Raw genomic sequence first — 110,798 nt, 5'->3', positions numbered from 1 at the left:
TTCGCCCAGACCGCGTCCGGGACGCCGCCGGCCGCATCGGCGATGCGGGTGGCCTGCTCCGCCAGCTCCAGTGCCGCGCGCTCGGCCTCGGTGAACACCGTGGCCTCCCGCCAAGCCGCGACCAGGTTGAGGCGCTCCGCGGACTCTCCGGCGTGCATGGCGTCCTTGAAGTGCATGTCGGTGCAGAAGCCGCAGCCATTGATCTGGCTGGCGCGGAGCTTCACCAGCTCCTGCGTCGAGGCCGGCAAGGTCGAGTCCGCAAGCACCTTGCCCGCGGCGATGATGTGCTTGAAGACCTTGCCCAGGACCGGGTTGGTGAAGGGGTTCAGGCGTGCTTCCATGATGCGCTCCATTGCCGTCGTCTTGCGGTTGCACACCTTTGACACCGCAGCTCGGCGAGCTGTGACAGGGGCGTCCCGTGACGTGCATCACCCCTGCCCGCTCCGGGGGTTGGCCCTGTGCGACAGCGCCAACCCGGCCGACCCGACGGCCCGGCGCGAGGCCGTCGCCGCCCTCCTCGCCGCGCCGGCCGACCCGGACGAGGACCTCGTCCGCCGGTACGCCGCGATGGCGCTCGGCCCCGACGCCCCGGCCGTCGACCGGGCCATGATCGCGGCCATCACGAGCGAGGACGAGGACCCCCTGGTACGCGAAAACGCCCTGTCCGCCCTCAAGGACGCCGGTCACTCGCCCCAACGAGCGGAACTGCTGGAAGCATTGACGCAGGACACCACCCTCGGCGGCGAGGCCGCCCGCATCCTCGAAAAGTGGGAAACATGCTGACCATCGGTTCCGTCGTCCTTGGCGTCGAGGACGTCCGCCGCGCAGTCGCCTTCTGGACGGCCGCCCTCGACTACGTGCCGCGCGACGAGATCGACGACCGCTGGGTCGTCCTCGTCCCCGCGAAGGGCACCGGCGTACAGGTGGCGCTCGGCCGCAGCGAGTCGCCGGTGCAGGAGCACCCGCGCGTCCACCTCGACCTCTACGCGGCCGACGCCGCCGACCAGGCCGCCGAGGTCGAGCGCCTGGTCGCCCTCGGCGCCCGGCACGTCGACTGGGACAGCTACCCGGAGGACCCGGACTTCGTCGTCCTCGCGGACCCGGACGGCAACCGCTTCTGCGTCATCGACACCAGCCGGGGTGAAGCGGGCTAGCCGACCGCGTTTCCCGCGCCGCACTCGGTGGGCGTGCGGCTCACCGTGGTCTGATGCCGTCCGACCGCTCGGCTAGCCGCGCCGCCGCACCCGGCTCTCGACACCGCTGCGGACCTGGCGGCTCAGCGCCCCGGCCGCCGTCGCGATGAAGACGAAGTTGTACGTGATCTGCAGCATCACCACCAGCCGAGGCGCCTGCCCGGACGCGGTGATGTCGCCGTAGCCGACCGTGGACATGGTGACGATGGTGAAGTAGAGCGCGTCGAGCCGGGTGTTGAGCCCCACGAACTCGTCGGGCTGGGCGCCGAGGACGTAGTAGGTGCCGGCGAAGACGGTCATCGAGAGGCAGATCAGGAAGACCAGCCAGATCCCCGGACGGCGGCCGGTGCCGTTCAGGATGTCGATGATCCGGGCGAGCAGCAGGGCGCTCAGGCCGGTCAGGACGAGGCCGAAGAACAGCCAGCTGACCACCGGCCGGTCCTCGCCGAAGAAGCGCAGCGGCAGGGTGAAGTACGCGACCATCAGCACGGTGAACGACCCCAGCAGAAGGCACCAGGCCCGCAGGTCGATGCGGTCCCGGGGCGGTGGCGGCTGGTCGTCGGACATCCAGCCCAGCTTCCGGCAGCGCACCGGCCCGCGCCCGCCGGACTGCTCCGACCGGGACGGGCGGAGGGCCGACGAAGGGCAGGCGGCCTCAGCCGGCCAGGCCCTGCCGGATCGCCAGGACGGCCAGCCGGACCCGGTTCGGGCTGCCGGTCTTGGTCATCAGGTTGGAGACGTGGGTCTTCACCGTGGTCACGCCGAGGTGCATCCGTTCGGCGATCTCGATGTTCGAGAGCCCGTCGGCGATGTGCCGCAGCACCTCGTGCTCGCGCCCGGTGAGGCCGCCGACGGGTTGGCGCCGCCCGTCCTCGCCGGTCCAGTCGGACGCGGCCCGGGCGACCACCCGCCGCAGGACGGCCGGGCTGTACGGGCTCTCACCGGCCGCCGCCCGCCGGACGGCGTCGAGGACGGCGGCGGGCTCGACGTCCTTGGCGAGGAAGCCGCAGGCGCCGGCAGCCAGGGCCGGGTAGAGGCGGTCGTCGTCGTCGAAGGTGGTGAGGACGACGATCCGGGCGGCGGGCAGCAGGCGGTTCAGTTCGCGGGTGGCGGCGATGCCGTCGGTGCCGGGCATGTGGAGGTCCATCAGGACGACGTCGGGGCGAAGTCGCAGGGCCAGTTCGACGGCCTGCGCGCCGTCCGCGGCCTCGCCGGCGACGGCCAGGTCGTCGGCGGACTCGCAGAGCATCCGCACGCCGGCCCGGACCAGCTGCTGGTCGTCGACGATCAGGACGCCGATCACGCGGCACCCCCGTAGGTCTTCGCGAAGGAACCCGGCACGGCCGGTACGCCGGGTGCGGTCAGCGGCCAGGAGGCCGCCAGGCGCCAGCCGCCCGGCACCGGTCCGGCCTCGACCGCCCCGCCGACCAGCGCGACCCGCTCTCGCATGCCGAGCAGCCCGTGGCCGCCGGTCAGGCCTTGCGGTGTACCCCGGCCCGCCGGCACTTCGTTCTCCAGCTCCAACCGCACACTCTCCCCCTCCGTCGTGGCCTCTGTCGTGGCCCGCAGCCGGACCCTCGCCCCCGCTCCGGCGTGCCGGGCGACGTTGGCCAGCCCCTCCTGCACCAGCCGCAGCACCGTCAGCCCGCCGATCGCGTCCAGCTCGCCGAGCCGTCCGCCGATGTCGGCGTCGATCCGCAGGCCTGCCTGCCGGGAGCGTTCGACCACGCCGTGGACGGCGGCCGGCAGGTCGGTGGTCTCGGCCAGCAGCGGGGCCAGGTGCCCGGCGTCGGGCTCCCGCAGGGCGGCGAGCAGGCGCCGCAGGTCGGCGAGGGCGGTGGTGGCGCCCGCGTGCACGTCGTCCAGGACGGCGGCCAGCCGCGGGTCGGTGCCGGGTAGGACGTGCCGGGCGACCCCGACCCGCAGCACGGTGGAGGCCAGGTGGTGGGCCACCATGTCGTGCAGCTCGCGGGCGATGGCGGCGCGTTCGCCCATCCGGGCGCCCCACTCGGCGAGGTCGCGGCTGTGCTCGGCCTCGCGGGCCCGCTCCTGGGCCGTCCGGGCGGCCTGCTCGGCCGAACGGAGGTAGCCGGCCAGCAGCACCGGGACGCCGCCGACCACCGTCGCCCCGTACAGCGCACCCGGGACGCCCCAGGGCATTTCGGACCAGGGCAGCCCGGCCCGGGCGGCGGCGAGTGGGGCGGTGGCGAGTTGGACGGCGGCCAGGGCGGCCCCGGCCCAGACGACCGGCGGGCCCCAGCGGCGCAGCGCCAGTTCGAAGAAGGCGGCGGCGGCTCCGACCTTGACCTCGACGTGCACGGTGGCGGCGGCCGGTGCGGCGGTGAGCGCCAGCAGCGCGCACTGTCCGAGCGCGACGGCCAGCGGCCACCGCCCGCCGAGCGCCGCCAGCAGCAGCGCGCCGAGGCCGATCGCCCAGCCGCCCGCGCCCAGCTCCGCGGGGCGGCCCGTCAGCAGCAGGTACCCGAGCCCGGATGCCAGCAGGGCGGGCCGCAGCAGCCGCAGCCCCCGCCATCGTGTTCCCGTCACATTGTCGAGACTAGGGTCGGGCCGGTCCGGGCTGATCGTCCCTCAGGGTGAGAACGGGCCTCCTCCTTCAGGCCGGCCGTGTCCGCCCCAGGCCGGATGGCCGGTCGAGGGTGCGGTCGGGTCGGGATGCGACAGAGCCCCCGCTGCGGTCAGCGGGGGCTCTGTCGGAAATCCGGGAAACTCAGGCCGTGGTGGACCGGGGGGTCTCGGTGGCCTTGGTGATGTTGGTCGGCGTCACGGCCGGGCGCGCCTGCTCGGCGGCCGGCTGCTGCGGGGCGGCGGCGGTGTTCTGCGCCGTGCCCTGGGCGGCCGCGTCGGCGGGGGCGTCGTCCTCGCGCAGAGCCTTGGTCTCCGCCTTGAGGATGCGCATGGACTTGCCGAGACCGCGCGCCATCTCCGGCAGCTTCTTCGATCCGAACAGCAGGACAACGACAGCCAGCACCACCAGGAGGTGCCAGGGCTCAAGACCGTTCCGCAGCATCCCTGGCCACCGGTCCCTTCTCTTCTAGAGTCACAGGAGGGCAAAGCGCCCGACTTGGCCAGTATGCCTGTCCGCGGAGGCGAACGTATACACCGGCCGGGAAACGCTGGTCAAAAAGCAGATGTTGCGCGGGCGGCCCGGGGAGAGTGGTATAGACCACTGTGCGTAGGGGGTGCGGAGGCCTCGGGGTGCCCCGGTCTCAGCCGCCGTACCCGATGATCAGAGCACAGAACACCGTGGCCACCACCGCCACCCCCACCGAGAGCACCAGCAGGACCGGCGTCCGCGGCAGCGGAGCCCCCTCCCGCATCGCCGCCTCCACCCGCGCCCACCGCCGGTAGGCCGTCGCCCCGAGCAGCGCGCCGCCGAGCGCGCAGACCACGGCCAGCATGATCCGCAACGGCTCGGGGGCGACGCCGGGGGTGAGCTGGTCCACGGCGATCCCGCCCGCGAGCAGGCCGAGCGCGGTGCGGATCCAGGCGAGGAAGGTCCGCTCGTTGGCCAGCGAGAAGCGGTAGTCCGGCTCGCCGCTGCCACCCTGCTGCTCGTCCGGCTCCGGCCCCGGTTCCGATGACGGCATCGGCCCTCCAGCTCCGCCCGGCATTACCGTCGACCCTAGGGCATGTCCGGGCGCGCAGCCCGGGAAACCGGTGTGCGGCGGCCGGCCTCCGTCCGCGAAACTGCCGCAATGACCACCGACACGTCCCGCACCGACACGCTCGACGCCGCGGCGCCCCGGAGTGCGCAGGAACGCGCACTCCGGCACGTCGCGGCCCTTGCCTCCGGGCCGCCGGTCGACCCCGGCCTGCGCGTCACCCTCAACTTCCACCCCGACCGGGTTTCCGACGGCCGGCCGATCCTGGAGGCGCTCGCCGGCGAGGCCGTCTACCGCTCCCAGTTCGTCACCGGCACCAGCAACGGCGGCCTCACCGCCCACCCCGGCGGCGACCGCTGGCGCTGGGAGAGCCGAATTTTCGGCGGCGCCTACGACAGCGCCCCCGCCGAGGCGCGCCCGGTGTACGGGGCGCTCAACTTCCGCCGCAAGCCGCTCGGCGCCGCGCCGCGGTTCGGCTCGGCCCACTTCCGGCTGAGCGCGCCCGCCCTGGCCCGCGTCACGTTCTGCTACCCCGACAGCTTCCTCGAACCCGCCGACTTCGGCGTCGCCGACCGGTTCGGCCTCGTCCCGCTCGCCGAGGCCGACGACGCCGACGCCCTGGACGACTACATCGAGGCCCAGGTGCACGGCGAGGTCCGGCTCGACCGGGACGTCGAGGCGCTCGTCCTCGATCCGAGCCACCGCGGCACCCCCGTCGAGGAACAGGCCCGCCGCCTCCCCTGCCCGGTCGAGTGGCACCCGGGCGTCCGCCTCTCCACCGACGAGCTGCGCCGTCACCCCGACTACCGTGGACCCGAGTTCGTCGCCCTCGGGCTCGCGATCGCCGAGGACGGCCACCTCGACCCGCGCATCCTCGGCGAGGCCGCCCGCACCGGCCGGTACGACCCGCAGGACCTCAAGAGGGTCTGGCACCTGCTCGCCCGCTTCGGCTCGGCCGCCGGCCCGGACGCTCCCTAGGCCCGGCGGGCCAGCAGGTAGCCGCGGTGGGTCTGCGCCTCCTCCGGGTACGGGGCCCGCTCCAGGCGCGCCTCGACGGTGAATCCGGCCTCCGCCAGCAGGCCGGCGACGGTTTCGAGCTCCAGGAAGTGGAAGTCCACGTCCACCTGGTGGCCCCACCACTCGTCCAGCCGGCGGACCTCCGTGCCGAGGTGGAACGAGACCAGCAGGGTGCCGGACGGCTCCAGCACCCGCCGCATCTCCGCGAACGCGGGCCGCAGCTCGGCCGGTTCGAGGTGGATCACCGAGTAGAGGGCGACCGCGGCGGCGAACTCCCCGTCCGCCGCGGGCAGCCGCAGCAGGTCCCCCTCGCGGAACTCCGCCGCCGGGTGCTCCCGCCGCGCGAGCTCCACCATCACCGGCGACAGGTCGACCCCCACCACCTTCGCCCCGTGCTCCGCCAGCCACCCCGTCACATGCCCCGGCCCGCAGCCGAGATCCGCCACCAACCCGCCCGCGGCGGTCTCCACGACCACCCCGAGCAGCCCCCGGTCCACCACCTTGAACGCCAGCTCACCCCCCACCCGCTCGCGGTACTCCTCCGCGACGACGTCGTAACTCGCCCGCACTCGCCCGTGATCAGCACTGTTCGCCATGCGGCCAGCCTGCCAGGGAGGTTCGGCGGGCGTGGCCGAGTCCGACAGATGTACATGTACTACATTGGTGACATGACTGAGCCGGTAGTCGAATCGATGGCCGAGGTCCGCAGTCACTTGGCGGACGTCATCGACCGCGCGCGGAGGGACGAGACTCCGACGATCATCACGCGACGCGGCAGGCAGGAAGCCGTAGTGATCGACATCGCCGAGTACCAGCGTCTGCGGCAACTGGCCGAGTCCGCCGAGGAGGCATGGCTCAACCGCCTGGCCGACGAGGCGGAGGCCGAGGGTGTCGAGGGGTCGGTCTCGCTTGAGGAGATGGCCGCCATGCTCCGCGACCACCACGGCTGACCGCGGTGGGGTACGTCACGAGGTTCATGCCGCACGCACAGCGGAACATGCTCAAGATCCCCCGGCCGGACGCGGTGCGTCTCCTCCATCGGCTGGCCGACCTGCAGCGGGCCCTGGACGGCGGCGACACCTCCGCGTTCGACATCAAGGCACTCCAGGGCCACAGCGCGCGGTGGCGGCTGAGGGTGGGGGACTACCGGGTCGTGTACACGGTCGAGGACGGGCAGTTGGTCGTCTGGGTCCTGGCCGTGGGCAACCGCCGGGACGTGTAGCGCCGGCCGTAGGCACTGCGGGCGTGCGAGAGCCCCCGTCCCCGTGGGCGGGGAGGGGGGCTCTTGATGACGCGCAGGGGGTGGGGCCAGGGGGGCGGGATCAGGCGGCGGGCTCGGTGGGGCGGGCGGGGAGGTGGGACATCAGGCGGTAGGCCAGGAGGGCGGCGCCGACCGCGAAGACCAGGCCGACCACGGCGGCGACGTGCAGGCCTTCGGTGAAGGCGGCGCGGGCGGTGTCGAGCAGCTCGGTGCCGAGCCGGCCGGGCAGGCCGGCGGCGACGGTGACGGCGCCGCCGAGGGTGTCCTGGGCGGTGTGGAGCGCCTCGCCGTCGAGGCCGGCCGGCAGGGCGCCGTCGAGCCGGAAGCGGTAGACGGCGGCGCCGGTCGCGCCGAGCAGGGCGATGCCGAGGGAGCTGCCGAGCTCGACGGCGGTCTCGGAGGTGGCGGAGGCGGCGCCGGCCCGCTCGGCCGGGGCGGCGGAGACCACCATCTCGGCGGTGAGGGTCATGGTGCCGACGGTGCCGGCGGCCAGGATGCCCGCCGCGGTGAGGATGAGGGCGAGCGGGGAGTCCGCGCCGACCTGGGTCATCATCGCGAAGCCGGCCGCGCCGACCAGGAAGCCGCCGGCCATCAGGACCGCGGGCCGGACCTTCCCGGCGAGCGCCGAGCCGAGGCCGACCGCGGCGCCGACGCCCACGCTGGGGACGAGCGACCAGAGCGACGCGGTCAGCGGGCTCATGCCCTTGACCAGCTGGAGGTACTGCGAGGTGAAGAGGGTGAAGCCCATCATCGCGAACATCGCGATGGAGTTGACGCTGATCGCCCCGCTGAAGGCGCGGATCCGGAAGAGGCTCAGGTCGAGCAGCGGGTCGGCGGCGGTGCGCTGGCGGCGGACGAAGGCCGCGGCGAACAGCAGGCCGACGGGGACGGCCAGCGCGGGGAGCAGGCTCCAGCCGTCGACGGCGAGGGTCTTGACGCCGTAGACCAGCGGCAGGATCGCGGCCAGCGAGAGCCCGGCGCCGGGCAGGTCGAAGCGGCCGCGCTGCGGGGTGCGGTACTCGGGCAGCAGTACCGGGGCGGTGACCAGCAGCAGGGCCATCACCGGGATGGCGATCAGGAAGGCCGAGCCCCACCAGAAGTGGTCGAGCAGGAGGCCGCCGACGACGGGCCCGAGGGTGGCGCCGGTGGTGAGGACGGCGCCCCAGGCGCCGAGGGCGATCTGCCGCTGCTTGGGGTCGTGGAACATGTTGCGGATCAGTGCGAGCGTCGAGGGCATCACGGTCGCCCCGGCGGCGCCCAGCACGGCTCGGGCGGCTATCAGCTGTCCGGCGCCGTCCGCGTAGGCGGCCAGCAGGGAGGCGCCGATGAAGCCGGTGGCGCCGATCATCAGCAGCCGCCGGCGGCCGATCCGGTCGCCCAGCGAGCCCATCGTGATCAGCAGTCCGGCCAGCAGGAACGAGTACATGTCCATGATCCACAGCTGCTCGGTGGCGCTCGGCGCCAGCGTGGTGGAGATGTACGGGACGGCGAAGAAGAGCACGCCCATGTCCATGGTGAGGACGAGGGTCGGAAGCAGGAGGACGGCCAGGCCGACCCATGTGTGACGGCCTGCGCGGCCGGTGGTTGCGGTCATGGGGACGACAGTAGAGGCCGCCTTGCACGTTTGTCTAGCACGGTCGTCTAAATCAACCGTCTAACTCGTGCGTCTTATTCATCTGTTCAACTCGGCGTGCAAGACGCGCGTGCAAGACACGTGTCTGGATTGACCGTACCATTGGGACCATGGGAAATCGTGAAGACCTGCTCGCCGGCGCCAAGCGCTGCCTGCTCGACAAGGGCTACGGGCGCACCACCGCCCGCGACATCGCCAATGCCTCCGGCGTCAGCCTGGCCGCCATCGGCTACCACTTCGGCTCCAAGGAGTCGCTGCTCGACGCGGCGCTGATCGAGGCCATGGGGGAGTGGGGCAGCACGCTGGGCGCCGTGGTGGAGCGGGCGTACGAGATCTCGGACGACCCCGAGGAGCGGTTCGTCGCGGTCTGGGACGGCGTGAAGGAGACGTTCGCCGAGCACCGCGGCCTCTGGACGGCGCAGTTCGAGGCGATGCTGCAGACCGACCGGGCGCCCCAGCTGCAGGAGGCGCTCGCCAGTGCCCAGAAGGAGGGCCGGCTCGGGCTCGCGGCGCTGTTCCAGGGGCTCGAAGAGGTGCCGGACACCGAGGAGGAGCTGGCCCGCGGCATGTTCTACCAGGCGCTGCTGGTCGGCCTGGTCGGCCAGTGGCTGGCCTCGCCCGAACTGGCGCCGACCGGGCGGGACTTCCTGCGCGGCCTGCGGCTGGTCGGTGACACCGTGCTCAGGCCGGCCGTCTCGTAGCCGCGGTGCTGCCGTAGCCGGCGGCGGCGCGGCGGCCCTACACCGTGACCGCCGTCAGCAGCACCACCGAGTCGACATGGGCCAGCAGCCCGTGCCGCTCCTGCGGGACGGGGTGCAGCTGGCCCGCCGACAGCTCCTGGAGCCGGCCGGCGATGGTCAGCGAGACCCGGCCGCGCAGCACCTGGAGGGAGGCGGCGGCCGGCGCGTTGTGCTCGTCCAGCGTGGTGCCCGCGGTCAGCGCGATCACGGTCTGCCGCAGGACGCCGTCGTGCAGCACCAGGTGGGAGCTGCGCCCGTGCGGGCTCTCGGCGGCCCGGGCCGCGTGCTCCACGGCGAGCTGTTCGAGATCGACCATCGCGCGTCCTCCAGGGCCGGCCTGCCGGGGCCTCGCGGCCCCTCCGGCCCAGCGTCGCGGACGCGGTCGGCTCCCGCACCCGGAGTCGTTCGGCGTGCGGGGTTCGCCGACTGCACCCATGGTGGATGCATGGCGACCAACGAGAGTTTCTTCAGCGGGTTTCAGGTCAACCGCTCGCTGCTGGCCGGCGGCGCGGTGCTCACGGGCATCGGCGCGGTGTTCGGCGCAGCCGGGGCGGTGATGGTGTGCGCGGCACTGGCCACGGCCGGTCGTAGCTGGGTGCGGAGTTTCGACACCCCGCCGGCGACCATGGCCCAGCGGGCGCTGCACGAGGCGAAGGTGGCGTCCTCGGCGGGCTGGGAGGCCTGGCGTTCCGAGCACAGTTCACCCAACTGACCGGACGACGGCGGGCCGCCGTGGGGGCGGCCCGCCGTCGGACGACGACTGCTACAGCCCGAGCGACTTGGCGATGATGCTGCGCATGACCTCGCTCGTGCCGCCGTAGATCCGGAACACCCGGTTGTCGGTGTAGAGGCGGGCGATCGGGTACTCCAGGATGTAGCCGTAACCGCCGTGCAGCTGAAGGCATTTGTCGATCACGCCGGACGCCGACTCGGTGCAGAACAGCTTTGCCGCCGCCGCGTCCGCGACGGTCAGCTCGCCGTGCTGGTAGAGCTCCAGCGCGCGGTCGACCATCGACTGCTGGGCCACCACCTGGGCCTCGCAGTCGGCCAGCGTGAACTTGGTGTTCTGGAACTCGGCCACCGCCTTGCCGAAGACCTTGCGGTCCTTGACGTACTGGACGGCGAACCGGACCGCCGCCGCCGAGGCCGCGTAGGCGCCGACCGCGATCGCGAGCCGCTCCTGCACCAGGTTGTGGGTCAGGTAGGAGAAGGCCCTGCCCTCCTCACCGAGCAGGTTCTCCACCGGCACCTTGACGTCGCTGAACGCCAACTCGGCCGTGTCCGAGGTGCGCAGGCCGATCTTCTGCAGCTTGCGGCCGACAGTGTAGCCCTCGGAGGCGGTGTCCACGCAGAGGATGGAGAGGCCGGCCCGGCGGTTCTCCGGGTCGTACGGGGACGTCCGGCAGATCACCAGGACCAGGTCGGCGAGCACGCCGCCGGTGATGAAGGTCTTGGCCCCGTTGAGGACGTAGTGCGTGCCGTCCTCGGAGAGCCTGGCGGTGGTGGTGATGCCGGCGAGGTCGGAGCCGGCGCCCGGCTCGGTCATCGCGATGGCCGTCATGATGTCGCCGGAGACGAAGCCGGGCAGCCAGCGCTGCTTCTGCTCCTCGTTGGCGTACTCCATCAGGTAGGGCAGCACCAGGCCGGTGTGCACCCCCGAGGAGCCGAAGCTGACGCCCGCGCGGGCGGTCTCCTCGGCGACGACCGCCTGGTACTTGAACCCGCTCTCGCCGGCACCGCCGTACTCCTCCGGCACCTCGATGCCGTAGATGCCGAGCTCGCCGAGCTGGCGGTAGAAGTCGCGCGGCGGGTGACCCTCGGCCTCCCAGCTCTCGTAGACGGGGACGACCTCGTTGGCGATGAAGTCCCGGATGGTCTCCCGGAAGGCCTCGTGGTCCTCGGTGAACACGGTGCGGCGCACGGCGGCGCTCCCTTCGGTGGTGCCAGGTGATCGCTCCACAAGTTAATCCCGGGTAGCTTCGGCTGTCCAGGGTCGGCGTGCCGGTGTCTCCACCGTGGGAAAGGCCGGTATCGGCAGGCTCAGGGGCCGGTGAAGTGAATCCTTGCTAGCCTACGGTCGGCGTTGACGGAGAGCCGGTACGAGGGGGCGACGGCATGGTGGTGCGGCGGCCGCCCGCGCCGGCCCGGCAGGCGCAGATCCTGGCCGTGGCCGCCGAGCGCTTCCATTGCAGCGGGTATCACCAGGTGTCGATGACGGAGGTCGCCGCCGGGGTGGGCATCACCGCGCCCGCCCTCTACCGGCACTTCCGCGGCAAGCCCGAACTGCTCGACCGGGTCGTCCGGCTGGGCCTGGACGAACTGGCGGACGGGCTGCGCGCGGCCGGCTCCACGGCGGCGGTCGGCGCCGCACTGGCCGCCGTCGCGGTCGGGAACCGGCCGCTCGGCACGCTGGTGCAGCGCGACGCCCGGCTGCTGCCGGCGGCCCGGCGCGCCGCGCTCCGGCGCGAGCTGCGCGCGGACGCGGCCCTGATGGCCGGCGTGCTCCGCGTCGAACGGCCCGAACTCTCGCCGCGAGATGCCGAGTTGCTCTGCTGGTCGGCGCTCTCGGCCTGCTCGGGCCTCTCCTACCAGTCGGCCGTCCCGCAGCCGCGCCGGGCCGACCGGCTGCTGCGCGAGCTGGTGGCGGCGGTACTCGCGGTGTCGTTGGCAGGTGCCGCTCCCGATGCGCAACCACCCGTCACCGTCGCCGAGTTGCGGCCGCAGCCGCGCCGGGAGGAGCTGCTCGCGGCGGCGGTCAGACTCTTCCACCGGCGCGGGTTCGACAACGTCAGTACCGACCAACTCGGCGCCGCGGTCGGCATTTCGGGGCCCAGCGTCTACCGGCACTTCGACAGCAAGCAGCAGTTGCTGGCCGCCTCGCTGGTGCGCAGCCGGGAGCGGCTCTGGCACGAGGTGGCGGGCGCGATGGATGCGGCGGCCGGGCCGGCGGCGGCGCTGGAGGCCGGGCTGGCCGCGTACGTGGGGTTCGCCCGGAGCAACAGCGACTACCTGGGCGTGATGCTGAGCGAGACCGAGCGGCTGGCCGCGCCGGACCGGCGGGCCGCGGTGGACTTCCGGCGTGACTTCCTGCGGACCTGGGTCGATCTGCTCTGCCGGGTGCGCCCGGAGTGCGATTCGGCGGAGGCCCGGATCCGGGTGCACGCGCTGTTCGCGCTGGTCAACGACGGGGTGCGGAACCGTCCGTACAACGACCGGCCCGACCTCGGCGACTGTCTGCGGCGCCTCGGCCGGGCCGTCCTGGGTGTGCCCGCACGGACGTGACCGGGTGCCCGCCCGCGCGGGGGCGGGCACCCGGCCCGGAGTCTCCTCGCGGAGGGCTTCTCAGTACAGGACGTGCGGGTAGTACACCTTGGCGGCGAGGTTGCCGTTGCCCTGGAGGGCGCCGATGTCGCCGCCGTTACCAGTGACGGCGAGGCCGTTGTTCTGGTTGCTCGCGCCGGAGCCGGTGGCCGTCTGCTGGGTGTTGACCACGTTGCCGTGGACGTTGCCGATCACGTTGTTGGAGCCGGTGTTGCTCACCACGCTGCTGTTGGAGTGGTGGTCGGCACCGGCGCCGTTGTCGGCGTGCGCGGTGGCGGCACCGACGCCGACGAGGAGGAAGGCCCCGAGGGCGGTGACGGCGGCGGCTGCGCGGATACGGGACACGCTGGTCTCCCTGAAGGGTGGGGTGCGAAAAATGGCGCGTTCCGGAGTGGCCGCCCCGAAGCGCCGTTGCCTGACGTCGCACGACCAGCATTCACCAGTGCCGTGGACGAACTCCACCGAATGGGTGGCAATTCGCCCAATGGTGTCATGAAGCGGCATATCCGGAGCCCGGGCGGGGCGGCGAGGCGTTACGCTCTCGGCGCCAAATCCACCCGTATGCAGGGGGGTTGATGCACCCGAACAGAGCAGTCGGCGGCCGGCCGGCCGCCCCCGGCGGTCAATGCCAGGTTGACCGGACCATCGTCGTCGGAAAGAAATGGTCGCCGGATAGTCGCACTGGCACACTGAGGACCCATGTCTGAAGGTCTCCCGCCCGACCCCGTGCCCACCGAGGATCTGCGTACGACCGAGGTCGATCTCGGCGGACTGGTGAACGTCCTCGCCACCCACCTTTACTCCACCCCGCTGGTCGCCCTGCGCGAACTCGTCCAGAACGCCCACGACTCGCACACCCGGCGCCTGCTGGAGGATCCGGACGGCGACCACCGGCCGCTGATCCGGGTACGCGCCGACGCGGACCGGCGCACCGTCAGCATCGAGGACACCGGCGCCGGCCTGACCGAGCCGGAGATCCACGCCTACCTCGCCACCGTCGGCACCGGCTACACCCGGATGCTGCGCGAACTGACCGGCAACCAGGAGCTGATCGGCGCCTTCGGCCTCGGCTTCCTCTCCGCCTTCTCGGTCGCCGACGAGGTCACCGTCACCACCACCTCGCACCGCGAGCGGCTGCTCGGCCACCGCTACCGCAGCTTCGGCGGCGAGCAGTACAGCGTCGAGCCGGCCGCCGCGCGGCCCGGCGGCGGCACCGTGGTCGAGCTGTCACTGAAGGACGAACACGCCCACCTCGCCGACGAGAACGCGCTGCGCGAGGTGCTCGGCCGGTACTGCGTGCTGCTGCCGATCCCGGTCTACGTCGGCGACGACGAGCAGCCCGTCAACGCCGTCCCGGTGCCCTGGCGTCAGCCGTCCCGCCCGTCGCCCACCACCCTTGGACCAGACGCTGCGCGCCACCTTGCCGACGGAGACCTGTACGCCGCCCGGATGCGGTTCGCCACCGCCTTCGGCCGCCGCTTCGAGCCGCTCACCGCCTTCCCCGTCCGGCCCGTCGAGGGCGGCAGCGACGCCGTCGGCCTGCTCTGGGTCCAGGACGGCGGCACCTACGGCAGCAGCGACAACCGCGACCTCGCCGTCTACCTGCGCGGCATGCTGCTCGCCGACGACGCCCGTGACCTGCTGCCCAGCTGGGCCGGGTTCATCGGCGGCGTGGTCGAGTCCAGCCGGCTCACCCCCACCGCCAGCCGCGAGGACCTCCAGCGCGACGAGCACTACCGCGCGCTCCAGCAGTCCCTCACCGACGCCGTCGTGGACGGCCTCTACGAGACCGCCCGGCTGCGGCCCGTCGTCTGGCGGCGCATCCTCGCCCGGCACGGCCAGGACCTCCTCGGCGCCGCGCTCTGCGACGACCGGCTCTTCACCCTGCTCGCCGACGACGTCCCGGTGCCCACCTCGCAGGGCGACCTGACGGCCGGTGCGCTGCGGGCGGCCGGCGCGGGAGCGGTGCACGTCGCGCTCGGCAGCAACGGCGGCTTCGAGGAGATGCTCTACCGGGCGATGCAGGTGCCGATCGCGCGCGGCGAACGCTACGCCGTGCTGCCGTTCCTGCGCCGCTACGCCCAGCTCCGGGACTGCCGGATCGTCGAGCTGGGCAGCGAGCGCGGCAACCGCGAGCTGTTCCGCGACCCGGAGCGCCCGCTGCCCGCCGAGGAGGCCGCCTGGCTCGCCGGCGCCCTCGCCGACCAGGGCGAGCAGCTCGTCCCGGCCCGGTTCGAGCCGGCCGGCCTGCCGCTGGTCCTCGTCCCCGACCGGGAGGCCGAGCTGAAGGCCCGGATCGAGGACGACCAGGCGGACGCCCGGATCCCGTCCGCCGCACTGCGGCTGGCCCGGGCGTTCACCGCCCGCACCGACGGCGAGGTCAAGGCCCGGCTCTACCTCAACCTGGCCAGCCCGGCCGTCCAGGACCTGCTCACCGCCTACCGCGACGGGCACACCGGCAGCGCCACCGCCGCCGGGCTGCTCCGCTCGCTCAAGGTGATCATGGCGGCGGCCTCGGCCGGCGGTGGCGGCGGCGACCTCACCGCGGCCCTGGCGGGCATCGGTACCGCGGTCTCCGCGCTGACCGCCGCCGTCCCGGCCGGGCTGCCCGCCGTCCCGGACAGCCCGGACGGACTCACGGATGCGGGCTGAACCGACGGCCCCGGCCCACGTTCCGGACGGACCGTCGGTGGCCCCGGCCACACTGACCACCAGCGCAGCGCACGACCCGCAGGGGGAGACGGAAGACGCATGAGTACCGACATCTGGGCCTGGGTGCGCGAAACCCACGAGCAGCTGGCCGAGGCCGGCCACCGGCGGCTGGCCGACGCCATCTACGAGCTCCCCGGTCACGCCAACGAGGGCCGTAACGAGCAGCTCGACGCCGTCTACCCGGAGGCGGTCGCCGCCGCCCGGTCCCTCGGCCTGCCCTGGGTCGAGGTCTACCTGCGGCACTGGCGGATGCAGAACCTGCTGAACAAGCGCCACCAGGGCGAGCAGGCCCTGCCCGAGGCGGTCGACCTGCTGGAGTTCGCCCACCGCGAGGAGACCGCCGGCTGCCCGCAGTCGGTCTGTGTGGTGCAGGACTTCGCGATCTGCCACGCCCGGGTCGACGGCCCCGGCTACGTGCCCGAGCGGCTCGCCGTGCTGAGCGAGACGCTGGAGCGGATCGAGCCGTCCCGGGCCTGCTTCGACTGCCTCTCCCGGGAGTACTCCGACGCCTTGGAGGACGACGGCCGCCCGAGCGAGGCACTCGATCACCTGGACTCCGCCGCCACCCGGATGCAGGCGGCCGGCCAGCGGCTCTCGCTCCACTTCCACCACGCCCGGGCCGGCACCCTGCACCTGCTCGGCCGGCACGAGGAGGTGCTGACCCTGCTCGACACCTCCGAGCAGGCCGAGCGCGCCCGGGGCCGGGAGATCGACGACAGCGACCGGCGCTGGGGCGCCCTGATGCGGGCCCGCGCGCTCGCCTCGCTCGGCCGCACGGAGGAGGCGCTCGCGCTGCTTCCGGGCCGGGAGGAGGCCGAACGCCACGCCGACCTGCGCCCGGCCTGGACGAAGACCGTCGAGCTGCTGGTCGCGGCCGGCGCCTGGGAGAACGACGCCGAGCTCGGTGCCGCCGTGGCCGGTTGGGTCGGCTACCTCGACGGCACCGGCTCGCACCGCCCCTGCGTCGACCTGCTGCTGGCCGCCGGGCGGCTCGCCCTCGCCCGCGGCGCCCGGACGGTCGCGCTCACCCTGGCCGCCACCGGCGAGCGCAAGCTCACCCGGCTGCGCCGCACGGACGGCGTCGCCGCGGAGGTCGCCGCGCTGCGGGCGGCCGCCGAAGCGCTGCCGGTGCCCGAACTGCCCGTCCCGCCCGCCGAGCTGCTCGCGCACCTCGCAGCGGAGGGCGTTCCCCCCGAGACCGGCGCCGACCTGCTCTCCGTCGCCCTGGACCGGTACCGGGGTGAGCAGGCCGGCGCGACCGGCCTCGCCCTCAACCTGGCCGCCGTGCTGGGCGGCCTCGGCCACGTCCGGGCCGCCGCCGACCTCCTCTGGGAGCGGCTGGACGCCGACCCGGCGAGCGAGCAGCTGAGCGGCATGCTCGGCAGCGCCCTGATCGAGGCCAAGGACGACGAGGGCCTGCGCCGCCTCGCCGACCGCCTGGCACAGGCCAGCCCGGCCGACGGCCATTGGGTCCGGGCCCGCTGGGCCGCCGCCGAGGGCCGCTGGGCCGAGGTGGTGGAGCAGTGCGAGGCGATCCTGGCCGAGCACCCGGACCGGATCAACCCCCGCCGGATGGCCGCCGCTGCGGCCACCGAGCTGGGCGACCACGCGGGTGCGCAGCGGTTCTACCAGGAGCTCCTGGCGCACGCGCTGCCCGCCGAGGGCGCACCGGAGGAGGAGCAGTACCGCACCGTCCAGGAGCCCGACCTCTGGCACCTGATCACCGCAGCCACCGCCAACCGGGACTGGAAGGTGGTCCGCTCCACCGGCGCCCTGATCGGCCTTGAGTTCGACGAGCCCGAGGGCCCGGTGGACGAGGAGTGGCAGCTGGTCACCGTCCGGGCCACCCGGACCAACGGCGCCACCGCCGACCTCCCGGCCGTCCGGACCGGCCCGGCCACCGCCCGCATCCTGCCGGTGCTCGGCGACGACGTGACGCTCAACCACGGCGACGTGGTGGTCTTCGCCCCGGCGCTGCTGGAGGAGCCGCCCGCCGAGGACGCGCCGGAGGAGGAGCGGCTGCGCTGGCGACCGGTGTTCGAGCTGCTCACCCTGCTCGATCCGGCCGGCTACACCACCTACTGGATGGACGGCGGCTGGCCCGGCGACGAGGCCTGGGCCGTGCTGCGCGAGGAGCTGGGGCAGGCCGGCTACGCGGTCTGGGCGTACAGCGGGGACGGGTACAGCATCACCGACCCGGCCGACGAGGACGCCTTCCTGCCCGGGATCTACGCCGCCGTCGGGGTGCCGCCCACCGCCCACGCCGTCGAGGCCGACGCGCTGCTGCACCGGCTCACCGGCGCCTGGCCGCACCCGTTGGCCTGGCTCGACCTGGCCAGGGCGGCGGGCACCGACACCGGCCGGCACGAGGAGGTCATCGAGCGGTACGGGCTCTGATCGCAGCCGGGCCGGCGTGGGCCGGGCACGGGGCGGACACTCCTGGATTTAGACACTCTTGGTGAATGCTTTACTGTTTCATTGCCAAGAGTCGACCTCCAGGAGTGTCTGCCCCGTGACCAGCCTCGCCCTCGGCCCGTCCTGGCTCGATCCGACCCACCTGATCTCCACCTTCGGGCCGATCGGCATCCTGGTCATCGTCTTCGCCGAGTCCGGTCTGCTGATCGGCTTCTTCCTCCCCGGGGACTCGCTCCTCTTCACCACCGGCCTGCTGGTGGCCGGCGGCACCTACCTGCACCAGCCGCTCTGGCTGGTCTGCGTGCTGGTGGTGGCCGCCGCGGTGGCCGGGGACCAGGTCGGCTACCTCTTCGGCCGCAAGGTCGGGCCGAGCCTGTTCCGGCGCCCCGACTCCCGGCTGTTCAAGCAGGAGAACGTGGAGAAGGCGGCCGCCTTCTTCGACCGGCACGGGCCCAAGGCGATCGTGCTGGCCCGCTTCGTGCCGATCGTGCGGACCTTCACCCCGATCGTCGCCGGGGTGAGCGGGATGAACTACCGCACCTTCGTCGTCTTCAACATCGTCGGCGGCGTCCTCTGGGGAGCGGGCGTCACCGTACTCGGCTACTTCCTCGGGCAGATCCCCTTCGTCCGGGACAACATCGAGGCGATCCTGGTCGGCATCGTGCTGGTCTCGGTGATCCCGGTGGCAGTCGAACTGATGCGCGCCCGCCGGTCCGGCGCGTCCACCCCGGCCCGCCACCGCGCCGGGTAGGCGCCCCCGGCCCCCGGCGCCCGCCGCGACGTACATGTGCGTCCGGGAGTTCGATCAGGCAAGGTGTACCCGAGATCGAACGGTGGCCCGGCGCCACCAGGGGCGGCAAGGAGCGGAAGTGCCTAAGCGGGGCCGACCGGGCGGAGGCAAGCGGGCCAGGGGCGGCAGAGGGGCTCGGCAGGCGCGTCCGGCGCCCGGGGCGCAGCCGCTCCACCCCTCCGACGCGCCGCCCACCGAGGGCCTGCTCGGCCACCCCGCCCCGGCCACCGAGCCGGCCACCGTGATCCCGCTCGTACCGCCCGTCCCCGAGACCAAGGGCCTGCTGAGCCCGGAGCCCGCCGACGAGGTCGTCGAGGAGCCGGTGGATGACATCGTCGCGGTCCACCGCCGCCGTTCGGTCGCCGAGGACACCCTCACCCCCGAGGAGTGGCAGGCGGCCGGCTACACCCCGCCCACCGGCATCGCCGTCCCGACCCTGAAACCCGGAGCCCCCGGCGAGGCGCCCTGGCCGGACCGGATGCGCACGCTGCTGCGCACCCCGATGTCCGAGCGCCCGGCCTTCGAACGCACCCCGCGCGAGCTGCACCCCTCCGCCGCCCGCAACGTTCCGCGCATCCTCGACCTGACGCTGCGGATCGGCGAACTGCTGCTGGCCAGCGGCGAGGCCGCCGAGGACGTCGAGGCGGCCATGCTCGGCATCGCCCACGCCTACCGGCTGGACCGCTGCGAGCCGCAGGTCACCTTCACCCTGATCGGGATCTCGCACCAGCCCTCGCTGGTCGAGCCGCCGGTCACCGCGGACCGCGTGGTGCGCCGCCGCACCTCCGACTACACCCGGCTGAACGCGGTCTACGAGCTGGTCGCCGACATCACCTCGGAGACGGTCACCGTCAACGACGCGTACCGCCGGCTCGCCCTGATCCGCCGCAACCGGCACCCGTACCCGGCCTGGCTGCTCGCGCTGAACACCGGGCTGCTGGCCGGCGCGGCGACCTTCCTGGTCGGCGGGCGGATCGACGACAAGGCCTGGCTGGTCTTCGCCAGCGCCTTCATCGCGGCCGTCCTCGGCGACCGGCTGGCCTCGCTGATCGCCCGTCGCGGCCTGCCGGAGTTCTACCAGTTCGTGCTGGCCGCGATGCCCGCGGCGGCCTCCGGCATCATCCTCTCCCTCAACGACTGGGGGCTGCGCGGCTCGGTCGTGATCACCGGTGGGCTGTTCGCGCTGCTGCCCGGGCGGGCCCTGGTCGCCGCCGTCCAGGACGGCCTGACCGGCTTCTACATCACCGCCGCCGCCCGCCTGCTCGAAGTGATCTACCTGGTGGCGGGCATCGTCATCGGCGTGATGCTGATCCTCTACCTCGGGGTCGGCTACGAGGCCGAGCTCAAACCGGACGAGAGCCTGGCCGGGGTCAACTACCCGCCGGTCCAGATGGTCGCCGCGCTGGTGCTGACGCTGGCCTTCGCGATGCTGCTGCAGACCGACCGACGCCTGCTCGCCCTGGTCACCCTGAACAGCGGCATCGGCTGGTCCAGCTACGGCGTGCTGGTCCACAACGCGGGGATCTCGCCGATCGTCGCCACCGGCGTGGCGGCCGGCCTGGTCGGCCTCTTCGGCCAGCTGATGGCCCGCTACCGCTACGGCTCCGCACTGCCGTACGTGACCGCGGCGATCGGCCCGCTGATGCCCGGTTCGGCGCTCTACCTCGGGATGCTCTCCTTCGCCCAGGGCCACTCCGCGGGCGGCCTGGTCCAGATCACCCGGGCCGCCGCGATCGCCCTGGCGCTGGCGATCGGCGTGAACCTCGGGGGCGAGATCGCCCGGCTCTTCATGAAGCTGCCGGCCGGCGCCGAGCTGCCGGCCGTCCCCCGACGGGCGGCCAAGCGCACCCGCGGCTTCTGACACCCACCCGCGGCTGCCGGACGGTACGCCGCGCTCGTTGGACCGGTGTCGCCCCCCCGGGCCATGTCGCGGTAGGCCGGACGCAGGACCAGGAACGAAGGTAAGACCCATGACCACACTGCTGGACGGCTACCGCGAGCACATCGTCGCCGCGCACAAGCAACCGCTGTTCCTGCTGCTGGTCGGGTTCATCACCTCGTTCGTCTTCATCCGGTTCAGCGTCCGGATGATCAGGGCCCAGGTGCGCTGGTGGCCCGGCAACGTCACCCCCGGCGGGCTGCACATCCACCACATGGTGTTCGGCCTGGGCTTCCTGCTGGTCGGCGGCATCGGGGTGTTCGCGACGTACGGCGGGCATCCCTGGATCGACGTGTTCGGTCTGCTCTTCGGCATCGGCTGCGGCCTGGTGCTGGACGAGTTCGCGCTGATCCTGCACCTGGACGACGTCTACTGGGGCGAGCAGGGCCGCAAGTCGGTGGACGCGGTGATCTTCGGCATCCTGTTCACCGCACTGTTGCTGGTCGGCTACGTGCCGCTCGGCGTGGTGCCCAGTCAGGAGACCAGGTGGGGGCTGGTCACGGTGATCTCGGTGAACATGCTGGTGTCCATCGTCGCCCTGCTCAAGGGCAAGGTGTGGACCGGCCTGCTCGGCATCATGGTGCCCGGCATCTCCTGGATCGGCGCGATCCGGCTGGCCCGGCCCAGCAGCCCCTGGGCTCGCTGGCGCTACGCCACGCGCCCGCGTCGCCGGGCGCGTGCGCTCCGGCGTGAGCGCCGACTGCACCGGCGTGCGGACATTGCCCGTACCTGGCTCTTCGACCTGATCGCCGGCGCCCCGGACAAGGTCCCGGCCAACCACCCCGCCGCCCACCGGGTCGCCGAGCGGATGGCCGCCCGGGCCTCCGCCCACCTCGACGCGCACGCGGCCCGCGCCCTGGCCCGGCGCTCCGCCCGGCTGGCCGACCGCCGCTCGGCGGCCGCCGCCGCGCCCGGCTCCGGCGCCGGCGCCCCCGCGCACGGAACCCGCGAGCCCGGCACCCGGCCCCGCGCCCAGCAGCGCCGGCGGACCGTCCGGGCCGGCCGCAACCGCACCTACGCGGTGCGCCCGACCGGTCTGGAGCCACGGCCCGGCCGCCACCCCCACCTGCGGCCGCATACCCGCCGGATCCGCCGATAGTTCGTATGCCCTGTGCGCCTGGCCGTAGTTGATGCCCAGTCGGATCATCCGACGGATCACCCGGTCGGCCGTGTGGGCCTGGGGGGTGAAAGCCGCCCGGCTTGAGAACATGGCGATGCGTAAACGATTTGTCCCGTGATGGGGCGCTTTGCCGGTCCTGCTGGTCCTGCCGGATCGGCCGGCCGCCCGGCGGCCCCGTCCGGGACCCTGAGAAGGGATGTCTCGTGGCACGCAGGCTTCTGCCGGTCCTCCTGTTGTCCCTCACCGCCCTGCTCGGGCTGCTCCCCGCCGCCGCGGCCACCCCGGTCGACCCGGACCAGGCCTCGGGCGCCCCGGCGGCCGACGAGACGTACCCCTCCACCGAGGACATCGACCACGCCCGCGCCGAGTCCGCCCGCCGGGCCGCCTCGGTCACCGCCATCGAGGCCGGACTCACCGCCGCCAAGGCCGAACTCGACCTGGCCGGCCAGATCGCCGAACAGGCCGTCGAGGCCTACAACGGAGCCCAGCTCGCGCTCACCCGGGCCCGCGCCGAGGAGTCCGCCGCGACCGGCCGGGCCGCCTCCGCCGAGGCCGACCGGGCCGCGGCCGCCGAGGACGCCGCCGCGCTGGCTGCTGAAACGTACCGTCAGGGCACCACCGCCGAACTCTCCGCCATCAACGCCCTGATCGGTGCCCGCGGTCCGCGCGAGGCCGGTGACCAGGCCGCCGTCGTCGGCGTGGCCAGCGACCGCACCCGGCAGATCCTCGACGCGGCCACCTCCACCGCCGCCGCCGCGACCCGCGCCTCGGCCGCCGCACGCGCCGCGACCACGGCCGCCGAGAAGGCCGCCGCCGAGGTCGGCGCGGCCCGGGGACGGGCAGAGGCACGGCTCGCCGCCCAGCAGAACCAGGTCGCCACCACCGGCCGGCGCCGCGAACAGCTCCTCACCGACCTCGCCGCCGCCCGCCACACCACCGTTGAGCTGGAGCGGCAGCGGCGCGAGGCGCTGGAGGCGATCGCCGTCCGCGAGGCCGAGGCCGCCGCCGAGAAGGCCGCGGCGGAGCAGGCGGCGGCGGAGCAGGCGGCGGCAGAGAAGGCGGCGGCGGAGAAGGCCGCCGGGGGTGCGCCGGCCGGCCGCCCGTGGTCGGCGGAGGACGCGGCCGCCGCCGTCGCCTTCGCCCGCTCCAAGATCGGCTTGCCGTACATCTGGGGCGGCGAGGGCCCCGGCGGCTACGACTGCTCGGGGCTCACCATGATGGCCTGGCGCCAGGGCGGCCGGCAGCTCAACCACTTCGCCGCCGATCAGTACGCCCAGAGCACCCCGATCGGCTACCGCCAGCTCCGCCCCGGCGACCTCGTCTTCTGGACCGACACCGGCCGCGCCGCCGACATCCACCACGTCGGCCTCTACATCGGCGACGACCAGATGATCGAGGCACCCCGTGCCGGCATGCCGATCAAACAGGCCAGCCTCTGGATCATGGGAACGCCGGACTTCTACGCCCGGCCGTGACGGCGCCCGCGCGTGCTTCGGCGCGGTGGTCGCCAATCGCTGAAGAAGCCCTGCGCTCTTCCGGCCCAGGTCACCGGTGCGCCACCGTGGTGAGGAAGTCCAGGATGAGCGGGCTTGCGACGGCGCGGAACTCCTCGAAGTAGGCGTGCCGCGCTCCGGGGATCATGTGAAGCCGGGCGCCGGGGATGCGGTTCGCGAGCAGGGGAGCGTTGGCGGCGGGGTTGAGCAGGTCGTCGCTGCCATGCACGACCAGGGTGGGTGCGCTGATGCCGGGCAGGAGGTGCCACGCGTCGTGCTGGTTGCTGGCTACCAGGTGGCGACGCTGGGCGTGGGCGGGCATGGCCGGGTCGCCGAGTGTCTGGTGGGGTCCGGGGTGGGTCGCCAGCCAGGCCGGGGTGTACATCAGCTCGCGCAGGGCCTGTCGCGCCGCATCCGGTTGAGGTTGTGCCAGTGACCGGCGCACGTCGTTGTCGCGTTCGACGGCGTGTGGGCCGCCGGGCGATGTGCAGCCGAGTACCAGGGCGCGCACCCGGTGCGGATGGCGGGCCGCGAGGTGCTGGGCCACGCGTCCGCCCATGGACGTGCCGTAGACGTCGGCCCGGTCGACGCCGAGTTCGTCGAGCACCGCGATCACGTCCTGCGCGAAGACCTCGGTGCTGTAGGGCCTGTCGGGCTTGTCGCTCTGCCCCGTACCGCGGTAGTCGAGCGTGACAGTGCTGTGGACGGAGTGGAAGTCGTCACGGATCCCGTCCCACCAGTGGTGGTTGTTCGCCTGGCCCGCCAGCAGAACGAGCGGTGTCCCCTCGCCTTGGACTTGGTGGGCGATACGGATCCCGTCAGGCGTTGTCGTGTACTGCATGGCCCTTCGTTTCTGATAGGCAACGGCACAGTGCGCGTGGGTGACGCTGAGGGCACCGGGCAGCCCCTTCGCCGGGCGGAAGCGTCCGTCATCCAAGGTGGTGCAAGATCCGTCATCCAAGATGGTGCAAGAACTGTATGACCTCCGCGGTGACGGTCCGCGCCGGGCATGTCCGCGAGGTCCTGACCGGCTTCACCTCCGGGCAAGCGGGCTCGCCCCGGCCTGGTGAACCGCGACCGCAGTTCGCCTTGGGGGTCGCGCTGAAGGAGAAGTACGCCGCGAAGGCCACCGTGCTGAAGGTGTCGGTGCGGACGGTGGAGAACTGGGTGGCCGCTTACCGCAGCGGTGGCCTACCGGCGGCTGGAGAACTGGCCCGGGGACGCAACGCGGTGTCGGGGTCGGCGAAGGGGCGCCGGTCGATCGCGGCCCGCCCATCGGGGACATACGGCCGACTGCGGGCGACCCGGCCCGGCGAGTACCTGATCCTGGACACCCAGGACCTGGACATCTTCGCCATGGAGCCGGTGACCTGCCCTGGCTGCGAGCTCAGCTGACGGCCACTCCCTCGGTCCGGTCCAGCCGGCTCCGCAGCTCGGCGGCGTTCAGGGGACGCGGGGTGACGGGGACCGGAGGCATGGCCCCCATCACGCCCGTCCGCCTCATGCCCGTGCGCCGTTATGCCCGCCCCGCCCCGCCCGGCGTGCGGGCTGCCCGTTGTCGGCGGGCCGCCGTACGATGGCCGGCCGGGAAGGGATGTGACATGAGGCTGCGGAACGTCGAGCCGGGGGATGTCGGGGCCTACGTCCGGATGCGGTGCGATCCGGTGATGATGGCCGGGCTGGGCGGGCCGCTGCCGGTGGAGGGCATCGCGGACAAGGTCCGGCGGGACGTGCTGGACGCGGCGGCGGACCGGTCCTGGATCAAGATGATCGTCCCGGACGGGGCCGCGCCGGGCGAGGTGGCCGGGAGCGTCACGCTCTGGCCGAACGACGAGGACGGCGAGGTCGTCTCCGAGATCGGCTGGATGGTGCTGCCGGAGTTCCAGGGGCGCGGTGTCGGCAAGGCCGCCGTCCGGGCCGTGCTCGACCTGGCCGCCAGGGACGGCCGCTGGGGCCCGGTGCACGCCCATCCGGCGACCACCAACGGGCCGTCCAACGGCATCTGCCGCACGCTCGGTTTCCGGCTGATCGGCGAGCGGGAGGTGGACTTCGCGGGCCGGGTGCTGCGGGTCAACCACTGGGTCGTCGACCCCGTTCAGCGGCCCTGGGCAGCGGCGGAATAAATCGGATGCCCCCGCCGGAGGCCCCGCCGTACCGTGGGCGGATGGGCAACGATGCGTACGGCGAGACCCGTGACCCGGGCCGGGGCCGGCTGCGGGAGCGGACCGACACGGTCGGCGGGGTAGAGATCCGGGCGATCGCCGAGAGCGAGATCGAGGGCTGGGACCGGGCTCTGGCCCTGGGGTTCCTGCGCTCGCACGTGGAGAGCGCGGCGGAGTTCCGCCGGCTGCAGTGGCAGCCCGGGCGGGCGCTCGCGGCCGAGACCGAGGGCCGGTTCGTCGCCACCTACCGGAGCTTCGACGTCGAGCTGACCGTCCCCGGCGGGGCCGTCGTCCCGGCGAACGCGATCACCTCCGTCACCGTGACGGCCACCCACCGCCGGCGCGGCCTGCTGAGCCGGATGATGGCGCAGGACCTCACGGCCGCCCGCGAGCGCGGCGCCGCCGTCGCCGTCCTGATCGCCGCCGAGTACAGCATCTACGGCCGGTTCGGCTTCGGCCCGGCCACCCGTGGCCACGGCTGGAACGTCGACCTGCTGCGCGCCCGCGGCCTGCGCGACGGCCTGCCCACCGTGCCCGGCGGGCGGATCGACTTCCTCACCATGGAGGAGCTGCGCAAGGCGGGCCCCGAGCTGCACGACCGCTGGCGGCTCACCCAGCCCGGCGCGCTCGCCCGCGACGAGGTGTGGTGGAAGCGCCACACCGGCGCCGTCCCGGTGCCGGGCTTCGAGTGGAAGGAGCCCTTCGCCGCCGTCCACCGCGACGCCGAGGGCAACGCCACCGGCCTGGCCGTCTACCGGGTCGACGACACCTGGGACGGCAGCTACCCGAACTGCACGCTCACCGTGGTCGACTTCCTCGCACTCGACCGGGGCACCGCCGCCGAGCTGTGGCGGTTCCTGTTCGCGGTCGACTGGGTGCGCAAGGTCGTGATCGAGAACATCGGCCCGGACGATCCGCTGCCGCTGCTGCTCAACGACCCGCGCGCGGCCACCCCGTACGTGGAGAACGCCGACTTCATGTGGCTGAAGGTGCTCGACTTCGAGGCCGCGTTCAACGCCCGGACGTACGGCGCGCCCGGCCGGGTCGTGCTGGAGGTCAAGGACCGCGACGGCTACGCCGCCGGCCGCTGGGCGATCGAGGCCGCCGCCGACGGCACCGGCCGCTGCACCCGCACCACCGACGTGCCCGACCTCCTGCTCGGCTCCTCGGCGCTCGGCTCGCTCTACCTGGGCGGCGAGACGGCCCCCCGGCTGGCCGCGGCCGGCCTGGTCACCGAGGTCTGGGAGGGCGCCGCGGCCGCCGTCGACCTGGTGCTGCGCACACCGCTGCTCTCCTGGAACCCGGACAGCTTCTGAGCCGGGCCCACCCGGAGTACCGGCGCGGGGCCGGCTGTCTCCCCTCACCGCCGTGTGCGATCGGCGTTGCATGGCGGCCATGCGGGATGGCGACCGATGCACCGAGGCGGCGACGGACGCGGACCACATCCGCCGGATGAGGTGGAGGCCTCCCGGCGCTGGTGGGACGACCGGGGTCGCCCCGGCTTCGACCGGTTCGGCCTCACGGTCGGGCCCGAAGGCCACACCGTGTGGCTCGATTCCCCGGAGAGCCCGGTGCCACGCCGAGGCTGATGCCTATTGGTGGGGCCGAGCAGCAGAGCGTTTTATGGCCGGGCGCTCCCAACCCTGGGGCGCCCGGCCATGGCATTTGCTCTGTGGTTTGAGCGACCTTACTTGACGGCGGTTTTCCCAATGGTCGGCAGGATGAAGTCCTGAATGAGGCCCTTGGCGTCGCGGACGATCGGCCGGAAGACCCGGTAGCGCGAGAGGTTGATCACCCGGGCCGCCATGGGGGTGGACCGGCGGACGAACTCCCGGGTCCGCTCGGTGTCCTCGGTCCGGTCGAAGACCCAGTAGAGGACCACGACCATGAGGTGTAGCCAGAGCACGTCGGGCAGTAGCTCGACCAGCTCGGCGTCCAACTTCGGCGCCAGCTCCGAGCCCTGCAGCACGTCGCGGAAGAGTCCCACGGCGGTAGCCCGGGCCGGATGGGACTCGTTGGAGAACGGGCTCAGTGAGCTGGTCGGGTCGGCGGCCGTGCGGAAGAACTGCGCGGCGAACTCGTGGTACGGCGCGGCCGTGTCGAGCCAGGAGGTCAGCGCGATTTCCAGGCGCTCGGCGAAATCGCGCGTATTGGCCATGCGATTCCTGGCGTCCGCCGCATGGTCATAGGTCATTCGGTCGTAGAATCCTTGAATCAAGAATTCCTTCGCCGAAAAATAATAGTAAGCATTTCCGACCGAGACGCCTGCCTCAGTGGCAATGGCGCGCATGGTGGTCTTCTCGTAGCCGCGCTCCTGGAACAGCCGCATCGCGGTTTCCAGGATCAGGGCGCGGGTTGCCTCACTCTTGTCCGTCTTCGGCTGGGCCCTTCCGCCAGGAAGCTCCGCCGGGGCGGGGGTGCCGGTTGCGAGGCTGTCGCTGTTGCTCGACTTCTCCACGTCGGCCGACCTTACCGGGCCACGGCCAGGGCGCCCCTGGCCGTGCCCTTGTGCATGTGAACGTTCCTGACTGCCCTACTGGAATTCGGCCGCCACTCTTTCGACGAGAAGTAGTGGTAGGCGTTGCCGACCGAGACGCCGGCCTCGGCGGCGATGGCGCGCATGGTGGTCTTCTCGTAGCCGCGCTCCTGGAACGGCCGCATGGTCGTCTCCAGGATCAGGGTCCGGGTCTGCTCGCTCTTGTCGGTCTTCGGCTGGGCGCGGCTGCCGCGCACCTCGGCGGGCGGTGCCGCCGGGGTCGTCGGCGTACCGGCCGCACCCGTGGGGCTGTCCGTGCCGCCGGTGCCGCTCGTGCTGTCGGGTCCGTTCGTCGCTGCCAGGTCGTCCACGGCCTCGAGCCTAGCTGGGGATCACTCGGCTCCAGCCGGTGTCGGTGCGGACGGGACCGGATGCCCCCTCCGCATCCGGTACCGCCGCTCCGCCCCCGCTCATTTCGAACGCGTTCAAAAGCATGGGCATGACTCTAGGGGCTGGAGTTGAGCATGTTCAAGCCGGGGCGTGTGGGAAGCTCGTCACATGAACGCCACCATCCGCCGCGGCACCTCACACGACGCCGAGGACGTCGCCGGCCTGCACGCCCTCAGCTGGCGCACCGCCTACACCGGCATCGTCCCGGAGCAGGCGCTCGGTGACGGGATGACGGCCGCGCGGCGCGAGCTCTGGGCGCTGCGGCTGAGCGTCGACTACGGCGAACCGGCCAACACCCCCGAGCTGCTGATCGCCGAACAGGCCGGGAGCGTCGTCGGCTTCGTCTACCTGGTGCCGCAGGAGGACGGCCGGGTGCTGCTGGACAACCTGCACGTCCGGCCCGGGCGGACCGGCGGAGGCATCGGCCGCGCGCTGCTGGACGCGGCGCGCGAGCACGTCGCGCGGCAGCACCCCGGCGCCGACCTCTACCTGGAGGTGCTGCGCGACAACACCCGGGCGGTCGCGTTCTACGAGCGCGAGGGCGGCCGCCGGACGGCCGAGCAGGAGGGCGTCTTCCCGGGCGGCTACCTGCTGCCCGAGTACGAGTACACCTGGCCGGCGGCGTCGGTGCGGCCGCCGGTGCCGGTATCGGCGGGCCTTCAGTCGAAGTCGTAGACCGTCACCGGCACCCCCCGGTCCACCAGGCGGGCCGTCACCAGCGGCTCGACCGACTCCCAGCGCCCGCCCGCCAGCCCGCAGCCGATCCGTGGCATGTGGACGGAGGCGCCGAGCGCGAGCGCCTGCCCGGCCAGCGCCGCCAGCGCGGTGTCGATCGCCTCGTACCGCACCGGCGCGCCCGTCGACCGGCCGGTCCGGATGCCGCGCTGCCCGACCAGGTTGGCCACCCAGATGTACGGCTCGACCTGCACCAACTGTGCGGCGCCCAGGCCGAAGTCGTTCTTCGCGCGCTCCCGGTGCCAGCGCCGGAAACGCCGCCTCCGGCTCCGGCCAGCGCCGCGACACGGCCAGTACGAAGCCCTTGCCCCAGCCGCCGAGGTCGTTGCAGACGTGCGCGATCACCTTCACGCCCTTCGCCTGGGGCGCGGTGGCGTCGCCACGGACGTATCGGATGGTCGCCGTCTCCATGCCCGAACGCTAGCTTGCGGCGGTGACAGTCCGTTCGGAATTTTCGGGCCGCGAGGGAGCGCCCGGCCGCGAGGGAGTACCCGGCGCCGGGGGAGCGACCGGCACCGAGGGAGAGCCCGGTATCCGCAGGTGGCGGCGGCCCGCCAGGGCGATCAGCAGGGCGAGCGCGGCGGCCCCCGCGGGCAGCCAGTAGCCGGTGCCGGGTGCGGCGCGTTCGGCGACCGCCCCGGCGAGGGCCGCGCCGGCGGAGATGCCGACCACGATGCCGGACACCGCGACCGCCATGCCCTCGTTCAACTGCCTCTGCGGCAGCAGCTCCTGGATCAGTGTCATGCCGGTGACCATGGTCGGCGCGGTGCCCGTCCCGGCCGCGAACAGCATGGCGCCGAGCACGGCCAGCCCCGCGCCGCCCACCCCGGCGGCCAGCGGTAGGAGCAGCAGGACGGCCATCGCGGTGACACCGAGCAGGAAGCGGACGCCCGGCGCCCGGCGCGGCCGGAGCAGCCCGAAGACCAGACCGGTCACGCACGAGCCGCCCGCGACCAGCGCCAACAGCCCGCCCGCCACCGGCTTCTGTCCGAGCGCGTCGGCGTAGGCCACGGTGGTCAGCTCCAGCGAGCCGAAGACCACGCCGGTGGCGAGGAAGGTCAGCAGCAGCACCCGCAGTCCCGGCACCCGCAGCGGTGAGTCGTGACCGCGGCCCGACGGGCGCTCCGCGAGCGGGGGTTCGGTCCGTCGCTGGGCGGCGAAGAGCAGGGCGCCCGTGGATCCGAGCACCCCGGCGGTGAGCATGCCGGCCTCCGGCGCGACCGTGGTGCAGAGCAGCATCGCGAGCACCGGCCCGGCCATGAAGCAGAGCTCGTCCAGCGCCTGTTCGAAGGAGTTGGCGAGGTGCCGGGCGGCCGGGTCGGTCCGGTAGAGGTGTGCCCAGCGGGCCCGCGCCATTCCGCCCAGGTTCGGCGCCGCCGCGCAGGCCGCCCAGCAGGCGTACAGCGTCCAGTCGGGCGCGCCGGAGCGGACGCAGATCAGCAGGCCGGCGAACGGGACGGCGTTGTAGAGCGTGGCCGGGACGGCCACGCGCGCCTGCCCGTACCGGTCGACCAGGCGGCCGAGCAGCGGCATGCCGATCGCCCCGGTGACCAGGCCGACCGCCGAGACGGTGCCTGCCAGCGCGTACGAGCCGCGACGTTCGGCGAGCAGCACCACCAGCGAGACGCCGGTCATCGACATCGAGAGCCGGCCGAACAGTCCGGCGAGGGTGAAGGCGGTGGTGCCGGGCAGGGCGAAGAGCCGTCGGTAGGAGGCGAGCACGGTACTCCGAAGCAGAGAGTGGGGGAGGGGTGCTCCCAGCCTCAGGCAGCGGCCCGGGGGCGGTCCAACACCTGTTTCGCCGCACTGACAACATGATGTTGTTAATCTGCCGCCATGCCCTCCGACCTGCACCCCCGCCTGCTCCGCGGCTTCGTCGCGACGGCCGAGACCCTGCACTTCGGCCGGGCCGCCGAGCGCCTGCACGTAGCCCAACAGGCGCTCAGCCGGGACGTCCGCGCGCTGGAGAAGCTGCTCGGCGACGCGCTCTTCACCCGGACCACCCGCAGCGTCGAACTCACCCGGGCGGGGTTGCAGTTGCTGCCGAAGGCACGCCAACTCCTCGCCCTGCACGACGAGATCGTGACGGCCGCCGAGCACCGTCCACTGCTGCTGGACGTCAACAGCAACGTCAACGGCCTCGACCTGACCTCCGACCGGATACTCGAACCGGCCCGTGCCGCCTGGCCGGAGGGTGACATCCTGGCCCGCTTCCTCGGCGGTCTGGCGGCGGCGGCCGAGGAGCTGCTCGCCCACCGGCTCGACGCCTCGCTCGGCCGCTTCGCCGGCCTGGACGCCCGGGTGCGGCGCCAACTCGTCCAGACCCCGGTGCGGTTGGAGCGGGTCTCGGTGATGATGGCGGACGGCCACCCGCTGGCCGGCCGTCCGGTGCTGCGCCTCGCGGAGCTGGCCGGTCACCCCGTGGACATCTGCGCCGGGAACCCGGCCACCACCGAATGGGCCGACTTCGGCGCCCGGCTGCTGCGCGAGCACGGGCTGACGGGGGCGGCGCCGTACGTCCCGCCGGTCGGCGTGGAGGAGACCGCCCGCTACCTCACCCGGCACGGCGACCCGATGCTGACCACCACCAGCGGGCCGCTGATCCCGGGTGTGGTGAACGTGCCACTGGTCGAGCCGGTGCCGCTCAGCCTGGTCAGCCTGGTGCACCGCCCGGGCCTGAGGCACCCGGGGCTGACGGCGCTGCGCGCGGCGGCCGCCGAGCTCGGCGCCCGGGAGGGGTGGCTGCGGCGCCCGGCGGGCAGTTGGCTGCCGGCCGCCGATACGGAGCTGCTGGTGGCGGTGGCGCTGCCGAGGGTGTAGTTCGTCCCGGCCGTGGCCGGTTCGTCCCGCCGGATGCCGGCGGATCCCGCCGGACCGGAATTCGGCGGCCGACAGGCGTTGTTGTGCCCGGAGACGTCACCACCCCTGCCGTTCGGGGGTCGGCAGGGGTGGTGCGTGTGCGGGGCGGTCGCCACGGCGACCGCCGGTGCGAAGGTCGGTACAGCGGCCGTGGTCGGCCGGTTCAGGCCGCCTTGACGGCGGAGATGTCGAAGCTGAGCTTGACCTTCTCGCCGATCAGCACGCCGCCGGTCTCCAGCGCGGCGTTGTAGGTGAGGCCCCAGTCGGTGCGGTCGAGGACGGCCGAGCCCTCGAAGCCGACCCGCTCGGCGCCGTAGGCGTCGGTGGCGCTGCCGGTGTAGTCGAGGTCCAGCACGATCGGGCGGGTGGTGCCCTTGATCGTGAGCTCGCCGTTCAGCCGGTACGAGTCGCCGCGCAGGCGCTCGGCGGAGGTGCTGCGGAAGCGGATCTCCGGGTGGGCGTCGGCGGCGAAGAAGTCGCCGGTGCGCAGGTGCTCGTCGCGCTGGGCCTGGTTGGTGTCGATGCTCGCGACCTGGATCACCAGTTCGGCGCTGGAGTTGCCCGGGGTGGTGCCGTCCAGGTGCAGCTTGCCGTCGTAGTCGGTGAAGCGGCCCTTGACGTTGGTCACCATGGCGTGGCGCACCGAGAAGCCGACCTCGCTGTGGGTGGTGTCGATGGCCCAGTCGCCGGTGAGGTGGCCCAGGTCCGGGCCGGCGGGGGTGTCGATGACGGTGGTGGCGGTGGCGGTCTTGTTGCGGTTGAAAAGGCCCATGGCTCCTCCTCGGGTTCGAAGCCATTTGTTTAGGCTTCAACTTGTTGGCTCCACTGTAGGACGGTTTCGTTCAAAGTTCAACCATGGAGTGGGGGTGGTTACGCCACCCGGTACCGTCGACCCCGGTCCGGCCGTGCGGCTTGACCCTCGACCTGGTCGAGGCCCCAGAGTCCCAGGCATGGAGAGCGACCTGCGCAGCATCGGCGAACTGGCCCGCGACAGCGGCCTCGGCGTCAGCGCGCTGCGCTTCTACGACGGCGCCGACGTCCTCACCCCCGCCTGGGTCGACCCGCAGACCGGCTACCGCTGGTACGCGCCGGACCAGCTCGCCGACGCCCGGCTGCTCTGCCGGCTGCGGCGGGTGGGCCTGCCCCTGGCCGGCATCCGGGCCGTGCTCGGCGCGGCCCCCGGCGACGGCACGGCCCACCGGGTGCTCGACGCGCACCTGCGGCGGCTGGAGGACGGCCTCGCCGACGCCCGCCGGGAGCTCTCCCTGATCCGCACGCTGATCGACCAGAGGGAGAACCCCGTGACCACCGACCCCGCCGCGCACGGCTTCACCGTCCCCGCCCGCGAGCTGGCCGCCGCCCTGGACGCGGTCCGCTTCGCGGTCGGCAGCGACCCCGAAGTGCCCATGCTGTCGGGCGTGTTGTTCGACCTGGACGGGGGGCTGCTGCGGCTGGTCGCCACCGACCGGTACCGGATGGCACTGGCCGAACTCCCCGCGCCGTCGGCGTCCTCGACGGGCGCGATCGTCCCGACCGCGCTGGTCGACGCCGTCCGCGCGCTGCTCGGCTCCGGCGCCGAGGAGGCGGAACTGGTCCTCGGCGCCGGGCGGTTCGGCGTCACGACCGGCGGTCACCGGATCGAGGGCGCCACCCTCGACCACGACTACCCCGACTACCGCTCGCTGGTCCGGCTCGACCCGGTCCACCGGGTCGGCCTGCCCGCCGCCGAGCTGCGCGGCGCCGTCGAGTCCGGCGCCACCCGCAGCCTGCCCTCCGGCCCGCACGGCGCCGCCTGCGAGGTCACCGTGCTCACCCTCGACCGGGACGGGCAGCTCACCATCGCCTCCGACGGCGCCGAGCCGGCCCCCGACGACGTCCGGGTGGCGGTCAACCGCGACTTCCTCCTGGACGCCCTCCGGGCCGGCGGGCCCGAGCAGCTCGTCCTCGAAATCGGCGGCCCGATCGCCCCGCTGGCCATCCGGACGGCCGGGCGGGACGGCACCTTCTCGATCCTGATGCCGATCCGGGTCCCCGAGCTCGCCTGAGCGCGTGCGTCTGATCGCTCACGCGTGACCGTTCTCGTCCGATCGCACAGTCCGCGGCCGGGACCGGCCTCACTCGGCCGGATGGGGGCCGCCGAGAGCTTCGAGACGGCCTGGGTGGCACTCGCGCCCGCCGCACGCCGGTGCCTGGAGCTGGCCCACCGCTCCTGGCTCGACGGCGGCCTGCCGGTGGGCGCGGTGCTCACCGACGCGGGCGGCGCGATCGTCGCCGAGGGCCGCAACCGCGCGTACGACCCGCCGGGCGGCGCGGACCCCCTCCAGGGCACCCCGCTCGCCCACGCCGAGCTGAACGCGCTCGCCGTCGCGCGCACCGAGTGGGACCTCTCCGCGCACACCCTGTGGAGCAGCCACGAGCCATGCGGGGTGTGTGCCGCCGCCGCGTCCTTCACCGGCGTCGGCACCGTCCGCCACCTCGCGCCGGACCCGTGGGCCGTCGCCACCGGCCATGTCGCCGCCTCGTCGGCCTCGGCCGGCCCGTCCGGCCTGCCCAGCCCGTCCGGCCCGTGCGGTCCGTCCGGTCCGCGCTGGGCGGGGCTGGCCGCCAACCTGCTCTTCCTTGCCGACGCGGTCCGCGCCGGTGCCCGGACCACCGCACCGTCCTCGCCGCCCTGGCGGCGGATCCGCTCACCACCCGGCTGGCCCTCGACCTCGCCGCCGACCGGTCGGCCCCCGAGGGCGACCTCCGCACCCTGCTCGCCTCCCGCTGGTCCCGGATCGCCGAAGCGGCCAGGCCCTGAACCTCGCCCGCCACCGTGTCGGACAGCGGCCACCAGTCGGTCACCGCCTCTCCGCCTCCCCGCGCCTTGGAGCCTCCCGCCCCGGGCCGCCGCCGCGTTTGCTGCTGTTAGCACCGTGCTTGCATTTGCAAGCGCGGTGGTGCAGCCTGTTCGCATGGCCTCACTGAATGTCGGTTCGCTGGGCGAGTACATCCGCGAGCAACGGCGGAACGCGCAGTACTCGTTGCGGCAGCTGGCCGAGGCCGCCGGCGTGTCCAACCCCTACCTCAGCCAGATCGAGCGAGGGTTGCGCAAGCCGAGCGCGGAGATTCTCCAGCAGATCGCCAAGGCGCTGCGGATCTCGGCGGAGACGCTCTACGTCCAGGCCGGGATCCTGGAGGAACGGCGGGGCGAGGGCCTGGAGCTGCGGGCCTCGATCCTGGCCGATCCGCTGATCAACGAGCAGCAGAAGCAGGCGCTGCTCGCGGTCTACGACGCCTTCCTCAAGGAGAACGCCGCGCGCAAGGACACGGACGCGGTGCCCGAAGACCCTGAAGCCGACCGGCCGAAGACCGCCGGCCCGGCAACCTAGACCACGGGAGGACCGGCCATGCCGATCACGGACGAGATCAAGAAGACCCTGAGCGACCCGACCCCGCTCTACGCCCTCGCCGGCGCGGGCGACCTCGCCTACGAGAAGCTGCGCGAGGTGCCCGGCAAGGTCGAGGCGCTGGCCGCGGACCGCAAGGGCGCGCAGGAGAAGGCCACCGCCAGGCTCCAGGAGGCGCAGACCCGGCTGGTGGAGGCGCAGACGAAGGTCGCGGACACGGTGACCACGCTGCCCACCGACTTCAAGGTGCTCCAGGAGAAGGCGCAGAGCTTCGCGCTCCAGCAGGTCGGCCGCGCGGTCGAGCTGGCGGTGAAGGCCAAGGAGGCCTACGACGAGCTGGCCGAGCGGGGCAAGGGCGTCGTCGACCGGGGCCGTCCCGCCGAGTCCACGCCGGCGGCCGAGTCCGCCGCCGCGAAGCCGGTGGAGGCCGAGCCCGAGGCGGTCGACGCCGAGCTGGTCGAGGACGACGAGCCCGAGGCGGAAGCCGCCGCCGAGCCCGCAGCCGAGCCCGCCGCGAAGAAGTCCCCCCGGGCCCGCAAGAGCGCCGAGTAGTCCGCCGGCCACCCGGCGGAGCGCCGGGAGCCATCCCGGCCCGGTTGAGCCCGGGCCGTCCGGGGCACATCTGGTGACCTCGGGACGTTGACACCGTGGCGAGCGGATCGCCGTGCCAGGATGGGCGGCGGCCGGGAGGCCGGAGCCGAGACGCAGAGGAGAGCGCGATGGGCGGAGTGGCTCAGGTCCTGGGCTTGGACTACCTGAACCCGTTCTGGTGGCTGGCGGTCGCCATCCTGGGTTTCAAGCTGTTCGCCCTGGTCGACGCGGCCACCCGACCGGATGACGCGTACCGGGCGGCGGACAAGAAGACCAAGGGGTTCTGGCTGGCGGTCCTGGGGATCGCGTTCGGGCTGGACCTGCTGTTCGGGGCGAACTTCCTGACCAGCTTCCTGACCCTGGCGGGCCTGGTCGCGGCGATCGTCTACATGGTCGACGTCCGCCCGGCGATCCGGGAGCTGACCGGCCGTGGTGGCGGCCGGGGCGACCGGCGCAACATGGGCCCCTACGGCCCCTGGTAGTCGGCGGGCAGTCCGCGGCAGTACAGGCGCGGGCAGCCGCGGGCAGGACAAGAGCAGGACGAGGGCAGGGCTGGCGTCGAGCCCCGGCACGCGGAACCATCCGCGCGCCGGGGCTCTCCGTATGCGGCCCCGTCCCGGTCATGCGGGCCCGCCCCGGTCAGCCCAGGATCAGCTGCACCGGGTTGCGCTCCAGCAGCAGCACGGCGACATCGTCCGTCAGCGCACCGCCGTTCAGCTCCTCGACCTCGGCGATCGCACTGTCCACCAGGCGGCCCCTGGTCAGCCCGGCGGACTGGTGGTCGCCGATGAGGTCCGCCAGCCCGTCCTGGCCGAGGCGGCGCGAGCCGGCCCCGACCCGGCCCTCGATCAGGCCGTCGGTGTAGAGCAGCAGCCGCCAGCCGGCGGGGAGTTCGACCCGGTGCGCGGGCCAGACGGCCAGGCCGTCGTCGCAGGGGAGCAGGCCGAGTGCGGGGCCGGCGACGTCGGCCGGCAGCATCACCGGCTTCTGGCCGGCGCAGAGCAGCAGCGGCGCGGGGTGGCCGGCGAGGTAGAGCCGGGCGTGTTCGACGGCGCCGAGCGAGTCGAGCCGGCCGGCGGCGTCGCCGGGCTCGATGACCAGCATGCAGAGCGTCGCGAAGATCTCGTCGCTGCGTCGCTCGTGCTCCAGGACATGCTGAAGGGTGGTCAGCAGGGCCTCGCCGGTGAGGCCGGCGAAGACCAGGGTGCGCCACGCTATCCGGAGCGCCACGCCGAGCGCGGCCTCGTCCGGGCCGTGGCCGCAGACGTCGCCGATCACGACGTGGACGGTGCCGTCGTCGGTGCGTACGGCGTCGTAGAAGTCGCCGCCCAGCAGGGCGCGGCGGCGGCCGGGGCGGTAGCGCCGGGTGAAGGAGAGCCCGGCGCCCTCCAGCAGCGGGGTGGGCAGCAGGTGGCGCTGGAGCCGGGCGTTCTCCTGACCGCGCAGCTCGGCCTCGACCAGCCGGCGCTGGGACTCGTCGGCGCGCTTGCGCTCGACGGCGTACCGCAGGGCGCGGGCGAGCAGCGGGCCGTCCGTCTCGTGCTTGATCAGGAAGTCCTGCGCGCCGGCGGCCACCGCGGCGGCTCCCAGCTCGGCGCCGGCGGCGTCGGTGAGCACCACGACGGCGGTGTGCGGGGCCCGGCGGAGCAGCTCGTGCAGGCCTTCCAGGCCGTCCGAGGCGTCCGAGGGGTGGGGCAGGTCGGCGGGGGCGGCGAGGTCGAGCAGGACGCAGCTGAAGTCGGTGCCGCGTGCCCGGCCGCGCCGGGACGAGGCGGGGGCCAGCAGCTCGGAGGCCTGGTCCAGGCCGCGGGCCCAGTGGATCTCGATCGGGGCGCCGCTGTCGGCCACCGCGGCCTTGAGCAGTTCGGCGTCGGAGGCGTCGTCCTCGATCACCAGCAGCCGGAGCGGGGTGGCCTGGGGTGCGGCGGGCGACGGCCCGGGGGCGGCGGCGTCCGACCGGGGGTGGGGTATCGGGGGAGGCGCCGTGGCCGGGCCGGCCGGCTTGTCGGCGGTGGACCGGTTGCGGGCACGGCCGGGGCGGGCACCGTCGAGGGTGCCCGGCAGGTCGGCGGCACCAGGTGCCCGCCCGTCTCCCGTTGCGGGCATCGGTTGATCCTCCCTTTCCCCGAGTGCGTAACGGCCGGAGTCCGTCCGCAGTGCCCGCGTGGCACCCTGCGTCGGGGAACTTCTCGCGACCATAACGTGATCTCCGGGGAACTCTCTGGCCGACCGGCACGGTTGTGGTGGGTGCCACGCCGGTGGTGGTGTGGTGAACAGGACATGGGGATGACCGGGGCCCCTGCCGGCAGGCGCCGGGCCGGGCCCGGAAGGGCGGACACGGTGGTGACGCGGATCACCCTGGTCGAGGGTGACATCACGGAACAGCAGGTGGACGCGGTGGTGAACGCCGCCAACTCCTCTCTGCTCGGTGGCGGCGGTGTGGACGGTGCGATCCACCGCAAGGGCGGGCCGCAGATTCTGGAGGAGTGCCGCAGGCTCAGGGCCTCGCACTGGGGCCGGGGGCTGCCGACCGGGCAGGCGGTGGCGACCACGGCGGGGCGGCTGCCGGCCCGCTGGGTGGTGCACACGGTGGGGCCGGTCTACCGGGAAGAGGAGTACGACGTGCGGGCGGAGCAGCTGGCCTCCTGCTATCGCGAGTCGCTCCGGGTGGCGGCGGAGCTGGGCGCGCGCACGGTGGCCTTCCCGGCGGTGTCGGCCGGGGTGTACGGGTGGCCGCTGGAGGACGCGGCCCGGATCGCGCTCGGCACCGTCGTGGCGGAGGTGCCGGGGGCGGCGGGTGAGCTGGCGGAGGTGCGGTTCGTGCTGTTCGGTGCCGAGGCGTACCGGACGTTCGAACAGGTCTGGCGGGCGATGGAGTCGGAGGGGCGGAAGGAGGAGGGGTGGGGGCTGGAGGGGCAGGACTGAGGCGCCGGTCGGATGCCCCCCATGGTGGCGTGACCAGGCGTCAACACGCCAGAGATATTCGATAACTCGTTCGAGTGAATCCCCGGGCTCGTTCAGCCGCGCGGCAGCGCGGCAGCGGCCGGGCGCCTACGGGGCGAGCGCCGTCCACGGCACGGTGACCTCGCCCTGCCGCCACCGCCCGCGTGCGTCCACCAGGGGCCAGCTGCCCGCCAGCGCCGTGCAGGCGGCCACCCAGCGCTGCCGGGCCCCGAACGCCCCGTAGGGCGCGGCCGCCGCCCAGGCCCGGTCGAAGTCGGTGAGGAAGGCGTGCACCGGCCGGCCCGGCACGTTGTGGTGGATCAGCGCCTTGGGCAGCCGCTCCGCCAGGTCGGACGGCTGTCCGAGCCCGCCGAGCCGGGCCGCGAAGGTCACCGTCCGCGGGCCCTGCGGCCCGAGCGCGACCCAGACGTGCCGGCGCCCGATCTCGTCACACGTCCCCTCGACCAGCAGCCCGTCCGGCGCCAGCCGGGCACAGAGCCGCTCCCACACGCCGGCCACCGCCGACTCCTCGTACTGCCGCAGCACATTGGCGGCCCGGATCAGCTGGGCGGGCTCGCCGCGGTCGAGCGGCACCTCGAAGCCGCCGCGCCGGAAGGTGAGCAGCGGCGGCTCGGCGTACGGCAGCGCGGCCGCGACCCGCTCCGGCTCGATCTCGATCCCCACCACCCGGACGTCCGGCCGCACCGCCCGCAGCCGCCCGGACAGCTCGACCGCCGTCCAGGGCGCGGCGCCGTACCCGAGGTCGACGGCGACCGGCGGTCGGTCGGCGGAGCGCAGCGCGGGGCCGAGCGTGTGGGCGATCCAGCGGTCCATCCGCCGGAGGCGGTTGGTGTTGGTGGTCCCGCGGGTGACGGTTCCCACCGGCCGCCCCGCCCGCCCGCGGGCAGGCGTGGTCACGGAATCGAAGGAGGCGGCCATGCCGAAAAGCGTACGCGGCCGCCCCGGGGGGCCCTGCCGCCCGCCCCCGGCCCCGGTCCGTCCGGCCCGCGCCCCGCGCCCGCCTCGCCGCCCCCTGCACGCCGCGTCCCGCCGTCCCGCGCTCCACTCCGGCGCGCCGCGCTCCGCCCCACTCCGGCGCGCCCGTAGGCCCGCACCGCCGCCCGTCCGCCGTCGTGGGCCATCTCATGTGCCGAGACGGGAATGCCGGTCGGTGACCCGGTGGTTGGCACACTGGTGGTGATGTGCGCCCGGACGGGGCAGCTCACCGCCCGCGCCGCGACCGCGACGCGGCGGTGCGGCGTGGGCGGTGCTCACACACCGCACGGCAGGCGGCGCACAGCAGGCAGGCAGGGCTGCGGAGCGCCGCGCAGACAGAGCAGGGCTGCAGAGGCGGGCAGCACAGAGGAGGCTTCAGCCAGGTGATCCAGCACCCCGTCCGTTCGGTACGCCGTGCCCAGCCGACCCCGCCCGCGCGGGGCCGGCTCCAGTCGCTGGTCACGGGCGGTCGGCGCCGCCCGCGCCGGATAGCCATGCTCTCCGTCCACACCTCCCCACTGCACCAGCCCGGCACCGGCGACGCCGGCGGCATGAACGTCTACATCGTGGAGCTGGCCAAGCGGCTCGCCGCGCTGGACATCGAGGTCGAGGTCTTCACCCGGGCGATCTGCTCGGACGACGCGCCCACCGTCGAGCTGGCCCCGGGCGTCCTGGTCCGGCACGTCACCGCCGGCCCGTTCGAGGGGCTGGTCAAGGAGGACCTGCCGGCCCAGCTCTGCGCCTTCACCCACGGTGTGCTCCGGACGGAGGCCGGCCACCGCCCCGGCCACTACGACCTGGTCCACTCGCACTACTGGCTCTCCGGCCAGGTCGGCTGGCTGGCCGCCCAGCGCTGGGGCGTGCCGCTGGTGCACACCATGCACACCATGGCGAAGGTCAAGAACGCCGCGCTGGCCGAGGGGGACACCCCCGAGCCGGCCGCCCGGGTGATCGGTGAGACGCAGGTGGTCGAGGCCGCCGACCGGCTGATCGCCAACACCACCGAGGAGGCCGCCGAGCTGGCCCTGCACTACGCGGCCCGCCCGGACCAGCTGGCCGTCGTCCACCCGGGCGTCAACCTGGACGTCTTCCGCCCGGGCGGCCCGGAGGCGCGCGCCGCCGCGCGGGCCCGGCTCGGCCTGCCGCAGGACGCCGCGGTGCTGCTCTTCGCCGGCCGGATACAGCCGCTGAAGGCGCCGGACGTGCTGCTCCGCGCGGTCGCGGCGCTGCTGGAGCGGCAGCCGCAGCTGCGCGAACGGCTGGTGGTGCCGGTGGTGGGTGGTCCGTCCGGCACCGGGCTGGCCAAGCCGGAGAGCCTGCACAAGCTCGCCGCCCAGCTGGGCATCTGCGACGTGGTCCGGTTCCACCCGCCGGTCGGGCAGGCCCAGCTCGCCGAGTGGTACCGCGCGGCGACGGCGCTGGTGATGCCCTCGTACAGCGAGTCCTTCGGGCTGGTCGCGCTGGAGGCGCAGGCCTGCGGGACGCCGGTGGTGGCGGCCGCGGTCGGCGGCCTGCCGGTCGCGGTCCGGGACGGTGTGACCGGCACGCTGGTCCGCGGCCACGACCCGCAGGCCTGGGCGCAGGCGCTGAAGCCGTACGTCACCGAGCCGGGCCTGCTCGCCCGGCAGGGGGAGGCGGCGGCCCGGCACGCCGCCGGGTTCGGCTGGGACACCGCGGCGGCGACCACCGCCGAGGTGTACGCCGGCAGCCTGGCCCGCCCGGCCGGCCGCCTCGGCGGCTCCCGTCGCCGTCTGGCCTGAGCCCGCCCCGCTTTCGGGCGCCGGTACCGCCGAGTAACGTCACTCCCATGGCAATCCGCACCAAGGACGAGGCCCTGACCCTCCTGCGTACCGCCCTGGACGACGCCGGGGTGGCCTGGGAGCCGGCCACCACCGACCCGTACACGCTGGTGGCGGCCCTCCCGGGCACCCGCAAGCTGAGCACCACCTGTGCGCTCAGGGTCGGCGACCACACCCTCTCGGCGAACGCCTTCGTGATCCGCCGTCCGGACGAGAACCACGAGGCCGTCTACCGCTGGCTGCTGGAGCGCAACACCCGGCTGTACGGCGTCGCCTACGCGATCGACGCGCTCGGCGACGTCTACCTGGCGGGCCGGCTGCCGCTGGAGGTGCTCACCCCGGACGCCGTGGACCGGCTGCTCGGGACGGTGCTGGAGAACGCCGACGAGCCGTTCAACACCTTGCTGGAGCTGGGCTTCGCCTCCGCCATCCGGCGCGAGTGGGAGTGGCGCACCAAGCGCGGGGAGTCCACCCGCAACCTGGCCGCCTTCGCCCACCTCGCCGGCCCGGCCACCGAGCCCCCGAGGCCGAGGCCGTCGCCGAGTAGCCCCGTCGCCGAGTAGCCCTGCCGCCGGGTAGCCCGCCGACCAGCCGCGGGTTCAGGAAGCCGCCGGGGCCGGCTCGGCCTCGGCGTCCGCCTTCCCGGGCGCCACCGACGTGCTCGCGCCCCCGGCCACCCCCGCTGTTGCCGCGCCCGGCCGCCGCCCGAGCACCGCGTACCCGGCCGCCGCGATCGTGCCGCAGACCGCGCAGGCGCCCCACATGGCGCCACCACCGGCCCGCTCCAGCAGCACTCCGCCGACCGCCGGTCCGAGGAACGAGGCGAGCGACCAGGAGAGCGAGTACACGCCCTGGTAGCGGCCACGGGCGTGGGTCGGGGACAGCTCGGCGACCAGGCCCATCATGGTCGGCGCGTTCAGGATCTCGCCGATCGTCCAGACCGCCACGGTGAAGGCGTAGAACCAGGCGGACGACCCGGCGAGCGCGGTCAGCCCGAAGCCCCAGCCGATGAACAGTGCGCTGGCGACCAGCAGGGCGGTCCGGTTGCGGTTCTCCATCCACCGGGTGAGCGGGATCTGCAGCAGCACGATGAGCAGCCCGTTGAGGCCGATCACCAGTCCGTACTGGGTGGAGGTGATGCCGGCCCGGCCCATGTCCACGGCGAGCGTGGTGCTGCCCTGCTGGGCGACCAGGGCGAGCAGCAGGTTGAGCGCCACCACCGCCATGAAGCGGGCGTCCCGGAACACCGTGCCGAGCCCGATCGCGGGCTCGCCCGCCTGCGCGGCCGGGGTGTCCGGCTTGGTCTCGGGGATCCGGACGAAGATCACCACCGCGCAGACCAGGGTGGAGAGCGCGTCCAGCAGGAAGAGCGTGAGGTAGCCATGGGTGGCGATCAGGCCGGCGGCCGCCGCCGAGAGGCCGAAGCCGATGTTGATCGCCCAGTAGTTCAGCGAGTAGGCGCGGACCCTGTCCTCGGCGGGCACGATGTCCGCGATGATCGCCGAGGTGGCGGGCCGCGTCGCGTTGTTGCAGAGGCCGACCAGGAAGGCGACCGCGGCGATCGCCACCTGACCGTCGGTGAAGCCGAGCACCGCCGTGAACAGCGCGGTGCCGAGCTGCGCGACGACCAGCGTCGGCCGCCGCCCGATCCGGTCGGTCAGCACCCCGGCGCCGACGGACGCGATCGCCGAGCCGAGGCCGAACAGCGAGGCGACCAGACCCGCGTACGATGCCGAGTAGCCCCGGTCCGCGGTGAGGTAGAGCGCCAGGAACGTGACGACGAACCCGCCGAGCCGGTTGATCAGGGTGCCCGTCCAGAGCCACCAGAACTGCCGGGGCATCCCGCCCATCGTCTCGCTCGCGGCTCTCCGGATTCGGGCGGAGACGGGCAGATCGGGCATGTGGGGGCTCCCGGGCGGCAGGTGTGCCGCTGAGCGGTACCGGTAGGTCCGGACAGCGGCCAGGTAAGTGGCACAAGTGCAGTGCGCACATTACACCGGAGGGGAGGTCCGGACCAGGGGGTTTTTTCGGCCTCCACTAAGCTGGGGGCCATGGCTGACACGACGTACCGACTCATCCTCCTCCGCCACGGCGAGAGCCAGTGGAACCAGAAGAACCTGTTCACCGGTTGGGTCGACGTCGACCTCAACGAGAAGGGCGAGAAGGAGGCCGCACGTGGTGGCGAGCTCCTCGCCGCCGAGGGCCTCTTCCCCGATGTGGTGCACACCTCGCTGCTGCGCCGTGCGATCCGCACCTCGCAGATCGCCCTGGACAAGGCCGATCGCCACTGGATCCCGGTCAGCCGCAGCTGGCGTCTGAACGAGCGCCACTACGGCGCCCTGCAGGGCAAGGACAAGGCCCAGACCCTGGCCGAGTTCGGCGAGGACCAGTTCCAGCTCTGGCGCCGCTCGTACGACACCCCGCCGCCGGTGCTGGCCGACGACGCCGAGTACTCGCAGGCCGGTGACGCCCGCTACGCGGACATCCCGAGCGAGCTGCGTCCGCGCACCGAGTGCCTCAAGGACGTCGTCGACCGGATGCTCCCGTACTGGTACGACGACATCGTCCCGGACCTCGCCGCCGGCAAGACCGTCCTGGTCACCGCCCACGGCAACAGCCTGCGCGCGCTGGTCAAGCACCTGGACGGCATCTCCGACGAGGACATCGCCGGCCTCAACATCCCGACCGGCATCCCCCTGGTCTACGAGCTGGACGCCGACTTCAAGCCGGTCGCCAAGGGCGGCCGCTACCTCGACGCGGAGGCCGCCGCCGCCGCCATCGAGGCGGTCAAGAACCAGGGCAAGAAGTAAGCCACTTGCCGAAACGGCCCCACTCCCCGCCGTGTGCGGGAGTGGGGCCGTTGCCGTTCGGTCGTCCAACTCGGCTTCCCTGCGAGGCTGTTGTTCGCCCCGTAGGCGATTCGGCCAAGTGGTTCAGACCATTGACGGGCGTCGTGGCGGCTCCTACCGTGTGAGCACCGACCTGGCGCAGACATGCCGGCGATCTCCCCGGATCGCCCCGGCCGCCGCACCCCCACGCGCGCGCGTCCGTGCCCGGCGCACTCCATCCACCCCCACGGAGGAGCACCATGCGCACACGTCATCTCGTCGGAGCGGCGGTGGCCGCGCTCGCGGTACCGCTCACGCTCGCGTTGCCGGCGCAGTCGCACGGCTACATCACGACCCCGCCCAGCCGGGCCGCGCTCTGCGGGGCCGGGACGGTCACCGGTTGCGGTGAGATCGAGTGGGAGCCGCAGAGCGTGGGAGGGAACGACAGCACGGCACCACTCGGTACCGGGGCGCGCGACCGTCTCCCACGGCGGCCGCGCACCCCGGAACTCCGCCGGGCGCCGGGCTCAGTGCCCGCAGCAGCCTCCGCTGACGCCGCCGCACTGGCAGGGGGCGCCGGACTGGCAGCCGCAGCCGCAGCCCGGACCGCAGCCGCAGCCGGCCGCAAGGACGGGCAGCAGCTTCGGGGCGGGCGGCTCGACGGTGTCGTGTGCCGGGGTCGGTCGAGTCGGGTTTGCCTTCATCGCGCTGGACCCTCCTTGTGACGGGCACACTTCGGTGCCTACGGCATCGAGTGAAACCGCCGATCGGAGGGAGCGTCAACGGGCGCGCAGTGGTGGGGCGCCCGAAAGGCCGTGCGCCCTCACCACCCCGGCCCGAGGTTTACTCACCCCCCGGGGTGAGCGCCCCATCCGTCAGGTCACTTCCCGGCGGCCTCCGCGGCCTCGGTGGCGGCGACGAACTCGTTCACGTGCTCGCCGGTCACCAGGTACACCACGCGCTTGGCCACCGAGACCGCGTGGTCGGCGAAGCGCTCGTAGTAGCGGCCGACCAGGGTGACGTCCACGGCCGTCTCGATGCCGTGGTGCCAGCGGTCGTCGATCAGGTGCGCGAACAGCTCGCGGTGCAGCGCGTCGATCGCGTCGTCGTCCTGCTCCAGCTCCAGCGCCTTCTCGACGTCCTTGGTGGCGATCACCAGGCCCGCCTTGGCCACCAGCCGCTGGGCGAGCTGGCCCATCTCCAGGACGGTCGCGTGCAGGTCGCGCGGGACGGCCGAGTCGGGGTAGCGCAGCCGCGCGACCTTGGCCACGTGCCGGGCGAGGTCGCCGCAGCGTTCGAGGTCGGCGCTCATCCGCAGCGAGGTGACGACGATGCGCAGGTCGGTGGCGACCGGCTGCTGGCGGGCGAGCAGGTCGATCGCCCGGTTCTCCAGCTCGTGGTGCAGGTCGTTGATCTTGCCGTCGGCGGCGATCACGCTCTCCGCCAGCGTCAGGTCCGCGTCGAGGAGCGCGGTGGTGGCCCGGCCCAGGGCCGAACCGGCCAGCCGGGCCATCTCGACCAGGCTGTCGCCGATCGAGTCGAGTTCCTCGTGGTACGCGTCGCGCATGCTCTCTCCTCAGTAGCTGTGTCGGTGGCGGTGCCGACCGGTCGTCCCGTACGACCGTCGGTACGGCATTCGGGCGACCGCTGCTGGTGGCGCGAATGGTACGCGCGCACCGGGGCCGACGGACGGGTGTTCGGTCCGCCGCCCCTCCCACACGGGCTGCGTGGCCAACTTTCGGCCGTCCGGGCGACCACGCACGACCCGTGCGGTGAATCGGCAGCTACGTGAAGGTGAATTCTCGGCAACGTGCGGCCGATCCCTTGATCCGACCCTTGGGGAGGGCCCTGGCCGTGCGCTTAGGCTGGCCGTATGGACGTGAACGTGGCCGCCGCCGCTGCCTGCGCCATAGCCGGGCTCGGCGTCGGCCTCACGGCCTCCATCGCCTTCCGTTGGAGCGAGCGCGAACAGGCCAGGAGCAGGTACGGCGGCACCAGCGGCAAGAACCGACAGCAGGCGCTCGGCGCCACCACCACCCACGAGCCCCCGCTGCCCCCGGGGGTCGACACCGTACTCTCCGTGCTCCGATCCTGCGCGATCGTGCTCGGCGAGGGCGACGAGGTGGTCAAGGCCAGCTCGGCGGCGTACGCGATGGGCCTGGTGCGCGGCGGTGCGGTCGCCGTCGACCCGATGCTCGCACTGGCCCGCGCCACCCGCCGGGACGGCGAGATCCGCCAGGTCGAGCTGGAGGTGCCCCGCCCGGGCACGGTGCGTACCGCCGAGCCCCTCGCGGTGTCCGTCCGGGTCGCCCCGCTGGGCTCCCGGCTGGTCCTGGTGCTGGTCGAGGACCAGACCGACCGCCGCCGGGTGGAGGCGGTCCGCCGTGACTTCGTCGCCAACGTCAGCCACGAGCTCAAGACCCCGGTCGGCGCGCTCTCGCTGCTCTCCGAGGCGGTCGCCGACGCGTCCGACGACCCGGAGGCGGTCCAGCGCTTCGCCGGGCGGATGCAGATCGAGGCGACCAGGCTGGCCAGCCTGGTCCAGGAGATCATCGACCTCTCCCGGGTCCAGGACGACCGGCTGATGGTCGACCCGGAGCCGGTCGCGGTGGACGAGCTGATCACCGAGGCGATCGACCGCTGCCGCCAGCAGGCCGCCGCCAAGCAGATCCTGATCGCGGCCGGCGGCATCGCCGGCCTCTACCTGCACGGCAACCGCGGCCAGCTGGCCGCCGCGCTCGGCAACCTGGTGGAGAACGCGGTCAACTACAGCCCGCCGCGCACCCGGGTGGCGATCGCGACCCGCCGGATCTCCAGCGCCGCCGCCCTCGGCGAGGCCGACGGCGAGCTGATCGAGATCTCGGTCACCGACCAGGGCATCGGCATCTCCGAGAAGGACCGCGAGCGGGTCTTCGAACGCTTCTACCGCGTCGACCCGGCCCGCTCCCGCCAGACCGGCGGCACCGGCCTCGGCCTCTCCATCGTCAAGCACGTGGCCGCCTCGCACGGCGGTACCGTCTCGGTGTGGAGCGTCGAGGGCCAGGGCTCCACCTTCACCCTGCGCCTGCCCGCCGGGCAGGCCCCCGCGGACCACACGCTCCCCGCCGGGGAGTCCGCGCAATCCCTGTCAGAAACAACCCCCCAGCTTGCCCCGGAGGCCTGATCGTGACCCGAGTACTGGTGGTCGAGGACGAGGAGTCGTTCAGCGACGCCCTGTCGTACATGCTCCGCAAGGAGGGCTTCGAGGTGGCCATCGCCGCCACCGGCCCCGACGCGCTCGAGCAGTTCGAACGGAACGGTGCCGACCTCGTCCTGCTCGACCTGATGCTGCCGGGCCTGCCCGGTACCGAGGTCTGCCGCCAGCTCCGGGTGCGCTCCAACGTCCCGGTGATCATGGTCACCGCCAAGGACAGCGAGATCGACAAGGTCGTCGGTCTGGAGATAGGTGCGGACGACTACGTCACCAAGCCGTACTCCACCCGGGAGCTGGTCGCCCGGATCCGCGCGGTGCTGCGCCGCCGCGGCGAGACCGAGGGCCCCGGCGAGGGCGGCGGTCCGGGTGCGCTGGAGGCGGGCCCGGTCCGGATGGACGTCGACCGCCACGTGGTGACGGTGGACGGCGCCAAGGTGGACCTGCCGCTCAAGGAGTTCGACCTGCTGGAGATGCTGCTGCGCAACGCGGGCCGGGTGCTCACCCGGATGCAGCTGATCGACCGGGTCTGGGGCGCGGACTACGTCGGCGACACCAAGACGCTGGACGTCCACGTGAAGCGCCTGCGGGCGAAGATCGAGCCGGATCCGGGCGCGCCGCGCTACCTGGTCACGGTCCGTGGCCTCGGCTACAAGTTCGAGCCGTAAACCCGGGTCGGGCCTTCGGCGCGGACCCGAGCAGAGGACACGCGCGCAGGGCACGAGCAGAGGACACGAGCGCAGGGATGCCCCCTCCGGCAGGTGCCGGAGGGGGCATCCCCTGTTGTTCAGCCCTGGACGGCCGCGGGTCAGTGGGTCCCGGCGGACGGCGCGGCGGTGCCAGCGGTGGTGGCGGCGCCGGACGGCGTGGCGCCCGGGGTGGCCGCACCGGTGGCGGGGGCGGTGGCCCCGGCGGTGGTGGCGGCGGACGGCGAGCCGGCGGCCTTGGACGGGACGGCCGCCGGGCTGGCGGTCGGGCCCCAGCCCTTGTACAGGCCGGCGTTCGGGCTGACGGCGGCCTCGGTCTCGACCTTGTCGCCGCTCTTGAAGCCGAACGTGGTGGGCGCGTAGCCGCCGACGACCACGCTGACGGAGGCGACCTTGGCGGACGGGTTGCCGTCACCGCCCAGCAGCACGGCGCCGCCCGCGGGGATGATGAGGGAGCCCACCGGGGCGCCCTTCTCGTCGGCCAGGGCGGCGGCGCTGGTGCCCACGTTGACGGACTGCAGCTCGACCGGCGTGGTCCCGGAGTTGCTGATGTTCACCGTCACGTTGGCGGGGCCGGTGTACTCGCCGGAGGTCTCGTCCCCGGTGACGACGACGATGTTGTTCAGCCGGATGTTGGTGCCCAGCGTCGCCTGGGCGTTGTCGGGCTTGATCTCCAGAGTGTCCGGCGAGTTGCCGGCCGCGCAGGACGACAGCGAGGCGATGGCGAGGGCGGCGATGGCGGCGATGCTGCCGACTCGAATGCTGCGGCTCACGGCGGCGGCTTCTCCTAGGTCACGTGGCGGTTGGTCGGTCTCAGATTATCGACCTTGCTTATGCGCTCCTCACGGGGTGGTCCCCGTGTCGCACGCCGAAGCTGTCCCGGGCGCCCGTACGGCGGCACATCGCCGTGTCCAGGTCAAAATCGACCAAGATCGGATCACGATCGGGAAACGGCCCGATAAACGGTGAAATCCCAAGATCCAATCACGGTTTCGGGAGTGTTGCCGCAGGTTTCGGTGGGTGCCGGAACGGCCTCCGACCTGCGGGAAGCCCCCGTCGAACACCGGTCGCAGCACGTCATGGGGGTCCTTGTCAAGCCCCGAGACCCGCCCTGACCTGCGAAAACGCCCTTCGGGTGCGCCGAAAAGCGTGTTATTCTGGAAAGCCACGGAAGGGGTCCTGTCACATGACGTTCAAGGTTGGCGACACGGTGGTCTACCCCCATCACGGGGCCGCGCTGATCGAGGCCATCGAAATTCGCCAGATCAAAGGTGTGGACAAGACCTACCTGGTGCTCAAGGTGCAGCAGGGAGACCTGACGCTCCGCGTGCCCGCCGAGAACGCGGAGTTCGTCGGCGTGCGCGATGTGGTCGGCCAGGAGGGTCTGGACCGGGTCTTCGAGGTGCTCCGCGCACCGTACACCGAAGAGCCGACCAACTGGTCCCGTCGCTACAAGGCGAACCTGGAGAAGCTCGCCTCGGGTGACGTTATCAAGGTCGCCGAGGTTGTGCGCGATCTCTGGCGTCGCGAGCGCGAGCGCGGTCTGTCGGCCGGCGAGAAGCGCATGCTCGCCAAGGCACGCCAGATTCTCGTCAGCGAGCTCGCGCTGGCCGAGAACACCAACGAGGACAAGGCGGAGACGCTGCTCGACGAGGTGCTCGCCTCGTAGCGCAGTCGGGCTGCCGCCCACCGCTCACAGCGCCCGATGCCGGCGCGCCGCTCCCCGGACGAACCGTCCTGGAGTGGTGCAGTGGCACTTCGGGCGCTGAGGCGTGTCCGGACGACGCCCCCTCACCCGAGCCGGCCGGTCCCGGGTCTGCATGACCGTTTCTGCGCGTGCTGCTTCTGCGTGTGCCGCGGTGCAAGGTCGGCGGGCGGAGGACCATGGTGCTTTCGGAAGGGGTCCGGACGCCCGTCGTGCACGCGGTCGTCGTGCACGCCATGGCCATACCCACTTCGCCGAAGGAGTGAAACCTGAACGCCGCAGCAGCAGTTGCAGCAGCAGTGGTGCCCGCCGCGGGACGCGGTGAGCGGCTGGGGCCCGGAGCCCCCAAGGCCCTGCGGGAACTGGGCGGGGTGCCGCTCCTGGTGCACGCCGTCAGGGCGCTCGCCCGCAGCCGGGCCGTCGGCCTGGTCGTGGTCGCCGCGCCGGCCGACGGGGTGGCCGAGGTGGTCGGCCTGCTCGACAGCCACGGACTGGACGGCAAGGACATCCGGGTGGTGGCCGGCGGGGCGACCCGCCAGGAGTCGGTCCGGCTCGGCCTCGCCGCCATCCCGCCCGAGGTGGAGATCGTCCTGGTGCACGACGCGGCCCGGCCGCTCGTCCCGGTCGAGGTGGTGGACGCGGTCGCGGCCGCCGTCCGGGCCGGGGCCGAGGCCGTGGTGCCCGCCGTTCCGCTGGCCGACACCGTCAAGCGGGTCGAGCCCAACCCGGGCGGCCCCGAGCCGGTGCTCGACACGCCCGACCGGGCCACCCTGCGGGCGGTCCAGACGCCCCAGGGTTTCCGCCGGGAGACGCTGGCCGAGGTGCACGCCAAGGCGCTGACCGAGGAGGCCGAGGGCGGCCTGCCGCCGGTCACCGACGACGCCGGCCTGGTGGAGCGCTTCGGCGGCCGGGTGGTGGTGGTGCCCGGCCACGAGGAGGCGTTCAAGGTGACCCGTCCGCTGGACCTCGTGCTCGCCGAGGCCGTACTCGCCCGCCGGAGGGCATCCGATGGCTACTGACCCGACGAAGACCGTCGATCCGTACGTACCGCTGATCCCCCGGGTGGGCATCGGCACCGACGTGCACGCCTTCGAGGCCGGCCGCCCGCTCTGGGTCGCCGGGCTGGAGTGGCCGGGCGCCGAGTACGGCCTGGCCGGGCACTCGGACGCCGACGTGGCCGCGCACGCCTCCTGTGACGCGCTGTTCTCGGCCGCCGGGATCGGCGACCTGGGCGCGCACTTCGGCACCGACCGGCCTGAGTGGTCCGGTGCGTCCGGGGCCACGCTGCTCAAGGAGGCGGCCCGGCTGGTGCGCGAGGCCGGCTTCGAGATCGGCAACGTCTCGGTCCAGGTGATCGGCGTCCGGCCGAAGATCGGCAAGCGCCGGGACGAGGCCCAGGCCGCGCTCTCGGCGGCGGTCGGCGCGCCCGTCTCGGTCTCCGGCACCACCACCGACGGCCTCGGCCTCACCGGCCGGGCCGAGGGGCTGGCGGCGATCGCCACCGCCCTGGTGTACGAGCGGCGCTGAGGGCCCCGGCGGGCCGGTCGTTCCGGCGAGGCGAGGCGAGGCGGGCCGGCGTGGCGTCGCGCCGGGGTGGCGTCGGGCGGGCGCATGGGGTCCGTTTCGGGAATACCCGGAGGTTGACGGGTGTTCAAGACGTCTTGCCGGGGCGGGAGTCGCTACCGTTCGGTGCGGGCCCCCTTGGCAAGGCCCTCCCGTACGCCGCTTGACGAGAAGAGGTCCCGATGACCGCGCATCTCTCCGACCGGGCCAAAGCACTGATCGACGGCAAGAGCTTCGCCGTGGTCTCCACGATCCAGCCCGACGGAAGCCCCCAGTCCTCGGTGGTCTGGGTGAAGCGGGACGGCGACGACGTCCTGTTCTCCACCGTCGAGGGCCGCCGCAAGCACCTCAACCTGGCGAAGGACCCGCGGATCTCCCTGGTGGTCAACCCGCCGGAGAGCCCGTACTCCTACCTGGAGGTGCGCGGCGAGGTGTCGCTCACCCGGGAGGGCGGCCGGGAGCTGATCGACGAGCTGGCGCACAAGTACCGCGGCGAGAAGGTCTACCGCTTCGACGGCCCGGACGATGTGCGGGTGGTCGTCCGGATCACCCCGCGCAAGGTGGTCGGCAACCTCTAGCGGCCGGCCCGGCGGTCCGGCGCGGAGGGGGCACCTCCACCAAGTCACGGAGAAGAAACGGCGCAGCCGCGGTATTGACATTCGAGAATGTCGCGGGGCACCCCCTGCTGCCCACTACGCTTGACGCTGTGAGCATTCGCCTGTACGACACCAGCACCCGCCAGGTACGCGACTTCGTCCCGCTTGTACCGGGTTGTGTCTCGATCTACCTGTGCGGCGCTACCGTCCAGTCGGCGCCACACATCGGGCACATCCGGTCCGGCCTCAACTTCGACATCATGCAGCGGTGGTTCGCCTACCGCGGCTACCAGGTGACGTTCGCCCGGAACGTCACCGACATCGACGACAAGGTCATCGCCAAGGAGCGCGAGTTCGGCACGCCCTGGTGGCAGATCGCCTACGCCAACGAGCGCGCCTTCAACGACGGCTACGCGGCGCTCGGCTGCCTGCCGCCGACCGTCGAGCCGCGGGCGACCGGGCACATCCCCGAGATGATCGAGATGATGCAGACGCTCATCGCCCGGGGGCACGCCTACGCGGTGGACGGGAACGTCTACTTCGACGTGAAGTCCTACCCCGGCTACCTGGAGCTCTCCAACCAGAAGCTGGAGAACCTGCGCCAGCCCGAGGGCGAGGGCGAGACCGGCAAGCGCGACCAGCGGGACTTCGCCATGTGGAAGGCGGTCAAGCCGGGCGAGCCGAGCTGGAACACCCCGTGGGGCCCCGGCCGTCCCGGCTGGCACCTGGAGTGCTCCGCGATGGCGCACAAGTACCTGGGCCGGGCCTTCGACATCCACGGCGGTGGGATCGACCTGATCTTCCCGCACCACGAGAACGAGATCGCCCAGTCCAAGGCGTACGGCGACGACTTCGCCAGCTTCTGGGTGCACAACGCCTGGGTCACCATGAGCGGCGAGAAGATGAGCAAGTCGCTCGGCAACTCGGTGCTGGTCTCCGAGATGGTCGAGCGGTGGCGGCCGATCGTGCTCCGCTACTACCTCGCCGCCCCGCACTACCGCTCGACCATCGAGTACAGCGAGGAGTCGCTGCGCGAGGCCGAGGCCGGTTTCGGCCGGATCGAGGGCTTCGTCCAGCGCGTGGTCGAGCGCTGCGGCAAGGTCGACGCGGCGCCCGAGGTGCCGCCGGCCTTCGCCGAGGCGATGGACGACGACCTGGGCGTCCCGCAGGCGCTGGCCATCGTGCACACCGCCGTCCGCCAGGGCAACAGCGCCCTCACCGCGGACGACAAGGAGAACGCGGTGGCGCGTCTGGCCGAGGTCCGTGCGATGCTCGGAGTGTTGGGTCTCGATCCCCTCGACCCGCACTGGGCCGGGGCGGAGCGCGGTGAGGACCTGCACGGCGTGGTCGATTCGCTGGTCCGGATGGTGCTGGAGCAGCGGCAGGCGGCTCGGGCCCGCAAGGACTTCGCCACCGCGGACGCCATCCGCGACCAGCTCGGCGTGGCCGGGCTGGCGATCGAGGACACCCCGTCCGGCCCGCGCTGGACGATCAACAGCCAGTAACCCCATCTGACGATCGGGGTGAGGGTGGGCCGTACCGGACCGGTGCGGCCCTCCCGCATGACGTAGCGCATGCCGTCGGCCGGCTCCGGTTTCCACCGGGCGGCCGGGCATGCCGGACAGACAGGAAGTACAGCCATGGCCGGCAACAGTGCACGCAGGAACCGCCGCAACCCCGGATCGAAGAAGGGCGCGAGTGTCGGTACCGGCGGCCACAGCCGGAAGGCGCTCCAGGGCAAGGGCCCGACCCCGCCCGGGGCGGAGCGCAAGGGCCACCCGAAGCAGCGCCAGGCCAACGCCGCGCTGAAGCGCGAGCGGGACGCCAAGGCCCGGGCCGGCATGCGCCGGGCCGGCGGTGGCGGCCGGGGCGGACGCGGCGGTGCCGGTGCCGCCGAGCTGGTGTTCGGCCGCAACTCGGTGGTCGAGGCCCTCCAGGGCGGCGTGCCGGCCACGGCGCTGTACGTCATGCAGTTCATCGACACCGACGACCGGGTCCGCGACGCCTTCCAGGCCGCCAACGACCGGGGCATCCCGCTGATGGAGGCCCCGCGGCCCCAGCTGGACCAGATGACCGGCAACATGAACCACCAGGGCCTGGTGCTCCAGGTGCCGCCGTACGAGTACGCGCACCCCGAGGACCTGCTGGCCGAGGCCGCGGACGCCGGCCAGGACGCGCTGATCATGGCGCTGGACGGCGTCACCGACTCGCGCAACCTGGGCGCCGTGGTCCGCTCCGCCGCCGCCTTCGGCGCGCACGGCGTGGTCATCCCCGAGCGCCGGGCGGCCGGCATGACCGCCGGTGCCTGGAAGACCTCCTCCGGTGCCGCGGCCCGGCTGCCCGTCGCCCGCGCCACCAACCTGACCCGGGCGCTGGAGGCCTACCAGAAGGCCGGCCTGATGGTGGTCGGCCTGGCCGCCGACGGTGAGGCCGAGGTCGGCGACCTGGAGGCGCTGGCCGGTCCGGTGGTGATCGTCGCGGGCAGCGAGGGCAAGGGCCTGTCCCGGCTGGTCTCGGAGACCTGCGACATCCGGGTGCGGATCCCGATGCCGGGTGACACCGAGTCGCTGAACGCCGGCGTCGCCGCGGGCATCGTGATGTACGAGGCCGCGCGCCTGCGCGGCAAGGTCGGCTGAGGCGGGCTCTCGGCCCAGCACAGACGAGGCGCGCGGCGCAGGCGGTCTTCCGAATTTTCCGCAGCGCGTCCGCAATCCGGGTGAAAGCGATCGGGCCCGACCGGGCCCGATCGCTTTTCTCATGATCACTTCAAGTGGGCGCCGGATATCCACTCGGGAGAGTGTCCTAACCGGGTGTCACCCGGTTAGACGGGTGTGGACACCAGAACACCTCGGCGCCCCCTCCTGGGCGGCGGCAGCACCGGGATAGACGCGGGCCCCGGCCTCAACACCGTCAAGGTGCCGTCTGACCCCGCGCGCCTCAGCAGCACCCAGGCGAGCTTCCGGCTCCGGCTCGGCACCCCGGTGGCGCCGCTGATCGAGGCTCCGGCCGGACTGCTGTCCACCGGCGCCGCGTTCGGCGACCCGTACGCCACCCAGGGCCTGATCCGACGTCCGCTGGTCACCCCGCAGGTCGTCGTTCCCGCCTCCGCCGTGCCGGCGTTCGCCGGGGCCGGCGGCGCCGGTGCGCCGCGCCGCAAGGGCCGGGTCACCGCCGTCACCTGGACCGGGCAGGCGCCCCCCGGGGACCTCGCGGCCACCCAGCTGCTGGAGGCCGTGCGGCTCACCGGCGTGCCCGCGCCGGCCGGGGTCGGCGGGCGCGGCATGGGCGACGGGGACCCGGCCGACTACGACACCCGGGTGATCCCGCCGTACGCGGGCGCCCGGACCGTCCCGCGCCAGCCGCGCGAGGGCGGCGGGACCGCCACCGAGGCCGGCGTCGGCCCGGTCGGCGCACCGCAGGGCTGGACGCCCAGCGGCGAGCTGCCCGAGGTCTCCGCCGCGTCCGCCGAGGGCAGGCAGCCCTGGTACCCCGGCCGCCGGGTCGACCTCGGCCTGGTGCTGCTGCCGCTGCGCGCCGTGCTGGGCTCGCTCTCCGTCTACGCCGGGTTCAGCAAGCTCTGCGACCCGGTGTACTTCGACGGCGGCGAGCGCGGCTCGATGATGCGCTGGCTCTCCTCGCTGCACCCGTGGAGGGTCGCCGAGCCGCTGCTCTCCTTCGCGATGGCGCACCCGGTGGGCTCGGGCCTGGTGGTGTCGTTCACCGAGATCGTGGTGGGCGTGCTGACCCTCCTCGGCCTCTGGCAGCGGCTCGCGGCCGGGGCGGCGATGCTGCTCTCCGCCGCGCTGCTCTTCACCGTCAGCTGGCGGGCCGTGCCGGTCTACGACACGCCCGACCTGATCTTCCTGGCGGCCTGGAGCCCGCTGCTGATCGCCGGAGCTCCGTACGCCTCGCTGGACGGGCGGCTCAACCTGGAGGCCTGGCGCCGGCACGGCTCCGGCGCACCGGCGGCGCTGCGCCGCCGGGTGCTGCGGCGGGGTGCCGTGGTCACCGCGGTGGTGGTCGGCCTGACCCTGCTGCTCGGGTCGATGCTGGGCGCGGCGGTCCGTACCGGCGGCCGTCCGCACCCCGCGCCGTCCCGGCCGGGTACCGACTACGGCACGCCGGTCTGGCCGAGTGGCGGGCCGTCCGTGGCCCCCGGCGGGCAGGGCTCGTCCACCTCGCCCTCGCCCGTTCCCTCCCGGCCCGCCTCGCCGACGCCGAGTGCTTCCGTGCCGCCGTCCTCGGCTCCGGCCTCGCCGAAGGCCGGGACGGCCACCCCGAGCGGCAAGGCGCGGTCGACCAAGCCGGAGACCGGCGGCGCCGGTTCGGCCCCGTCGTCGGCGGCGCCGTCGGCCGCCGCGCCGGCCGGCTCCTCCCCCGCGCAGCGCACCACCCCGGCGCCGGGCGGTTCGGGGACGGCGCCCAAGCCGAGCCAGAGCACCGGCTCCGGCTCGGGCCTGCTGGGCGGGGTGCTGGGCAGCGGGCCGCTGGCCGAGCTGTCCGGCGACGGTGCCCGCAGTTCGCGGCCGGGGTCGCCGACATCGACCTGACGGGCTGTCCGGTCCCTCCGGGGCCGGGGAACGCATCGGCCGGGTGCTCCGTGGGGGAGCACCCGGCCGATCGCTGTGCGGTGGCCGCTCAGCGGCCGCCCTGGGGCCTCCTGAGGGCCTGGGGGAGCGCTTCTATCCGGGCGTGCGGCCCGCCCCCGCGGCGAGCTCCTTGGCCGCCTCGGTGAGGTCCTTCGCGGTGTCGATGGCGCGCCAGTAGACGCCCTGCGGCAGCTGGTAGCCGGCCAGTCGCTTGCCGCGGGCCAGCTGCGGGAACGTGGTCCGCTCGTGGTCGCCGACGTCCGGCAGCAGCTCGGCGAACTCCGGACTGAACACGTAGAGCCCGGCGTTGATGAGGAAGGGCGAGGGAGGGGCCTCGATGAAGTCCAGCACGTTGCCGAACTGGTCGGTCTCCACCGCGCCCCACGGGATCCGCGGCCGGGCCAGCGCGAGGGTCGCGACGGCGCCCCGCTCGTGGTGGAAGGCGGCCATGTCGCGCAGGCTGAACCTGGTCCAGATGTCGCCGTTGGTGGCATACCAGGGCTCGTCCGGCCGGGGCAGCGCCTTGGCGGCGTACTTGAGCCCGCCGCCGCGTCCGAGCGGCTCGGCCTCGACGACGGTGCGGACCCGCAGCGGCAGGTCGGCCCCCTCGAGCCACTCCTCCAGCACGTCGGCCAGGTGCCCGCAGGAGATCACCGCGTCGGTGACGCCCTCGGAGGCGAGCCAGGCCAGCTGGTGCCCCAGGATCGGCGTGCCCGTCCCCGGGATCTCGACCAGCGGCTTCGGGCGGTCGTCCGTGTAGGGCCGCAGCCGGGAGCCCTGGCCGCCGGCCAGGATGACGGCCTGGGTGACGACGGCCTGCTGGGGCGTGGGAGGCTGCGGCGCCTGAGGGGGCGTGGTGTCAGCGGTCATGCCTGCACAATAGGCGCGCGTCGACGGCTGCCCACAGTGGCAGGGACGGTCAGCCGGCGATTCCCGAGGCGAACGAGCCGTCACAGACCGGGCGGGCGAAGGAGCGGGCCCGCTGGGCGTCCCCCTGGTACTTGCGCACCGCCGCCTTGCCCAGCTCGGTGGCGAGCGTGCTGCAGTACGGCGTCAGTGCTGGCTGCTCGCGCATCGAGCGCTCCAGCAGGTCCAGCGCGGTGCCCGGGTTGTGCGCGCGCAGGTCCTCCAGCAGGGCGACGCGCAGCGCGTCCTGCGGGGCGAGCCCCTCCGGCGCCTTGCCGGTGGACGCACGCCCGATGCCGGCGCCGTCCCCGCTGGACGCCGCCACCACCTGCTGGTCCAGGCCCGTCGGCGGAGCCCACGGCACCCTGGTCACGGCGAGGGTGCCGGTGGTCACCAGGACCACGGGCAGGGTGAGGGCGATGGTCTGGCCGATACGGCGAACAAGCTGCTTCACGCTCAGGAGCGTAGCGCCGGGTAGGGGTCGGATCGCCCTCCGTTACACCATCGAGTGACGTGGTGTCCCGGTTCGTCCCTTCACCGTGTTGACGAAGGCCGGTTGACGACGGAGCCCCGCCGGACCGCGATGGTCCGACGGGGCTCCGTCCCGCGCCGCTCGGCGCTCAGGCCCTCACGTACTCAGGTGCCGAGGCGCCGGATTGCTCGGTCGGTCAGTTGCTCAGGCGGGCGCCGGAGCTGGTGGAGAACACGTGGGTCTCGTCGGCGATCGGCACGACGTGGATGGTCTCGCCGCGCGCCGGGATCTGGCGGCCGTGCACGCGCACGACCAGGTCCTTGTCCTCGCCGCCGATCTTGGTGGTGCCGTAGACGAAGCCGTCCGAGCCGAGCTCCTCGACCACGTTGACGGTGACGGCCACACCCTCGATGCCGCCGCCCGGGACGATCTCGAAGTGCTCCGGGCGGATGCCGACGGTCACGGTCTTGTCGGTGCCGGCGCCGGAGAGGTCCTCGCGGGAGATGTTGACGACCGAGCCGCCGAACTTCACGCCGCCGTCGACCAGCGGCACCTCGACCAGGTTCATCGCGGGCGAGCCGATGAAGCCGGCCACGAAGAGGTTGGCGGGCTTGTCGTACATGTTGCGCGGGGTGTCGACCTGCTGGAGCAGACCGTCCTTGAGCACCGCGACCCGGTCGCCCATGGTGAGCGCCTCGGTCTGGTCGTGGGTGACGTACACGGTGGTGATGCCCAGGCGGCGCTGGAGGCCGGCGATCTGGGTACGGGTCGAGACGCGGAGCTTGGCGTCCAGGTTCGACAGCGGCTCGTCCATCAGGAAGACCTGCGGCTCGCGGACGATCGCGCGGCCCATCGCGACACGCTGGCGCTGACCGCCGGACAGCGCCTTCGGCTTGCGGTCCAGCAGTGCGGTGAGGTCCAGGATCTTCCCGGCCTCCTCGACCTTGGCGCGGATCTCCGTCTTGTTGACGCCCGCGATCTTGAGTGCGAAGCCCATGTTCTCCGCGACGGTCATGTGCGGGTACAGCGCGTAGTTCTGGAACACCATCGCGATGTCCCGGTCCTTCGGCGGCAGGTGCGTCACATCGCGGTCGCCGATGCGGATCGCGCCGCTGTTGACGTCCTCCAGACCGGCCAGCATGCGCAGGCTGGTCGACTTGCCACAGCCCGAGGGGCCGACCAGGACGAGGAACTCCCCGTCCGCGATGTCCAGGTCCAGCGCGTCCACGGAGGGCTTGTCGGCCCCGGGGTAGACACGGGTCGCCTTGTCGTACGTCACAGAAGCCATGGCTGTGCTCTCCTTCACCGGCAGGAACGTGCCGGACGATCCGAGTAAAGGGTGGATGTCGCGCCGCCCGCCCAGTGGTCTGAACCACTGCGCACGGCGACTCCAGGCGACGCTACCTGCGCCTTCGCTGCTTGTCAGCCCCCCGGCCCACCCGATTTCGGCATCGGTTCCATCACGCCCGCCCGCCCTGCCCCGCCCAGGCCCTGCCCGGCCCGTCCCCCGGATATGCCACCACCGCCCCACCCCCGCCCGGTAGACTGCCCCCGGTGCCGCCGTGACCACGTCGCGGACGGTCACCATGCCCCCTTAGCTCAGCTGGCCAGAGCACCGCTCTTGTAAAGCGGGGGTCGTCGGTTCGAACCCGACAGGGGGCTCTGTGCACTACCCCGGATGAGCTGCAGGTTTGGCCTTCTCGGAGCCTCATCGCCGGCCTCGGACGACTCGTCCGGGGCCGTTTGCGTGAGCGATGCGTGAGCGGACGCCGTGGTCGGTGCTGATGCGGCGGTGGACTGGGCGTCCTTGCGCGGCTTGATGGCCCTCGGGACGAGGCGGGCAGCCGCCTCGGCGATGGCCCGGTCGACCTGCGGAAGCAGGGTCGTGTAGGTGTCCGAGGTGATGCCGATCGAGGAGTGGCCGAGCATTTCCTTGATCGTGTGGAGGTCCGCTCCCGCTGCGTGAGCGAGGCTCGCCGCGCCGTGCCGGAGGTCGTGCAGGCGGATCGGCGGGAGATCGATCTCCTCGTACAGCTCGCGGAACCGGTCCGTCACGGCCATGGGGTGCAGCCACTCGCCGTTCTCCTTGGTGAAGACCCGGCCGGTCTCGACCCAGGCCGCGCCCCACTTCTCGCGGTCAGCGTGCTGCTGGAGGCGGTGCTCCTTCAGGACGGCCACCGTGTCGGAGTCGAGCGCGATCGTGCGGGCCCCGGCGTCCGTCTTCGGGTCGTCCTCGTAGACCTCCCAGCCGTCCACGACCAACTGCTTCGCGACGGTGAGAAGTTCGGACTTCAGGTTGGTGTCGGCCCAGCGCTGGCCGCACGCCTCGCCGCGCCGCAGCCCCCGGAAGGTGACGAGGTGGAACAGCGCGTAGAGGCGGTCGGTGGTGGCGTGGTCGAGGAAGGCGCCGGTCTGCTCTGGCGTCCAGACCATCACCGGGGAGGGCTTCTCGCCGGTGAGCTCCCAGTGCTCGATCCGCTCCTCGGTCCAGACGAGCGGCTTGGGTCGCTTGCCGGCCTCCAACTCGACGTGCGAGGCCGGGTTGAAGGTGATGATCTGCCGCCTGATTGCGGCGTTGAGGGCAGCACGGAGGGTAGAGCGGATCCGCTGGCGACTGGAGGCGCTGACGGGCCGCCGGAAAGGCTTCATCTCGGCGATGGCGGCCTTGAGTGCCTTGCGCTGGGCGCGGAACTCCCGGCCCTGCCAGGGGATGCGGGAGAGGTCATCAATCGCCGCCTGCCGCTGGGCGTTGGCCTCGGCGATCTCGACGTTCGCCTCGTCGATGGCCGCGAACATCTCCTCCAGGTGCGTGACCCGGAGTCGGTCGAGGCGGATGTGGCCGATCCGCGGCTTGATGTGGCGCCGGATGCTGCTTTCGTCCCGGCTGATCGCGGTGGCCCGGCCGCGCTTCCCGGCGAGCCAGAGGTCAAGCCACTCGCCGACGGTGAGCCGGTTCTGGAGGTCCTGTCCGGAGGAGAGCCGGCGTCGGGTCTCCTCGACGTCGGGCAGCGGGGCCTTCTCGTCCGCGACCTTCTCCAGCAGGTCGGCTATCTGCGCGAGTCCCTCGGGATCGTCCGAATCCGGGATGTGGAGCAGCGAGCGAACCTGGTCGAGATCGCCCTGGGCGGCCTTGAGCGACTCGTAGCCGGAGCGGTTGAAGGCTCGGCGCGAGCCGTCCGGGCGGTTGGGCAGCTCCTGGCGTATCGCGTAGGAGCCGTGCTTGCGGCTGGAGAGCTTGGGGCACGACTTGCCGAGCGGCTTGCCGGTGTCGGCGTTGCGGCAGTAGCAGCGGTGGTAGGTGGAGCCCTTCAAGGCGGTCCTTCCTATGCGTCGTTGGTGGGGTTGTCTTCCTCGTCGAGGAATACGAGGTGGCCCGGAAGCGGGGGAGGGGTCAGGCCCCACTCGCGCAGTCGGGCTCGGATCGGCAGGAGCTCCGAGCGGACGGCTTGGACCAGCAGGTCGACCTTCGCGTCAGATCCGGGCGGCCAGACCTCTCGTCCGGGGAGGAACTGGAGCTGCCAGGCCTCGTGGTGGCTGGTTCGGAGGCCTTCCTCTCTCCTGGCGTACGTGCGGAACAGGGCTGCGTCCCCGGTCGCGTGATCCACGTCCTCGCCGACGAACCAGCTGAAGGCCGTCCACGGGTCCGAACGCTCGGAGGGGAGGTACTCCACGCTGCTACGTCCGCCAAGGGGGAAGACCAGCGCGGCAGGGGGCGTGTCGACCGCCTTCGCAAGTACGAGGAGCTCGGGAACGGTCAGGGTCAGCCGCCGTCCTGACTCCCAGTTCGCAATGACGTTGCGGGGGATGGGGTGGCCCAGGCTCTCGCAGGCGTCCGCGAGATCCTGCGCGGTCATTCCCAGCTCCTTCCTGGCCCTGCGGACCTCGGCGATCACGGCTTTCGTGATCCGGGCCGCCCACTCTTCCATTCCATCTTGTGTCATATCGACACTTTATGTCGGCGCATTCTGTTCCTCGATCCGGCGACCCGCCGGACGTGCCGATGAATGGAGACGGCTGTGCGAACCGAAACCGCGAGCCAGGAGACCGTGGGCATGAGCCGGGCTGAGCTGCTCGCGCTGCCGGCGGCCATTGACCTGGACACCGCGAACCGGGCGATCGGCCTTGGCCGTAGCAAGGGCTACGAGCTGGCGCGTCGGGATGCCTACCCCTGTCGAGTCCTGCGGCTGGGCAAGAAGTACCGCGTCATCACCGCCGATCTGCTTCGCCTGCTGGGCATCGGCCCGCAGGTCGAGGGCGGTATCGGCGACGTGGCATGACGGCGTCGTGGGCGTGCGGCGCATGCGGCTGTCTGCCCTGGGCGGACTGCCCGACTGAACGGTGGATCTTCCGCAGAGGCGGTCGTATCGTCGCGGTCGCCAGCAGGTCGATGAGGCCGCAACGCGGCTTCTCTGCCTGCGTGTTGATGCGCACCGCGTCGCAGATGCGGTCAGGCATGCGACGGCCCCCAGTGCTACCAACACCGAGGGCCAGGCGAAGTCCCCAGATCAGGCAAACCGTTCGAACCGGTGGCGCGCGACTTGCAGGTCGTGCGCCCCAGCGAGGAGCTTCACCATGGACTCTACTTCTCCGCAGCCCATACCGGGAGGCCCGAAGCCGAGCTGGCCCGCCACCGCGATCCCCGGTCAGCCCGGTCAGTACCGCCCGGCAATCGGTCAGAACGTCGGACTGACCGGCGACGCTGGCCGGAACTCCGCCGGGCTGACCGGGGTGACCGACGTGACCGCCGACCCGCCGGTCAGTGACCCGGTCATCAGTCCGATCACTGGCCTTACCCCGCCCACGGCCTGTGGACAGAATGACCGGCCGACGGTCGAGGAGGAACCCGACGAGCCGGTGGCCCGGTCAGATGACCGGGTTGCCCTTGATGGGGTGACCGGCGACACCGGCGGCCCGGCCACCCCGGTCACGCCGGGCGCGGAGCTGCTGACCGAACTTCGGTCAGTCATCGCTCGGTTCGTCATCCTGCCGTCTGCGCACGCCCTTGACGCGGTGACCTTGTGGGTGGCCGCCACCCACCTGCAGCCCGCGTGGCAGCACGCTCCGCGCCTGGCGGTCATCGGTCCGGCCAAGCGGTGCGGAAAGTCGCGGCTGCTCGATGTGATCACCGAGACCTGCCACGATCCGCTCATCACGGTCAACGCGTCCTCGGCGGCCATCTTTCGGTCGATCACCAGCAAGCCACCGACCCTGCTGGTGGACGAGGCTGACACCCTGTTCGGCAGCGTCAAGGCGGCCGAGAAGAACGAGGACCTGCGCGGCCTGCTGAACGCAGGTCACCAGCGCAACCGGCCCACGCTGCGGGTGTCCGGCCCAGACCACAAGGTGATGAAGTTCCCCACCTTCGCCATGGCGGCCCTCGCCGGGATCGGAGATCTCCCAGACACGATCATGGACCGGTCGGTGGTCATCCGCATGCGCCGCCGTGCACCGGGCGAGCGCGTCGCCTCGTTCCGCTCCGAGCGGGACACCCCGGCCCTGCACAGGCTGCGCGACCGCTTGCACGCGTGGCTGGCACCCCTGGTCGACATGGCAGCCGAGCTGGAGCCTCCCATGCCCGTTGAAGACCGGGCCGCAGACACCTGGGAGCCCTTGATGACCGTCGCCGACCTCGCCGGAGGCGAGTGGTCCGTCCGCGCCCGTGCCGCCTGCCGAGCCATGACCGCGCACGAGTCTGGACAGGACGAAGACGGCGGCCTGAAGTCGAGGATCCTGGTCGACATCCGGCGAGTCTTCGCCGCCGGCGGCAACCCGGACGCCCTGTCCACCGAGCACATCCTGACCGCTCTGAAAGCCGACAGCGAGGCTCCGTGGGCCGAATGCGGACCCACCGGGCTGAGCGCACGGGGCCTGCAGCTCCTGCTCAAGGACTACGGCGTCAGCTCGGCGAACATTCGCTTCGACCGCGACACCCAGCGCAAGGGCTTCACCCGAAACAGTTTCCTCGACGCCTGGAGCCGCTACTGCCCTGAACCAGCCGAGCAGTCCGCCGGGACCGGCCGCTGACCCTCCACCACCCGTACCACCCGTCCCCGCCCAGCTCAGAGCGGGGACGGGTCTCTTCCCCGCAACGAGTCCAACCGTCCCGACACCGTTACCCGTACCGGCCTGACCAGGCGTGCAACGAGTGGGACGACTGCAACGCCACCACGGCATCCAGGGGCACCTCGATGGACAGGCCGTCGGGGGTGACCTGACCAATGCCGCAGGCGGAGCAAGTTGTGGGGTAAGTCATCCTTACCCGGGCAACCCGCTCCTGGCGGAGCAAGTTGTCGCATTGGATATCCCAACGCGACCGGCCCGCCCAGAAGGACGAGCCCACCCTGCGGGTGGCTGCACGAGGGCGCGCAGCCATCCGAAGGCGCGTGCGCGGCAGAGTCGGCCTCTGGTCGCCCACCTACCGCGGCTGTGGCCGGTGCGACCTGGCTACCCGAGCTGCAGCAGATGCCCGAGTCGGTGCCGTAGGGGCTCCTCCAGTTCGAGGTTGTCGCCGCGCGTTGTGGTCTGCAGGAGCTCCGTGATGACTACGAGCTCGGCGAACCGTCCGGTCGGTGTGTTGAGGATGTGGTCGAGCCGCTGGCGGACATCGGCGGCAGTCTCGGGGACGAGGAGGCTGTAGGCGTACAGGAGCGCTGCGTCGTAGCCTGCGGGTGCGATGCCCCAGCCTTCCCAGTCGAGCACTGTGAGTGTCGGGCTGGTGAGGTTGGCCCAGTGCAGGTCGCCGTGGGCCGTCGTCCAGGCCGGGACGGTGGTGTCGATGGGCATCCCCAGGCATCGAGGCATCGCCCGGTCCAGGTACTCCTGGCGGACGGCCACCCGGTCACTGGGCAAGGTGGCGATGGCGTCGAGAGCGGTGCTGAGACTGTTCCACCAGGCGTCGTCCAGGTCCGGCACCACACGGAGGATGGGCTCGTGGGTGGTGACAGTGGGGGCGGTCACCTTGTCGTACAGCTCCGCCAGGTAGCCGTACTCGCCCTCAGTCCAGGTACGGCGCTCCCGCAGACGTGGGCGGGGCACCGCAGGAGGCATCGAGCGTTCTGCCTCCTGCGGTCCGTCCCAGAGCTTGCCGCTGGCCTTGTCGGCCGGTGCGGACACCAGGCGGAGCCAGCCGTCACCGGATGACGTGGCGACCGGGCGGCTGAGCGTGCGCCCGCGCCAGCCCCATGCCTCGCGCGAGCCGATCGGCGTTGCGTAGAGCGCCACCGTGGCGGCGGCATGCATCTGGCGCATCCGTTCGGCGGTGTCCGGCTCAGGTTCCGAGTACATCCGTGATCCTTTGCAGCACGTTCGGAGACAACGGCGGCCGGGCGACGGCGTCGGCGGCCTGCCTCCAGTGTTGCGGGTTTCCCGTCGACAGGAGCACGCGCTTCGCACCGGGGGCTGAGGCGACGACGGCCAGAGCCGCCTGGGCGGGTGTGATGCCGGGGCTGATCAGGTCGGACAGTTCGCGGGTGACCATGCCGGGGATCTCGCCGCCGTGCAGTGGGGCGGAGGCGAACACCTCCAGTCCTGCTTCCGGGGCCTCGGTCAGCACGCCGTGCCCGTCGAGGGCCTGGGCGACCGGCGCGAGGTGGACTAGGGAGATGGGGAGCTGGACGGCCCGCAGGTGGTGCTGCGGGCCGCCGGCCTTGGTCGCGAGTTCGAGCAGGGTGGGTACGTCGAGGAGCCCGCTGCTGAAGCCGCGCCACGTCGCCACCCCGTAGGCACTGATGGCCTGTTGGCTGCACGCCTCCTCCAGGGCAAGGAAGGCGGTGTATAGCCGATCGGCGATCTCAGTCTCCTGGCAGCCGTGCTCCGGGTTGTGCAGGAACACCAGGTCAGGAGTACGGCCGAGCATGCGCTTGCTGCGGGCGAGCTGCCAGGCGATGTAGTCCGGGGAGAGGCAGTGCCCGCGCTCGGCATCATCGGCGGACAGCGCCCCGGCGCGCACGCCGATGCGCTTGGCGCTGGGCGGGACGAAGCCGACCTTCGTGGAAACCCGCAGGTGCGGGTAGGCGGCAAGGACTGGGGCGAGCGACGTCTCCGCCCGGCCGCTCTCGTAGTTGGGCGCTGTGTCCACCCAGTCGGCGCCACGGGACGCGGCCATCAACGCGGCCTCGGCCACGTCGAGACAGCGATAGGTGCCGAGGCCAAGCCGGGCGGTCATTGCCCACCCCCGATCGCGGCGACTTGGCCGTCGACCAGCTCCGTCACGAGGCCGGCCGCCTGCACGAGATTGATGCCAGCGGCCTGCGCGAGATCGGCCAGCCGGTGGCTTCCCCCGTCGGAGAGGAGTGCGAGAAGCGGCTGGGCCTTGGCCGCGAACGTCCACTCCTCGCCACCGGCGGTCAACCGGACGGTGCCCTCCGGCCCGGCCGCGAGCGCGGGCCGTGTGGTGACGAGATGCACTGGCAGGTCAGCGTCCGGCGGCGCCGCCGTGATGTACGGCAGTGACGGAACGAGCCTGGCCCGCTCGGTGGCGTCGCGGGCTGCGGAGAACCGCGTGATCAGGTCCGCGCTCTCCAGCTCGGCCGCGACGAGCTTGCCGATCGTGTCGAGGAAGGCCCGCTGCTCCTCGGCGGTGCCGAAGCGCGGGATGTCCGCCCGGATGGTCTCGTGAGCGCGCAGGATTTCCGACAGCCAGGTGACCAAGTCGGCGCCTGTGGTGCTCTGCAGCCCGCACGTGACGTGCAGCGAGTGCTGGCCCTCCGAGGCGGCGACGGCGTGCCACCAGCCCCGAGGCAGGTAAAGCACGTCGCCAGCGGTCAGCACCAGATCGGCGACGGGCTCCTCCGGCGGCGGCTCGGGCATGTCGACGTCGCGGTGCATGGGCGCGGTGCGGGTCGGTCCGTAGATCCGCCAGCGCTTCGCGCCGTCGAGCTGGACGACCACCACGTCGTGATCGTCCCAGTGGACGCCGAAGCCCTCGGTACTGGTCCAGGAGGCGTACAGGTTGACCTGCACGCCGGTTCGCAGCCAGCGCTCCAGCTGGCCGGCCAGAGCGCCGATTCCGGGGTGGAGTTCGTCGACGGCGTCCAGGACCAGCGTGGCTCCTTCGGCGAGCCGCTTGTGCAGCTCGGCGGGCTGGAGCTGGTTCCAGACTGTGCTTCGCCGGGTGACGATGGGGCGCGAGTACATGTGCGCCGGTACCTGCTCCCCACCGGTGGCGAGTCGGAGGCGAGGGGGTTCGAACCGGTGGTGGGTCAGGATGGCGTTGAGGCCATCCCAGTTCATCAGTCCGGTGAGTGACACGGCATCGCCGCGTGCGACCTTGAAGCTGCGGCCGAGCGTCTGGGCGAGGAAGTCATCCCCGCCCAGACGCTCAACCACCGAGAACTGCTCGGCGGTCATTGACGCAGCCGTCAGTCGTTGGTGTCGGTACGGCCGGTGGAACCGCCGTCCGAGGGCTGCTCGCCGCGCGAGCGGGCCGCGGCGACCTTGGTGCGGGAGACGAGCAGGCCGTCGCCATCCAGTTCGGTGCTGGTGCTGAGGTTCTCGGGCATTGGGCCCTCCTTCGGGTACGTGGAGCCTGGCCGATTGCCGGGCTCCGGTGGTGTTGCGGCATGAGTTGCCCAGGGGAATTGGACGCTCTCGCCGCGCCTGCAGGTGCCCGCGCCGCTCGTCCGGAGGTTGGCGTGAGCTGTGCTGCAGGGATCCCCAACACCGCAGGCCAGCCGCGTCGGAGCCAGCGGTGTCGATCCCTCCCCAGCCCCGGTCGGGCGGGAGGGAAGCCTTGTTCGGTTGGAGCGGTCGGTCAGGTCGTGCGGGCCAGACCGGCGCGGCGATGCTCGGCCGTGAGCGCGGACTCAGGCGGCCCGCCGCTTGGCGTCGGCCGCTGGCTGATGTCCAGCTCGGCCCAGGTCTTCTTGCCGCGCGGGGTGGGGCTGCTGCCGTGGCATCGGGCGAGCGCTTCCACCAGGAAGAGGCCGCGCCCGCTGGTGTCCTCCTCGCCGGCGACACCAGATGTCGGAGCTTGAGGGCTGGCGTCATACACCTCGATGAGTAGGCGGTCTCGGCTGGCGTAGACCGCGATGGTCACGAGATCCCCTTCGGCATGGACCACCGAGTTCGTCACCAACTCAGAGACCACTACCGCGACATCGCCCGCCGTTTCCTCGTCCAGTCGTATTCCCCAAGCGCGGAGGGCAGCCAGCACCCTGTGGCGCACAGGAGCGACGATCGGGGGAGTGGCGGGAGCGACGAACCGTGCGGCGGGCATACCGGTCTCCTCGGCGCGTGGGCGCGGTTCGCTTCCGGTGACCTACAGGAAGCTGAACCGCAGATCTGGAGCCGCCCAGGCATAGGAAGGGGAGCCTGCAACCGAGTTGTCTCGGCGCTTGGGCGACTGATGATTAGTCAACCGCCGCGTGCTCACCAGCGGTACGGTGATGACCACGCAGAGTGGTATATGAGGTTTACAGCTCCAGATCGGGGGATCGTGGCAGCGCAGAAGGAACCCAACGGCAGGCTTCGGGACGCGATTTCAGCGACCAACTGGACCTACGAGGCCCTCGCATCCGCAGTCCGTCGTGTAGCTGCCGAGAACGGCGAGACTCTGCGCACCAACAAGTCGGCCGTCGCTCACTGGATCGACGGAGCTCGCCCATCGGGCCAGGTCGGCCAATACATCGCCGAAGCCCTGTCTCGCCGGGCGGGACGACCAGTCACCCTGGTCGAGATCGGCCTCGCGGCAGCCGAGGAGTCCCTGGCTGCCAGCACCGACCCAGTACTCACCGCTACGAACCTGGGTCGCGCTGACGTCGACCGCCGGCGCTTCCTTGCCATCGCGGCGTTCACCACCGCCGGGGTCGCGATGCCCCTGAGCTATGACCACGAAGCTGTCTCCCGCCTGCTACGAGCCCGCACAGGCGCTGCCCTGGTGGGTGAAGCAGAGGTCGACGTCGTCCGTCAGATCACCGCCGTCTTCAGCGCGGCAGACGAGCGTCTCGGGGGCGGCCACGGTCTCACCACCGTCACCGCCTACCTCGCCGACACCGCTGCCCCGATGCTCAGTGGGCGCTTCCCGAGTGAGAAGGTCCGGCGGCAAGCCTTCGGGGCGGTTGCTGAACTCGCCTACCTCGCAGGCTGGAAGCACCACGACCTGGGCCAGGAAGGCGCCGCCCAGCACTACTACCAGGTTGGCTACCAACTCGCTTGTGAAGCGGACCCGAAGGGCCACGCCGGCTGGATGATGCGGGCCCTTGCCCACCAGGCCCTGAGTCTGAAGCAGCCTCACCACTGCGTCGACCTCATCGAGAGCGCGCTAACCCGGAGCCTCGGCTACGTCGACGGCCAGACTGAAGCCCTGCTGCACATCACCCACGCTCGTGCGTACGCGGCCACCAGCGAGAAGGCAGCCGCCGCGAAAGCCCTCCTTGCCGCCGAAGACGCCCTGACAAGGCACGCCGAACCGCAGCCCAGCTTCTCCTTGGTCAGCGGACCCGCCGCCGGCACCGTCGCCAGCCACACCGCCAGAACCCTGACTGACCTCGCCGATCACGTCGGCACCGAGCAGCAGCACCGAGCCGCACTCCTCCGCTGGGACGCCGAGAAGTACAAGCGTGTCCACGTGCTCACGTACGCCGACCTCGGGGACAGCCTCGCTGCCCAGACCCGCGCCGACGAGGCCATTGCGACCTGGAGCCAGGCCATGGACCTCATGGAAGGCATGTCCTCGGATCGCACGAGCAAGGCCATCTCCTCCATCAGACCCAGCCTGGCGATCTACCGTAGACGCGGAGTGCCAGGGGCCGCCGAGCTGGAGCGGCGAGCCCGAGACGCTCTGACCTAGTACCTCCCCGCCAACGAAGGGACCACCGTGGCCGAGCAGCAGGTCGCCGACGCAACTCAAGCCCTGAAGCCAGCTACAGACGCGATGACCCTGCTGGTCGCGGCGGTGATCGTGCACGACCGCGAGACGGACCGGGTTGTCCTCCTCCAGCGTGGTCCCCGAGCCAAGTTCGCCCAGGGGATGTGGGACCTCCCCGTCGGTAAGAGCGAGCCCGGCGAGCCCATCACCGAGACCGCGGTCCGAGAGCTCCAGGAAGAGACTGGCCTGGTCGTCGACCCTGAAGCCCTCCAACTGGCCCATGTCATCCACGGTGCACGAGGAGTGGAGGCGCCCAACGGCTTCCTCACGGTCGTCTTCGCCGCCCACGAATGGTCAGGTGACCCCGTCAACGTCGAGCCGGACAAGCACGCGCAGGTCAGCTGGATCTCCACCGACGCGATCCCCGAGAACTTCGTCCCAACGACGGCGAGCGCGCTCAATCGATACCTGGCTGGCGGTCCAGATGTCTCTCTGGGCGGCTGGGTGCAGGAGACCCGTACTGTGTAGTCATGCCAAAGACCGCCGAGTCCGACGAAGTCGCGGCCACCCTCGTGGCACTGACATCCTGAAGGGTCGCCAACGGACGCCAAGCTACGCCGATGGGCGCTACCCAGGGGCATGGCCTCGTGGAACTCCAGCATTGCTCACCGGCAAACCGCTCCAATGTGGCGCGGACCTCGGCAGGAATGGCATAGAAGAACTCCCGTGCGGATTGATACGATTCATCCGGTCATCGAATTCTTAATGCGGATGCCGATCGATCCTCATGGTATCCCGACTGAAGCAGTATGCTTACTCGAGGCTTCCAGTCACCATTGCTATTACCATTGCTCGATTCCCGATACTGCCTTGCTGATTATCTCCGCGACCTCGGTGATTCCGTACACATCGAGCGGAACCTTGTCCACGACGATGTAGACCTGGTAGGCACCCTTATTCCCCGCATGTCGATGAACATTGGGATATTTTGCAAATACTTTATCCAGCCGAGTGTTAATGGTTTCTCGGGCGGACTTGCCGGACTTTAGCGATGGAATTGGGATCTTGTCCGTAATCGATATCTCGATCTCAAGAGAGGCCATCTGCGAAGATGTGACGTCTTTGAGACGAACGATAATTTCCATTTGCCCCGACAGGCTTGCCATCCGACACTCGCCGTCAGTGGCGGTGTATTGGTCAAAGCCTGCATAGAGAGATCCTAGACGACGGCAGAGGTCATCCTCGACGATTCGATCCGTGCCGCTCGCGATCTGGACAATGGACTCTGCTCTTCTGACTGGAGCGGTGAAATCTAGAACGCTCTGAGGGCGGTCGGAAGGAGACTTGGAGGTCGACTTCTTGTAGATGTCAATAAGGGCACTAGCAGCTCGATCGTCGACCCAGCTGCCAATCTCTTGCTTTAGTATATCGATATTTCTTCCAAAGTTCTCGCCGCTCGGGTCGCGCCCAGTGGAAAGAAAGTAGAGCAACTGTGCGAGACTGAATACATCAACCGTCTCGCTTCTGGCGTTCTTGGTGTTCGGCTCATAGAGCTGCTCGGGGGCGGCATAGTTTATTACTCCGCCAACTCCCATATTGGCAATAGTGACCGTCCTATTTGTTTCGTGATACGCCAGGTCAAAGTCGGTCAGGTAAGGAGTCAGGTGGCCATCCTCGTCATAGACGACAATAATGTTCTCTGGCTTGATATCGCGATGCTTGACCTTTCGGGAGTGCGCATACTGCACAGTCTCGCAGATGTCAATCATTAGGCGCAAGATTAGTTCCGGGTCGCTGCGGTCGATTGCTGTCCGCAAGTTCTTCCCCGGGATGGCGTCCATGATGAAGCCGAACGGCGCGTACATCATGGCATGCACACGTACGATTCTAGGGTGCTCCAACTTGCGCATGGCGCTGTAGCCATTGGCGAAGCGTTGCACCTTAATCTCATCTTCGAGCTCGTTGCCATGGAAAACCTTCATTGCGTAACGCTTTTTGTCTTCTCCTTCGAGTTCCCAAACCCTTCCGTAGCCGCCATTTCCCAGGTCCTGCAGGACACGGCCGTAGCGTGTTTCTTCACCCACGCTAAGGTCGGCCAAGTTTTTCCTGTGCTCCCGTACGCGTGCGGTGAGATCCATCCAGCCCTGCGCTCGGCGAATGTCTGGAAGGGCCTTCTCGGTATCGTTGAACCAGCGCACTACCTCTTCCAGCTCAGTCGAGCACGTCTTGGCCCCCTGTCGCAATCGAACACTTCGATCAGATAGCTCTCTCAGTTGCAGATGGTGGTATTCGTCAACCAAGTGGTGGGCTTTTGAGAGGGTTTGAGAAAGATCTCCCCTGTCGATTTGCTTACCTTGGCGTGGTGAAAATCCCCTGCCGATTACTACAGTTCCCGCGATGTCACCCTTGAATACCGGGGTTTGAATTTCTGTGGGAATTGCCTCAGATATGTACTCGTAAATTCCGAGCAGTGTGATATTGCCGTCCCAATTGACGGCCGCACCGAGTAAGGCGTCAGTTAGTGCTCGAGTGAAGGCTCCGTTTCCATCCGATTCCTGGGCTTCCTGTTCGGGGCGGCAAGCTGCAAGGATGCAACGACTCTCATTGACCGTGGTAACTTCGCGCTCAATGTCCCCGGGTTGCAGCGGCCTGCTGTTCACCCATCCAAATGCGGCGCCGGCGTAGCAGCAGTCTAGGATGCTAATTACGTGATCAAAGACATGGCTCGCGGATTCCATGATTTGGGCTAAGTGGCTCAGGGATATTCCGGGATCAAATGGCTCTGCATCGAACGTAACTAGGTGGCCGGCCTGTCCGAGCACTTCGCCGTGACCCGCAAAATAGAAGAGAAGTGTTTCTCCCCCATTTTGACTGTAGGCAATTTCTGAGATGCCCTGCAGGATGTTGGCCCGAGTTGCTTGGCCATTAAGCAGCATCTTGCAGTCAAAGTCATACTGTTCGAGCGAGAGGCATTCGGCCATATCGTTCGCGTCATTCACGCACCCCTGAAGGGGAGATCCGGGATAGGTATCAATCCCTACGATTACTGCCTGGTTCATGCTGGCCTCCCTTGGTAGCTGCTGCCAGAGGCTCAATACGAGGCTATCGCTTGACCGCCCATCGCCATAGTGGTGGGAGTTAGCCAGCCGTCAGCTGACAGTTTTTGTTTCTTGACGCTTGGACTCGCGGCCTGCTTGGGACTGTGATCGGTTGAATCACATTCAGGCGGTGGGCCGGCATGGCGGGGGACATGCCAACACCCGCCGGCGGTCGCGCGAGCTTCAGGGCTGGTCCGCGTCATCCCGGAGGCGATGCGTGAGCGATGCGTGAGCGGACGGAGCGGCTGGCGCCACCCGGAGGTGGATCACGCAACATGCCGCGTGGCGCTGACCTGCAGGTTCAGCACCACGCGGCATCAGGTGTCACGCCCCGTCATGATCCAAGTGGGGCTTGTAAAGCGGGGGTCGTCGGTTCGAACCCGACAGGGGGCTCTGTGTAGACGCTGTGCCGAAGCACTTCGAAGGGCCCCTCCATCCACGGGTGGAGGGGCCCTTCGGCGTTCTCCGATGGTCCGGGTCGGCGTTCCGGGACTGTCAGTGGATCGCCCGGTACCTGGGCCTTGACGAGCCGGCGTGTCTGGTCTGCTGGCGCAAGCCGGTCGAGCGGGCCCACGTCGTGCCGGCGTCCCTCGGGGGCTCCATGGATGTCCGTAATTTTGCGCTTCTGTGCAAGGGGCACCACGCCGAGGCACCTGACGTCGTCGATGCGGAGAGCTTCTGGGCCTGGGTGGACTGCGCCGAGCTGCGCGACAGTCCGGACAAGTGGATCGATGCGCCGGACGAATTCAAGAATTGGCTGGCGGCGCACGACGTGAAGGTTGGCGTTCGGGAGCGGGAGCCGATTTCATTCTTCTCCGCGGTGAAGCGCCAGCTCAAGTCGCTCTACGGGTGGAGCGACCCGGACTTTGACGAGGTCGACTGGCAGCACCTCATGGAGGAGTTCCATGAGGTGCTGGACGCGGCCACCGGGAAGCATTTCTCCATCGAGAAGAAGATCTCGACGTACGCGTGGGCGTACCACATGGCGCGCGAGCGGATCAGGTCCTCCGACGGGCGGACCTTCCCGATGCCAGTCTGGGCGCGGGCCAGAACGGTGAGGGGCTGGACCGCGTTCGTTAGTGGGCGGGCGGCGCGTGCTCAACGGCTCCGGGCTCGTTGTCCGGGGCCGGTGGCGTTCTCGGGGGTGCCGGGCGGAGTTGGCGCAGGGTCGAGCCCGGGGCCGGGGTGTGGGCGGCGAAGAGTTCGGCGGCGCGGCGGTAGGAGAGGCGGGCGCGGCCGGTGTGGGGGCAGCGGTCGGGGGCGGGGGTGGCGGCGGGGGCGCGGCGGTCGGTGAGGAAGAGCGGGCCGGTGGTGCGGCCGGCGAGGAGGAGGGGGAGGAGGCGGGCGGTCCCGGTCCGCCAGCGCAGTGGTGCGGCGGGCGGGCGGGTGCGGCGGTGAGGCAGGTCGAGGTCGTCGGCGTCGAGGGCGAGGACGGTTTCGATGGTGGCGCCGCTCTCGTGGAGCAGGTGCCAGAGGGTCTGCTCGCGCAGCGGGGCACGGAGGGCGAAGAGGGCGCGGAGCTGGTCCGGGGTGAGCGGGGCGGTGTCGGTGGCGGGCAGGGGGTGCGGGCGCAGGCCGGTGGTGGGGTCGGTGTCGATCCAGCCCTGGGTGCGCCAGAAGGCCACGGCGGCGCGCAGGGTGGAGAGTTCACGGTTGAGCGTGCGCGGGTCGGTGCCGGCGGCGCGGTGGGTGACGGCGGTCTGGAGGCGGGCGGCCGCGCCGGGGTGGTCGAGCAGGGCGAGCGGGAGGACGGGCGGCCTGGCGCGGCGCCGTTCGTGGCCGGTGGGGGCGGGGCGGTCGGCGAGTGCCCAGGCCCAGGTGTCCAGGGCGATCCGGTAGATCCGGCGGGATCCCGCGCCGAGCTCCGAGGCGGCGAGATAACGCTCGACGGCAACCGCGTACTCCACCGGTGGCTGGTCGGGCAAGTGTGAGCCTCTCTTCCGCAGTAAATGTGGGCCGTGGGGGTTCTTCGAGAATACCGATGAAGCGCAGTAAATGGCAGGTGAAAGCGGGTTTGCGAGACTGTTTACTGCGGCTGTTGTGATGGTCGGCAAAATTGATGCCATTCGGCTCAGATTTTTCGCCGGAAACCCTTGAACGCCGTTCCCGGGCGGGGGCAGACTTGCCGCCCATGGCAGTGGAAACGGAGCGGATTCCGGCCCGCCGGCGGCGGCTGGGCGGCCGTCTCGCCGTACTGGGCGAGCGCGACTTCAGATGGTTCTTCGTCGGCTACACGACCTCGTTGCTCGGCTCCTCGATGGCGCCGGTGGCGGTGGCGTTCGCGGTGCTCGACGGCGGTGGCAGCGGTACCGATCTGGGCTGGGTGATGGCCGCCCGGATCCTGCCGATCGTGCTGGTGCTGCTGGCCGGTGGCGTGATCGCGGACCGGCTGGGCAGCCGGTGGGTGATGCTCGGCTCGGACGTCCTGCGCGGGGTGGTCCAGGCCGCGTTCGGAGTGGCCCTGGTGGCGGGCCGGGCGCCGGTGTGGGCGATGGTGGTGCTGGTCGCCGTCTGGGGTGTCGGCGAGGGGCTGTTCATGCCGGCGCTCGGCGCGCTGGTCCCGGACCTGGTGCGCCGCAAGGAGCTGTTGCCGGATGCCAACACCCTGTTGGGGCTGGCCCGTTCGGTGGCGACGGTGGCCGGGCCGGCGGCGGCGGGCGTGGTGACGGCGGTGCAGGGCCCGGCGGCGGTGCTGCTGGTGGACGCGGTGACGTACGGGATCGGCGGGTTCGCGCTGGCCCGGCTGCGGTTGCCGGGCAGGGCGGCGGCCGACGGTCCGTCCGGCTCACTGCTCGGCGATCTGCGGGACGGCTGGGCCGAGTTCGGCTCGCGGCCGTGGCTGTGGATCACCACGGCGCACATGGGCCTGTTCAACCTGCTGGTGTGGGCGCCGTTCCTGGTGCTCGGCCCGCTGACCGCGCAGCGGAGCCTGGGCGGGGCGCGCGGCTGGGGTCTGGTGATGGGCGTGTACGGGGTCGGCGCGGTGCTGGGCGGGATGGTGATGCTGGGGCGCAGGCCGGGCCCGCCGCTCGCGGTGGCGACGGTGGCGACGCTCGGCTGGGCGCTGCCTTCGGCTGCGCTCGCCGCGGGGGCGTCGCTGCCGTGGGTGGTGGCGGCCGCGGTGGTGGCGGGGGCCGGTTCGGCGGTCTGCGGCACCCTGTACAGCACGACCATGCAGAGCTGGGTGCCGCCCGAAGTCCTGGCCCGGGTGGCCGCGTTCGGATCGCTGGGGGCCTTCGTCCTCGGGCCGGCCGGGTTGGCGGCGGCCGGGCCGGTCGCGAGCCGGGTCGGCGTGCCCGCGGTGCTGCTGTTCGGCGCGCTGTGGCAGATCACGGCCGGGATCTCGGTGCTGGCCGTCCCGGCGGTGCGGCGGCGGTCCTGGGAGCAGGCCGGCGCGGTGGACGGGGAACGTGGGGCGGGCAGGACGCGGACGGCGGAGGAGCCGGCCGAGGTGGCCTGACGCGGGCGGCACGGTACGCACCGCACATCGCGCACCGTGTCCGGCCGGGCGCGCGGCGGAGCCGGACGTCCCGGCTCGCGACGGTGGCGCGCAGGGCGGCCGGGGCGGTCGTACCGTGGAGGAGTGCGGGGGCGAACGGAGGAGGTAGGCCATGCCCGGTTCTTCTACCATCAGCCACCACGAGTCGGCGGTCGCCCTGGACCACACGGACGGGAAGCGGCTCGCCACGGTGCTGGAGGAGCTCGCGTATCTGCTGGAGATCCCCGGTCCGAACCGGATCAACGACGCCCAGCTCGGTGCCCTCTGCGAGGGCCGGGCGCCGGACCGGGCCGAGCTGTCGCGCTGGTCGCGTGGGCTCGCCGCGGAGCTGAAGGGGCGGCTCTAGCCGCGGCCGCGCCGGACCGGCCGGAGCCGTACGATGGCGCGCGGGGCGGGTGGTCCTCGCGCGCCTTCCGGGTGTCGGCGTGGCCGGCGGCCAGCCCGGCGGAGGAGGGTGGGGGCCCGTACGTGTCGCAGTCCGAGCCGAAGTCCGAGCCGAGGTCCCGGCAGACGTCCGGCCCCGGTACCGGCCAGAGGTCCGGCGCCGTCCCCAGCGCGGGCTCCGGGCCCGGTCCGATGTCCTGGCTGACCGTGGAGACGCCGCTGCCGAGCGGGCCGATGCACATCGCGGTGACGCCGCTGGGCGTGGCGGCCGCGGGCTATCTGGGGCACGCGGGCGGCGAGCTGCCGCGCTGCACGGACGAGTCGAAGATCGCCGCCGTCACGGACCGGATCGGCGCCTATCTGGCCGGCCGCAGCCGGGAGTTGGGGCTGCCGATCGACTGGAGCCTGAGCGCCGGGCCGCACCGCGCGGTGCTGCAGACGCTCTGGCGCGACGTACCGTTCGGTCGGACCATCACCTACGGCGAACTGGCCGCCCGCAGCGGGGTGTTCGAGTCCGTGTCGGAGCCGGGGCTGGCGGCCCGGACGGTCGGGCAGATGATGGCCGCCAACCCCGTCGCGCTGCTGGTGCCGTGTCACCGGGTGGTGGCGGCGGACGGGATCGGCGGCTTCGGCGGCGGCCGGGTCGGGATCGACGTGAAGCGCTGGCTGCTCACCCTGGAGGGTGTTCTGGAGCCGACGCTGGACTGGAACGGGCCGCTGTAGCAGGCCGGTTGGGCCCTATTGTCATGTCCGTACCACGGTCAGTGGACCAGCTCCACCGGGGTGAGGCCGCGGGCGAACGGGGCCTGGCGCGGCAGTACCGGCTGGATGCCCGAGACGAGCGTGTAGTCGATGCCGGCGAAGTCCCCGGCGAGGCCCCCGGCCCGGCCGGTGTCGGGCCGCTCGCCGAGCGCCAACTGCACCGCGTTCCAGGGCAGGTTGAGGCCGCACAGGCGCAGCTGGTGCAGGCCGCCCGAGGGCCGGGTGTTGACGTCGATGACCACCGGCTCCCCGGCCAGGTGGCGGAACTGCACGTTGGAGAGGAACGCCATCCCGGTGGACTCGACCACCCGGCGGGCGGGTTCCAGGTACCGCTGCGCGGTGGTGAAGCTGCGACGCCGCCGGTGCTTGCTGCGGCCGACGGCGGTGAGCAGGGTGCCGTCGCGGTCGGCGAGGCAGTCCACCGAGACCTCGGGGCCGTCCAGGTAGGGCATCACCAGCAGGTCGGCCTGCCCGCCGATGCCCTCCGGGGTGATGCCCCGCGGTGCGGCGGCCTCCAGCGCGGCGGCCACCTGGTCGACCTGGACCCGGCTGTCCCAGCCGGCCAGCCGGTGCAGGCCGAACGGCTCGCGGGTGAGTACCCGGAACCCCTCGCCGCCGGCGCCCGAGGCGGGCTTGAGGCAGGCGGTGAGTCCGGCGGCCTCGATCCGTTCGACGGCGGCGAGCAGGTCGGCGGCGGTGCGAACCTGCCACCACGGCGGGGTGGGCAGCCCTGCGGCGGCGATCGCCGCGTAGCCGTCCGCCTTGCTGTCGAAGGCCGCGATGGCGGTGGCGGGCGGGCAGACGAGGGCGGTGCCGATCGCCTCGAACTCCTGGTGGTGCAGGGATATCGCGAGCTGGTGGAGGCGGGGCAGGAAGACGTCGACGGAGTGCCGGGCGCAGTAGTCGAGGGCGTAGCCGACGTACGCGTCGGGGGTGAGGTCGCCGGGTTCCAGGGTGGCGTGGTCGGCGGCGGCGAGGACGGGGGAGTCGGGGTCGACGTGGGTGGCATGGATCTCGACCGGCCGCGGCGCCTCGCGCAGCTGTTCGATGAAGAACACGTTCTCGGCGTAGGTGCGGTTGAGCCAGATACGTACGGGGGCGCTCATGACGGCCTCCCAGGGCATGGGTGAACGAGGGGAGGGCATCCGGTCCGACCACACTCGTCAACTGGCCCCGTGGCCCTTTGAGGTGGCACCTTAGCGGCCCCTCGCACGGACGCGAACGCGGGGTGGGTGGGGTGGGAGGGGTGCCGGGGCGGCCCCGGCGCGGGGGCGCGGGGCGGCCGCCGGGGAGAGGCGCTATTGAATGTTCGAATAATGATCGAACCAATATCGATCTGGTGATCCAGTCGTCCTATTTGTTCGGTTATTCCGACCACTCGAAAGAGTGATTGCGAAGCCCACCGAATGGCCTCACCATGAGTGTTGCAAGGCGACACTTCATCGGGTATTTGAAGGGCTCCCTATGTCGACCGAAACCAACGTCGGTATTCCTGTGCCGGGCGGCGAGCCGCAGGCCCGGCAGCAGCAGAGTCTCGGCACGGCGGGCGCGAGGAACCTCGCGACGACCACCAAGTCCGCGCCACAGATGCAGGGCATCAGCCCGCGCTGGCTGCTCAGGATGCTTCCGTGGGTGCAGGTGTCCGGCGGCACTTACAGGGTCAACCGTCGCCTGCGCTACTCGGTCGGCCGCGGCCGGGTGAGCTTCGTGAAGACAGGCTCGGAGGTGCGGATCGTCCCGCCGACGCTGCGCGAGGTGCCGGTGCTGCGCGGCTTCGAGGACGACGCGGTCCTGGAGGAGCTGGCCGGGCGCTTCGTCCAACGCGAGTTCTCCGCCGGTGAGGTGCTGGTCGCGGCCGGGGCTCCGATCGACGAGGTCCTCATCATCGCGCACGGCAAGCTCGACCGGCTGGGATCCGGGAAGTACGGCGAGCAGACGGTGGTCGGCACCCTCGCCGACGGCGACCACCTGGGCGACGAGGCGCTCCGGCAGGACGACGGCGCCTGGCCGTACACGGTGAAGGCCGCCACCGCCGGTACCGTCCTGGCGCTCGCCTGGCCGGCGTTCCAGGAGCTCGCCGACCGCTCCGAGGCGCTCCAGCTCCAGATCATGGACTACCTGGCCGGCTTCGAGCAGGCGCAGAACAAGCACGGCGAGGCGGCGATCGGACTCTCCGCCGGCCATCACGGTGAGTACGAGCTGCCCGGCGCCTTCGTGGACTACGAGCTGAAGCCGCGCGAGTACGAGCTGAGCGTCGCGCAGACGGTCCTCAAGGTGCACAGCCGGGTCGCCGACCTCTACAACCAGCCGATGAACCAGATCGAGCACCAGCTCCGGCTGACCATCGAGGCGCTGCGCGAGCGCCAGGAGGACGAGCTGGTCAACAACCCGGAGTTCGGGCTGCTGCAGAACGCCGAGTACGACCAGCGGATCCAGACCCACTCCGGCCCGCCCACCCCGGACGACATGGACGAGCTGCTGAGCCGGCGCCGCTCCACCAAGATGTTCCTCGCCCACCCGCGGGCGATCGCCGCCTTCGGCCGGGAGTGCAGCCGCCGCGGCCTCTATCCGGACACCGTCGAGGTCCAGGGCAAGCAGGTCTTCGGCTGGCGCGGGGTGCCGGTCTTCCCGTGCAACAAGATCCCGGTCGTCGGCGGTCAGACCAGCTCGATCATCGCGCTGCGCACCGGGGAGGAGAACCAGGGCGTCATCGGGCTGCATCAGACCGGAATTCCGGATGAATACCAGCCGAGCCTCTCCGTCCGGTTCATGGGAATCAGCGAGAAGGCCATCATTTCCTATCTCGTCAGTGCCTATTACTCCGCCGCCATTCTGGTGCCCGACGCGGTGGGCGTCCTGGAAAACGTCGACGTCGCGCACCACCGCGACTGACCGGGGCCGGTCGGAACCGCGCCGCCCGGCAGGGCTCACCCACACACCGGTCGGGCGGCGCCCATCGTCACATCAGGGGGAGGAACCCATGGCAATCTTCACGTTGGAACGCGACCACCGCGAGGGGCACGAGGCGGAGGACGTGCTCGCCCACACCCGCGGCCTGGTCGACCCGCTCCTGCGGGCCGCCGTCGACTCGCTGCCCGGCTCGATGCGCAAGGTGGCCGGCTACCACTTCGGCTGGTGGGAGGCGGACGGCACACCGGTGGCCGCGCCCTCCGGCAAGGCCATCAGACCGGCGTTGGTGCTGGCCGCCACCCAGGCGCTCGGCGGCACCCCGGCTACGGCCACCGCCGCCGCGGCCGCCGTCGAGCTGGTCCACAACTTCACCCTGCTCCACGACGACGTCATCGACCGTGACGAGACCAGGCGCCACCGCCCCACCGCCTGGCGGGTGTTCGGCACCACCGAGGCCATCCTCGCGGGGGACGCGATGCACTCGCTGGCCCTGCGTCTGCTCGCCGAGGACACCCACCCGGCCGCCCAGGGCGCCATCCGCAGGCTGACCGACTGCGTGGTCGAGCTCTGCGAGGGCCAGCAGATCGACTGCGCCTTCGAGCAACGCAGTGACGTTTCGCTCACCGAATGCCTGGCGATGGCGGAGGCCAAGACGGGCGCGCTGCTCGGCGCCGCCTGTGCGATGGGCGCGACGTACGCGGGCGCCTCGGAGGAGGCCGCGCAGGCGATGGACGGGTTCGGCCGCCAGATCGGCCTGGCGTTCCAGCTGATCGACGACCTGATCGGGATCTGGGGCGACCCGGCCGTGACCGGCAAGCCCGTCGGGGCGGACTTGGTCGCGCGCAAGAAGTCGCTGCCGGTGGTGGCGGCGCTCGGCTCCGGCACGGCCGACGGGCGCGCCCTGGCCGAGCTGTACGCGCTCGAACGCCCGCTCAGTCCGGAGGAGCTGAACCGTTGCGCGGCTGCCGTCGAGAGGGCCGGCGGGCGCGGTTGGGCCCAGGGGGAGTCCTGCGAGCGGATGGCCACGGCGCTCGCCCAGCTGGCCACGGCGGTGCCCGAGCCGTCCGCGGCCGACGAATTGCTCGCCCTCGCGGAGCTGGTCACCCGCCGCACCCACTGAGCGGGCGGCGTGGGCGGGAGCGGGACGTCGGCCGGCCCGACGCCCCACTCCCGCCCATGTGTGGCCGGCCAGGAGTACGCGTGTCCGGGAGGGGCCTGGCCCACGCGGCAGGGGCCTGGCCCACGCGGCAAGGGGCGGGCGCACCCGGCAGAGATCAGGCGAGCGCGGCGAGCAGGCGCTGCTCCTTCGCCGGGACGATCCCGTGCCTGTGCTGGGCGTCCTTGCGCCCCTTGAGGCCGTCCGCGTCGGTGTCCTCGGCCGGACCGCGCTGCTGGAGCCAGGCCCAGGTGTCGCGCGCGGTCTCGGCGAACGGTCGGCAGCGCAGCCCGGCCGCCTGCGCCCGGGTGGTGTCGGCGAGCCAGACGCCCGCCATCTCCGGCACGTCCGGCGCCCAGAGCGGGAGTTCCAGCCAGGGCTGGACGCTGTCCGGGCCCTCGGCGAGCAGCGGGCCGTCCTCGACCCAGACCAGCTCGGCGGCCGGGCGGCCGTCGGAGGGCTCGCCGACCACCTCCCGGCAGGTGGCGAGGAACTCCCCGAAGGTGACGTTCCCGGCCGGGGCGGTGGTGATGTAGCGCTCGGTGTGCCCGGCGGTCACCACCTCGATGCCGAAGGCGGCGAAGTCGCGGACGTCGATCACCTGCATCGCCCGCTCCCGGTCGCCCGGCGCCAGCACCGGGCCGCCGCGGGCCATCCGCTCCAGCCACCAGGGCAGACGGCCCCCGTTCTCGTACGGGCCGATCAGCAGCCCGCTGTTGAGGATCAGTGTGCGGTCGGCGCCGAAGTGCTCCAGCACCGCGCGCTCGCAGCCGGCCTTGAGGGCGTTGCCGGGCGGCTGGTCGGGCGGGGTGTCGGCGGGGCAGGGGTGCAGTGGCGAGTCCTCGTTCACCGCCTGGGCCGGCCAGTCGGTGAAGGCGTGCACGGAGGAGACGAAGGTGTAGTGGTCGGCGTGCTCGCGCAGCAGCCGGGCGGAGACCACGGCCTGGGCGGGCTGCTGCGCGGAGGTGTCGACGACGGCGTCCCAGTGCCGCCCTTCGACCAGCTGTGCCAGGTCGTCGGCCGAGTCGCGCTCGCCCCGGACGGCCTCGACCCCGGGTAGGTCGGTGTGGGAGCGGCCGCGGTTGAAGGTGGTCACTTCGTGGCCGCGGTCGAGGGCTGCGGAGGCGAAGGCCCGCCCGAGGAAGGACGAACCGCCGAGCAGGAGGATCTTCATACCGGTAAGGCTGCCTCCCCCGCCTCGTCCGCATGCGCTCGTTCGCTCTCGGCGGAGGGTTCCGGGCCGGCCACCCCGGACAGGTGGGCCTGCCGGTCGAGGTGCTGATCCAATCTGGTCCGCATAGCATCCCCCGTGTACCGATATGTCTGATTCATGAGCAATGCTCCGGCCTTCCGGCCGATGCTCCGGCACTGGGGAGAGCGACAGCATGGTCAACCCGGCACTCGTGGACCCGGCCACCATCCGTGCGACCGCCGCCGAAGCATGGGTCCGCGGCTATCCGATCCTGCAGAACTACCGCACCATGTACGCGCAGGCGGTGGACGACGCGGACCCGAGGTACGTCGGCGGCTTCGGCGTCTTCCGGCACTACCCGCAGCCCTTCACCCCGGCCGACACCGACATCGTCACCCCCAACAACGACACCCCGTACTCCTGGGCCTGGCTCGACCTCCGCGCCGAGCCGTGGGTGATCTCGGTGCCCGCCGCGGACCGCTACTACGTGCTCCCGCTGCACGAACTCGACACCGTCTTCGCCGGGTTCGTCGGAGCCCGCGCCACCGGCCAGGAGGCCGGCGACTACCTGGTGGCCGGCCCCGGCTGGCAGGGCGAGGCCCCCGAGGGCATCAAGGGCGTCATCCGCACGGCCACCCGGCTGATCGGTGTCCTCGGCCGCACCTACCTCGGCGGGACGTCGCCGAAGGCCGTCGAGGAGCTGAAGGAGATCCAGCAGCAGTACCGCCTGCGCCCCTTGCACGAGTACGCGGGCACACCGGCACCGGCCCCCGCGCCGAATCCGGTCTGGCCGGTCTGGCGCGAGGAGGTGCTGGACACGATCGAGTTCTTCAGCTTCCTCGACTTCCTGCTCGGCTTCTTCCCCGTCCTGCCCGCCGAGGCCGACCTGCGCGGCCGCCTCACCGACCTCGGCATCGACGGCCGCGGCGAGTTCGAGCCCGCCGCGCTGCCGATCGCGGTCCGCGCCGAGATCGAGCGCGGTATCGCCGACGGCCGCGCCGAGCTGGAACGCGCTGCCAGCGAGACCGCCGGCTCCACCGGCCTCTTCGGTACCCGCGAGCAGATCGGCACCGCTTACCTGAAGCAGGCGGTCGGCGCGATGAAGGGCCTGTACGGGCTGCCCGTGCAGGAGGCCTGGTACAGCGGCTGGCTCGCCGACAGCGAGGGCAACCGGCCGCCCGACGCCGCCGACCACGACTACGTCGTGCGGTTCGGCCCGGACGGGTTGCCGCCGGCCCGGTTCTTCTGGTCGGCCACCATGTATGCCCTCCCGGACCGCCAGCTGGTCGACAACATCCTGGACCGGTACTCGATCGGCGACCGCACCCCCGGGCTGGTCCGCGACGCGGACGGCGGCCTCACCCTCTACCTCCAGCACAAGCGCCCGGCCGACGCCAATCACTCGGCCAACTGGCTGCCCGCACCGGACGGCCCGTTCACCGTGGTCGTCCGGCTCTACGGCCCGGACGAGTCGGTCCTCGACGGCCGCTGGACGCTCCCGCCGCTGACGCCACGCTGACCACCACGCCCCTCCCGCCACTCCCGCCCCTCCCGCCGCTGACGTCGCTGCGCCACGCTGACCACCGCGCCCTCGCACCACCTCACCCATACCGCCCCCGCCCATACCCACGCACGCCGGACCCCGAGAAGGACTCCCGATGACCCAGCCCGAGCTGGAGGCCCTGGCCGCCGACGCCTATGTCTACGGCTACCCGCTGGTCTCCGACCTCACCATGGTCGAGCGCTTCACCGAGGGCGGCATGGGCATCCTGCCGGCGGCTCCGTTCAACCACATCAGCCACGCCGGCCGGCTCGCCGGACCGGACGACCCGTTCGTCTCCGTCAACAACGACACCGTCTACTCGATCGCCCAGCTCGACCTCTCCGAGGGCCCGCAGGTGCTGCACGTGCCGGACGCCGACGGGGCGTACTACGTGCTGCAGTTCGTCGACGCCTGGACCGACAACTTCGCCTACGTCGGCCGCCGGGCCACCGGCACCGGCGCCCAGACCTGGCTGATCGTCCCGCCCGGCTGGCACGGCACCCCCACGGACCACGAACACGTGATCGTCTCGCCGACCACCGTGGCCAGCATCGTCGGCCGCTTCGCCTGCACCGGCCCCGACGACCTGCCGCGCGTCCGGGCGCTCCAGGAGGGGCTGACGCTCGAACCGCTGGAGCCGGGCGGGCTGGTCGCCGGGCTGCCCGCACCGGACCAGGAGGTGCCCGAGCGGCTGGCGTTCTTCGAACGGCTCCGGGTCTGGATGGCGGCCTTCCCGCCGGCCGCGGCGGACGTCGAGTACCAGCAGCGGTTCGCCCCGCTCGGTCTGCTCGACGCCGGGCCGTCGCCGTACCGGGCCGCCGCGCCCGACTGGACCCTCGCCCTGCTCAAGGGCCTGGCGGCCGGCCGTGAACGGGTCGAGGACGCCACCCGGCCGCCGGAGGACCACCCGGCGGGCGAATGGCGCACTGCCCTGCACCTGTTCGACTACAACGTCGACTTCCTCGGCCCGGGCACGATCGACGACCCCGAGTGGCGCATCCCCGACCGCCGCGCCGCCTACCTCAGCCGGGCCGCCGCGGCCCGCGCCGGCCTCTGGGGCAACCACGCGTACGAGGCGGTGTACGCGATGACGTACGACGACTCCGACGGCCACCCGCTGAACGGCGCCCACTCGTACACGCTGCGCTTCGACCAGCCCCCGCCGGCCGACGCCTTCTGGTCCGTCACCATGTACGGCCTGCCCGAGTACTACCTGGTGGCGAACCCGGACGCGCGCTACTCGATCGGCGACCGCACCCCCGGCCTGGTCCACGGCGAGGACGGCTCGCTGACGCTCCGGCTTCAGCACGAACGGCCCGCCGACCCGGCCGGAGCGGCGAACTGGCTGCCCACCCCGGAGGGCGGGTTCCGCCCGATCATCCGGCTCTACCAGCCGAAGCCGGCCGCGTTGGACGGCACCTACCGGGTACCGCCGATCCGGCGTACCTGAACCACACGGGCCCGGCGCCGAGGCCCGGGCCGAGCACCGACGGGCAGCCACCGCACCGACGAAGGGACGCAGGGATGGGTGACGCCGTCGGCCAGATGCTGGCCTCGGCCGTGGGCATCGCGATCAGCCCGTTTTCGTTGATCGCGGTGATCCTGATGCTGGCCACCCCGAAGGGGAAGAGCAACGGTCTGGCGTTCACGGCCGGCTGGGTGGTGGCGCTGGCGGCCGTGGTCACCGTGGTGGTGTCGGCGGGGTCGGGGCTGAGCAGCGACTCGTCCAAACCGACCTGGGCGTGGTGGCTGAAGCTGGCGCTGGGCGCGCTCTTCGTGCTGCTGGGCCTCAAACAGTGGCAGGACCGCCCGCGCGAGGGGCATGTCCACGGTCCGCCGAAGTGGATGCACGCGATCGACCGGTTCACCCCGGGCAGGGCGGCCGGGTTGGCCGCCGCCTTGGTGGTGGCCAACCCGAAGAACCTGGTGCTGGCGGTCGGCGGCGCCGTTTCCATCGCGACCAGCACGGCCTCCGGTGGCGGCAAGGCGGTCGCGGCCGCGTTGATGGTGCTGATCGGCTCGCTCTGCACCCTGCTGCCGCTCGCGGTCTACCTGTTCGGCGGGGATAGTTCGGCGCGGGTGCTGGGGGAGTGGAAGGCGTGGATGGCGGCGCACAACGCGGCGATCATGGTGGTGGTCCTGATCGTCCTCGGCGCGAAGTACATCGGTGACGCGATCTCCGGCCTGACCACGTAACGGCCCCGGCCCCGGTCCCGGCCACCCGCTCGCCGCTTCGCCCGCTTCGCCCGCTTCGCCCCACCGGCTCAGTGCGGCGATGCGGACCCGGCCGCGGCAGGGGTGGACGCGCTCCTTGACGGCGAGCGTGACGACGAGGGTGACGGCGAGTGCGACGACGAGGGCGATGCCGATGCCGATGCCGTCGTCGGCGGGGCCGTCGTCGGTGAGGCCGTCGCGGTCGGGGCTGGGGAGCCCGGGGACGGCGGCGGCGAGCTCGGCACGCCGGTCGGCCCACCGGACGGCGTGCCGGAGGGAGTCCCGCTCGGTGTACCGGACGGCGTCCCGCCCGGCGAGGGCGTGCCCGACGGGGTCGGACCCGCCGTCGGTTCGGCCGGGGCCGAGGTGGAGCCGCCGCGGTTGCGCGGGCCGCCCTCCAGGGTGACCACGGCCTGCGAGGGCGGCAGCGCGATCCGGGCGGTCCAGTGCGTGTTCGGGGCGAGGTCCTCGTCGACGGTGACGATCACGGTGATCCGCTGGCCCGGTGCGAGCGTTCCGGCGTCCCGGCTGAGCCGCAGCCAGGCGGCGTCCACCTCGGCGTGCCAGCGGATCTCGGTGGTGCCGGAGTTGGTGAGGGTGAGCACGGTCCGGTTGCCGTACTCGCCGGCCTCGACGGTGAGCAGCCCGGCAGGGGCGGGCACGGGCGCCCCTGCTCCGGACCAACTGCCCCCGGCACCGGCCGACGGACCGGCACCGGCAGACGGACCGGCAGCGGGCGTCGGTGCCGCGACCAGTGTCGGACTGCCGAGTGGCGTCGCACCGTGCGCGGGAACGGGGATGGCCGGCCCCTGGATCCCAGGAAGCAACGTTTCTGCACTCACCGGCCCGGCCCAGGCCAGCTCCAGCCCGGCCACCGCCGGAGCCGCCCCGACGGCACCCACCACCCCGCCGACCTGCCCGGCCTGCCCGGGCTCCCCGTCGGCCGACCCGGGCCCGGCCGGCCGGTGCCCGGTGGCCCGCCGGTCGTCCTCGACCCGGACCGAGGAGACCGCCGCGGCCGCCCCGGCGCCGCCGCCACCCCGGTGGCCGGCCCAGAGCGCGACCACCGGCGCGGCCAGCACCGCCGCCAGCACTCCCGTGGTCACCACCCGCCGGCGCACCGCCACCGCACGGCCCGCGTCCGGCGCGCGGTGACGCGGGAACCCGCCCTGGTCGAACCGCAGGCCCGGCTCGACCACCGGGGCGGGGACCGCCGCCCGCCGCCCCGCCGGAGCCCCTGCCGCGCGCGGCAGGAACAGCACCCCGCCGCCTCGGCCGGACTCGCCCGCCGACGGCCCGGCCGGTGCGGACGGCGCGGTGAGCACCGGCAGCCCCGAGAGGCCCGCCGTCCCCTCCACCACCTCCCCGGCCACCCGCTCGGCCGTGCCCCGGCAGGTCGGGCAGTCCACCACGTGCTGCACCAGCTCCCGGCGCAGCGCCGGGCCGAGCACCCAGTCCCGCCAGCTCTCCGCGCCGGCCCCGCCGAGCCGGTCGAGCTCGGGGCAGCTGCCGACGCCGAGCACCAGCAGCGCCGCCCTGGTCCGGCCGACCTCCGCCTCGGCCGAGGCGAGCAGCGCGCGGGAGGTCTCGAACGGGACGCCCAGCACGGCCGCCACCTCGATCGGGCTGAGCCGGTGGCGGACCGACAGCTCCAGCGCCTCGCGCTGCTCGGGGTCGGTGCCGGCCGCCTCGGGCCAGGCGAGCGAGGCCAGCTCGCGCCGCCGCCGGGCCGCCTCCGCCGCCGGAACGCCCACCTCGGCGCCCACCACCGAGAGGCCCGGCCCGGCGCCGGAGGACCCGGCTCCGTCCTCCAGCCGCCGCAGGCAGCAGTACCGCGCCAGCGAGTACAGCCAGGCCCGCGCCATCCCGGGCTCCGCCAGCCGCACCCCGTGCCGCAGCGCCAGCTCGCGCACCTCGCGCAGGGCGGCGGCGGCCGCGTCGTGCTCGCACAGCACCGAGAGGCAGTAGGTGAACAGGCCGTCCACCTGCCGCTCGTACGCCGCGAGCACGGGGTCGCGCGGCCCTTCCGTGCTCCGCGGCCCGTCAGTACTCGTTGTCACCCGTCCGACGGTAGAGAGCCGGGGCGCGGCATCCGGGCTATTCCCTGCTGTTGTACTTCTTTCGGGTAACAACATCGCCCATTCGTGGACCTCACGCGAGCCCCCGCGTCCCGGCTCGCGCCCCCCGCCCACCACCTGCCCGCCCCTGCCCACGGCCCGTTGTCGGACCCAGGCGCTACGGTGACCGCATGGCTGCCCGCACCAAGACCACCGCCAAGCCGCGCCCGGCGTACCGCTGCACCGAGTGCGGCAACCAGCTGCCCAAATGGGTCGGCCGCTGCCCGGAGTGCAACGCCTGGGGCACGGTCGAGGAGTACGGCGCCGTCCCGATCCGGACGACGGCCGCCGGCCCGGTCAGCGCGCCCGCCCGCCCGATCTCCCAGGTGGACGGCCAGGTCGCGACGGCCCGCTCCACCGGCGTGCCCGAGCTGGACCGGGTGCTCGGCGGCGGTCTCGTCCCCGGTGCCGTCGTCCTGCTGGCCGGCGAGCCCGGTGTCGGCAAGTCCACCCTGCTGCTGGACGTCGCGGCCAAGGCGGCCACCGCGCAGCACCGCACGCTCTACGTCACCGGCGAGGAGTCGGCCGGCCAGGTCCGGCTGCGCGCGGACCGGATCAACGCGCTCTCCGAGCACCTCTACCTCGCCGCCGAGTCCGACCTCGGGGCCGTCCTCGGCCACATCGAGGCGGTCAACCCCGGCCTGCTGATCCTGGACTCGGTGCAGACCATCGCCTCCGCCGAGCTGGACGGCGCGCCCGGCGGCCCGGCGCAGGTCCGTGAGGTGGCGGGCGCGCTGATCCGGGCGTCCAAGGAGCGCGGCATGGCCACCCTGTTGGTCGGCCACGTCACCAAGGACGGCCAGATCGCCGGCCCCCGCCTGCTGGAGCACCTGGTGGACGTGGTGCTGAGCTTCGAGGGGGACCGGCACGCCCGGCTGCGCATCATCCGAGGGGTCAAGAACCGGTACGGCGCCACCGACGAGGTGGGCTGCTTCGAGCTGCACGACGAGGGCATCGCGGGCTTGGCCGACCCGTCCGGCCTCTTCCTGACCAGGCGTGACAAGCCCGTCCCGGGCACCTGCCTGACCGTCACCCTGGAGGGCCGCCGCCCGCTGGTGGCCGAGGTCCAGGCGCTGATGGTGGACTCGCAGATCCCGTCCCCGCGCCGGACGACGTCGGGCCTGGAGTCGCCCCGGATCGCGATGATCCTGGCCGTGGTCGAGCGGCACGGCGGGGTCAAGCTCGGCAAGCAGGACATCTACACCGCGACGGTCGGCGGGGTGAAGCTGAGCGAGCCCTCGGCCGACCTCGCGGTCGCCCTCGCGGTGGCCAGCTCCTCCTCCGACACCCCGCTCCCGAGCAACCTGGTGGCGATCGGCGAGGTCGGCCTCGCGGGCGAGGTGCGGCGGGTGACGGGTGTGCAGCGTCGCCTGGCCGAGGCGCACCGGCTGGGCTTCACCCACGCGCTGGTCCCGCCGGACCCGGGCAAGGTGCCGCCGGGCATGAAGGTGGTCGAGGTCGCGGACATCGGCGAGGCGCTGCGGGCGATCCCGGGCCGCCGCCGGGCCCCCGCCAAGCCGCGTGGTGAGGTACCGTCGGCGCCGCCCACCCCGCGCCGGGCCGCCGCCGCACCCCCCGTTGTGGCCCACCCGGAGGAGTTGATGGAGGGGTGGGAGCCGCTCGACTCCGACGAACTGCGCTGACCCAAGCCCTGTCGTTGCCGTACACAGTTAGACTTTCCCCTGTCTCATTGGTGATAAGGCAGTACTAAGCGACAGAGCAACAGACCGTAGGCCGGCGCACGGCGCGAGGCGCGCGGTACGGGGTCGACCGGAGGAGTCACGTGGCAGCCAGCGACCGGGCGGACAAGTCCTCCCGCGAGGAGGCCCTGCTGCGGGCCTCCCTCACCGCCATCGCGCCCGGCACGGGGCTGCGTGACGGCCTGGAACGGGTGCTGCGGGCCAACACCGGTGGTCTCATCGTGCTCGGCTTCGACAAGACCGTCGAGTCGATCTGCACCGGTGGTTTCGTCCTGGACGTCGAGTTCACCGCGACCAGGCTGCGCGAGTTGTGCAAGCTCGACGGCGCCGTGGTGCTGGACAAGGACATCACCAAGATCGTCCGGGCCGGGGTGCACCTGATGCCGGACTCCACCATCCCCACCGACGAGACCGGCACCCGGCACCGCACCGCGGAGCGGGTCAACCGGCAGACCGGGTTCCCGGTGGTCGCGGTCTCGCACTCGATGCGGCTGATCGCGATGTACGTCAACGGCACCCGCCGGGTCCTGGAGGACTCGACCACCGTCCTCTCCCGGGCGAACCAGGCGCTGGCCACCCTGGAGCGGTACAAGCTCCGGCTGGACGAGGTGGCCGGTACGCTCTCCGCCCTGGAGATCGAGGACCTGGTGACGGTCCGGGACGTCACCGCCGTGGCCCAGCGGCTGGAGATGGTCCGGCTGATCGCCACCGAGATCGCCGGCTACGTGCTGGAGCTCGGCATCGACGGCCGGCTGCTCTCGCTCCAGCTCGACGAGCTGATCGCGGGCGTGGAGCCGGAGCGCGAGCTGGTCGCCCGGGACTACTTCCCCGAGCGGGCCGCCAAGAAGGGCCGGACTGTCACCGAGGTGCTGGCCGACCTGGAGGCGCTGACCCACGCCGAGCTGCTCGACCTTCAGACGGTGGCCAAGGCGCTCGGCTACTCGGGCTCCCCGGAGTCGCTGGACTCGGCGGTCTCGCCGCGCGGCTACCGGCTGCTGGCCAAGATCCCGCGGCTGCCCAACACGGTGATAGAGCGGCTGGTCGAGCACTTTGGTGGTCTGCAGAAGCTGCTGGCCGCCAGCATCGACGATCTGCAGACGGTCGAGGGCGTCGGCGAGACGCGGGCCCGCTCGGTCCGCGAGGGCCTGTCCCGCCTTGCCGAATCGTCCATCCTGGAGCGCTACGTCTGACCGGCACACCGCCGGCACGCGCGAGGACGGCCCCCGGGGAGCGGATCCCCGGGGGCCGTCCTGTCGCTCCGTGACCGCTACCGCGTCACGCGGAGCAGCAGGTCCGCGCCGCGGCTGTCGATCGCAGTGGGCTCGCCCGCGAACGCCCGCGAGTACCCCGCGAACGCCCGCGAGTACCCCGCAAGTACCCCGTGAAGGCCCGAGGGCACCCGAGGGCACCTGATACCACCCGCGAACGCCCGCGAAGCACGCCGAAGCCCCGGCGAATCGGGCCGGGGCTTCGGGGGAAGCGGGTTGAGAGGCGGTCAGCTCTCCAGGCGGATCGAGGAGCGCGCCGACACCTGGCCGCCGGAGAGGCCGGTGAGGTCGGCGACCACCAGGTAGTTGCCGGCGGGGGCGGCCGCCGGGTCGGCCGTGGCGCACTGCTGCTTGCTGCGGCTGCGGTCCCAGGTGAAGGTCTCGGTCAGACCGCTGTTCGCCGGGATCTGCACCCAGTTGCTGCCCCGGTCGGACGGGCAGTCGCCGGAGGACCAGATGCGCTCGCCGTTGCTGGCCGTCACGGTGATGGCGGAGGCGGTCCGGCCCAGGTCCACCCGGCAGTTGGCGCCGGAGGAGTTGTGGACGGTCAGTGCCAGCTTCGGCTTGTCCTTGGGCTGGTAGGAGTTCTGCGCGCCGGCCAGCTCCAGCGTCACCTGCGAGGAGGCGCAGACGGGCAGCGCCATCACCTCGGGGGTGTTCACCGCGGGAGCCCCGCCGCTGCCGCCGCTGGCACCACCGGTGCCGCCGGCCGCGCCGCCGCCCGCAGCCGCACCACCGGCAGCCGCACCACCGCCCGTCCCGCCGGTCGCGGGGGCCGGGTTGGGGGCCCCGCCCGTGCCGCCGGTGCTGAGGCTGACGTCGCCGCCGCCGGAGCCGGAGACCGCGCCGCCGCCCGGGTTGGCGCCACCGCTCCCGCCGCTGCCGGGGCGCGAGTTGTTCGCGGGGCCGCTGGGGGAGGCGCCGGGCGTGATCGCCTGGACGGGGGTCTGGGACGGCACGGCCTGCGCGGCCTTGCCGGATGATCCGCCGTCACCACCGCCCTGATCGGACATCAGCCAGGCGATCAGGGCGACGACCGCGGCGACGGCGACGAGCACGACGACGCGCCGTCGCCAGTAGATCGAAGCCGGCAGCGGTCCCACGGGTTGACGGAGAGAGGGCACGCCCAAACTCTACGAGACAGTGTGTGCCCTTTGACTCACCAACACCGCACACTCGCCCCTTCCTTCACATGATCCGCCATTTGCGCCGTTCGGGGGAGGTTGATCGGGGGTTTTCGCACGGTGATCCGGAGCTCCGCGCTCCGCTTCGGTGGGAGGAACGGGCGTGGGAGGATCGAAGGGCCATGGCTGCCATCACCGTCACCCCCGCCCCCAGTCCCACCACCGTCCCGCCGCCCCTGCCGCTGCCGGTGCTGCACTCGACCGTCCTCGGCTGGTACGAGGCCAACGCCCGCGAGCTGCCCTGGCGGACCCCCGAGGCCTCGCCCTGGGCGGTGATGGTGAGCGAGTTCATGCTCCAGCAGACCCCGGTGAAGCGGGTGCTGCCCGTCTATGCGACATGGCTGGAGCGCTGGCCGACGCCGGCCGACCTGGCCGCCGAGGCGCCCGGCGAGGCGGTCCGGATGTGGGGCCGGCTCGGCTACCCGCGGCGGGCGCTGCGCCTGCACGCGGCCGCGGTGGCGATCACCGGGGAGCACGGCGGCCGCGTCCCGGACGACCACGCGACGCTGCTCTCGCTGCCCGGTGTGGGGGAGTACACGGCGGCCGCGGTGGCCTCCTTCGCCTTCCGCCAGCGCCATGTGGTGCTGGACACCAACGTCCGCCGGGTGTTCGCCCGCGTGGTGACGGGCGTCGAGTACCCGGCGCAGGCCACCACGGCCGCCGAGCGGCGGACGGCGACGGCGCTGCTGCCCGAGGAGACGGAGACGGCGGCGACCTGGGCGGTCGCCGTGATGGAGCTGGGCGCGCTGGTCTGCACGGCGCGGAGCCCGGAGTGCGGTGGCTGCCCGCTGTTCGCCGGCTGCGCCTGGCAGCGCGCCGGCCGCCCGCCGTACGAGGGCCCGGCTCGGCGCGGCCAGTCGTACGAGGGGACGGACCGGCAGGTCCGCGGGAAGCTGCTGGCGGTGCTGCGCGCCGAGCACGGCACGGTCGAGCAGGCCCGGCTGGACGCCGTCTGGCCGGACGCGGTGCAGCGGGCCCGGGCGTTGGACGGCCTGGTCGCCGACGGCCTGGTCGAGCCGGTCGAGCAGGGCGTCTACCGGCTGCCGCAGTAGTCCCGGCGGCTGGTGGGACTGGGGGGAACAAGAAATCCCCCTCTCGTGGGAGAGGGGGATTTCCGGACCGCGGACGTCAGATGGCGACGGCCTCGGCGTTGGGCTCGGTGGCCTTGCCGTCCTCCGGCGCCGGCGCACCGGCGCCGCGCAGTGGGACCTCGCGCACGAAGACCGCGGCGGCGACCGCGATGACCGCGACCGCGGCACCCCACAGGAAGACGGTGTGCATGCCGTTGGCCACGGCGTGGTGGTACGCGTCCTGGACGGGCGCGGGCAGCGCCTTGAGCGCGGCGGGGCTCAGCTGGCTCGGGTCGCCCTTGCCGCCGCCGTTCGCGGCCGCGTCGCCGAGCCGGTCCTTCATGGTCTCGGTGACCCGGCTGTTGAACAGCGCACCGAACAGCGCGACGCCGAAGGAGCCGCCGATGGTGCGGAACAGGGTGGCGGTGGAGCTGGCCACGCCCATGTCCTTCAGCTCGACGCTGTTCTGCGCGACCAGCATGGTGATCTGCATCAGGAAGCCCATGCCGGCGCCGAGCACGACCATCCAGCAGGAGGCGGCGAAGCTGCCGGTGTCGGTGGAGAGCGTGGAGAGCAGCACCATGCCGGCGGTCATCACGATCGTGCCGATGATCGGGAAGATCCGGTACTTGCCGGTCTTGGTCACCGCCTGGCCGACCACCAGCGAGACGACCAGCATGCCGAACATCATCGGCATCAGCAGCAGGCCGGAGTTGGTGGCCGACGCGCCCTGCACGATCTGCTGGTAGAGCGGCAGGAAGACGGTCGAGCCGAACATCACGAAGCCGACGACGAAGCCGATGATCGAGACCAGGGTGAAGTTCAGGTTCTTGAACAGGCCGAGCGGGAGCATCGGCTCCTGGACCCGCTGCTCGACGTAGCAGAAGGCGATCAGGGTGGCGGCGGCCAGCGCGGCCAGGCCCAGGATCTGCTTGGAGCCCCAGGCGTACTGCTGGCCGCCCCAGGTGGTGATCAGGGTGAGCGCGGTGATGCCGGTGGTGAGCAGGATCGCGCCGAGGTAGTCGATCCGGGCGCTGTTGCGGACCTTCGGCAGCTTCAGGGTGACCATGACGACGGCGAGCGCGACCGCGCCGAGCGGCAGGTTGATGTAGAAGGTCCAGTGCCAGCTCAGGTGGTCGGTGATGAAGCCGCCGACCAGCGGGCCGCCGATGGTGGCGAGCGCCATCACCGCGGCGAACATGCCCTGGTACTTGCCGCGGTCGCGCGGCGGGACCAGCGCGCCCATGATCGACATCACGCCGACCATCAGACCGCCGGCGCCCAGGCCCTGGAGGGCGCGGAAGCCGATCAGCTCGTTCATGTTCTGGGAGAGGCCGGAGAGGGCCGAGCCCACCAGGAAGATCACGATCGAGGTGAGGAAGGTGCCCTTGCGGCCGTAGAGGTCGCCGAGCTTGCCCCAGATCGGGGTGGAGGCGGCGGTGGCCAGGGTGTAGGAGGTGACCACCCAGGACAGGTGCTCGGCGCCGCCGAGGTCGCCGACGATGGTCGGCATCGCGGTGCCGACGATCAGGCCGTCGAGCATCGCGAGCAGCATGGTGACCACCAGGCCGACCATGACCAGGCGGATCTCACGGGGGGAGCGCGGCTGCTCCTCCTCCTCGGACGTCTTCTTCTCCGGTGCCGGGTTGTCGGCCTTGGGTTGTGACATGGGTGGTGTCTCCCGGACAGGATCGGACGAGCGGTCGGGCCTTCGATGGCACTTACTTGTCGCCCGGCTAGTTTGTTGACCGTGGGCACGGTAGGTTGTGCGCTAGCCGGTCGTCAAGCCAGTTTCTCGGCCGGCGGCCTGGGCAGGGAGAATGAGCCCGGGGGGTGGGCGCCGAGCGGCGCCCGGCGAACGAGCAGCAGTCAACCGACGCAGTCATGAGGCAGGCCATGGGTACTCCGCACAGCCCCCGCAGCGACACCCGGGCCCGCATCATCGTGGTCGCGCTGGAGCTCTTCTCGGAACAGGGCTACGAGCAGACCTCGCTGCGGGAGATCGCCGATCGGCTGGGTGTCACCAAGGCCGCGCTCTACTACCACTTCAAGACCAAGGACGACATCGTCCACGGCATCGTGGAGAGCATGGCCGCGCCGATCGACGAGACCCTCGCGTGGGGCCGCGAGCAGCCGTGGACGCCGGAGCTGCGGGACGAGCTGATCCGGCGGTTCGCGGCCGGCATGTCCGAGCGGGCACCGCTGCTGCGCTTCTTCCACGAGAACCAGCCCGCGCTGCGCGACTCGCCGGCCGGGCTGGAGTTCAAGGAGCGGATGGTCGCGATGGTGCGGCTGGTGCACGGCCCGCAGGCCACCTTCGAGGACCGGCTGCGCGCCGCCATGTCGCTGTTCACCATCAACTCGGCGCTGTTCCTGCTCAACCAGGACGCCTCCGACTGCGAGGCAGCCGGGCACGTCCCGGACGACGCGGTGAGGGTGGCCTCGCTGGAGGAGGCGATGGCGGCCGCGCAGCGCGTCGCACTGGAGATCGGCGCCCTGATCGACCACCCCGCGGCGCACGTCTGACCGGGCCGCGGCCCGCACCGAACGCCCGGGGGACGGCCCGGAACCGGGCCGCCCCCTGGGCGTGTGGGCGGGCCCGTCAGAACCCGGTGACCCCGTGTCCGGAGAGGTACGCGATCGGGTTGATCACCGAGCCGTAGTGGTTGCTGGAGCGGATCTCGAAGTGCAGGTGCGGCCCGGTCGAGTTGCCGGTGTTCCCGGAGCGGCCGATCTGCTCGGCCGCCGACACGCGGTCGCCCGCCGACACCGAGATCGACGACATGTGCGCGTACTGCGCGAAGCGCCCGTCGGAGAGCCGGAGTACGACCTCCTTGCCGTAGGCGCCGTCCCAGCCGGCCGACACCACGGTGGCGTTGCCGACGGCGAGCAGCGGGGTGCCCGGGTCGACCGCGAAGTCCACCCCGGTGTGGTACCCGGCCGCGTACTCGGGGTTGGCCACCCCGTACGGGTTGCTGGTCGGCGCGCCCGGGACGGGGGCGGACCACTCGGGTGCCGGAGCGGGCGCGGGCTCGGGAGCCGGCGCGGGGGCAGGGGCGGGCTCGGGGGCGGGGGCAGGGGCAGGCTCGGCGGCGGGGGCGGACGCCGGCGCCTGGTCCGCGGAAGGGGCGGCCGCGGGCGGCTCGGGCACCACCAGGTTGGCGGCGACCGCCACGTACTCCTGCGCGGAGTCCTGTTCGTGCGGAAGCTTGTACGTGCTCGGGCCCGCCACCTGGACCAGCGCCGGGGTGGGCGCGGCGCCCTGCGCGACGGTGAACGCCGAGCTGCCGGGGGTGGTGGGGGTGACCGTCTGCGCCGAGGCGCTACCCGGGGCGGCGACCAGCAGGGCGCCGGAAAGTATCACCGCGCTGGCCCCGACCGCGGTGACGGTGCGGTGCCGGTCGGCCCGGAGCGGGCCGCCGGGCAGGGTGTGCCGGGGCGCGGTGAGCGCGTGCAGCGGGGCGACATGGGTGCGGACGGCGTGGCCGAGCCGGGGCTGCCAGGCCGCCGCCTGGGTCGCCGCGCGGGCGGCGAGGCGGCGGAGGGCCGGCCCCATGGGCGGGACGGAAGACATCGGGAAGCTCAACCTCACGGACGTACGGGGGCAGCACAACGAGCCCGTTCGGGCGTGCTGAGCGGGGGACCACTCAAGGTGTAACCGTCACCGCGCGGACTCCCAAACGGTGTGACGTACTACGGCGTGTAGTCAGCGTGGCGCCGGAGATTCAAGCCGATGGAGTAACGATCATGTGATCCGATCGTCCGTTCGGGGCCTGGACCCCTCCGGACCCCCGTCCGGCGCGTCTACTACCGCCGGTCGTACCGCCGCGGGCCGCTGTGACCAGTCCCACCCGCCGCCCGGGTTTGAGCGCTTCCGCGGCACGAATCCGAGGCACGCGCCCGCACCACTGACCGGACGCCCCCGCTGCGGGACCATCGACGCATGTATCCCAACAGGAGCGAATCCACCGAAGGCGGCCACGGTCCGGGCCTCCAGGAGCGCCGCTTCGCCGCGCGGCGCGGCTGCGAGCGGCTGCTCTCCGGCGCCCGGCCGCTGAGCCTGCGCGAGCACCTCGCCGCCCTGGCCGAGGACGCCGAGGGCGTGTACGACCTGGACCGGCAGCCGGACATGTACGGCGACGGCGTGGTCCGTGCCCTGGAACTGAAGGTCGCCGGGCTGCTCGGCACCGAGGACGCCGCGTTCTTCCCGACCGGCACCATGGCCCAGCAGGTCGCGCTGCGGATCCACGCCGAGGCCGCCGGCCTGCCGACGGTCGCGACCCACCCGCTCGGCCACACCGAGCAGCACGAACGGCACGCGCTGACCGTGCTGAGCGGTCTGCGCAGCGTCTGGCCCACCATCGCGCCGCGGCTGCCGACCGTGGCCGAGCTGGAGGCGTTCGACGAGCCGTACGCCGCGATGATCCTGGAGCTGCCGCTGCGCGAGGCCGGGTTCGTGCTGCCGTCCTGGGCCGAGCTGGAGGCGGTCGCCGCGGCGGTCCGGGAGAAGCACCACGCGGCGCTTCACCTGGACGGGGCCCGGATCTGGGAGTCGGCCGTCCACTTCGGCCGCTCGCTGCCGGAGATCGCCGCCACGGCCGACTCGGTCTACGTCTCCTTCTACAAGACCCTCGGCGGGATCAGCGGCGCCGCGCTGGCCGGCCGCTCGGCCTTCGTCCGGACCGCCAGGGCCTGGCGGCACCGCTACGGCGGCCAGCTCTTCCAGCAGTGGCCGGCCGCGCTGGCCGCCCTGGCCGGGCTGGACCGTGAACTGCCGCGGCTGCCCGGGTACGTGGCGCACGCCAAGACCGTCGCGGCGGCGCTCGCCGAGTCGTTCGCGGTCGTCCCGGGCGCCCGGATCCACCCGGCCCCGCCGCACACCCACCAGTTCCAGCTCTGGCTGCCGTACACCCCGGAGGAGCTGGACACGGCGGGTCTGCGGCTGGCCGAGGAGGCGAGGACGGCCCTGTTCGGCGCCTGGCGGGAGCAGGGCCTGCCGGGCCTGTCGATGACCGAGGTCACGGTGGCGGCCGACGCGCTGGACTGGACCGAGAAGGAGATCGCGGAGGCGGTGGACGCCTTTCTGGGCCTGCTGCCGAGGAGGCCGTTCTGACGGTCCGGGACACGGGCCTGAAAAGACGTCCGGCCCGCCCCCGCGGGTGCGGGGACGGGCCGGACGGTGAATCAGTGATGCCTGGTCAGAGGCTGATCGTCACTGCTCGGTGCGATCAGTTGTCGACCGGGCGGACCCGGATCCAGGTCTCCAGGTAGTTCGAGGACTCGTTCTCGACCTCGATGCTGGTGCCCGTCTTCGGGACCTTGACGCTGCTGTACTTGTTGTCCTCGGACCAGTACGACTTCAGGTCGCTGAACTCGTCGACGCCCTTGGCCCTCGGGACGATCGTCTCGACGCCGTTCTTGTGCAGGGTCAGCGCGTCGGTCTTGCGCGAGCCGAAGGTCGAGTCGTAGCCCTGGATGCGCGGACGCATCAGGGTGCCGTCGGCCCACTTGACCGGGGTCGGGTGGGAGTCGATCGGGAGGATCAGACCCTCGCCCGGGTGGTTGGTGACGTTGTTGTCGGTCTGCGACTCGTCCCAGTACCAGATCAGCAGGCCGGCCTGGTACGGGTAGTGCTCCACCCAGCCCGGCTTGGCGGCGCCGAAGCCGAAGTTGTACGGGCCGGTCTTGAGGGTCCGGTCGTACGAGATGTACTGGCGGTTCTCGGCGATGTAGTACTGGGCGTAGTCGTTGGAGAACTTGCCCGAGATGCGCGAGAAGCCCTTGGCGGCCCAGCCGTTGTCACCGTTCTCGGCACCGTCGGTGAAGACGGTGGCGCCGTTGGCGGTGACGACGATGTCGTCCAGGGCCAGGCCCTTCATGTGCAGGCCGCCGTCGGTGGTGTTGTGGAAGCGCACCTTGACGGCCTTGCCCGCGTAGGCGTCCAGCGGGAAGACCAGGTCGCCCCACTTGTTGCCCGAGCTGCCGCTCAGCGACGCCTTGTCGGCGGCGTTGTGCGGGAGGGCGGTGCCGTTGAAGGTGCCCTCCAGGGCCTTCCAGGTGGCGCCACCGTCGGTGGAGACCTCGCCGTAGGCGTAGTCGAAGTCCTGCTCCAGGTCGTACCAGGCCTTCGCGGAGAGCGAGCCCGAGGTCTTCCCGGTCAGGTCGACGTCGCGGGTCAGCGTGACGTTCAGGTCGTCGGCGCTGCCGCTCCACCACTCGTTGGCACCCGCGAACGGGGTGTTGATCGTGGTGGTGACGGTCTTCTTCGGCAGGTCGACGACCAGCGCCTGCGGCAGCTTGGAGTTGTACTCCACCGGGCCGATGTGGTGGGTCGACTCGGTGCCGGCCTTGGCCTTGTCGAACTTCAGCCAGCCGAGCTTGAGCTTGCTCCAGGCATCGAGGTCGTTCGGCATGTCGCCGATCGAGTTCTTGCCCTCGCCCAGCCAGGAGCCGGAGGACATCAGCGACCAGAAGCCGACCGAGTTGTCGATCCCGCTGCCCGAGGTGTCGTACAGGTCCGGCAGACCGAGGTCGTGACCGTACTCGTGCGCGAAGACACCGAGGCCGCCGTTCTCGGGCTGCATGGTGTAGTCGCCGATCCAGATGCCGGTGTCACCGACCGGGGTGCCGCCGAGCAGGTTGTTCGACGGACCGGTCGAGCCGGCCTGGGTGCCGTAGACGTACGAGCGGTGGGCCCAGAGGGCGTTGTCGCCCTGCTTGCCGCCACCCGCCGACTGGTCCTCACCGGCGTGCACGATCTGGAAGTGGTCGATGTAACCGTCGGGCTCGTTGAAGTTGCCGTCGTGGTCGTAGTCGTACCGGTCCCACTGGTCGTACTGCGCGATGGTGGCCTTGATCTGAGCGTCCGTCTGGCCCTTGGCCTTCTGGTCGGCGGTCCAGGCGTTGATGCCGTCGCGGATCAGGTCCTGCGCGTTGGAGCAGACGTGCGAGCCGCAGTAGTCCGAGCCGTAACGGGCCTCGTTCCACGGCACCTTCACCCAGTCGGTGACCTGGCCGTCGACCGAGTAGCGGCCCGAGGACTGCTTCTCGTAGAAGGTCTTCAGCGAGTCCTGGGTCTTGCTGAAGTACATGTCCTGGTAGTGCGGCTGGTTGTAGTCGGCCTGCCAGAGCGTCGAGTTGTTGGTAGCCGCGTCGGGCTTCTCGATCTGGTTGTGCTGCGGGCCGGGCGTGCCGCCGTACTTGACCTTGCCGTCCGGCGTCTTCGTGGTGCTGTCCACCTGGTCGCTGAAGTCGACCAGGATGGTGAAGATCTTGTCCGTACGCTCACGGGCCAGCTCGACGTACTTGTCCTTGCCGAGCTTGATGCTGCTGCCGCCGCCGTGCTGCTCGATCTGGGCGGTGCCGGCGAGCAGCTGCTCGGTGGCAGCCTTCTGCTCGGCCTCGACCTTCTCGGTGAGCGGGCCCGGCAGGTTGTGCTCAGTGCTGACCTGAACGGCGTCGGCCGGGTCCTGCGGCACCGGGGCGGATCCGGCGGCGAAGGCCGTCCCCGGGAGCAGCCCCGCGCCGAGCGCGGCTATGACCGCGGCGGCCGAAACGGCCGCAGCGGCTTTCCTGGTCATCTTCAACGTTGTGACGTCCTCCCCAAACCGGTCCGGCTCATGGCCTTCCGGTAAACCAATGAAAGACAGGTGGACGTCATTTGATCCAAGCGTGGACAGAAAAGATAGACCTTGACCGTGACATGGCCACAGCGCTATGCTCCGCGACTCCCTATCAGCTGACGATCTGTCAACAACATTGGCATTAAAAGATGATGATTGATTCGATCGCCCTCGCACCACCCCGCGATCAGGCCTCCCACCTGCTGCATCGTGGGGTGGATCACACCTTTTGCGGCGGCACGAAAAACGGTCTGAGCCCCCGACGCGAACGCCGGGGGCTCAGACCGTTTGCTGTTATCTGTTAAATGTTGCTACTTCGTCAGGTCCGGACCCGGCGAGGCAACGGCGGCCGGGGTGTCCGCGACCGCGGACTTCTCCACGCCGCGGAAGGTGAACTTGGCATCCTTGCCGTCACCCTCGACACCGACGACCACGATGTGGCCGGCCCGCAGCTCGCCGAAGAGGATCTTCTCGGAGAGGTGGTCCTCGATCTCGCGCTGGATGGTGCGGCGCAGCGGACGGGCACCCAGGATCGGGTCGTAGCCGCGCTTGGCCAGCAGCTTCTTGGCCTCGACGCTGAGCTCCAGGCCCATGTCGCGGTCCTTGAGGCGGCCGTCCACCTTGTCGATCATCAGGTCGACGATCTGGATGATGTCTTCCTCGGTCAGCTGGTGGAAGACCACGATGTCGTCGACGCGGTTCAGGAACTCGGGGCGGAAGTGCTGCTTGAGCTCCTCGCCGACCTTCGCCTTCATCCGGTCGTACCCGGTCTGGGTGTCACCCGTGGCCGCGAAGCCCAGGTTGAAGCCCTTGGAGATGTCCCGGGTGCCGAGGTTGGTCGTCATGATGATGACGGTGTTCTTGAAGTCGACCACGCGGCCCTGGGAGTCGGTCAGGCGACCGTCCTCCAGGATCTGCAGCAGCGAGTTGAAGATGTCCGGGTGGGCCTTCTCGACCTCGTCGAAGAGGACGACGGAGAACGGCTTGCGGCGCACCTTCTCGGTCAGCTGGCCGCCCTCCTCGTAGCCCACGTAGCCGGGGGGCGAACCGAAGAGCCGGGAGACGGTGTGCTTCTCCGAGAACTCGGACATGTCGAGCGAGATCAGCGCGTCCTCGTCGCCGAAGAGGAACTCGGCGAGCGTCTTGGACAGCTCGGTCTTACCGACACCGGACGGGCCGGCGAAGATGAACGAGCCGCCGGGGCGCTTCGGGTCCTTGAGGCCCGCACGGGTGCGCCGGATGGCCTGGGAGAGCGCCTTGATGGCGTCCTTCTGGCCGATGACGCGCTTGTGCAGCTCGTCCTCCATGCGCAGCAGCCGGGAGGACTCCTCCTCGGTGAGCTTGAAGACCGGGATGCCGGTGGCGGTGGCCAGGACCTCGGCGATGAGCTCCTCGTCCACCTCCGCGACGACGTCCATGTCGCCGGCCTTCCACTCCTTCTCGCGCTTGGCCTTGGCCTGCAGGAGCTGCTTCTCGTCGTCGCGCAGGGACGCGGCCTTCTCGAAGTCCTGCGCGTCGATCGCGCTCTCCTTCTCGCGGCGCACGTCGGCGATCTTCTCGTCGAACTCGCGCAGGTCCGGCGGCGCGGTCATCCGGCGGATGCGCATCCGGGAGCCGGCCTCGTCGATCAGGTCGATGGCCTTGTCCGGCAGGAAGCGGTCCGAGATGTAGCGGTCGGCCAGGGTCGCGGCGGCGACCAGGGCGGCGTCCGTGATGGAGACCCGGTGGTGGGCCTCGTAGCGGTCGCGCAGGCCCTTGAGGATCTCGATGGTGTGCGGCAGCGAGGGCTCGGCGACCTGGATCGGCTGGAAGCGGCGCTCCAGCGCGGCGTCCTTCTCCAGGTGCTTGCGGTACTCGTCCAGCGTGGTGGCACCGATGGTCTGCAGCTCGCCACGGGCCAGCATCGGCTTGAGGATGCTGGCGGCGTCGATGGCGCCCTCGGCCGCGCCGGCGCCGACCAGGGTGTGCAGCTCGTCGATGAACAGGATGATGTCGCCGCGGGTGCGGATCTCCTTGAGCACCTTCTTCAGGCGCTCCTCGAAGTCACCGCGGTAGCGCGAGCCGGCCACCAGGGCGCCCAGGTCCAGCGTGTAGAGCTGCTTGTCCTTGAGCGTCTCCGGGACCTCGCCCTTGACGATCGCCTGGGCCAGGCCCTCGACCACGGCCGTCTTGCCGACGCCGGGCTCACCGATCAGCACGGGGTTGTTCTTGGTGCGGCGGGACAGCACCTGCATGACCCGCTCGATCTCCTTCTCGCGCCCGATGACCGGGTCGAGCTTGGCCTCGCGGGCGGCCTGGGTGAGGTTGCGGCCGAACTGGTCCAGGACCAGCGACGTCGACGGGGTGCCCTCGGCGGGCCCGCCGGCCGTGGCCGACTCCTTGCCGCCGCCGGTCTGGTAGCCGGACAGCAGCTGGATGACCTGCTGGCGCACCCGGTTGAGGTCGGCGCCCAGCTTCACCAGGACCTGGGCGGCGACGCCCTCGCCCTCGCGGATCAGGCCGAGCAGGATGTGCTCGGTGCCGATGTAGTTGTGGCCGAGCTGCAGGGCCTCGCGGAGCGAAAGCTCCAGGACCTTCTTCGCCCGGGGGGTGAAGGGAATGTGACCGGACGGGGCCTGCTGGCCCTGGCCGATGATCTCCTCGACCTGCTGGCGAACAGCCTCTAGAGAAATCCCGAGGCTCTCCAGGGCCTTAGCGGCGACACCCTCACCCTCGTGGATCAGACCCAGGAGGATGTGCTCGGTGCCGATGTAGTTGTGGTTGAGCATCCGGGCTTCTTCCTGAGCCAGGACGACAACCCGCCGCGCGCGGTCGGTGAACCTCTCGAACATCGTTTATCGCTCCTCAGAGCGGTCGGGCAGTTCGGGGTCGGTCCCCGCCCTGTCCTTCCGCATGCTAGTCCCGCTCAGCGGCGCGGCCCACGGATTCACTCCCCGGTACGGGAGCGACATGCTGCGCGACCAGCCGACACCAATCCCAACCTGATGCTGGGAGACGGTGTTCCCACAGGTGGGCCGGATGCACCAGATACCGCTACGCCATCGGCGAACAACGCCGGACTCGGCGGATCCGGATGGCCCCCGGCCGGTCGCACGTACTGCCCCGGGCGGGGTCGAGGACCCCGTCCACCTGCATTCATACCCGGTATCGGGGTGGTTCTCGCGCAGTTTCCGCGGTGGCGGTGTTCGCCTGGCGAGAAGTCGGCCGGCGGTGACGGTGGTTCAGCCGCGGCCGCTGTGGCCGGTAGGCCATCCCGGTGCTGCCGGCGTTACCGCTTCGCCCCTACAGCGTTGCACAGCCTGTGATTGTTCCGCCGCCCGGAACACGGTCCGGAACGGCACCCGGGCCGGTACCCGCTGCCCGGGCGCGCGCCGCGGGGCGCGGAGGAGGATCCTCCGCGCCCCGCGCGTGTGCCAGGAACGCCTCCGGCCCGCGCCGGCACCCCGCACCTGCTCCGGCGGTCCGGCGGCGCCGGGGTCAGGACGCGTTGGCCTTGTCGTAGGCCTCGCGGACGATGCTCGGCACCCGGCCGCGGTCGTTGACCTCCAGGCCCTGCTCCTTGGCCCACGCGCGGATCTTGGCGGTGTCCGGAGCGCTGCCGGACGGGCGCGGAGCCGTGCCGCGGCCCGGGCGGCGGGCGCCGGCGAGCCGGCCGCTCTGCTTGCGGCCCTTCTCCACGTACGGCGCCAGCAGACCGCGGAGCTTGTCCGCGTTGGCGCTCTTCAGATCGATCTCGTAGGCAACGCCGTCGAGCGCGAACGTCACCGTCTCGTCCGCCGAGCCACCGTCGAGATCGTCTTCAAGAATGACCTGCACCCTCTGTGCCACGGGCTTCCCTTTCCGCTAAACGACCCATTGCCTAAGGAAAGGAAAGCGCCTTTCAGCGGAAAACACAAACCCCTGAGGGGCTCGGGGGCCGCTCACAGGTGCAGCAGCATGCGCGAGTTGCCCAGAGTGTTGGGCTTCACCCGCTCCAGGTCGAGGAACTCCGCGACACCTTCATCGTACGAGCGGAGAAGTTCTTCATAGACATCCGTAGCGATCGCAGCCGGGTCTGTCGTACCATCATCGGTTTCCTGGACCTCGCCGATCTCGACGAAACCGTGTTTCGCGAAGAAGGGCACCTCGAACGTCAAGCAGAAAATCCGACGGACGCCCAGCCAGCGCGCGGTCTGCAGCAGCTTCTCCAGCAGCAGATGCCCGACGCCGTGTCCGCGGCAGGAAGGGTCGACGGCGAGCGTACGAACCTCCGCGAGGTCCTCCCACATGACGTGCAGTGCGCCACAGGCCACCACGGCCCCGTTGTCGTCGCGTTCCGCGACCCAGAACTCCTGGACGGACTCGAACAGTGTGACGGTGGGCTTGTCGAGCAGAATGCCGTCGCGCGAGTAGGCGTCGATGAGCCTGCGCACTGTCCGCACGTCCGTGGTCCGCGCCCGGCGGATGGTGACCTCCATGGCGGGACGTTATCGCGCCGGCCCCGCCCCGGTCTCCCCGGTATCCGCCCCGGGCCCGGCGGAATCCGGCGGGGCGGGATCGGCCGGGAACAGAGCGGCCACCCGCAACGCGTCCCGCAGCGCCTCCCGTTGCTCGGGCGACATCAGGCCGAAGAAGTGCACCAGGGCGGCCGCGGGATTGTCACTGGTGGCCCAGGCGTCGTTCATCAGAGCCGCCGTGTACGCCTCGCGGGACGAGACCGGTTCATATCGATAGGCCCGGCCGGCGCGCTCGCGGCGCAGCCAGCCCTTTCTGTGGAGCTTGTCCAGGACGGTCATCACCGTGGTGTACGCGATTTCGCGTTCCGACTGCAGATCCAGGAGAACCTCGCGAACCGTGACCGGTCGGTTCCACTGCCACACCCGGGTCATGATGGCGTTCTCAAGTTCGCCGAGTTGCCGGACCATAGTGCGGCCAGGATAGGGAGTGAATGGGGCAAATCTTGTGAAGTGCTGCCAAACCGGCGCGCCGCCACCCCCGGGAATCGGGAATGGCGGCGCGCCGGTGTTCGCGGGCGGCTGACGGGGTCAGTCGACCAGGTCCTCCTTGGCCTTCTGGGCCCCGCCCTGGCTGCGGATGATGGCCCGCACCAGGAAGCCGAAGCCGATCGCCATGACCAGCGGCGGGACGATCGCGCTGACGTAGTCCATCAGGTCACTCCTCCTCGGTCTTCTCCGCCGCGGTGGCGGCGGACGCCTTGGGCTCCGGCTTGACCAGCGGGAAGAGCACGGTCTCCCGGATGTTCTTGCCGGTGAGCAGCATGATCAGGCGGTCCACCCCGAGGCCGAGGCCGCCGGTGGGCGGCATCGCGTACTCCAGGGCCCGCAGGAAGTCCTCGTCGACCTGCATCGCCTCGACGTCGCCGCCGGCCGCCAGCAGGGACTGCGCGGTCAGGCGGGCGCGCTGCTCGACCGGGTCGACCAGCTCGGAGTAGGCCGTGCCGATCTCGGTACCGAAGATCACCAGGTCCCACTTCTCGGCCACGCCCGCGATCGAGCGGTGCTGGCGGGTCAGCGGGGACACCTCGGTCGGGTAGTCCTTGATGAAGGTCGGCGCGACGGCGTTCTCCTCCAGCAGGCGCTCGACCATCTCCAGGACGATCTGGCCGTGGCCCCACTCCTTCTCGAAGGGGATGCCGTGCTCGGCGGCCAGCTTGCGCAGCTCCTCGACACCGGTCTCCGGGGTGACCTCGGTGCCCAGGTGGGCGGAGATGCCGGGGTAGACGCTGACCTCGGCCCACGGCTCGGCCAGGTCGATCTCGTGCTCGACGCCGTGCGGGTCCAGGCCGCGGATCACCGTGGTGCCCAGCGCGTCCCGGGCGGCGTTGATGATCGTCGCCCGGATCAGCTCGGCCTGGGTGTCGTAGTCGCCGTAGGCCTCGTACGACTCCAGCGAGGTGAACTCGGGGTTGTGGGTCGAGTCCGCGCCCTCGTTGCGGAAGTTGCGGTTGATCTCGAAGACCTTCTCCGCACCGCCGACCACCAGCCGCTTGAGGTACAGCTCGGGGGCGATCCGCATGAAGAGGTCGATGTCGTACGCGTTGATGTGCGTCTTGAACGGGCGCGCGTTGGCGCCGCCGTGCACCGGCTGGAGCATCGGGGTCTCGACCTCGATGTAGCCGCGCTCCTCGTAGGTGCGGCGGATCGAGCGGACCACCTTGGAGCGCAGGTGCAGGATCTCGCGGGCCTCGGGGTTGACGATCAGGTCGACGTACCGCTGGCGGACCCGGGCCTCCGGGTCGGTCAGGCCCTTGTGCTTGTCCGGCAGCGGGCGCAGGCACTTGGCGGTGAGCGCCCAGTTGTCCACCATCACCGACAGCTCGCCGCGGCGGGAGGTGATCACCTCGCCCTCGACGCCGACCTGGTCGCCGAGGTCGATGTCGGACTTCCAGGCCGCCAGCCGCTCCTCGCCCAGCTTGTCCAGGGAGAGCATCACCTGGAGGTCGCCGCTGCCGTCGCGCAGGGTGGCGAAGCAGAGCTTGCCGCCCGTCCGGGAGAGGATCACACGGCCGGTGATGCCGGCCCGCTCACCGGTCGCGGTGTCCGGAGCGAGGTCCGGGTGCTTGGCACGGAGGTCCGCGATGGTGCTGGTCCGGGGGAAGCCGACCGGGTACGGGTCGACGCCGGCCGCCCGGAGCCGGTCCAGCTTCTCGCGCCGGACGCGCATCTGCTCGGGAAGGTCGTCGGTCGCGGGGAGGGGGCTCTGATCGCTCACCCCACAAGGGTAGCCAGCCACACACCGTGCTCCGCCACGGGATATCCGCAGCGCGAGCCGCGCCGCACGGCAGAAGGGGGAGAGCGCCTTGCGCCCTCCCCCTTTCCGTGCCGCTTCCGGTCAGCGCCAGATCACGTAGAACGACGTGCTCGACCTGGAGACCCGCGTGCCGTCGGCGCTCGTGGCCTCGACGTACAGGACCTGGGTGCCCCAGTTGTTCACGCGGAGGTCGACCGTCGCGACGCCGTCGGTCGCGGCCACGGTGGAGCCCATGCTGTGGCTGTCACCGATGCCGTAGCGGAACGAGGCGGCCTGCAGACCCGGTTCGATGTCGTCCGTCGTGGCGGTGAACGTGATCCGGGTCGTCTGCCCTGTGTACACGGGCCCGCTGGGATCCGAGATCTTCACCTTGAAACCGGGGTCGTTCCCGTAGCGGAAGTAGCACGGCCGGCTGGACGCGGACGTGTGGACCCCGTCCGTGGTGTACGCGTACCAGCTGTACGCGGTGCCCTGCTGGAGGTCCGGCAGGGGGACGCCGACGGTGGACTTGGTCCCGGGGTCGGTCGGCTTGCCCGCGTAGGTCTTGGTGCCGGTCGGGCCGGTCACGACGAGCTGCGTCCACACCGGGCCGGTGGCGCCCGGCAGCGCGCCCTGGACGGCGTTGAAGCCGGTCGAGTAGAGACCCGGGCGGAGCCAGCGGCCCGGGCTGGGGAGGTCGCAGGCGACCGGGTTCTCGTAGTCCATCGACAGCCCGGTCGGGCCGCCCTGGGGTGCGGTGAAGTAGCCGAACAGGTCGACCACCACATCCACCGAGCCGGAGTTGTTGTAGAAGTTGACGTCCCCGGAGTCGTCGACGGGGACGATCACCGAGTTGGCCACGGTCTGCCCCGCCGTGTAGTTCAGGTTCGAGCTGCTCGGCCGGGGGCTCCCGCCCGGGTAGACGTCGAGGTGGCCGGCGGTCGTCGGACCGGTCGCGGTCACGTTCAGCACGACGGCGCTCACCTTGCCGGCGGGCAGGACGGGCTCGTCGCCGACGGACCAGCTCAGGATGGAGCCCGGGCCGACCGGGCGGCGGCCCGGGTCCCGGGTGTCCAGGACGCGGGTCGGGCCGGCGGAGGTGAAGCCGGAGCCGCTGGGGGCACCGGTGTAGAAGCCGAACACGTCCACGACCAGGTCGGCCGAGCCGACGTGGTTGTAGAGGTCGACGCTGCCGTCGGCCCCGAGCGGGACGGTGACGAGGTTGGGCACCGTCTGGCCCGCGGTGAAGTTGAGGTTCGAGGTGACCGGCCGGGAGGTGCCGTGCGGGTACACCGTGAGGAAGCTGGAGTCCGCGGTGTCGGTGACGGTGACGTTGAGCACCACGGCCGTCGCCCCGGCGGCCGGGACGCGGTTGCGCCCGGCGAGCTTGAGGTTGACGGTGCCGTCGGTGCCGACCGGCTGCGCGGTGCCGTCCGGGCCCGCTGTGCGGGTGTCCAGCGCCCGCGACGGGGTGACGGGCTGGAAGGTCGAGGCGGTCGCCGCGAGGTCGTCCGTGTAGTAGCCGAACAGGTCGGCGATCAGGTTGGCCGAGCCGGCGTGGTTGTAGACGTCGACGTATCCGTTGGACACCGGGACGGTGACCAGGTTGGCGACCGTCTGGTCGGGAGTGAAGTTGAGGTTGGACGTCCGGGGCCGGGGCTGTCCGTCGGGGTGGACGGTGACGAAGCCGGCCTCGGTGGTGTCCGTCGCCGTCACGTTGAGGACCACTGCCGTGGCACCGGGCGCGAGCTGTCCGACGGGGAAGCGGAGGGTGCTGTCGCCGCCGAGCGGCCCCTCGGCCGGGACACCGATGGCGGCCCGGGTGTCCAGCAGCCTGGTGAGGTCGGTCTGGACGAACCGGCCGGGCTGAACGGCGGCCGGCGGGACGGGGTCGCCGGGGGAGACGGCCGGTGCGGCGGATGCCGGCACGGTGACCGCCGCGAGGGCCAGGGCGGTTCCGGCGACCGCGAGGCGCAGCAGTGTGCGCGGCGGTGCCCATGCCCGGGGCCGCGGCGGGTAGGGGGTGGACCGGTCCATCCATGCTCCAGGGATCGTGAGTCGGCAGATCGGGGAGCGAACGATGGCGGACCACGCACGGTCCGGCCCGGCCACGGACTTCGTGACCGGTGAAGTGAACGAAAAGAGTGTTCCTGCAGAGCCCGCCCCCACCGGAGGGGCACTCCGGCAGCACAAAGTCATACCAGTGGGGTGATCATCGGGGCTGCCCTTTGGTGATCACTGTTCGGCAACGAAGCGAGGAGGGGGGGGGGGGGGGGGGGGGGGGCGCCCCCCCCCCCCCTCCGTGGGCGCATGGCCGTGTGGTGGGGGGTC

99 protein-coding genes, 1 tRNA gene and 2 pseudogenes (1 of these 102 cut by a window edge) are annotated in these 110,798 nt (G+C 72.0%); 54 read left to right on the top strand and 48 right to left on the bottom strand.

What is annotated here, in order from left to right; translation table 11 throughout:
* On the bottom strand, positions 1 to 341 hold the 5' portion of the coding sequence (locus tag ACZ6NC_RS16950) for a carboxymuconolactone decarboxylase family protein (protein ID WP_465733365.1). It extends 133 nt beyond the left edge of the window; the window shows 341 of its 474 coding nt (coding positions 1–341); its start codon is at positions 339 to 341; its stop codon lies beyond the left edge, outside the window.
* Positions 342 to 450: 109 nt separating this feature from the next.
* Here ACZ6NC_RS16950 and ACZ6NC_RS16945 point away from each other — a divergent pair, with 109 nt between their 5' ends.
* Entirely contained in the window at positions 451 to 783 is a 333-nt protein-coding gene (locus ACZ6NC_RS16945) for a HEAT repeat domain-containing protein (protein WP_465733363.1), read from the top strand.
* Positions 777 to 1,154, top strand: a complete 378-nt coding sequence (locus tag ACZ6NC_RS16940) for a VOC family protein (RefSeq protein ID WP_465733361.1) — start codon at positions 777 to 779, stop codon at positions 1,152 to 1,154. Before ACZ6NC_RS16945 ends, ACZ6NC_RS16940 begins: the two co-directional genes overlap by 7 nt.
* Positions 1,155 to 1,226: 72 nt before the next feature.
* On the opposite strand, the gene ACZ6NC_RS16935 is transcribed toward ACZ6NC_RS16940, so the two are convergent.
* The 5 genes from ACZ6NC_RS16935 to ACZ6NC_RS16915 all read right to left on the bottom strand — a co-directional run bounded on the left by ACZ6NC_RS16935 (position 1,227) and on the right by ACZ6NC_RS16915 (position 4,801).
* A complete protein-coding gene (locus tag ACZ6NC_RS16935) occupies positions 1,227 to 1,760 on the bottom strand; it encodes a potassium channel family protein (RefSeq protein WP_465733359.1) in 534 nt (177 codons plus the stop codon).
* 88 nt (positions 1,761 to 1,848) lie between these two features.
* The gene (locus ACZ6NC_RS16930) at positions 1,849 to 2,496 is read right to left on the bottom strand and encodes a response regulator (RefSeq protein ID WP_465733357.1); all 648 of its coding nucleotides are present in this window, start codon (positions 2,494 to 2,496) and stop codon (positions 1,849 to 1,851) included.
* Entirely contained in the window at positions 2,493 to 3,740 is a 1,248-nt protein-coding gene (locus ACZ6NC_RS16925) for a sensor histidine kinase (RefSeq protein ID WP_465733355.1), read from the bottom strand. Before ACZ6NC_RS16925 ends, ACZ6NC_RS16930 begins: the two co-directional genes overlap by 4 nt.
* Before the next feature lie 181 nt (positions 3,741 to 3,921).
* Positions 3,922 to 4,221 (bottom strand): Sec-independent protein translocase subunit TatA, encoded by a 300-nt coding sequence (gene tatA / locus ACZ6NC_RS16920; RefSeq protein WP_465733353.1) that lies wholly within the window; start codon positions 4,219 to 4,221, stop codon positions 3,922 to 3,924.
* 199 nt (positions 4,222 to 4,420) lie between these two features.
* A complete protein-coding gene (locus ACZ6NC_RS16915) occupies positions 4,421 to 4,801 on the bottom strand; it encodes a YidH family protein (protein ID WP_465733351.1) in 381 nt (126 codons plus the stop codon).
* Between the two features lie 108 nt (positions 4,802 to 4,909).
* On the opposite strand from ACZ6NC_RS16915, the gene ACZ6NC_RS16910 reads away from it, so the two are divergent.
* Positions 4,910 to 5,794, top strand: coding sequence for a DUF3626 domain-containing protein (locus ACZ6NC_RS16910; protein WP_465733349.1), 885 nt, complete (start codon positions 4,910 to 4,912; stop codon positions 5,792 to 5,794).
* On the opposite strand, the gene ACZ6NC_RS16905 is transcribed toward ACZ6NC_RS16910, so the two are convergent.
* Positions 5,791 to 6,429: a class I SAM-dependent methyltransferase gene (locus ACZ6NC_RS16905; protein WP_465733347.1), complete on the bottom strand. Its 639-nt coding sequence runs from the start codon at positions 6,427 to 6,429 to the stop codon at positions 5,791 to 5,793. The genes ACZ6NC_RS16910 and ACZ6NC_RS16905 overlap by 4 nt on opposite strands.
* A 72-nt stretch (positions 6,430 to 6,501) precedes the next feature.
* Here ACZ6NC_RS16905 and ACZ6NC_RS16900 point away from each other — a divergent pair, with 72 nt between their 5' ends.
* Positions 6,502 to 6,783, top strand: a complete 282-nt coding sequence (locus ACZ6NC_RS16900; RefSeq protein WP_465733345.1) for a type II toxin-antitoxin system Phd/YefM family antitoxin — start codon at positions 6,502 to 6,504, stop codon at positions 6,781 to 6,783.
* 5 nt (positions 6,784 to 6,788) lie between these two features.
* Positions 6,789 to 7,055 (top strand): type II toxin-antitoxin system RelE family toxin, encoded by a 267-nt coding sequence (locus tag ACZ6NC_RS16895; RefSeq protein ID WP_465733343.1) that lies wholly within the window; start codon positions 6,789 to 6,791, stop codon positions 7,053 to 7,055.
* Positions 7,056 to 7,155: 100 nt separating this feature from the next.
* Here ACZ6NC_RS16895 and ACZ6NC_RS16890 read toward each other — a convergent pair whose 3' ends face one another.
* Positions 7,156 to 8,688, bottom strand: coding sequence for an MFS transporter (locus ACZ6NC_RS16890; RefSeq protein WP_465733341.1), 1,533 nt, complete (start codon positions 8,686 to 8,688; stop codon positions 7,156 to 7,158).
* Between the two features lie 149 nt (positions 8,689 to 8,837).
* Between ACZ6NC_RS16890 and ACZ6NC_RS16885 the strand changes: the two genes are divergently transcribed.
* Positions 8,838 to 9,428 (top strand): TetR/AcrR family transcriptional regulator, encoded by a 591-nt coding sequence (locus tag ACZ6NC_RS16885; RefSeq protein ID WP_465733339.1) that lies wholly within the window; start codon positions 8,838 to 8,840, stop codon positions 9,426 to 9,428.
* Between the two features lie 37 nt (positions 9,429 to 9,465).
* On the opposite strand, the gene ACZ6NC_RS16880 is transcribed toward ACZ6NC_RS16885, so the two are convergent.
* Positions 9,466 to 9,783, bottom strand: a complete 318-nt coding sequence (locus ACZ6NC_RS16880; protein ID WP_465733337.1) for a cupin domain-containing protein — start codon at positions 9,781 to 9,783, stop codon at positions 9,466 to 9,468.
* Positions 9,784 to 9,912: 129 nt separating this feature from the next.
* On the opposite strand from ACZ6NC_RS16880, the gene ACZ6NC_RS16875 reads away from it, so the two are divergent.
* Positions 9,913 to 10,179, top strand: a complete 267-nt coding sequence (locus tag ACZ6NC_RS16875; protein WP_465733335.1) for a hypothetical protein — start codon at positions 9,913 to 9,915, stop codon at positions 10,177 to 10,179.
* A gap of 51 nt (positions 10,180 to 10,230) precedes the next feature.
* Here ACZ6NC_RS16875 and ACZ6NC_RS16870 read toward each other — a convergent pair whose 3' ends face one another.
* Positions 10,231 to 11,388, bottom strand: coding sequence for an acyl-CoA dehydrogenase family protein (locus ACZ6NC_RS16870; RefSeq protein ID WP_465733333.1), 1,158 nt, complete (start codon positions 11,386 to 11,388; stop codon positions 10,231 to 10,233).
* A 194-nt stretch (positions 11,389 to 11,582) separates the two neighbouring features.
* Between ACZ6NC_RS16870 and ACZ6NC_RS16865 the strand changes: the two genes are divergently transcribed.
* The gene (locus tag ACZ6NC_RS16865) at positions 11,583 to 12,749 is read left to right on the top strand and encodes a TetR family transcriptional regulator (RefSeq protein WP_465733331.1); all 1,167 of its coding nucleotides are present in this window, start codon (positions 11,583 to 11,585) and stop codon (positions 12,747 to 12,749) included.
* Positions 12,750 to 12,809: 60 nt separating this feature from the next.
* Here ACZ6NC_RS16865 and ACZ6NC_RS16860 read toward each other — a convergent pair whose 3' ends face one another.
* The gene (locus ACZ6NC_RS16860) at positions 12,810 to 13,133 is read right to left on the bottom strand and encodes a hypothetical protein (protein ID WP_465733329.1); all 324 of its coding nucleotides are present in this window, start codon (positions 13,131 to 13,133) and stop codon (positions 12,810 to 12,812) included.
* Between the two features lie 354 nt (positions 13,134 to 13,487).
* Between ACZ6NC_RS16860 and ACZ6NC_RS16855 the strand changes: the two genes are divergently transcribed.
* From ACZ6NC_RS16855 to ACZ6NC_RS16830, 6 genes are all read left to right on the top strand, one after another.
* A complete protein-coding gene (locus ACZ6NC_RS16855) occupies positions 13,488 to 15,440 on the top strand; it encodes an ATP-binding protein (RefSeq protein ID WP_465733327.1) in 1,953 nt (650 codons plus the stop codon).
* A 99-nt stretch (positions 15,441 to 15,539) separates the two neighbouring features.
* Complete coding sequence (locus tag ACZ6NC_RS16850) at positions 15,540 to 17,897, top strand: hypothetical protein (protein WP_465733325.1); 2,358 nt, start codon at positions 15,540 to 15,542, stop codon at positions 17,895 to 17,897.
* A gap of 115 nt (positions 17,898 to 18,012) precedes the next feature.
* Positions 18,013 to 18,666 (top strand): DedA family protein, encoded by a 654-nt coding sequence (locus ACZ6NC_RS16845; RefSeq protein ID WP_465733323.1) that lies wholly within the window; start codon positions 18,013 to 18,015, stop codon positions 18,664 to 18,666.
* A gap of 118 nt (positions 18,667 to 18,784) precedes the next feature.
* A complete protein-coding gene (locus tag ACZ6NC_RS16840; protein ID WP_465733321.1) occupies positions 18,785 to 20,566 on the top strand; it encodes a threonine/serine exporter family protein in 1,782 nt (593 codons plus the stop codon).
* Positions 20,567 to 20,675: 109 nt separating this feature from the next.
* A complete protein-coding gene (locus ACZ6NC_RS16835) occupies positions 20,676 to 21,743 on the top strand; it encodes a hypothetical protein (protein ID WP_465733319.1) in 1,068 nt (355 codons plus the stop codon).
* A gap of 224 nt (positions 21,744 to 21,967) precedes the next feature.
* A complete protein-coding gene (locus tag ACZ6NC_RS16830; protein ID WP_465733317.1) occupies positions 21,968 to 23,239 on the top strand; it encodes a C40 family peptidase in 1,272 nt (423 codons plus the stop codon).
* A gap of 70 nt (positions 23,240 to 23,309) precedes the next feature.
* Here ACZ6NC_RS16830 and ACZ6NC_RS16825 read toward each other — a convergent pair whose 3' ends face one another.
* Positions 23,310 to 24,098 (bottom strand): alpha/beta fold hydrolase, encoded by a 789-nt coding sequence (locus tag ACZ6NC_RS16825; protein ID WP_465733315.1) that lies wholly within the window; start codon positions 24,096 to 24,098, stop codon positions 23,310 to 23,312.
* Positions 24,099 to 24,235: 137 nt separating this feature from the next.
* Here ACZ6NC_RS16825 and ACZ6NC_RS16820 point away from each other — a divergent pair, with 137 nt between their 5' ends.
* From ACZ6NC_RS16820 to ACZ6NC_RS16810, 3 genes are all read left to right on the top strand, one after another.
* Positions 24,236 to 24,652, top strand: coding sequence for a hypothetical protein (locus tag ACZ6NC_RS16820; RefSeq protein ID WP_465733313.1), 417 nt, complete (start codon positions 24,236 to 24,238; stop codon positions 24,650 to 24,652).
* Positions 24,653 to 24,858: 206 nt separating this feature from the next.
* Positions 24,859 to 25,380: a GNAT family N-acetyltransferase gene (locus ACZ6NC_RS16815; protein WP_465733311.1), complete on the top strand. Its 522-nt coding sequence runs from the start codon at positions 24,859 to 24,861 to the stop codon at positions 25,378 to 25,380.
* Between the two features lie 41 nt (positions 25,381 to 25,421).
* Positions 25,422 to 26,735: a GNAT family N-acetyltransferase gene (locus ACZ6NC_RS16810; protein WP_465733309.1), complete on the top strand. Its 1,314-nt coding sequence runs from the start codon at positions 25,422 to 25,424 to the stop codon at positions 26,733 to 26,735.
* A gap of 371 nt (positions 26,736 to 27,106) precedes the next feature.
* On the opposite strand, the gene ACZ6NC_RS16805 is transcribed toward ACZ6NC_RS16810, so the two are convergent.
* Complete coding sequence (locus tag ACZ6NC_RS16805) at positions 27,107 to 27,877, bottom strand: TetR/AcrR family transcriptional regulator (protein WP_465733307.1); 771 nt, start codon at positions 27,875 to 27,877, stop codon at positions 27,107 to 27,109.
* Between the two features lie 11 nt (positions 27,878 to 27,888).
* Entirely contained in the window at positions 27,889 to 28,266 is a 378-nt protein-coding gene (locus ACZ6NC_RS16800) for a helix-turn-helix domain-containing protein (protein WP_465733305.1), read from the bottom strand.
* A 187-nt stretch (positions 28,267 to 28,453) separates the two neighbouring features.
* On the opposite strand from ACZ6NC_RS16800, the gene ACZ6NC_RS16795 reads away from it, so the two are divergent.
* Positions 28,454 to 29,020 carry a GNAT family N-acetyltransferase gene (locus tag ACZ6NC_RS16795; RefSeq protein WP_465733303.1) on the top strand — a complete coding sequence of 189 codons (567 nt, stop codon included), beginning with the start codon at positions 28,454 to 28,456 and terminating at the stop codon, positions 29,018 to 29,020.
* Here ACZ6NC_RS16795 and ACZ6NC_RS16790 read toward each other — a convergent pair.
* Positions 29,005 to 29,491, bottom strand: a pseudogene (locus ACZ6NC_RS16790) (macro domain-containing protein). The gene ACZ6NC_RS16795 and the pseudogene ACZ6NC_RS16790 overlap by 16 nt on opposite strands.
* Before the next feature lie 9 nt (positions 29,492 to 29,500).
* Complete coding sequence (locus ACZ6NC_RS16785) at positions 29,501 to 30,802, bottom strand: MFS transporter (protein WP_465733301.1); 1,302 nt, start codon at positions 30,800 to 30,802, stop codon at positions 29,501 to 29,503.
* Between the two features lie 114 nt (positions 30,803 to 30,916).
* Here ACZ6NC_RS16785 and ACZ6NC_RS16780 point away from each other — a divergent pair, with 114 nt between their 5' ends.
* Positions 30,917 to 31,900, top strand: a complete 984-nt coding sequence (locus ACZ6NC_RS16780; RefSeq protein ID WP_465733299.1) for a LysR family transcriptional regulator — start codon at positions 30,917 to 30,919, stop codon at positions 31,898 to 31,900.
* A gap of 202 nt (positions 31,901 to 32,102) precedes the next feature.
* Here ACZ6NC_RS16780 and ACZ6NC_RS16775 read toward each other — a convergent pair whose 3' ends face one another.
* Entirely contained in the window at positions 32,103 to 32,711 is a 609-nt protein-coding gene (locus ACZ6NC_RS16775; protein WP_465733297.1) for a YceI family protein, read from the bottom strand.
* A 178-nt stretch (positions 32,712 to 32,889) separates the two neighbouring features.
* Here ACZ6NC_RS16775 and ACZ6NC_RS16770 point away from each other — a divergent pair, with 178 nt between their 5' ends.
* From ACZ6NC_RS16770 to ACZ6NC_RS16755, 4 genes are all read left to right on the top strand, one after another.
* The gene (locus ACZ6NC_RS16770; RefSeq protein ID WP_465733295.1) at positions 32,890 to 33,984 is read left to right on the top strand and encodes a DNA polymerase III subunit beta family protein; all 1,095 of its coding nucleotides are present in this window, start codon (positions 32,890 to 32,892) and stop codon (positions 33,982 to 33,984) included.
* Between the two features lie 81 nt (positions 33,985 to 34,065).
* A complete protein-coding gene (locus ACZ6NC_RS16765; RefSeq protein ID WP_465733293.1) occupies positions 34,066 to 35,310 on the top strand; it encodes a helix-turn-helix domain-containing protein in 1,245 nt (414 codons plus the stop codon).
* An 18-nt stretch (positions 35,311 to 35,328) separates the two neighbouring features.
* Positions 35,329 to 35,880, top strand: a complete 552-nt coding sequence (locus tag ACZ6NC_RS16760) for a hypothetical protein (RefSeq protein ID WP_465733291.1) — start codon at positions 35,329 to 35,331, stop codon at positions 35,878 to 35,880.
* 167 nt (positions 35,881 to 36,047) lie between these two features.
* Positions 36,048 to 36,401 carry a DUF2516 family protein gene (locus ACZ6NC_RS16755; protein WP_465733290.1) on the top strand — a complete coding sequence of 118 codons (354 nt, stop codon included), beginning with the start codon at positions 36,048 to 36,050 and terminating at the stop codon, positions 36,399 to 36,401.
* Between the two features lie 157 nt (positions 36,402 to 36,558).
* Here ACZ6NC_RS16755 and ACZ6NC_RS16750 read toward each other — a convergent pair whose 3' ends face one another.
* Positions 36,559 to 38,025, bottom strand: coding sequence for a PP2C family protein-serine/threonine phosphatase (locus ACZ6NC_RS16750; RefSeq protein WP_465733288.1), 1,467 nt, complete (start codon positions 38,023 to 38,025; stop codon positions 36,559 to 36,561).
* A gap of 237 nt (positions 38,026 to 38,262) precedes the next feature.
* Between ACZ6NC_RS16750 and ACZ6NC_RS16745 the strand changes: the two genes are divergently transcribed.
* Positions 38,263 to 38,844, top strand: coding sequence for an O-acetyl-ADP-ribose deacetylase (locus ACZ6NC_RS16745; RefSeq protein WP_465733286.1), 582 nt, complete (start codon positions 38,263 to 38,265; stop codon positions 38,842 to 38,844).
* A gap of 126 nt (positions 38,845 to 38,970) precedes the next feature.
* Here the strand turns inward: ACZ6NC_RS16745 and ACZ6NC_RS16740 are convergent, their stop codons facing one another.
* On the bottom strand, positions 38,971 to 39,801 hold the full coding sequence (locus tag ACZ6NC_RS16740) for a methyltransferase domain-containing protein (RefSeq protein WP_465733284.1): 831 nt from the start codon (positions 39,799 to 39,801) through the stop codon (positions 38,971 to 38,973).
* A 443-nt stretch (positions 39,802 to 40,244) separates the two neighbouring features.
* Here ACZ6NC_RS16740 and mshA point away from each other — a divergent pair, with 443 nt between their 5' ends.
* Positions 40,245 to 41,618: a D-inositol-3-phosphate glycosyltransferase gene (gene mshA / locus ACZ6NC_RS16735; RefSeq protein ID WP_465733392.1), complete on the top strand. Its 1,374-nt coding sequence runs from the start codon at positions 40,245 to 40,247 to the stop codon at positions 41,616 to 41,618.
* A gap of 47 nt (positions 41,619 to 41,665) precedes the next feature.
* Entirely contained in the window at positions 41,666 to 42,220 is a 555-nt protein-coding gene (locus ACZ6NC_RS16730) for a type III secretion system chaperone family protein (protein WP_465733282.1), read from the top strand.
* Between the two features lie 36 nt (positions 42,221 to 42,256).
* Here ACZ6NC_RS16730 and ACZ6NC_RS16725 read toward each other — a convergent pair whose 3' ends face one another.
* On the bottom strand, positions 42,257 to 43,558 hold the full coding sequence (locus ACZ6NC_RS16725) for an MDR family MFS transporter (RefSeq protein WP_465733280.1): 1,302 nt from the start codon (positions 43,556 to 43,558) through the stop codon (positions 42,257 to 42,259).
* A gap of 150 nt (positions 43,559 to 43,708) precedes the next feature.
* Between ACZ6NC_RS16725 and ACZ6NC_RS16720 the strand changes: the two genes are divergently transcribed.
* Entirely contained in the window at positions 43,709 to 44,467 is a 759-nt protein-coding gene (locus ACZ6NC_RS16720) for a phosphoglyceromutase (protein WP_465733278.1), read from the top strand.
* Positions 44,468 to 45,365: 898 nt separating this feature from the next.
* On the opposite strand, the gene phoU is transcribed toward ACZ6NC_RS16720, so the two are convergent.
* Complete coding sequence (gene phoU / locus ACZ6NC_RS16715; protein WP_465733276.1) at positions 45,366 to 46,052, bottom strand: phosphate signaling complex protein PhoU; 687 nt, start codon at positions 46,050 to 46,052, stop codon at positions 45,366 to 45,368.
* Positions 46,053 to 46,358: 306 nt separating this feature from the next.
* Here phoU and ACZ6NC_RS16710 point away from each other — a divergent pair, with 306 nt between their 5' ends.
* Together ACZ6NC_RS16710 and phoP are read left to right on the top strand one after the other, a co-directional pair.
* Complete coding sequence (locus ACZ6NC_RS16710; RefSeq protein WP_465733274.1) at positions 46,359 to 47,648, top strand: sensor histidine kinase; 1,290 nt, start codon at positions 46,359 to 46,361, stop codon at positions 47,646 to 47,648.
* A 2-nt stretch (positions 47,649 to 47,650) separates the two neighbouring features.
* Entirely contained in the window at positions 47,651 to 48,343 is a 693-nt protein-coding gene (gene phoP, locus ACZ6NC_RS16705; protein WP_148644185.1) for a two-component system response regulator PhoP, read from the top strand.
* 140 nt (positions 48,344 to 48,483) lie between these two features.
* Here the strand turns inward: phoP and ACZ6NC_RS16700 are convergent, their stop codons facing one another.
* Complete coding sequence (locus ACZ6NC_RS16700; RefSeq protein WP_465733272.1) at positions 48,484 to 49,155, bottom strand: DUF461 domain-containing protein; 672 nt, start codon at positions 49,153 to 49,155, stop codon at positions 48,484 to 48,486.
* Positions 49,156 to 49,568: 413 nt separating this feature from the next.
* Between ACZ6NC_RS16700 and ACZ6NC_RS16695 the strand changes: the two genes are divergently transcribed.
* The 7 genes from ACZ6NC_RS16695 (at position 49,569) to ACZ6NC_RS16665 (ending at position 56,796) form a co-directional block, all read left to right on the top strand.
* Positions 49,569 to 50,051, top strand: a complete 483-nt coding sequence (locus ACZ6NC_RS16695) for a CarD family transcriptional regulator (protein ID WP_030244332.1) — start codon at positions 49,569 to 49,571, stop codon at positions 50,049 to 50,051.
* Between the two features lie 305 nt (positions 50,052 to 50,356).
* Positions 50,357 to 51,106 (top strand): 2-C-methyl-D-erythritol 4-phosphate cytidylyltransferase, encoded by a 750-nt coding sequence (gene ispD, locus ACZ6NC_RS16690; RefSeq protein WP_465733390.1) that lies wholly within the window; start codon positions 50,357 to 50,359, stop codon positions 51,104 to 51,106.
* On the top strand, positions 51,096 to 51,614 hold the full coding sequence (gene ispF / locus ACZ6NC_RS16685; protein ID WP_465733270.1) for a 2-C-methyl-D-erythritol 2,4-cyclodiphosphate synthase: 519 nt from the start codon (positions 51,096 to 51,098) through the stop codon (positions 51,612 to 51,614). Before ispD ends, ispF begins: the two co-directional genes overlap by 11 nt.
* Positions 51,615 to 51,832: 218 nt before the next feature.
* Positions 51,833 to 52,228 carry a PPOX class F420-dependent oxidoreductase gene (locus ACZ6NC_RS16680; protein WP_465733269.1) on the top strand — a complete coding sequence of 132 codons (396 nt, stop codon included), beginning with the start codon at positions 51,833 to 51,835 and terminating at the stop codon, positions 52,226 to 52,228.
* Between the two features lie 128 nt (positions 52,229 to 52,356).
* On the top strand, positions 52,357 to 53,751 hold the full coding sequence (gene cysS, locus ACZ6NC_RS16675) for a cysteine--tRNA ligase (RefSeq protein WP_465733267.1): 1,395 nt from the start codon (positions 52,357 to 52,359) through the stop codon (positions 53,749 to 53,751).
* A 135-nt stretch (positions 53,752 to 53,886) separates the two neighbouring features.
* Entirely contained in the window at positions 53,887 to 54,882 is a 996-nt protein-coding gene (rlmB, locus tag ACZ6NC_RS16670; protein WP_465733266.1) for a 23S rRNA (guanosine(2251)-2'-O)-methyltransferase RlmB, read from the top strand.
* Positions 54,883 to 55,161: 279 nt separating this feature from the next.
* Positions 55,162 to 56,796, top strand: a complete 1,635-nt coding sequence (locus ACZ6NC_RS16665; RefSeq protein WP_465733264.1) for a DoxX family membrane protein — start codon at positions 55,162 to 55,164, stop codon at positions 56,794 to 56,796.
* Positions 56,797 to 56,928: 132 nt separating this feature from the next.
* Here ACZ6NC_RS16665 and ACZ6NC_RS16660 read toward each other — a convergent pair whose 3' ends face one another.
* The 3 genes from ACZ6NC_RS16660 to ACZ6NC_RS16650 all read right to left on the bottom strand — a co-directional run bounded on the left by ACZ6NC_RS16660 (position 56,929) and on the right by ACZ6NC_RS16650 (position 59,501).
* Complete coding sequence (locus ACZ6NC_RS16660; protein WP_465733262.1) at positions 56,929 to 57,705, bottom strand: nucleotidyltransferase family protein; 777 nt, start codon at positions 57,703 to 57,705, stop codon at positions 56,929 to 56,931.
* 49 nt (positions 57,706 to 57,754) lie between these two features.
* Positions 57,755 to 58,195, bottom strand: coding sequence for a hypothetical protein (locus ACZ6NC_RS16655; protein WP_465733260.1), 441 nt, complete (start codon positions 58,193 to 58,195; stop codon positions 57,755 to 57,757).
* 214 nt (positions 58,196 to 58,409) lie between these two features.
* Positions 58,410 to 59,501: an ABC transporter ATP-binding protein gene (locus ACZ6NC_RS16650; RefSeq protein ID WP_465733258.1), complete on the bottom strand. Its 1,092-nt coding sequence runs from the start codon at positions 59,499 to 59,501 to the stop codon at positions 58,410 to 58,412.
* A gap of 300 nt (positions 59,502 to 59,801) precedes the next feature.
* Between ACZ6NC_RS16650 and ACZ6NC_RS16645 the strand changes: the two genes are divergently transcribed.
* A tRNA-Thr gene (locus tag ACZ6NC_RS16645) sits at positions 59,802 to 59,875 on the top strand.
* 135 nt (positions 59,876 to 60,010) lie between these two features.
* Here the strand turns inward: ACZ6NC_RS16645 and ACZ6NC_RS16640 are convergent.
* Positions 60,011 to 61,525, bottom strand: a pseudogene (locus ACZ6NC_RS16640) (tyrosine-type recombinase/integrase); the annotation flags it as partial.
* Positions 61,526 to 61,536: 11 nt separating this feature from the next.
* Positions 61,537 to 62,139, bottom strand: a complete 603-nt coding sequence (locus ACZ6NC_RS16635) for a helix-turn-helix domain-containing protein (protein ID WP_465733388.1) — start codon at positions 62,137 to 62,139, stop codon at positions 61,537 to 61,539.
* Between the two features lie 126 nt (positions 62,140 to 62,265).
* Between ACZ6NC_RS16635 and ACZ6NC_RS16630 the strand changes: the two genes are divergently transcribed.
* Positions 62,266 to 62,490: a hypothetical protein gene (locus ACZ6NC_RS16630; RefSeq protein ID WP_465733386.1), complete on the top strand. Its 225-nt coding sequence runs from the start codon at positions 62,266 to 62,268 to the stop codon at positions 62,488 to 62,490.
* A 295-nt stretch (positions 62,491 to 62,785) separates the two neighbouring features.
* Complete coding sequence (locus tag ACZ6NC_RS16625) at positions 62,786 to 64,237, top strand: DUF3631 domain-containing protein (protein ID WP_465733384.1); 1,452 nt, start codon at positions 62,786 to 62,788, stop codon at positions 64,235 to 64,237.
* Between the two features lie 420 nt (positions 64,238 to 64,657).
* Here the strand turns inward: ACZ6NC_RS16625 and ACZ6NC_RS16620 are convergent, their stop codons facing one another.
* The 5 genes from ACZ6NC_RS16620 to ACZ6NC_RS16600 form a co-directional block, all read right to left on the bottom strand.
* Positions 64,658 to 65,497 (bottom strand): hypothetical protein, encoded by an 840-nt coding sequence (locus ACZ6NC_RS16620; RefSeq protein WP_465733256.1) that lies wholly within the window; start codon positions 65,495 to 65,497, stop codon positions 64,658 to 64,660.
* Positions 65,481 to 66,377 carry an aldo/keto reductase gene (locus ACZ6NC_RS16615; protein WP_465733254.1) on the bottom strand — a complete coding sequence of 299 codons (897 nt, stop codon included), beginning with the start codon at positions 66,375 to 66,377 and terminating at the stop codon, positions 65,481 to 65,483. Before ACZ6NC_RS16615 ends, ACZ6NC_RS16620 begins: the two co-directional genes overlap by 17 nt.
* Positions 66,374 to 67,561: a cupin domain-containing protein gene (locus ACZ6NC_RS16610; RefSeq protein ID WP_465733252.1), complete on the bottom strand. Its 1,188-nt coding sequence runs from the start codon at positions 67,559 to 67,561 to the stop codon at positions 66,374 to 66,376. Before ACZ6NC_RS16610 ends, ACZ6NC_RS16615 begins: the two co-directional genes overlap by 4 nt.
* Before the next feature lie 11 nt (positions 67,562 to 67,572).
* On the bottom strand, positions 67,573 to 67,713 hold the full coding sequence (locus tag ACZ6NC_RS16605; protein WP_465733250.1) for a hypothetical protein: 141 nt from the start codon (positions 67,711 to 67,713) through the stop codon (positions 67,573 to 67,575).
* 251 nt (positions 67,714 to 67,964) lie between these two features.
* A complete protein-coding gene (locus tag ACZ6NC_RS16600) occupies positions 67,965 to 68,429 on the bottom strand; it encodes an ATP-binding protein (protein WP_465733248.1) in 465 nt (154 codons plus the stop codon).
* 219 nt (positions 68,430 to 68,648) lie between these two features.
* Between ACZ6NC_RS16600 and ACZ6NC_RS16595 the strand changes: the two genes are divergently transcribed.
* Both ACZ6NC_RS16595 and ACZ6NC_RS16590 read left to right on the top strand, forming a co-directional pair.
* Positions 68,649 to 70,001: a tetratricopeptide repeat protein gene (locus ACZ6NC_RS16595; protein ID WP_465733246.1), complete on the top strand. Its 1,353-nt coding sequence runs from the start codon at positions 68,649 to 68,651 to the stop codon at positions 69,999 to 70,001.
* A gap of 84 nt (positions 70,002 to 70,085) precedes the next feature.
* On the top strand, positions 70,086 to 70,547 hold the full coding sequence (locus tag ACZ6NC_RS16590; protein WP_465733383.1) for an NUDIX domain-containing protein: 462 nt from the start codon (positions 70,086 to 70,088) through the stop codon (positions 70,545 to 70,547).
* Between the two features lie 314 nt (positions 70,548 to 70,861).
* Here the strand turns inward: ACZ6NC_RS16590 and ACZ6NC_RS16585 are convergent, their stop codons facing one another.
* Together ACZ6NC_RS16585 and ACZ6NC_RS16580 are read right to left on the bottom strand one after the other, a co-directional pair.
* Positions 70,862 to 73,078, bottom strand: coding sequence for a protein kinase domain-containing protein (locus tag ACZ6NC_RS16585; protein ID WP_465733244.1), 2,217 nt, complete (start codon positions 73,076 to 73,078; stop codon positions 70,862 to 70,864).
* Between the two features lie 1,115 nt (positions 73,079 to 74,193).
* On the bottom strand, positions 74,194 to 75,042 hold the full coding sequence (locus ACZ6NC_RS16580) for a hypothetical protein (protein ID WP_465733242.1): 849 nt from the start codon (positions 75,040 to 75,042) through the stop codon (positions 74,194 to 74,196).
* A gap of 206 nt (positions 75,043 to 75,248) precedes the next feature.
* Here ACZ6NC_RS16580 and ACZ6NC_RS16575 point away from each other — a divergent pair, with 206 nt between their 5' ends.
* From ACZ6NC_RS16575 to ACZ6NC_RS16565, 3 genes are all read left to right on the top strand, one after another.
* Complete coding sequence (locus tag ACZ6NC_RS16575; protein WP_465733240.1) at positions 75,249 to 76,577, top strand: MFS transporter; 1,329 nt, start codon at positions 75,249 to 75,251, stop codon at positions 76,575 to 76,577.
* Between the two features lie 151 nt (positions 76,578 to 76,728).
* Positions 76,729 to 76,962 carry a hypothetical protein gene (locus ACZ6NC_RS16570; protein ID WP_396321913.1) on the top strand — a complete coding sequence of 78 codons (234 nt, stop codon included), beginning with the start codon at positions 76,729 to 76,731 and terminating at the stop codon, positions 76,960 to 76,962.
* 122 nt (positions 76,963 to 77,084) lie between these two features.
* A complete protein-coding gene (locus tag ACZ6NC_RS16565) occupies positions 77,085 to 77,723 on the top strand; it encodes a methylated-DNA--[protein]-cysteine S-methyltransferase (protein WP_465733238.1) in 639 nt (212 codons plus the stop codon).
* A 38-nt stretch (positions 77,724 to 77,761) separates the two neighbouring features.
* On the opposite strand, the gene ACZ6NC_RS16560 is transcribed toward ACZ6NC_RS16565, so the two are convergent.
* Complete coding sequence (locus ACZ6NC_RS16560; protein ID WP_465733236.1) at positions 77,762 to 78,868, bottom strand: ATP-grasp domain-containing protein; 1,107 nt, start codon at positions 78,866 to 78,868, stop codon at positions 77,762 to 77,764.
* Between the two features lie 358 nt (positions 78,869 to 79,226).
* Here ACZ6NC_RS16560 and ACZ6NC_RS16555 point away from each other — a divergent pair, with 358 nt between their 5' ends.
* Both ACZ6NC_RS16555 and ACZ6NC_RS16550 read left to right on the top strand, forming a co-directional pair.
* Positions 79,227 to 80,654, top strand: coding sequence for a family 2B encapsulin nanocompartment shell protein (locus ACZ6NC_RS16555; RefSeq protein ID WP_465733234.1), 1,428 nt, complete (start codon positions 79,227 to 79,229; stop codon positions 80,652 to 80,654).
* A gap of 88 nt (positions 80,655 to 80,742) precedes the next feature.
* Positions 80,743 to 81,792: a family 2 encapsulin nanocompartment cargo protein polyprenyl transferase gene (locus ACZ6NC_RS16550; RefSeq protein WP_465733232.1), complete on the top strand. Its 1,050-nt coding sequence runs from the start codon at positions 80,743 to 80,745 to the stop codon at positions 81,790 to 81,792.
* A 154-nt stretch (positions 81,793 to 81,946) separates the two neighbouring features.
* Here ACZ6NC_RS16550 and ACZ6NC_RS16545 read toward each other — a convergent pair whose 3' ends face one another.
* Entirely contained in the window at positions 81,947 to 83,002 is a 1,056-nt protein-coding gene (locus tag ACZ6NC_RS16545) for an NAD-dependent epimerase/dehydratase family protein (protein ID WP_465733230.1), read from the bottom strand.
* A gap of 211 nt (positions 83,003 to 83,213) precedes the next feature.
* Here ACZ6NC_RS16545 and ACZ6NC_RS16540 point away from each other — a divergent pair, with 211 nt between their 5' ends.
* The 3 genes from ACZ6NC_RS16540 (at position 83,214) to ACZ6NC_RS16530 (ending at position 86,759) form a co-directional block, all read left to right on the top strand.
* Positions 83,214 to 84,539, top strand: coding sequence for a DUF1254 domain-containing protein (locus ACZ6NC_RS16540; protein ID WP_465733228.1), 1,326 nt, complete (start codon positions 83,214 to 83,216; stop codon positions 84,537 to 84,539).
* 139 nt (positions 84,540 to 84,678) lie between these two features.
* Positions 84,679 to 86,013 carry a DUF1254 domain-containing protein gene (locus ACZ6NC_RS16535; RefSeq protein WP_465733226.1) on the top strand — a complete coding sequence of 445 codons (1,335 nt, stop codon included), beginning with the start codon at positions 84,679 to 84,681 and terminating at the stop codon, positions 86,011 to 86,013.
* A gap of 74 nt (positions 86,014 to 86,087) precedes the next feature.
* Positions 86,088 to 86,759 (top strand): GAP family protein, encoded by a 672-nt coding sequence (locus ACZ6NC_RS16530; protein ID WP_465733224.1) that lies wholly within the window; start codon positions 86,088 to 86,090, stop codon positions 86,757 to 86,759.
* 68 nt (positions 86,760 to 86,827) lie between these two features.
* Here the strand turns inward: ACZ6NC_RS16530 and ACZ6NC_RS16525 are convergent, their stop codons facing one another.
* Entirely contained in the window at positions 86,828 to 88,837 is a 2,010-nt protein-coding gene (locus ACZ6NC_RS16525; RefSeq protein ID WP_465733222.1) for a BACON domain-containing protein, read from the bottom strand.
* A gap of 188 nt (positions 88,838 to 89,025) precedes the next feature.
* On the opposite strand from ACZ6NC_RS16525, the gene radA reads away from it, so the two are divergent.
* Positions 89,026 to 90,537 carry a DNA repair protein RadA gene (gene radA, locus ACZ6NC_RS16520; RefSeq protein WP_465733220.1) on the top strand — a complete coding sequence of 504 codons (1,512 nt, stop codon included), beginning with the start codon at positions 89,026 to 89,028 and terminating at the stop codon, positions 90,535 to 90,537.
* Between the two features lie 188 nt (positions 90,538 to 90,725).
* Positions 90,726 to 91,784 carry a DNA integrity scanning diadenylate cyclase DisA gene (gene disA, locus ACZ6NC_RS16515; protein ID WP_148644934.1) on the top strand — a complete coding sequence of 353 codons (1,059 nt, stop codon included), beginning with the start codon at positions 90,726 to 90,728 and terminating at the stop codon, positions 91,782 to 91,784.
* 305 nt (positions 91,785 to 92,089) lie between these two features.
* Here disA and ACZ6NC_RS16510 read toward each other — a convergent pair whose 3' ends face one another.
* The gene (locus ACZ6NC_RS16510) at positions 92,090 to 92,986 is read right to left on the bottom strand and encodes a hypothetical protein (protein WP_465733218.1); all 897 of its coding nucleotides are present in this window, start codon (positions 92,984 to 92,986) and stop codon (positions 92,090 to 92,092) included.
* Between the two features lie 182 nt (positions 92,987 to 93,168).
* Between ACZ6NC_RS16510 and ACZ6NC_RS16505 the strand changes: the two genes are divergently transcribed.
* The gene (locus ACZ6NC_RS16505) at positions 93,169 to 94,098 is read left to right on the top strand and encodes an HhH-GPD family protein (RefSeq protein ID WP_465733216.1); all 930 of its coding nucleotides are present in this window, start codon (positions 93,169 to 93,171) and stop codon (positions 94,096 to 94,098) included.
* A 76-nt stretch (positions 94,099 to 94,174) separates the two neighbouring features.
* Here the strand turns inward: ACZ6NC_RS16505 and ACZ6NC_RS16500 are convergent, their stop codons facing one another.
* Complete coding sequence (locus tag ACZ6NC_RS16500) at positions 94,175 to 95,785, bottom strand: MDR family MFS transporter (RefSeq protein ID WP_465733214.1); 1,611 nt, start codon at positions 95,783 to 95,785, stop codon at positions 94,175 to 94,177.
* A 227-nt stretch (positions 95,786 to 96,012) separates the two neighbouring features.
* Here ACZ6NC_RS16500 and ACZ6NC_RS16495 point away from each other — a divergent pair, with 227 nt between their 5' ends.
* Positions 96,013 to 96,642 carry a TetR/AcrR family transcriptional regulator gene (locus ACZ6NC_RS16495; RefSeq protein ID WP_465733212.1) on the top strand — a complete coding sequence of 210 codons (630 nt, stop codon included), beginning with the start codon at positions 96,013 to 96,015 and terminating at the stop codon, positions 96,640 to 96,642.
* A 76-nt stretch (positions 96,643 to 96,718) separates the two neighbouring features.
* Here the strand turns inward: ACZ6NC_RS16495 and ACZ6NC_RS16490 are convergent, their stop codons facing one another.
* Complete coding sequence (locus ACZ6NC_RS16490) at positions 96,719 to 97,672, bottom strand: M23 family metallopeptidase (RefSeq protein WP_465733210.1); 954 nt, start codon at positions 97,670 to 97,672, stop codon at positions 96,719 to 96,721.
* Positions 97,673 to 98,059: 387 nt separating this feature from the next.
* Here ACZ6NC_RS16490 and ACZ6NC_RS16485 point away from each other — a divergent pair, with 387 nt between their 5' ends.
* Positions 98,060 to 99,229 carry a threonine aldolase family protein gene (locus ACZ6NC_RS16485; protein WP_465733208.1) on the top strand — a complete coding sequence of 390 codons (1,170 nt, stop codon included), beginning with the start codon at positions 98,060 to 98,062 and terminating at the stop codon, positions 99,227 to 99,229.
* 115 nt (positions 99,230 to 99,344) lie between these two features.
* On the opposite strand, the gene ACZ6NC_RS16480 is transcribed toward ACZ6NC_RS16485, so the two are convergent.
* The 8 genes from ACZ6NC_RS16480 to ACZ6NC_RS16445 form a co-directional block, all read right to left on the bottom strand.
* Positions 99,345 to 101,696 (bottom strand): immune inhibitor A domain-containing protein, encoded by a 2,352-nt coding sequence (locus tag ACZ6NC_RS16480; protein WP_465733206.1) that lies wholly within the window; start codon positions 101,694 to 101,696, stop codon positions 99,345 to 99,347.
* A gap of 353 nt (positions 101,697 to 102,049) precedes the next feature.
* Positions 102,050 to 104,569: an ATP-dependent Clp protease ATP-binding subunit gene (locus ACZ6NC_RS16475; RefSeq protein ID WP_465548413.1), complete on the bottom strand. Its 2,520-nt coding sequence runs from the start codon at positions 104,567 to 104,569 to the stop codon at positions 102,050 to 102,052.
* Positions 104,570 to 105,215: 646 nt separating this feature from the next.
* A complete protein-coding gene (locus ACZ6NC_RS16470) occupies positions 105,216 to 105,566 on the bottom strand; it encodes a histone-like nucleoid-structuring protein Lsr2 (RefSeq protein WP_465733204.1) in 351 nt (116 codons plus the stop codon).
* A gap of 92 nt (positions 105,567 to 105,658) precedes the next feature.
* Positions 105,659 to 106,195: an amino-acid N-acetyltransferase gene (locus tag ACZ6NC_RS16465; RefSeq protein ID WP_396321893.1), complete on the bottom strand. Its 537-nt coding sequence runs from the start codon at positions 106,193 to 106,195 to the stop codon at positions 105,659 to 105,661.
* 9 nt (positions 106,196 to 106,204) lie between these two features.
* Entirely contained in the window at positions 106,205 to 106,642 is a 438-nt protein-coding gene (locus ACZ6NC_RS16460) for a BlaI/MecI/CopY family transcriptional regulator (RefSeq protein ID WP_465733202.1), read from the bottom strand.
* A gap of 120 nt (positions 106,643 to 106,762) precedes the next feature.
* A complete protein-coding gene (locus tag ACZ6NC_RS16455) occupies positions 106,763 to 106,885 on the bottom strand; it encodes a hypothetical protein (RefSeq protein ID WP_256463529.1) in 123 nt (40 codons plus the stop codon).
* A gap of 4 nt (positions 106,886 to 106,889) precedes the next feature.
* Entirely contained in the window at positions 106,890 to 108,449 is a 1,560-nt protein-coding gene (gene lysX / locus ACZ6NC_RS16450) for a bifunctional lysylphosphatidylglycerol synthetase/lysine--tRNA ligase LysX (RefSeq protein ID WP_465733200.1), read from the bottom strand.
* Between the two features lie 120 nt (positions 108,450 to 108,569).
* Positions 108,570 to 110,504, bottom strand: a complete 1,935-nt coding sequence (locus ACZ6NC_RS16445; RefSeq protein WP_465733198.1) for a hypothetical protein — start codon at positions 110,502 to 110,504, stop codon at positions 108,570 to 108,572.
* Positions 110,505 to 110,798: the final 294 nt, after the last annotated feature.

Source organism: Kitasatospora sp. NPDC041988 (genome assembly GCF_055588525.1).
Note: the sequence above shows the minus strand (reverse complement) of the source record. Positions and strands in the feature narration are given on the sequence as shown.

What these genes read in the sequence shown, in the direction of transcription:
- ACZ6NC_RS16940 (WP_465733361.1), top strand. Translation starts at nt 777, where the DNA reads ATGCTGACCATCGGTTCCGTCGTCCTTGGCGTCGAGGACGTCCGCCGC.
- ACZ6NC_RS16935 (WP_465733359.1), bottom strand. Translation starts at nt 1,760, where the DNA reads ATGTCCGACGACCAGCCGCCACCGCCCCGGGACCGCATCGACCTGCGG.
- tatA (WP_465733353.1), bottom strand. Translation starts at nt 4,221, where the DNA reads ATGCTGCGGAACGGTCTTGAGCCCTGGCACCTCCTGGTGGTGCTGGCT.
- ACZ6NC_RS16915 (WP_465733351.1), bottom strand. Translation starts at nt 4,801, where the DNA reads ATGCCGTCATCGGAACCGGGGCCGGAGCCGGACGAGCAGCAGGGTGGC.
- ACZ6NC_RS16910 (WP_465733349.1), top strand. Translation starts at nt 4,910, where the DNA reads ATGACCACCGACACGTCCCGCACCGACACGCTCGACGCCGCGGCGCCC.
- ACZ6NC_RS16905 (WP_465733347.1), bottom strand. Translation starts at nt 6,429, where the DNA reads ATGGCGAACAGTGCTGATCACGGGCGAGTGCGGGCGAGTTACGACGTC.
- ACZ6NC_RS16900 (WP_465733345.1), top strand. Translation starts at nt 6,502, where the DNA reads ATGACTGAGCCGGTAGTCGAATCGATGGCCGAGGTCCGCAGTCACTTG.
- ACZ6NC_RS16890 (WP_465733341.1), bottom strand. Translation starts at nt 8,688, where the DNA reads ATGACCGCAACCACCGGCCGCGCAGGCCGTCACACATGGGTCGGCCTG.
- ACZ6NC_RS16885 (WP_465733339.1), top strand. Translation starts at nt 8,838, where the DNA reads ATGGGAAATCGTGAAGACCTGCTCGCCGGCGCCAAGCGCTGCCTGCTC.
- ACZ6NC_RS16880 (WP_465733337.1), bottom strand. Translation starts at nt 9,783, where the DNA reads ATGGTCGATCTCGAACAGCTCGCCGTGGAGCACGCGGCCCGGGCCGCC.
- ACZ6NC_RS16875 (WP_465733335.1), top strand. Translation starts at nt 9,913, where the DNA reads ATGGCGACCAACGAGAGTTTCTTCAGCGGGTTTCAGGTCAACCGCTCG.
- ACZ6NC_RS16865 (WP_465733331.1), top strand. Translation starts at nt 11,583, where the DNA reads ATGGTGGTGCGGCGGCCGCCCGCGCCGGCCCGGCAGGCGCAGATCCTG.
- ACZ6NC_RS16855 (WP_465733327.1), top strand. Translation starts at nt 13,488, where the DNA reads ATGTCTGAAGGTCTCCCGCCCGACCCCGTGCCCACCGAGGATCTGCGT.
- ACZ6NC_RS16850 (WP_465733325.1), top strand. Translation starts at nt 15,540, where the DNA reads ATGAGTACCGACATCTGGGCCTGGGTGCGCGAAACCCACGAGCAGCTG.
- ACZ6NC_RS16835 (WP_465733319.1), top strand. Translation starts at nt 20,676, where the DNA reads ATGACCACACTGCTGGACGGCTACCGCGAGCACATCGTCGCCGCGCAC.
- ACZ6NC_RS16825 (WP_465733315.1), bottom strand. Translation starts at nt 24,098, where the DNA reads ATGCAGTACACGACAACGCCTGACGGGATCCGTATCGCCCACCAAGTC.
- ACZ6NC_RS16820 (WP_465733313.1), top strand. Translation starts at nt 24,236, where the DNA reads ATGACCTCCGCGGTGACGGTCCGCGCCGGGCATGTCCGCGAGGTCCTG.
- ACZ6NC_RS16815 (WP_465733311.1), top strand. Translation starts at nt 24,859, where the DNA reads ATGAGGCTGCGGAACGTCGAGCCGGGGGATGTCGGGGCCTACGTCCGG.
- ACZ6NC_RS16810 (WP_465733309.1), top strand. Translation starts at nt 25,422, where the DNA reads ATGGGCAACGATGCGTACGGCGAGACCCGTGACCCGGGCCGGGGCCGG.
- ACZ6NC_RS16795 (WP_465733303.1), top strand. Translation starts at nt 28,454, where the DNA reads ATGAACGCCACCATCCGCCGCGGCACCTCACACGACGCCGAGGACGTC.
- ACZ6NC_RS16780 (WP_465733299.1), top strand. Translation starts at nt 30,917, where the DNA reads ATGCCCTCCGACCTGCACCCCCGCCTGCTCCGCGGCTTCGTCGCGACG.
- ACZ6NC_RS16775 (WP_465733297.1), bottom strand. Translation starts at nt 32,711, where the DNA reads ATGGGCCTTTTCAACCGCAACAAGACCGCCACCGCCACCACCGTCATC.
- ACZ6NC_RS16770 (WP_465733295.1), top strand. Translation starts at nt 32,890, where the DNA reads ATGGAGAGCGACCTGCGCAGCATCGGCGAACTGGCCCGCGACAGCGGC.
- ACZ6NC_RS16765 (WP_465733293.1), top strand. Translation starts at nt 34,066, where the DNA reads ATGGGGGCCGCCGAGAGCTTCGAGACGGCCTGGGTGGCACTCGCGCCC.
- ACZ6NC_RS16760 (WP_465733291.1), top strand. Translation starts at nt 35,329, where the DNA reads ATGCCGATCACGGACGAGATCAAGAAGACCCTGAGCGACCCGACCCCG.
- ACZ6NC_RS16755 (WP_465733290.1), top strand. Translation starts at nt 36,048, where the DNA reads ATGGGCGGAGTGGCTCAGGTCCTGGGCTTGGACTACCTGAACCCGTTC.
- ACZ6NC_RS16750 (WP_465733288.1), bottom strand. Translation starts at nt 38,025, where the DNA reads ATGCCCGCAACGGGAGACGGGCGGGCACCTGGTGCCGCCGACCTGCCG.
- ACZ6NC_RS16740 (WP_465733284.1), bottom strand. Translation starts at nt 39,801, where the DNA reads ATGGCCGCCTCCTTCGATTCCGTGACCACGCCTGCCCGCGGGCGGGCG.
- ACZ6NC_RS16730 (WP_465733282.1), top strand. Translation starts at nt 41,666, where the DNA reads ATGGCAATCCGCACCAAGGACGAGGCCCTGACCCTCCTGCGTACCGCC.
- ACZ6NC_RS16725 (WP_465733280.1), bottom strand. Translation starts at nt 43,558, where the DNA reads ATGCCCGATCTGCCCGTCTCCGCCCGAATCCGGAGAGCCGCGAGCGAG.
- ACZ6NC_RS16720 (WP_465733278.1), top strand. Translation starts at nt 43,709, where the DNA reads ATGGCTGACACGACGTACCGACTCATCCTCCTCCGCCACGGCGAGAGC.
- phoU (WP_465733276.1), bottom strand. Translation starts at nt 46,052, where the DNA reads ATGCGCGACGCGTACCACGAGGAACTCGACTCGATCGGCGACAGCCTG.
- ACZ6NC_RS16710 (WP_465733274.1), top strand. Translation starts at nt 46,359, where the DNA reads ATGGACGTGAACGTGGCCGCCGCCGCTGCCTGCGCCATAGCCGGGCTC.
- ACZ6NC_RS16695 (WP_030244332.1), top strand. Translation starts at nt 49,569, where the DNA reads ATGACGTTCAAGGTTGGCGACACGGTGGTCTACCCCCATCACGGGGCC.
- ispF (WP_465733270.1), top strand. Translation starts at nt 51,096, where the DNA reads ATGGCTACTGACCCGACGAAGACCGTCGATCCGTACGTACCGCTGATC.
- ACZ6NC_RS16680 (WP_465733269.1), top strand. Translation starts at nt 51,833, where the DNA reads ATGACCGCGCATCTCTCCGACCGGGCCAAAGCACTGATCGACGGCAAG.
- rlmB (WP_465733266.1), top strand. Translation starts at nt 53,887, where the DNA reads ATGGCCGGCAACAGTGCACGCAGGAACCGCCGCAACCCCGGATCGAAG.
- ACZ6NC_RS16660 (WP_465733262.1), bottom strand. Translation starts at nt 57,705, where the DNA reads ATGACCGCTGACACCACGCCCCCTCAGGCGCCGCAGCCTCCCACGCCC.
- ACZ6NC_RS16650 (WP_465733258.1), bottom strand. Translation starts at nt 59,501, where the DNA reads ATGGCTTCTGTGACGTACGACAAGGCGACCCGTGTCTACCCCGGGGCC.
- ACZ6NC_RS16635 (WP_465733388.1), bottom strand. Translation starts at nt 62,139, where the DNA reads ATGGAAGAGTGGGCGGCCCGGATCACGAAAGCCGTGATCGCCGAGGTC.
- ACZ6NC_RS16630 (WP_465733386.1), top strand. Translation starts at nt 62,266, where the DNA reads ATGAGCCGGGCTGAGCTGCTCGCGCTGCCGGCGGCCATTGACCTGGAC.
- ACZ6NC_RS16625 (WP_465733384.1), top strand. Translation starts at nt 62,786, where the DNA reads ATGGACTCTACTTCTCCGCAGCCCATACCGGGAGGCCCGAAGCCGAGC.
- ACZ6NC_RS16620 (WP_465733256.1), bottom strand. Translation starts at nt 65,497, where the DNA reads ATGTACTCGGAACCTGAGCCGGACACCGCCGAACGGATGCGCCAGATG.
- ACZ6NC_RS16615 (WP_465733254.1), bottom strand. Translation starts at nt 66,377, where the DNA reads ATGACCGCCCGGCTTGGCCTCGGCACCTATCGCTGTCTCGACGTGGCC.
- ACZ6NC_RS16610 (WP_465733252.1), bottom strand. Translation starts at nt 67,561, where the DNA reads ATGACCGCCGAGCAGTTCTCGGTGGTTGAGCGTCTGGGCGGGGATGAC.
- ACZ6NC_RS16605 (WP_465733250.1), bottom strand. Translation starts at nt 67,713, where the DNA reads ATGCCCGAGAACCTCAGCACCAGCACCGAACTGGATGGCGACGGCCTG.
- ACZ6NC_RS16600 (WP_465733248.1), bottom strand. Translation starts at nt 68,429, where the DNA reads ATGCCCGCCGCACGGTTCGTCGCTCCCGCCACTCCCCCGATCGTCGCT.
- ACZ6NC_RS16590 (WP_465733383.1), top strand. Translation starts at nt 70,086, where the DNA reads ATGACCCTGCTGGTCGCGGCGGTGATCGTGCACGACCGCGAGACGGAC.
- ACZ6NC_RS16585 (WP_465733244.1), bottom strand. Translation starts at nt 73,078, where the DNA reads ATGAACCAGGCAGTAATCGTAGGGATTGATACCTATCCCGGATCTCCC.
- ACZ6NC_RS16575 (WP_465733240.1), top strand. Translation starts at nt 75,249, where the DNA reads ATGGCAGTGGAAACGGAGCGGATTCCGGCCCGCCGGCGGCGGCTGGGC.
- ACZ6NC_RS16570 (WP_396321913.1), top strand. Translation starts at nt 76,729, where the DNA reads ATGCCCGGTTCTTCTACCATCAGCCACCACGAGTCGGCGGTCGCCCTG.
- ACZ6NC_RS16560 (WP_465733236.1), bottom strand. Translation starts at nt 78,868, where the DNA reads ATGAGCGCCCCCGTACGTATCTGGCTCAACCGCACCTACGCCGAGAAC.
- ACZ6NC_RS16555 (WP_465733234.1), top strand. Translation starts at nt 79,227, where the DNA reads ATGTCGACCGAAACCAACGTCGGTATTCCTGTGCCGGGCGGCGAGCCG.
- ACZ6NC_RS16550 (WP_465733232.1), top strand. Translation starts at nt 80,743, where the DNA reads ATGGCAATCTTCACGTTGGAACGCGACCACCGCGAGGGGCACGAGGCG.
- ACZ6NC_RS16545 (WP_465733230.1), bottom strand. Translation starts at nt 83,002, where the DNA reads ATGAAGATCCTCCTGCTCGGCGGTTCGTCCTTCCTCGGGCGGGCCTTC.
- ACZ6NC_RS16540 (WP_465733228.1), top strand. Translation starts at nt 83,214, where the DNA reads ATGGTCAACCCGGCACTCGTGGACCCGGCCACCATCCGTGCGACCGCC.
- ACZ6NC_RS16535 (WP_465733226.1), top strand. Translation starts at nt 84,679, where the DNA reads ATGACCCAGCCCGAGCTGGAGGCCCTGGCCGCCGACGCCTATGTCTAC.
- ACZ6NC_RS16530 (WP_465733224.1), top strand. Translation starts at nt 86,088, where the DNA reads ATGGGTGACGCCGTCGGCCAGATGCTGGCCTCGGCCGTGGGCATCGCG.
- radA (WP_465733220.1), top strand. Translation starts at nt 89,026, where the DNA reads ATGGCTGCCCGCACCAAGACCACCGCCAAGCCGCGCCCGGCGTACCGC.
- ACZ6NC_RS16505 (WP_465733216.1), top strand. Translation starts at nt 93,169, where the DNA reads ATGGCTGCCATCACCGTCACCCCCGCCCCCAGTCCCACCACCGTCCCG.
- ACZ6NC_RS16500 (WP_465733214.1), bottom strand. Translation starts at nt 95,785, where the DNA reads ATGTCACAACCCAAGGCCGACAACCCGGCACCGGAGAAGAAGACGTCC.
- ACZ6NC_RS16495 (WP_465733212.1), top strand. Translation starts at nt 96,013, where the DNA reads ATGGGTACTCCGCACAGCCCCCGCAGCGACACCCGGGCCCGCATCATC.
- ACZ6NC_RS16490 (WP_465733210.1), bottom strand. Translation starts at nt 97,672, where the DNA reads ATGGGGCCGGCCCTCCGCCGCCTCGCCGCCCGCGCGGCGACCCAGGCG.
- ACZ6NC_RS16485 (WP_465733208.1), top strand. Translation starts at nt 98,060, where the DNA reads ATGTATCCCAACAGGAGCGAATCCACCGAAGGCGGCCACGGTCCGGGC.
- ACZ6NC_RS16480 (WP_465733206.1), bottom strand. Translation starts at nt 101,696, where the DNA reads ATGACCAGGAAAGCCGCTGCGGCCGTTTCGGCCGCCGCGGTCATAGCC.
- ACZ6NC_RS16475 (WP_465548413.1), bottom strand. Translation starts at nt 104,569, where the DNA reads ATGTTCGAGAGGTTCACCGACCGCGCGCGGCGGGTTGTCGTCCTGGCT.
- ACZ6NC_RS16465 (WP_396321893.1), bottom strand. Translation starts at nt 106,195, where the DNA reads ATGGAGGTCACCATCCGCCGGGCGCGGACCACGGACGTGCGGACAGTG.
- ACZ6NC_RS16460 (WP_465733202.1), bottom strand. Translation starts at nt 106,642, where the DNA reads ATGGTCCGGCAACTCGGCGAACTTGAGAACGCCATCATGACCCGGGTG.
- ACZ6NC_RS16455 (WP_256463529.1), bottom strand. Translation starts at nt 106,885, where the DNA reads ATGGACTACGTCAGCGCGATCGTCCCGCCGCTGGTCATGGCGATCGGC.
- ACZ6NC_RS16445 (WP_465733198.1), bottom strand. Translation starts at nt 110,504, where the DNA reads ATGGACCGGTCCACCCCCTACCCGCCGCGGCCCCGGGCATGGGCACCG.